This is a genomic window from Streptomyces sp. NPDC056222, assembly GCF_042264065.1.
GTDB lineage: Bacteria > Actinomycetota > Actinomycetes > Streptomycetales > Streptomycetaceae > Streptomyces.
Genome location: NZ_JBHJTL010000027.1, coordinates 1 through 88,822, shown reverse-complemented (window position 1 = coordinate 88,822; position 88,822 = coordinate 1). Strand labels below are relative to the sequence as shown.

General features: G+C 71.4%; 84 protein-coding genes. 50 read left to right on the top strand and 34 right to left on the bottom strand.

Going from position 1 to position 88,822, the window contains the following annotated elements:
• Positions 1-136 precede the first annotated feature (136 nt).
• From ACFC0D_RS15770 to ACFC0D_RS15760, 3 genes are read right to left on the bottom strand one after another with little or no spacing between them, the layout of a single operon-like run.
• Positions 137-847: a class I SAM-dependent DNA methyltransferase gene (locus tag ACFC0D_RS15770; RefSeq protein WP_376435304.1), complete on the bottom strand. Its 711-nt coding sequence runs from the start codon at positions 845-847 to the stop codon at positions 137-139.
• Complete coding sequence (locus ACFC0D_RS15765; RefSeq protein WP_376435300.1) at positions 816-1,262, bottom strand: hypothetical protein; 447 nt, start codon at positions 1,260-1,262, stop codon at positions 816-818. Before ACFC0D_RS15765 ends, ACFC0D_RS15770 begins: the two co-directional genes overlap by 32 nt.
• Before the next feature lie 5 nt (positions 1,263-1,267).
• Positions 1,268-1,717, bottom strand: a complete 450-nt coding sequence (locus tag ACFC0D_RS15760; protein WP_329113818.1) for an ATP-binding protein — start codon at positions 1,715-1,717, stop codon at positions 1,268-1,270.
• 254 nt (positions 1,718-1,971) lie between these two features.
• Here ACFC0D_RS15760 and ACFC0D_RS15755 point away from each other — a divergent pair, with 254 nt between their 5' ends.
• The 3 genes from ACFC0D_RS15755 (at position 1,972) to ACFC0D_RS15745 (ending at position 3,965) form a co-directional block, all read left to right on the top strand.
• Positions 1,972-2,844, top strand: a complete 873-nt coding sequence (locus ACFC0D_RS15755; protein ID WP_376435297.1) for a helix-turn-helix domain-containing protein — start codon at positions 1,972-1,974, stop codon at positions 2,842-2,844.
• Positions 2,845-3,081, top strand: a complete 237-nt coding sequence (locus ACFC0D_RS15750; protein ID WP_137992288.1) for a DUF397 domain-containing protein — start codon at positions 2,845-2,847, stop codon at positions 3,079-3,081. It begins immediately after the preceding gene.
• A gap of 77 nt (positions 3,082-3,158) precedes the next feature.
• Positions 3,159-3,965, top strand: a complete 807-nt coding sequence (locus ACFC0D_RS15745; protein WP_376435294.1) for an SAM-dependent methyltransferase — start codon at positions 3,159-3,161, stop codon at positions 3,963-3,965.
• A 190-nt stretch (positions 3,966-4,155) separates the two neighbouring features.
• Here ACFC0D_RS15745 and ACFC0D_RS15740 read toward each other — a convergent pair whose 3' ends face one another.
• Positions 4,156-6,069: a M64 family metallopeptidase gene (locus ACFC0D_RS15740; RefSeq protein WP_376435292.1), complete on the bottom strand. Its 1,914-nt coding sequence runs from the start codon at positions 6,067-6,069 to the stop codon at positions 4,156-4,158.
• Positions 6,070-6,127: 58 nt separating this feature from the next.
• On the bottom strand, positions 6,128-7,471 hold the full coding sequence (locus ACFC0D_RS15735) for a 6-phospho-beta-glucosidase (RefSeq protein ID WP_376435289.1): 1,344 nt from the start codon (positions 7,469-7,471) through the stop codon (positions 6,128-6,130).
• A 17-nt stretch (positions 7,472-7,488) separates the two neighbouring features.
• Here ACFC0D_RS15735 and ACFC0D_RS15730 point away from each other — a divergent pair, with 17 nt between their 5' ends.
• The gene (locus tag ACFC0D_RS15730) at positions 7,489-7,875 is read left to right on the top strand and encodes a VOC family protein (RefSeq protein WP_376435287.1); all 387 of its coding nucleotides are present in this window, start codon (positions 7,489-7,491) and stop codon (positions 7,873-7,875) included.
• A 13-nt stretch (positions 7,876-7,888) separates the two neighbouring features.
• Here ACFC0D_RS15730 and ACFC0D_RS15725 read toward each other — a convergent pair whose 3' ends face one another.
• Positions 7,889-9,709 (bottom strand): FAD-dependent oxidoreductase, encoded by a 1,821-nt coding sequence (locus ACFC0D_RS15725; protein WP_376435285.1) that lies wholly within the window; start codon positions 9,707-9,709, stop codon positions 7,889-7,891.
• A gap of 143 nt (positions 9,710-9,852) precedes the next feature.
• Here ACFC0D_RS15725 and ACFC0D_RS15720 point away from each other — a divergent pair, with 143 nt between their 5' ends.
• Positions 9,853-10,284, top strand: coding sequence for a YchJ family protein (locus ACFC0D_RS15720; RefSeq protein ID WP_376435282.1), 432 nt, complete (start codon positions 9,853-9,855; stop codon positions 10,282-10,284).
• Here the strand turns inward: ACFC0D_RS15720 and ACFC0D_RS15715 are convergent.
• Complete coding sequence (locus ACFC0D_RS15715) at positions 10,274-12,361, bottom strand: MDR family MFS transporter (protein ID WP_376435280.1); 2,088 nt, start codon at positions 12,359-12,361, stop codon at positions 10,274-10,276. The two genes, ACFC0D_RS15720 and ACFC0D_RS15715, sit on opposite strands and share 11 nt — an antisense overlap.
• Before the next feature lie 277 nt (positions 12,362-12,638).
• Complete coding sequence (locus tag ACFC0D_RS15710; RefSeq protein ID WP_376435313.1) at positions 12,639-12,836, bottom strand: hypothetical protein; 198 nt, start codon at positions 12,834-12,836, stop codon at positions 12,639-12,641.
• 536 nt (positions 12,837-13,372) lie between these two features.
• On the opposite strand from ACFC0D_RS15710, the gene ACFC0D_RS15705 reads away from it, so the two are divergent.
• A complete protein-coding gene (locus tag ACFC0D_RS15705) occupies positions 13,373-15,286 on the top strand; it encodes an AMP-dependent synthetase/ligase (protein ID WP_376435277.1) in 1,914 nt (637 codons plus the stop codon).
• 19 nt (positions 15,287-15,305) lie between these two features.
• On the opposite strand, the gene ACFC0D_RS15700 is transcribed toward ACFC0D_RS15705, so the two are convergent.
• Positions 15,306-16,364 carry an ATP-dependent DNA ligase gene (locus tag ACFC0D_RS15700; protein WP_376435274.1) on the bottom strand — a complete coding sequence of 353 codons (1,059 nt, stop codon included), beginning with the start codon at positions 16,362-16,364 and terminating at the stop codon, positions 15,306-15,308.
• A 52-nt stretch (positions 16,365-16,416) separates the two neighbouring features.
• On the opposite strand from ACFC0D_RS15700, the gene ligD reads away from it, so the two are divergent.
• The 3 genes from ligD to ACFC0D_RS15685 all read left to right on the top strand — a co-directional run bounded on the left by ligD (position 16,417) and on the right by ACFC0D_RS15685 (position 19,288).
• Positions 16,417-17,439 carry a non-homologous end-joining DNA ligase gene (gene ligD, locus ACFC0D_RS15695; protein WP_376435271.1) on the top strand — a complete coding sequence of 341 codons (1,023 nt, stop codon included), beginning with the start codon at positions 16,417-16,419 and terminating at the stop codon, positions 17,437-17,439.
• Positions 17,440-17,554: 115 nt separating this feature from the next.
• The gene (locus tag ACFC0D_RS15690) at positions 17,555-17,815 is read left to right on the top strand and encodes a WhiB family transcriptional regulator (RefSeq protein WP_376435268.1); all 261 of its coding nucleotides are present in this window, start codon (positions 17,555-17,557) and stop codon (positions 17,813-17,815) included.
• Positions 17,816-17,956: 141 nt separating this feature from the next.
• Complete coding sequence (locus tag ACFC0D_RS15685) at positions 17,957-19,288, top strand: SDR family NAD(P)-dependent oxidoreductase (RefSeq protein WP_376435265.1); 1,332 nt, start codon at positions 17,957-17,959, stop codon at positions 19,286-19,288.
• A 46-nt stretch (positions 19,289-19,334) separates the two neighbouring features.
• Here the strand turns inward: ACFC0D_RS15685 and ACFC0D_RS15680 are convergent, their stop codons facing one another.
• The 4 genes from ACFC0D_RS15680 to ACFC0D_RS15665 all read right to left on the bottom strand — a co-directional run bounded on the left by ACFC0D_RS15680 (position 19,335) and on the right by ACFC0D_RS15665 (position 23,434).
• Positions 19,335-20,309: an acyl-ACP desaturase gene (locus tag ACFC0D_RS15680; RefSeq protein ID WP_376435262.1), complete on the bottom strand. Its 975-nt coding sequence runs from the start codon at positions 20,307-20,309 to the stop codon at positions 19,335-19,337.
• Between the two features lie 204 nt (positions 20,310-20,513).
• Complete coding sequence (locus ACFC0D_RS15675) at positions 20,514-22,172, bottom strand: ABC-F family ATP-binding cassette domain-containing protein (protein ID WP_376435258.1); 1,659 nt, start codon at positions 22,170-22,172, stop codon at positions 20,514-20,516.
• Positions 22,173-22,436: 264 nt separating this feature from the next.
• Positions 22,437-22,853: an SsgA family sporulation/cell division regulator gene (locus ACFC0D_RS15670; RefSeq protein WP_376435256.1), complete on the bottom strand. Its 417-nt coding sequence runs from the start codon at positions 22,851-22,853 to the stop codon at positions 22,437-22,439.
• Between the two features lie 125 nt (positions 22,854-22,978).
• Positions 22,979-23,434, bottom strand: a complete 456-nt coding sequence (locus ACFC0D_RS15665; RefSeq protein WP_376435254.1) for a (4Fe-4S)-binding protein — start codon at positions 23,432-23,434, stop codon at positions 22,979-22,981.
• Positions 23,435-23,509: 75 nt separating this feature from the next.
• On the opposite strand from ACFC0D_RS15665, the gene ACFC0D_RS15660 reads away from it, so the two are divergent.
• Positions 23,510-24,595, top strand: a complete 1,086-nt coding sequence (locus ACFC0D_RS15660) for an oxidoreductase (RefSeq protein WP_376435250.1) — start codon at positions 23,510-23,512, stop codon at positions 24,593-24,595.
• A gap of 50 nt (positions 24,596-24,645) precedes the next feature.
• Here the strand turns inward: ACFC0D_RS15660 and ACFC0D_RS15655 are convergent, their stop codons facing one another.
• Positions 24,646-24,945, bottom strand: coding sequence for a YciI family protein (locus ACFC0D_RS15655; RefSeq protein WP_376435247.1), 300 nt, complete (start codon positions 24,943-24,945; stop codon positions 24,646-24,648).
• 85 nt (positions 24,946-25,030) lie between these two features.
• Here ACFC0D_RS15655 and ACFC0D_RS15650 point away from each other — a divergent pair, with 85 nt between their 5' ends.
• Genes ACFC0D_RS15650 through ACFC0D_RS15635 form a run of 4 tightly spaced genes read left to right on the top strand, consistent with a single transcriptional unit; the run spans position 25,031 to position 27,145 of the window.
• Positions 25,031-25,729 (top strand): endonuclease V, encoded by a 699-nt coding sequence (locus ACFC0D_RS15650; protein ID WP_376435245.1) that lies wholly within the window; start codon positions 25,031-25,033, stop codon positions 25,727-25,729.
• Entirely contained in the window at positions 25,726-26,643 is a 918-nt protein-coding gene (locus tag ACFC0D_RS15645; RefSeq protein ID WP_376435242.1) for a hypothetical protein, read from the top strand. The genes ACFC0D_RS15650 and ACFC0D_RS15645 overlap by 4 nt, the downstream gene beginning before the upstream one ends.
• Positions 26,640-26,774, top strand: coding sequence for a morphogenic membrane protein MmpA (mmpA, locus tag ACFC0D_RS15640; protein WP_376435240.1), 135 nt, complete (start codon positions 26,640-26,642; stop codon positions 26,772-26,774). The genes ACFC0D_RS15645 and mmpA overlap by 4 nt, the downstream gene beginning before the upstream one ends.
• Positions 26,771-27,145 (top strand): VOC family protein, encoded by a 375-nt coding sequence (locus ACFC0D_RS15635; protein ID WP_376435238.1) that lies wholly within the window; start codon positions 26,771-26,773, stop codon positions 27,143-27,145. Before mmpA ends, ACFC0D_RS15635 begins: the two co-directional genes overlap by 4 nt.
• Positions 27,146-27,208: 63 nt before the next feature.
• Here the strand turns inward: ACFC0D_RS15635 and ACFC0D_RS15630 are convergent, their stop codons facing one another.
• Positions 27,209-28,414, bottom strand: coding sequence for a saccharopine dehydrogenase family protein (locus ACFC0D_RS15630; RefSeq protein WP_376435235.1), 1,206 nt, complete (start codon positions 28,412-28,414; stop codon positions 27,209-27,211).
• Positions 28,415-28,686: 272 nt separating this feature from the next.
• Here ACFC0D_RS15630 and ACFC0D_RS15625 point away from each other — a divergent pair, with 272 nt between their 5' ends.
• Genes ACFC0D_RS15625 through ACFC0D_RS15610 form a run of 4 tightly spaced genes read left to right on the top strand, consistent with a single transcriptional unit; the run spans position 28,687 to position 34,489 of the window.
• Complete coding sequence (locus ACFC0D_RS15625) at positions 28,687-29,880, top strand: CaiB/BaiF CoA transferase family protein (protein WP_376435232.1); 1,194 nt, start codon at positions 28,687-28,689, stop codon at positions 29,878-29,880.
• Positions 29,877-31,019: an acyl-CoA dehydrogenase family protein gene (locus ACFC0D_RS15620; protein WP_376435229.1), complete on the top strand. Its 1,143-nt coding sequence runs from the start codon at positions 29,877-29,879 to the stop codon at positions 31,017-31,019. Before ACFC0D_RS15625 ends, ACFC0D_RS15620 begins: the two co-directional genes overlap by 4 nt.
• A gap of 34 nt (positions 31,020-31,053) precedes the next feature.
• Positions 31,054-32,268 carry an acetyl-CoA C-acetyltransferase gene (locus ACFC0D_RS15615; RefSeq protein WP_376435226.1) on the top strand — a complete coding sequence of 405 codons (1,215 nt, stop codon included), beginning with the start codon at positions 31,054-31,056 and terminating at the stop codon, positions 32,266-32,268.
• A 34-nt stretch (positions 32,269-32,302) separates the two neighbouring features.
• Positions 32,303-34,489: a 3-hydroxyacyl-CoA dehydrogenase NAD-binding domain-containing protein gene (locus tag ACFC0D_RS15610; protein ID WP_376435223.1), complete on the top strand. Its 2,187-nt coding sequence runs from the start codon at positions 32,303-32,305 to the stop codon at positions 34,487-34,489.
• 17 nt (positions 34,490-34,506) lie between these two features.
• Here the strand turns inward: ACFC0D_RS15610 and ACFC0D_RS15605 are convergent, their stop codons facing one another.
• The gene (locus ACFC0D_RS15605) at positions 34,507-35,241 is read right to left on the bottom strand and encodes a MerR family transcriptional regulator (protein WP_376435220.1); all 735 of its coding nucleotides are present in this window, start codon (positions 35,239-35,241) and stop codon (positions 34,507-34,509) included.
• Between the two features lie 116 nt (positions 35,242-35,357).
• Here ACFC0D_RS15605 and ACFC0D_RS15600 point away from each other — a divergent pair, with 116 nt between their 5' ends.
• Entirely contained in the window at positions 35,358-35,840 is a 483-nt protein-coding gene (locus ACFC0D_RS15600; protein WP_376435217.1) for a macro domain-containing protein, read from the top strand.
• A 104-nt stretch (positions 35,841-35,944) separates the two neighbouring features.
• Positions 35,945-36,421 carry a hypothetical protein gene (locus ACFC0D_RS15595; RefSeq protein WP_376435215.1) on the top strand — a complete coding sequence of 159 codons (477 nt, stop codon included), beginning with the start codon at positions 35,945-35,947 and terminating at the stop codon, positions 36,419-36,421.
• A gap of 105 nt (positions 36,422-36,526) precedes the next feature.
• Here ACFC0D_RS15595 and sph read toward each other — a convergent pair whose 3' ends face one another.
• Positions 36,527-37,549 (bottom strand): sphingomyelin phosphodiesterase, encoded by a 1,023-nt coding sequence (gene sph / locus ACFC0D_RS15590; protein ID WP_376435212.1) that lies wholly within the window; start codon positions 37,547-37,549, stop codon positions 36,527-36,529.
• Between the two features lie 125 nt (positions 37,550-37,674).
• Between sph and ACFC0D_RS15585 the strand changes: the two genes are divergently transcribed.
• Both ACFC0D_RS15585 and ACFC0D_RS15580 read left to right on the top strand, forming a co-directional pair.
• The gene (locus tag ACFC0D_RS15585; protein ID WP_376435209.1) at positions 37,675-38,163 is read left to right on the top strand and encodes a hypothetical protein; all 489 of its coding nucleotides are present in this window, start codon (positions 37,675-37,677) and stop codon (positions 38,161-38,163) included.
• A gap of 126 nt (positions 38,164-38,289) precedes the next feature.
• A complete protein-coding gene (locus ACFC0D_RS15580; RefSeq protein ID WP_376435206.1) occupies positions 38,290-39,207 on the top strand; it encodes an oxygenase MpaB family protein in 918 nt (305 codons plus the stop codon).
• On the opposite strand, the gene ACFC0D_RS15575 is transcribed toward ACFC0D_RS15580, so the two are convergent.
• From ACFC0D_RS15575 to ACFC0D_RS15545, 7 genes are all read right to left on the bottom strand, one after another.
• Positions 39,182-40,549 (bottom strand): GH1 family beta-glucosidase, encoded by a 1,368-nt coding sequence (locus tag ACFC0D_RS15575; RefSeq protein WP_376435203.1) that lies wholly within the window; start codon positions 40,547-40,549, stop codon positions 39,182-39,184. The two genes, ACFC0D_RS15580 and ACFC0D_RS15575, sit on opposite strands and share 26 nt — an antisense overlap.
• Positions 40,550-40,681: 132 nt before the next feature.
• Complete coding sequence (locus ACFC0D_RS15570; protein WP_376435201.1) at positions 40,682-41,521, bottom strand: carbohydrate ABC transporter permease; 840 nt, start codon at positions 41,519-41,521, stop codon at positions 40,682-40,684.
• Positions 41,518-42,486 (bottom strand): carbohydrate ABC transporter permease, encoded by a 969-nt coding sequence (locus ACFC0D_RS15565; protein ID WP_376435198.1) that lies wholly within the window; start codon positions 42,484-42,486, stop codon positions 41,518-41,520. The genes ACFC0D_RS15570 and ACFC0D_RS15565 overlap by 4 nt, the downstream gene beginning before the upstream one ends.
• 157 nt (positions 42,487-42,643) lie before the next feature.
• Entirely contained in the window at positions 42,644-43,948 is a 1,305-nt protein-coding gene (locus ACFC0D_RS15560) for an ABC transporter substrate-binding protein (RefSeq protein ID WP_376435195.1), read from the bottom strand.
• A gap of 156 nt (positions 43,949-44,104) precedes the next feature.
• Complete coding sequence (locus tag ACFC0D_RS15555; protein ID WP_376435192.1) at positions 44,105-45,133, bottom strand: LacI family DNA-binding transcriptional regulator; 1,029 nt, start codon at positions 45,131-45,133, stop codon at positions 44,105-44,107.
• A 256-nt stretch (positions 45,134-45,389) separates the two neighbouring features.
• Positions 45,390-46,370: an ADP-ribosylation family protein gene (locus ACFC0D_RS15550; RefSeq protein ID WP_376435189.1), complete on the bottom strand. Its 981-nt coding sequence runs from the start codon at positions 46,368-46,370 to the stop codon at positions 45,390-45,392.
• Positions 46,371-46,471: 101 nt separating this feature from the next.
• Positions 46,472-48,031 carry a M1 family metallopeptidase gene (locus ACFC0D_RS15545; RefSeq protein ID WP_376435186.1) on the bottom strand — a complete coding sequence of 520 codons (1,560 nt, stop codon included), beginning with the start codon at positions 48,029-48,031 and terminating at the stop codon, positions 46,472-46,474.
• 203 nt (positions 48,032-48,234) lie between these two features.
• On the opposite strand from ACFC0D_RS15545, the gene ACFC0D_RS15540 reads away from it, so the two are divergent.
• The 4 genes from ACFC0D_RS15540 (at position 48,235) to ACFC0D_RS15525 (ending at position 53,751) form a co-directional block, all read left to right on the top strand.
• Positions 48,235-50,226 carry a Xaa-Pro dipeptidyl-peptidase gene (locus ACFC0D_RS15540; RefSeq protein ID WP_376435181.1) on the top strand — a complete coding sequence of 664 codons (1,992 nt, stop codon included), beginning with the start codon at positions 48,235-48,237 and terminating at the stop codon, positions 50,224-50,226.
• The gene (locus tag ACFC0D_RS15535) at positions 50,223-51,533 is read left to right on the top strand and encodes a M14 family metallocarboxypeptidase (RefSeq protein WP_376435178.1); all 1,311 of its coding nucleotides are present in this window, start codon (positions 50,223-50,225) and stop codon (positions 51,531-51,533) included. The genes ACFC0D_RS15540 and ACFC0D_RS15535 overlap by 4 nt, the downstream gene beginning before the upstream one ends.
• Positions 51,534-51,703: 170 nt before the next feature.
• Positions 51,704-53,368 (top strand): BCCT family transporter, encoded by a 1,665-nt coding sequence (locus ACFC0D_RS15530; protein ID WP_376435175.1) that lies wholly within the window; start codon positions 51,704-51,706, stop codon positions 53,366-53,368.
• A 77-nt stretch (positions 53,369-53,445) separates the two neighbouring features.
• Complete coding sequence (locus ACFC0D_RS15525; RefSeq protein WP_376435172.1) at positions 53,446-53,751, top strand: hypothetical protein; 306 nt, start codon at positions 53,446-53,448, stop codon at positions 53,749-53,751.
• Positions 53,752-53,827: 76 nt separating this feature from the next.
• On the opposite strand, the gene ACFC0D_RS15520 is transcribed toward ACFC0D_RS15525, so the two are convergent.
• Positions 53,828-54,784 carry an NAD(P)/FAD-dependent oxidoreductase gene (locus ACFC0D_RS15520; protein ID WP_376435169.1) on the bottom strand — a complete coding sequence of 319 codons (957 nt, stop codon included), beginning with the start codon at positions 54,782-54,784 and terminating at the stop codon, positions 53,828-53,830.
• A 103-nt stretch (positions 54,785-54,887) separates the two neighbouring features.
• On the opposite strand from ACFC0D_RS15520, the gene ACFC0D_RS15515 reads away from it, so the two are divergent.
• From ACFC0D_RS15515 to ACFC0D_RS15500, 4 genes are all read left to right on the top strand, one after another.
• Entirely contained in the window at positions 54,888-55,922 is a 1,035-nt protein-coding gene (locus ACFC0D_RS15515; RefSeq protein WP_376435166.1) for an oxidoreductase, read from the top strand.
• 61 nt (positions 55,923-55,983) lie between these two features.
• The gene (locus tag ACFC0D_RS15510) at positions 55,984-57,621 is read left to right on the top strand and encodes an ABC-F family ATP-binding cassette domain-containing protein (protein WP_376435164.1); all 1,638 of its coding nucleotides are present in this window, start codon (positions 55,984-55,986) and stop codon (positions 57,619-57,621) included.
• Positions 57,621-58,349 carry a 2-phosphosulfolactate phosphatase gene (locus tag ACFC0D_RS15505; RefSeq protein WP_376435161.1) on the top strand — a complete coding sequence of 243 codons (729 nt, stop codon included), beginning with the start codon at positions 57,621-57,623 and terminating at the stop codon, positions 58,347-58,349. Before ACFC0D_RS15510 ends, ACFC0D_RS15505 begins: the two co-directional genes overlap by 1 nt.
• Positions 58,346-58,753 carry a hypothetical protein gene (locus ACFC0D_RS15500; RefSeq protein WP_376435158.1) on the top strand — a complete coding sequence of 136 codons (408 nt, stop codon included), beginning with the start codon at positions 58,346-58,348 and terminating at the stop codon, positions 58,751-58,753. The genes ACFC0D_RS15505 and ACFC0D_RS15500 overlap by 4 nt, the downstream gene beginning before the upstream one ends.
• 48 nt (positions 58,754-58,801) lie before the next feature.
• On the opposite strand, the gene ACFC0D_RS15495 is transcribed toward ACFC0D_RS15500, so the two are convergent.
• Positions 58,802-60,316, bottom strand: a complete 1,515-nt coding sequence (locus ACFC0D_RS15495; protein ID WP_376435156.1) for a UDP-N-acetylmuramoyl-L-alanyl-D-glutamate--2,6-diaminopimelate ligase — start codon at positions 60,314-60,316, stop codon at positions 58,802-58,804.
• 193 nt (positions 60,317-60,509) lie between these two features.
• A complete protein-coding gene (locus tag ACFC0D_RS15490; protein ID WP_376435154.1) occupies positions 60,510-60,647 on the bottom strand; it encodes a hypothetical protein in 138 nt (45 codons plus the stop codon).
• Positions 60,648-60,823: 176 nt separating this feature from the next.
• On the opposite strand from ACFC0D_RS15490, the gene ACFC0D_RS15485 reads away from it, so the two are divergent.
• Positions 60,824-61,372 (top strand): GNAT family N-acetyltransferase, encoded by a 549-nt coding sequence (locus ACFC0D_RS15485; protein WP_376435151.1) that lies wholly within the window; start codon positions 60,824-60,826, stop codon positions 61,370-61,372.
• A gap of 76 nt (positions 61,373-61,448) precedes the next feature.
• Here ACFC0D_RS15485 and ACFC0D_RS15480 read toward each other — a convergent pair whose 3' ends face one another.
• Positions 61,449-63,863, bottom strand: a complete 2,415-nt coding sequence (locus ACFC0D_RS15480; protein WP_376435148.1) for a Tex family protein — start codon at positions 63,861-63,863, stop codon at positions 61,449-61,451.
• Between the two features lie 99 nt (positions 63,864-63,962).
• Positions 63,963-64,826 carry a hypothetical protein gene (locus tag ACFC0D_RS15475; RefSeq protein WP_376435145.1) on the bottom strand — a complete coding sequence of 288 codons (864 nt, stop codon included), beginning with the start codon at positions 64,824-64,826 and terminating at the stop codon, positions 63,963-63,965.
• A 137-nt stretch (positions 64,827-64,963) separates the two neighbouring features.
• On the opposite strand from ACFC0D_RS15475, the gene ACFC0D_RS15470 reads away from it, so the two are divergent.
• Positions 64,964-65,935: a GlxA family transcriptional regulator gene (locus ACFC0D_RS15470; RefSeq protein ID WP_376435141.1), complete on the top strand. Its 972-nt coding sequence runs from the start codon at positions 64,964-64,966 to the stop codon at positions 65,933-65,935.
• 100 nt (positions 65,936-66,035) lie between these two features.
• The gene (locus ACFC0D_RS15465; RefSeq protein ID WP_376435138.1) at positions 66,036-66,680 is read left to right on the top strand and encodes a DJ-1/PfpI family protein; all 645 of its coding nucleotides are present in this window, start codon (positions 66,036-66,038) and stop codon (positions 66,678-66,680) included.
• 15 nt (positions 66,681-66,695) lie between these two features.
• Here ACFC0D_RS15465 and ACFC0D_RS15460 read toward each other — a convergent pair whose 3' ends face one another.
• Complete coding sequence (locus ACFC0D_RS15460) at positions 66,696-67,439, bottom strand: enoyl-CoA hydratase/isomerase family protein (protein ID WP_376435136.1); 744 nt, start codon at positions 67,437-67,439, stop codon at positions 66,696-66,698.
• A gap of 66 nt (positions 67,440-67,505) precedes the next feature.
• On the opposite strand from ACFC0D_RS15460, the gene ACFC0D_RS15455 reads away from it, so the two are divergent.
• On the top strand, positions 67,506-68,189 hold the full coding sequence (locus ACFC0D_RS15455) for an HdeD family acid-resistance protein (protein ID WP_376435133.1): 684 nt from the start codon (positions 67,506-67,508) through the stop codon (positions 68,187-68,189).
• A 131-nt stretch (positions 68,190-68,320) separates the two neighbouring features.
• Positions 68,321-68,884 (top strand): ATP-binding protein, encoded by a 564-nt coding sequence (locus ACFC0D_RS15450; RefSeq protein ID WP_376435310.1) that lies wholly within the window; start codon positions 68,321-68,323, stop codon positions 68,882-68,884.
• Here the strand turns inward: ACFC0D_RS15450 and idi are convergent.
• From idi to ACFC0D_RS15430, 4 genes are all read right to left on the bottom strand, one after another.
• Positions 68,850-69,458: an isopentenyl-diphosphate Delta-isomerase gene (gene idi / locus ACFC0D_RS15445; RefSeq protein WP_376435130.1), complete on the bottom strand. Its 609-nt coding sequence runs from the start codon at positions 69,456-69,458 to the stop codon at positions 68,850-68,852. The two genes, ACFC0D_RS15450 and idi, sit on opposite strands and share 35 nt — an antisense overlap.
• A 143-nt stretch (positions 69,459-69,601) precedes the next feature.
• Complete coding sequence (locus ACFC0D_RS15440) at positions 69,602-70,849, bottom strand: GNAT family N-acetyltransferase (RefSeq protein ID WP_376435128.1); 1,248 nt, start codon at positions 70,847-70,849, stop codon at positions 69,602-69,604.
• Positions 70,850-71,053: 204 nt separating this feature from the next.
• A complete protein-coding gene (locus ACFC0D_RS15435) occupies positions 71,054-71,995 on the bottom strand; it encodes a cation diffusion facilitator family transporter (RefSeq protein WP_376435125.1) in 942 nt (313 codons plus the stop codon).
• Between the two features lie 392 nt (positions 71,996-72,387).
• Complete coding sequence (locus ACFC0D_RS15430; protein WP_376435122.1) at positions 72,388-72,594, bottom strand: hypothetical protein; 207 nt, start codon at positions 72,592-72,594, stop codon at positions 72,388-72,390.
• Positions 72,595-72,639: 45 nt separating this feature from the next.
• Between ACFC0D_RS15430 and ACFC0D_RS15425 the strand changes: the two genes are divergently transcribed.
• The 15 genes from ACFC0D_RS15425 (at position 72,640) to hpnH (ending at position 88,729) form a co-directional block, all read left to right on the top strand.
• Entirely contained in the window at positions 72,640-74,232 is a 1,593-nt protein-coding gene (locus tag ACFC0D_RS15425) for a DUF5941 domain-containing protein (RefSeq protein ID WP_376435120.1), read from the top strand.
• Complete coding sequence (locus ACFC0D_RS15420) at positions 74,229-74,966, top strand: sugar phosphate nucleotidyltransferase (RefSeq protein ID WP_376435118.1); 738 nt, start codon at positions 74,229-74,231, stop codon at positions 74,964-74,966. Before ACFC0D_RS15425 ends, ACFC0D_RS15420 begins: the two co-directional genes overlap by 4 nt.
• On the top strand, positions 74,954-76,015 hold the full coding sequence (locus ACFC0D_RS15415) for an iron-containing alcohol dehydrogenase family protein (protein ID WP_376435115.1): 1,062 nt from the start codon (positions 74,954-74,956) through the stop codon (positions 76,013-76,015). Before ACFC0D_RS15420 ends, ACFC0D_RS15415 begins: the two co-directional genes overlap by 13 nt.
• Entirely contained in the window at positions 75,993-76,772 is a 780-nt protein-coding gene (locus ACFC0D_RS15410) for a CDP-alcohol phosphatidyltransferase family protein (protein WP_376435113.1), read from the top strand. The genes ACFC0D_RS15415 and ACFC0D_RS15410 overlap by 23 nt, the downstream gene beginning before the upstream one ends.
• Before the next feature lie 20 nt (positions 76,773-76,792).
• Positions 76,793-77,671: a glycosyltransferase family 2 protein gene (locus ACFC0D_RS15405; protein ID WP_376435307.1), complete on the top strand. Its 879-nt coding sequence runs from the start codon at positions 76,793-76,795 to the stop codon at positions 77,669-77,671.
• Between the two features lie 49 nt (positions 77,672-77,720).
• The gene (locus ACFC0D_RS15400; protein WP_376435111.1) at positions 77,721-78,650 is read left to right on the top strand and encodes an ABC transporter permease; all 930 of its coding nucleotides are present in this window, start codon (positions 77,721-77,723) and stop codon (positions 78,648-78,650) included.
• A complete protein-coding gene (locus ACFC0D_RS15395) occupies positions 78,643-79,428 on the top strand; it encodes an ABC transporter ATP-binding protein (RefSeq protein ID WP_376435108.1) in 786 nt (261 codons plus the stop codon). Before ACFC0D_RS15400 ends, ACFC0D_RS15395 begins: the two co-directional genes overlap by 8 nt.
• A gap of 117 nt (positions 79,429-79,545) precedes the next feature.
• Complete coding sequence (locus tag ACFC0D_RS15390) at positions 79,546-80,199, top strand: TetR/AcrR family transcriptional regulator (RefSeq protein WP_376435106.1); 654 nt, start codon at positions 79,546-79,548, stop codon at positions 80,197-80,199.
• Positions 80,200-80,514: 315 nt separating this feature from the next.
• Positions 80,515-81,432 (top strand): squalene synthase HpnC, encoded by a 918-nt coding sequence (gene hpnC, locus ACFC0D_RS15385; protein WP_376435104.1) that lies wholly within the window; start codon positions 80,515-80,517, stop codon positions 81,430-81,432.
• Positions 81,429-82,379 (top strand): presqualene diphosphate synthase HpnD, encoded by a 951-nt coding sequence (hpnD, locus tag ACFC0D_RS15380; RefSeq protein WP_376435102.1) that lies wholly within the window; start codon positions 81,429-81,431, stop codon positions 82,377-82,379. The genes hpnC and hpnD overlap by 4 nt, the downstream gene beginning before the upstream one ends.
• A gap of 82 nt (positions 82,380-82,461) precedes the next feature.
• Positions 82,462-83,856 (top strand): hydroxysqualene dehydroxylase HpnE, encoded by a 1,395-nt coding sequence (gene hpnE / locus ACFC0D_RS15375; RefSeq protein WP_376435100.1) that lies wholly within the window; start codon positions 82,462-82,464, stop codon positions 83,854-83,856.
• Entirely contained in the window at positions 83,853-84,953 is a 1,101-nt protein-coding gene (locus ACFC0D_RS15370; protein WP_376435098.1) for a polyprenyl synthetase family protein, read from the top strand. The genes hpnE and ACFC0D_RS15370 overlap by 4 nt, the downstream gene beginning before the upstream one ends.
• 107 nt (positions 84,954-85,060) lie before the next feature.
• Positions 85,061-87,043 (top strand): squalene--hopene cyclase, encoded by a 1,983-nt coding sequence (shc, locus tag ACFC0D_RS15365; RefSeq protein WP_376435096.1) that lies wholly within the window; start codon positions 85,061-85,063, stop codon positions 87,041-87,043.
• Complete coding sequence (locus ACFC0D_RS15360) at positions 87,043-87,699, top strand: 1-hydroxy-2-methyl-2-butenyl 4-diphosphate reductase (RefSeq protein WP_376435095.1); 657 nt, start codon at positions 87,043-87,045, stop codon at positions 87,697-87,699. The genes shc and ACFC0D_RS15360 overlap by 1 nt, the downstream gene beginning before the upstream one ends.
• Before the next feature lie 7 nt (positions 87,700-87,706).
• Positions 87,707-88,729 carry an adenosyl-hopene transferase HpnH gene (hpnH, locus tag ACFC0D_RS15355; RefSeq protein WP_329113667.1) on the top strand — a complete coding sequence of 341 codons (1,023 nt, stop codon included), beginning with the start codon at positions 87,707-87,709 and terminating at the stop codon, positions 88,727-88,729.
• The last annotated feature ends 93 nt before the right edge of the window (positions 88,730-88,822 follow it).

The window sequence follows — 88,822 nt, the reverse complement described above, 5'->3', positions numbered from 1 at the left end:
AGCTTGAGGTGCTAGTGCCCTTTATCGGGCGTGGGGGTTCAAGTCCCCCCTCGGACACCGGAGAAATATGAAGGCGGGTCGTGGCTGAAGAGCCGCGACCCGCCTTCGTCGTTGTCCGTCGGCTCCCCGAAGCGAGCTACGGCTTCCGCGCCACCACCAGCCTGCATCGCGGGCTGCCGTCCTCCCGTCGCCCCAGCGCCTCGATCGGCAGCAGCGACACCTCGAACCCCGCCCCCGTCAGCCGCTCGCTCACGTCCGCCAGGCGGAACGTGCGGTAGTACATGACGAAGGGCGGGCGCCACAGCGCGTTCCGTACGCGCATCGTCGCGTCGAAGCCCAGCAGGGTCCAGTACGGACGCGAGCCGACCCGTGGAGGTGCCGGGAGGGGGAAGGCGAGGAGGCCGCCCGGGCGGAGGGAGGCGTGGGTCTGCGCGAAGAGTCTCGACTGCTCCGCCGGGAGGAAGTGGCCGAAGGCGCCGAAGCTGACCGCCAGGTCGAAGGCCGGCGCGAAGGGGAGGGCCAGGGTGTCCGCGCGGATCAGGGTGGCCTTCGGATGGGCGCGGCGGGCCTCGGTCAGCATGCCCGTACTGAAGTCCACGCCCGTGACGCGGCCTGTGCACAGGGATCGCAGGACGGAGAGGCCCGCGCCGGTGCCGCAGCAGAGGTCGAGGCCCCTGTCGAAGGGGCCCAGGGGGCGCAGGGTCTCCGTCACCGGGTCCAGGACGCGGTCCGGGGTGCGGAACGGGGTCTCGTCGAACTTCTTCGCCAGCAGGTCGTAGCCGTGCTCCACCGAAGAGAGGGCCTGGACGGCCAGCTCACGGACGGTCGGGCCCTGAGGGGTGAACATGCTCCGACATTACGCCGTCACTCTGCGTGGGAAAGAGGGTCCAGGAAGGAGCGGTTCCCGTCAGCTGGCAGGCCAGCAGATACAGGGGGATCGGCGGGGTGTACGGCGACGTGCCGTCGGGGCGGTGGATCAGGCGGGGGCGGCGGTCCGGGATCTCCGCGCCGGGGGCGTAGCAGGCCGGCATCGGCCAGGTCAGCTCCAGGTCCGAGCCGGTCGGGACCAGCCACCACCACCAGTCGGTGTCCGCGTAGACACAGCCCTTGGCGGGCAGCCGGGACAGGATCCGGAAGCCGTAGCGCGCCGGCACGCCCACCGCGTCGCAGCCCAGAGCGGTACGGAAGCCCGGTGGCACGACCAGACGGGTCGAGTCGTCCCCCGTGCTCCTGCGCGACCTCGGCGTCAGGAGCGTCGCCATCGACCTCAGCACGTGTGCCCCATGCCGTGGGCCAGCTCGGCCCAGACGACCCGCGCCGTTCCATGACCCGTACGGTCCGCACCCCACGCGCTGCACAGTCCGTCCACGAGCATCAGTCCGCGCCCTCGCTCCTCCTCGCCGCAGTCCCGTATCCGCGGATCGCCCGCGCCGCCCTCGTCCCGTACCGCTATGCGCAACTGCTCTTCGCCCTCGCGCAGTTCGCAGATGACATGGGTGCTCGCGGTGTGCACGACGGCGTTGGTGACGAGCTCGGAGACGATCAGTGTCACCGTGTCGCGGATCTCCGGATCGCAGCCCCAGAGGATGAGCCGCTCCTCCGCCAGTCTGCGGGCGCGCGACACGGAAGACGTGCGGGCCGGCAGTTCGAAGGCGAACCGGCGGACATCGGGGCGGAGGCCGGGACGGGAGACGTCGGTTCGTGGGCGCTGGGTCATGACGCGAGGGGTCGCTAGACCTGAGGGGAGCGCGTTACCAGAAGCCACGACCGGTCCTCACAACAGTGGGTAAGCAGTGCCGCACGTCGCCCCCGTGGCGGCGCGCGGCAGCAGCACGTACTGGTTCACCGGAATACTCTGCTCCCGTCGAGGACACTTGGCAAGTGGCACTCTGAAAATTGCAGAGTGCTGTGTTCTCTCTGGCCCTGCTCATGGCACACTCAACCAAAACAGTGCGTCGGGGAGGTCTGAGAGTGAGCGAGCCGCGGTCCGCCCCCACGGTGGGACAGGTCGTTCTCGGCAAGCGTCTGCAGGATCTGCGCGAGCGGGCCGGCCTGAAGCGGGAGGAGGCCGCCAAGGTCCTCCGGGTCGCTCCGGCCACCATCCGACGCATGGAAACGGCGGAAGTCGCGCTGAAGATCCCGTACGTCCAGCTCCTGCTGAAGGCGTACGGCATCACCGACTCCGAGGCGGAGGGCTTCGTCGCCCTCGCCGAGGAGGCCAATCTCCCCGGCTGGTGGCAGCGGTTCCACGACGTGCTGCCCGGCTGGTTCTCCATGTACGTCAGCCTGGAGGGGGCGGCCGCCCTCATCCGGGCCTACGAACCGCAGTTCGTCCCCGGTCTCCTGCAGACCGAGGGATACGCCCGCGCCATCCTGCGCAGCGGGGCCGTCGGCGGTAGCAGTGCCGGGAACGCCGAGGAGACAGAACGTCATGTAGCCCTGCGGATGGAGCGGCAGTCCCTGCTGACCAGGGAAGACGCCCCGAAGTTCTGGGTGATCATGGACGAGACCGTCCTCCGCCGACCGGTCGGCGACGGGCCCGAAGTGATGCGCGACCAGCTCGACCGGCTGCTCGAAGCGTCCGAGCTGCCGAACGTCACCCTGCAGATCGCGGAGTTCGCGTCCGGCCACCACCCCGGCACCTACGGACCGTTCGTCCTTTTTCGCTTCGCCGTGCCCGAACTCCCGGACATGGTCTACAGCGAGTACCTCACCGGCGCCGTCTATCTCGACGCGCGCCCCGAGGTGGCCTCTCATCTCGAGGTCATGGACCGCATGGCGGCCCAGGCCGCGACTGCACAACGCACGAAGAGGATCCTCCGGGATCTCCGCAAGGAGCTGTGAATGGATCGCATATACAACGGCATGCCCGCCGCGGATCTCGGTGCCGAGGGATGGCACAAGCCGTGGAGCGGCGGGAACGGGGGCAACTGCGTGGAGGCCATGAAGCTGGCCGACGGCAGAGTCGCCGTGCGACAGTCCGCAGACCCTGAGGGACCCGCGCTCATCTATACCCACGGAGAGATCGCCGCCTTCATCCAAGGAGCGAAATCCGGTCAGGCCGACTTTCTGCTCACCTGACCCCTTCCGTCACACCCCTACCGTCGCGTAACTCTTGCTCTCATACCCGTAGTTCTCTCCGCCGACCAGGAGCCTCGATGAGCCAGGACCCCGCAGCCGTACGGATCGACACCAGCAAGCCGCATCCCGCGCGGATGTACGACTGGTTCCTGGGCGGCAAGGACAACTACCCGGTCGACGAGGAGATGGCCAGGCAACTGCTCACCGTCGACGCGCGGGGCCGGGACATGGCGCGGGTCAACCGTGCGTTCATGCACCGCGCCATACGCTGGCTCAGCGCCCACGGCGTACGGCAGTACCTGGACATCGGTACGGGCATCCCCACCGAGCCCAACCTGCACCAGATCGCCCAGGAGGCCGCGCCGGACTCCCGGATCGTCTACTGCGACAACGACCCGATCGTGCTCGCGCACGCGGCCGCCCTGCTGCGCTCGACGCCCGAAGGGGCCACCGAGTACATCCAGGCGGATGCCCGCGACCCTGAACTCATCCTCGAAAGGGCCGGAAAGGTCCTTGACTTCGGCAAGCCCATAGCCCTGTCGATGCTCGCCCTGCTGCACTTCGTCGGGGACGAGGACGGGGCCTACGACCTGGTCGGCAAGCTCGTCGACAAGCTCGCGCCGGGCAGCTACGTCGTCCTCTCGCATGTCACGGGGGACTTCGACCCGGAGGGCGCGGCGAAGGCCGTCGGCATGTACAAGGCTCGCGGGCTGACTCTGCGGCCGCGCTCCCGGGACGAGCTGGCCGCGTTCTTCGACGGTCTCGAGCTGGTCGATCCCGGTGTCTCGCTCACCGCCGAGTGGCACCCGGAGCTGGGCGAGGCCGTCCCGGTCCAGGGCGACGACCCCATCCCGGGCTGGGCCGCGGTCGGCCGCAAGGCCTGACGGACGGCCGGTAGGCATCGAGGCCCGCGGACCGTCCGGTCCACGGGCCTCCGTACGTCGGTGGGCGGACCCGATGGTCCGCGGGCCTCCGTAGGTAGGTCGGTACGTGGTCCGCCGCGCGCGCCTCCGTACGTCGGTCGGCGTCCCGTCGGCCGCGCGCCTCCACGCGTCGGCCGGCGCCGCGCGTCCGTCAGCCGCGCGGCTCGACCAGCGTCACCAGGAACGACTTCGCCGCGCTCACATTGCCCGCCGCGTCCATCGAGCGGTACTCGACCGTGTGCGTCCCGTAGTCCGGCGTCGCGTCGTCCCACGGGACCGCCCGGCTTCTGCCCAGCTTGCCGTAGACGAGATCGTCGATGACCGTGCCGCTCGGCGAGAAGCGGAACGGCGCGTCGGCGTCGGTCGGCCAGCCGTAGTACGTGTACCAGCCGTCGCCGTCCACCCGGAACTGGCTGACCACGGTGCCCGGTTGATCGTCCCTGGCGGTCAGTTTCATCGTGAACTCGCCGTCGTAGACGTACTCGATCGGGCGGCCTGGCCGGCTCACGGTGCGCAGCGGCTCGGACAGCTCGTACGCTCCCGTCGCCGGACGGGCGTCCACCGTCCACCTCAACTCGGCGTCACTGCCAGGGATCCTGGCCGTCAGCGTGTGGGTGCCGGGGGTGAGGCGCAGGGAACGCAGGTCCAGATCACGGTCGTTGCCCGGGTTGTCGACCGTCCGGCCGTCCAGTCGCCAGCGGACGGCGAGGGTGTCGCGCGTCGGGTGGGTGGTGTCGGCGTGGACGACCGAGCGCGCGCCGACGGGCGACGTCGTCGGCGTGTGGCCGGTGAACGCCGCCTCGACCTCGTCCTCGGGTGTGGTCGACGCGCGGTTCACCGTCCAGCTCACCGTACGGGTCAGGGCGGCCGAACCGCGGACCGCGGGGTCGCGGACGAACGGGGTCGGGTCGCTGACCGTCGCCGTCAGGGTGTGATTCCCGGGGGAGAGGTGCATGCGGCGCAGGTCGACGGTCCGGGTGTCGCCGATCCCGATCGTCCGGCCGTCCAGCCGCCACACCACGGAGAGTTCACCGCCCAGCGGGTGCAGGGTGTCCACCCAGACCGTCCGGTCGGCCCCGATCGGCGCCGTGTTGGGCGTGTGCCGCTGCACGAGGTTCACCTTCGCCGAGATCGCCTGGACCATCACCTCGCGTTCGACCTGGTCGAAGTCGTAGCCGAGCGTCTTCATGATCGAGTGCTTGCTCGGCCGCCAGACGCCCTTGGTGCTGTAGAGCCCGCCCTCGAAACGGCCGATGACACCGCCCGCATCGCTCCGCTCGCCCAGCCAGCGCCACCACTTGGCGCGCTGCTCACGCATCTGCTCCTCGGTCAGCAGGGTGTGGTGAGCCGAGGTCGGCTCGGGGCCGGAGTACGGACCGCCGGCGACCCCGCGCGCGTAGTAGTCGTACTCGTCCTGGAGCTTGCCGAGCGAGTGGCCGATCTCGTGCGGGGTGATCAGCGAGGAGAGCGCGTTGCCGCCGGACGCTGTGGCATAACTGCCGCCCGCGCCGCCGTACGTGTCGCTGTGGGCCAGCGCCACGATCTGCCGGTTGGCGCCGCTCGTGCCCGGGACGAGGTCGGCGAGGGACGCCGCCCTCCCGCTGTCGACCGTGAGCAGCCGCTGCACACTGCCCGGATTGCAGCCGCCCCAGAAGCCCATGTTCAGCGGGGTGTCACGCCGGGGCGCGTCGAGCCCCGGGTCGCAGTCCACGCCCGACTCCGGCGAAGGGACCTCCACCGCCCAGACGTTGATGTACGAGCGGTACGAGGCGAAGGGTTCGATGCTCCACAGCACGTTCATGTGCTTCTCGACGTCCGCCCGGAACGCCGGCATCTCCTCGGCGGTGTAGCCGTCGCCCATCACGACCAGGTTGAAGCGCTTGTCGGCGGGACCTGTGGTCTGTACGGGAACGACGGTCGCCGTGTCGACGACGTCGTCGACGGCCCCGGACGAGTCGGCGGCCGCCGGTCCCGCTCCCACCAGACCGGCGGTCATCAGACAGCCCGCGGTGAGACGGACCAGCGCCCTTCTCAGACGTGTGCGACGTATCCCAGGTGAGTCCATGGGGCGCGAGCGTATGCCGCGCCCCCAGGGGCGTAAAGATGTTCGTCGGACAGTCGTTTCAGCTTCGTAGGTAGGCCAGTTCCGCGTGACCGGCGGTGTAGCCGTCGACCAGCCGGCGGGCCACGGACACCGAGTCGACCAGCGGATGCAGTGCGAACGCCTTCACCGCCGTGGCCCGTGATCCGCTCTCCGCCGCCGCCAGCACCTCGCGCTCGACGGCCTTGACCGCCGTCACCAGACCCACCGCGTGGTACGGCAGCGGCGCCACGGACACCGGATGGGCGCCGGCCGCGTCCACGAAGCACGGCACCTCGATCACCGCGTCCGCGTCGAGAACCGAAAGGGTGCTGCCGTTACGGACGTTGAGGATCAGCGTGGCCCGCTCGTTGCGCGCGATCGCCCGCATCAGCGCCAGGGCCACCTTCTCGTAGCCGCCCGACTCGAGATCCTCCTCGTCGCGGTCGCCGATCCCGGCGGCCTCCCGGTTGGCGGCCATGTACGTCGCCTCCCGGTCGGCGAGCGTCCGATGCCAGGTGGCCAGCGGAGGCGTGTCGGGCTTGCCCATCTCCTCGTAGAATCCGGCCTGTTGGTCGCGGAGGTAGGCGCCACGGGTCCGCTCGGCCTGCTGATAGGCGCGGACGGCCTCGCGGTTGAAGTAGTAGTAGTGCAGATACTCGTTGGGGATCGCGCCCAGCGAGCGCAGCCACTCGGGGCCGAAGAGCCGGCCCTCCTCGAAGGAGCCGAGCGCCTGCTCGTCCGCCAGCAGCCGAGGGAGCTCGTCGCGGCCGGCGACCCGCAGGCCGCGCAGCCAGCCGAGATGGTTGAGACCGACGTAGTCGATCCACGCCTCGTCCGGATGCGCGCCGAGGACCCGGGCGACCCGACGGCCGAGGCCGACGGGGGAGTCGCAGATGCCGACGACGCGGTCGCCGAGCACCCGGGACATGGCCTCCGTCACCAGACCGGCCGGGTTGGTGAAGTTGATGACCCAGGCGTCCGGGGCGAGTTCGGCGACCCGTCGCGCGATGTGCACGGCGACCGGTACCGTCCGCAGCCCGTACGCGATCCCGCCCGCGCCCACCGTCTCCTGGCCGAGAACGCCCTCGGCCAGCGCGATCCGCTCGTCCGCCGCCCGACCCTCCAGACCGCCGACCCGGATCGCCGAGAAGACGAAGTCCGCTCCGCGCAGCGCCTCGTCCAGATCCGTGGTCGCCGTCACCGAAGGGGCGTCCGGCACCCCCGCGCCCTGCTCGGCGAGGACACGGGCGATCGCCGAGAGCCGTGCGCCGTCGAGGTCGTGCAGCGTCACGTGGGTGACCCGCCCCTCGGCGTGGTCCGCGAGCAGGGCGCCGTACACGAGCGGGACCCGGAATCCGCCGCCTCCGAGAATCGTCAGTTTCATGGTCGTACGCTACTGCTGTGCACGTACTGAGCAGCCGGATTCTGCTCCGGCCCACCGATCCCGACCGCACCCGCCGCTTCTACGGAGACCTGATCGGGCTCACGGTGTACCGCGAGTTCGGCACCGGACCCGACCGGGGCACCGTCTACTTCCTGGGCGGGGGCTTCCTGGAGGTCTCGGGTCGCGCCGCCCCGACCGAGGTCCCGTCCCGGCTGCGCATCTGGCTCCAGGTGGCGGATGTCCGGGCGGTGCACCAGGAGCTCCTCGGCCGTGACGTCGAGATCCTGCGGGAGCCGGTGACCGAGCCCTGGGGGCTGGTCGAGATGTGGGTCGCGGACCCCGACGGCGTCGAGATCGTCGTCGTCGAGGTCCCCGAGGACCATCCGCTGCGCTACCGCCCCTGAGGGGTTCGCCGGCTCACCCCACGTCGAGCGCGTTGCGCAGGCCGAGCCGGTACCGCAGCCGGTCGTGCCGCTTGAGCGACTCCAGCTCGGGTGCGCGGAACAGAGGCTGGACCGTGCAGCGTGCGGCCGTCGAACCCGTACGGTCGAGCAGCGCGTTCACGGCCTGCCGGGCGGAGGCGTTGGCGCCCTCCATGGTGGCGAGGTCGATGTCGACGGCCACGTAGTCGCCGGCCAGATAGAAGTTCGGGACCTTCGTCGCGGCCTGCGGGCGGTTGTGGAAGGTGCCGACCGGGTGGATCAGGAGCTGGTCGTCGTTGGTCGGGTTCGGGGTGCCGAGGCCGTCCACGCCCGGGTCCAGGAACCAGGAGTGCAGGGCGCCGTCCTTCAGCACCGTACGGCCGGTGTCGTTGAACCCGGCCTTCAGTTGCGCCCACACCTCGCGCGCGACCTCGGCCCGGGTGCACTGCTTGGCCGTCTTGCCGTAGAGGATCCCCGGCCGGTCCCACTCCGAGACGTCCACCGAGAGACAGTCGACGACCGACCCGTCGCCGTAGTCGGCGGGAAAGTCACGCGTCGGCCAGTGGTGGGCCTGCTGGATGCACGTCAGGGACCAGGGGGAGTCGATCAGGTTGGCATGGCCCGCGAGGAGCGGGGCCCGCTCGGTCAGATAGAACTGGATGCCCGTCATCCAGTCCGTCTCCAGCCGGTCGCAGCGCGCCAGTTGAGGATCCGCCGCCCGCAGCGCGGCTCCCCAGGTGCGTCGCGCGTGCTCCACCGGCATCGCGGAGACGTAGTGGTCGGCCGTCACCGAGCGGCGCACCCCCTGTGGGTCCTCGATCACGGCGGCGGAGATCCGCCCGGCGGCGGAGTCGTACGCCATCTCCCGTACGGTCCAGCCGATACGGAACTCCACGCCCAGGCCGGTCAGATGGGTCACCCAGGGGTCGATCCACGCCTCGTTCGTGGGCAGGTCGAGGATCCGGTCGAGGGGCCCGTCCGCGCCGCGCCCGAGCGCGTTGAAGGCGAAGGCCTCCAGGAGAGTGGCGACCGTGCGGGTGCTGGCCTCCTCGGCCTTGGTCGCCACGATGTTGCGGGTGAGTCCGACGGCGAGGATGCGCTGGTAGTCGTAGCTCATCCGCTCGGCCCGCAGGAACTCCCACCAGGGCGTCGCCTCCCAGGTCCGGTCGCGCCGCTCGTCGCAGCTGGTGAGGAAGACGAGGAACCGGTTGACGAAGTAGGCGGCCTCGTGGAGGGGGATGGAGCGAGCGGTCTCCAGGAGGGCGGTCAGGGCGCGGCGGATCTCGTCGAGGGTGAGCTCGGCGGGCCGGTGCCCGGGCCACGGCAGCGGGATGCGCAGGTCCTCGCGGCCGGTGCGGGCGAAGGCCATCTCGGCCGGGGCGACGAGGTTGTCCCAGACGCCGTTGGCGTTCCCGGGGAAGGGAATGCGCCGCATCGTGTCGGGGAGGTTGTGGTAGATCCCGGGGATGAAGCGGAAGCCGTGCTCGGCGGGGAGCGGTTGCCGGGCACCGCGCGCGCTGTCCGGCACATCCATCGAGCGGGCCTTGCCACCGAGCGCCCGGCGCTCGTAGACGGTGACGCGGAAGCCTCGTTCGGCCAGTTCGTGGGCGGCGGTGAGGCCGGCGACGCCACCGCCGAGGACGGCGACGGAGTGGGGCGCCGCCGCCCCGGGCCCGGCTTCTCCCGCCTCGGCGGCCCGCGCCGCGGTCGCCGGCAGGGCTCCGACGGCGACCGCCCCGGTGACGGCCGCGGCGCCCGCCACGAAGGCCCGGCGCGAACTCCCGTTGCTCCCTGCGCTCTCGTCCGTACGATCCATGCCCCGACCCCTTTACCGGCGGTAACCATCACGTCCGGCGCAGGAGCATACGGTCGCCCCCCTGCCCCCGGAAGAGTCGCGCGAGCCGCCCCGCGCACATGGCTCGATCCCGCCCCCTAGGGGGCGCAGGACACAATGGCCCCATGGCCCGACGCACCACGCGCAAGAACCCCCCGTCCCCCCGCATCACCACGGACTCGCCGTGCCCCTGCGGACTGACCGCCTCCTACGGCGACTGCTGCGGACGCTTCCACTCCGGATCGGCCGCCGCGCCCACCGCCGAACTGCTCATGCGCTCCCGCTACAGCGCCTTCGTCGTCCGCGACGAGGCCTATCTGCTGCGCACCTGGGCCCCGCAGACCCGGCCGTCCGAGGTCGACTTCGATTCCGCGATGCGCTGGACCGGCCTCGAGATCCGGGACACCGGCGACGGCTCGGCCTTCCACCAGGCCGGAACGGTCACGTTCGTCGCCTCCTACACCCACGGCGGCGCCCCCGGTGCGCTCCACGAGCGCAGCCGCTTCGCCCGCCACGAAGGCGCCTGGGTCTATGTCGACGGGGAGTTCATCGAGTAGCGCCCTCCAGTTCCCGCCTGCCCCTCGGCAGCCCGGTCGCCAGATCCTCGGCGATCAGCTTCTTCGCGATGGCGTCGGTCGCCGCCCGCAGCTCGGGCCCGCTCGGCCGCCCGCGCTCCCGCTCGACCTGGCCGCTGAGCCAGTCGCCCCAGGCGTGCGTGATGACCTCGGCCTCCCGCTTACCCGCCGGGGTGTGCGAGAGGAGATTGCCGTCGCGGGTCAGGAACCCCTCGTCGACCATGCGGTCGAAGACCGGGAGCAGGACTTCCGGAGGCACCCGCCGGCCGGCCGAGACGAGCCCGAGGCTCGCGTGCCCGACGATCCGGGTGTAGAGCTCCACCTGCATCACGGCCCACGCGCCCGCCGTGTCGAGCCGGGTGTCGGAGTCGGCGACGATCCGGCGGGCGGTCTCGAAGTCCGTCTTCCGCAGGATCCTTCCGACGGAGAGTTCGAGCAGTTTGGCCGAGTCGCCGGCGGTGGTGGGGGAGCCGAAGCCCTCGCCCATGTCGGGTGCCGAGGCCCGGGCCGTGTCCCGGAGCTTCACCTGCTTCAGGAACAGCGCCACGACGAAGCCGATCGCGGCGACCGGCACCGTCCAGAGGAAGACGGTGTGCAGGGTGTCCGCGTACGCCTGCACGATCGGCGCCGCCACGTCGTCCGGCAGCCCGTGGACGCCGGACGGGCTGGTCGCGGCCGTGGCGATCGCCGCCGGGTCCTGGCCGGGTCCGGCGATCGCGACGGCCTCGCGGATCCCCCGGGCCAGGTTGGGCTCCAGGGAGTTGGTGTAGATCGTGCCGAAGACGGCGGTGCCGAAGGAGCTTCCCAGCGTACGGAAGAAGGTGACGCCCGAGGTGGCGGTGCCGAGATCGGCGTACTCCACGGTGTTCTGCACGGCGATGGTGAGCACCTGCATGCACAGACCGATGCCGACGCCGAGCACGAACATGTACAGCGACTCCAGCCAGGCGCTCGTCCCCGTGCCCATCAGGGACAGGAGGAAGAGGCCGACCCCCATCACCAGACAGCCCACGATGGGGAAGATCCGGTAGGAGCCCGTCTTGCTCACCACATTGCCGCTGTAGATCGACGCGATCAGCAGACCGATGACCATCGGCAGCGTGCGGATGCCTGAGACGGTGGCCGAGTCACCGTCGACGTACTGCAGGTAGGTGGGCAGGAACGTCATCGAACCGAGCATGGCGAAGCCGACGACGAAGCTCAGCACGGAGCAGACGGTGAACACCGGATTGGCGAAGAGCCGCATGGGCAGCATCGGTTCGGCGGCCCGGGTCTCCACCCAGCAGAACAGCGCGAGCGCGATCAGCCCGCCGGCGAAGAGACCGATGATGACGCCGGACGTCCAGGCGTACTCGTTGCCACCCCAACTGGTCGCCAGGATCAGGGCGCTGGAGCCCGCCGCGACCAGCGCGATGCCCGCGTAGTCGATGATCGGCTTGCTCGCGGAGCGTACGGAGGGGATCGTTCGGGCGGCGGCGATCACCACCAGGATCGCGATCGGGACGTTGACGTAGAACGCCCAGCGCCAGGTCAGATGGTCGGTGAAGAGCCCGCCGAGCAGCGGGCCGATGACGGTGGAGACGCCGAAGACGGCGCCGATCGCGCCCTGGTACTTGCCGCGCTCCCGTAGCGGGATCACATCGGCGATCAGCGCCATCGAGGTGACCATCAGACCGCCGGCGCCGATGCCCTGCAGTCCGCGCCAGACGATCAGCAGGGTCATGTTGGTGGCGAGGCCGCAGAGGAACGAGCCGGTGATGAAGATGATCGCGGAGATCTGGAAGATCACCTTGCGCCCGAACAGGTCACCGAACTTGCCGACGAGCACGGTGGCGACCGTCTCGGCCAGGAGGTAGGCGGTGACCACCCAGGACATGTGCGCGGCGCCACCGAGGTCCGAGACGATGGTCGGCAGCGCGGTGCCGACGATCGTCTGGTCCAGCGCGGCGAGAAGTACACCCAGCATGATCGTGCCGAAGACGATGTTGCGACGGCGACTGTCGAGCACGGGGGGCCCGGCGGCCGGGGGCGCGGGCGCGGCTTCGCTGGTGGTGGTCACTCTCGCAGCCTCACACCGGGTGGGGCCGCCCGCATGTGGGGGACGGCCGAACCGGTGCGGCGGCGGGGCGGCGCCCCGAACGGAGTAGGGGCCGTCTGCCGGTGGAGTGCCGGCGGAGCGCGCGGGCAGCAGGGTGTGGTGTGCCGGCGGGGCAGCAGGGCCGTCAGCGGGTGATGCCGACGGAGCAGTGCCAGCCGTCAGCGGGTGGCGCCGGCGGGGCAGCGCCCGCCGTCAGTGGGTGATGCGGGGCGGGGGTGCCGCCGGCAGCCGGGTGGTGCTAGCGCGGCAGCACCGGCAGCAGCGGGTGATGCTTCGCCAGCACCTTGTTGGCCCGGGCTAGCGTGGACAGGGCGTGCTCGCGGTCCGCGTGGTCCTCGGCGCACAGCGGCCCACGGAACCGGAGCACCTCGCGCGCCGCGCAGTCGGCGTCGACCTCCGCCTGAAGGACGTGCAGCGGCAGACAGGAACCGATCATCGCGGCCACACGGTCGGGGATCGGTACGGGGACGAGGGGCGAGGGCGAGGTGATCACGGGTCAGTCCTTGTGGGGGTCCGGTGTCGGGGAGGGGTCTCCCCCTCCATACGTACAGGATGTGCTTCCGGGTTCGTCGACGGGGATGTCTCCGTGCGGCAACGGCCGGAAGGCCGCTCGGCCGGGCGTACGGAGCGGATGTGCGCCCCGCTCCGAGGGCCCAGGGCGACGGCGCGGAACGTTCTCGCAGGTGTACGGCGCGCGGTGCGATCTTCACCAGGAGACCGCCGCCCCGAATCGCTCGGGTGTCCGTCGAATGCAGAATCGAGAATCCCTGCCCGGTGGCGGATTGTCGAAGCAGGAATGTGAAGCATCTCACCCCGGATTCGGTCGCTCGGTGGCGCCGTGGCGGGCCGAAGTGGTTTACGGGAGAACATGCGAGGGCGGTTGAAAACGCGTTACGCGCGGGTAAGTTGACTGTTCGGTAAGTCCAGAGAACCGGTCACTCCCCGCCCGCATGCCGCGAACAGGAGCCCGCCATGGGCGTACGCAAGGATCTGAAGCAGGCCAAGAGGCGCAGCGCCCTCCTCGACCGCTTCCCGGTCGAGCTCGTGCGCGAGAACGGTGTCGTGCGCGAGGCGCGTACACCCCTCCCGGACGGGCCGCCGCCCACCGGTACGCCCGCGGACATCCCCTTCGTCAACGCCGCGGAGGATCCCGGCGCGGTCGTCATACGCCGTGAGCGGCGGGGGAGTTGGCAGTCCGTCACCGCGGCCGAGTTCGCCGGTGACGTCCGGGCCGCCGCGAAGGGGCTGATCGCCGCGGGGGTGGAGCCCGGCGGGCGGGTCGTGCTCATGGCGCGCACGAGTTACGAATGGTGCGTGCTCGACTTCGCCATCTGGGCGGCCGGCGGGCAGACCGTCCCCGTCTACCCCACCTCCTCGGCCGAACAGATCGCCTGGATCCTCCAGGACTCCGGCGCCCGCCATGCCGTCACCGAGACCGCCGAGCACACGGCCGCGCTCCTCGAAGCGGCCGCGACGCTCTCCGAACCGGTCCGGAGCTGGGAGATCGCCTCCGGTGGAGTGGAGGAACTGGCCGGAGTCGGAACGGAGTTGCCCGACGAGGAGGTGGCCAAACGCCGCGGATCGCTCACACCGGACACCGTCGCCACCGTCTGCTACACCTCCGGGACCACCGGCCGCCCCAAGGGCTGTGTCCTCACCCACGGCAATCTTCACGCCGAAGCGGCCGGCACCGTGGAGCTGCTGCACCCGGTCTTCAAAGAGGTCACCGGTCAGGCGGCCTCGACGCTGCTCTTCCTGCCGCTCGCCCATATCCTCGGACGCGCCATCCAGATCGCCTGCCTCATGGCCCGTATCGAGATCGGTCACTTCCCCAGCATCAAGCCCGATGAACTGCGGCCCGAACTACGGCGGTTCAGGCCCACCTTCGTCGTCGGCGTGCCCTACCTCTTCGAGAAGATCCACGACACCGGGCGCGCCACCGCCGAGAAGCTCGGCCGCGGTTCGTCCTTCGACCGCGCCGACTCCATCGCCGTACGGTTCGGCGAGGCCGCGCTGAGCCGCCTCCTGGACGAGGGCCGCCGCCCCGGACTCGGGCTGACGGCCGGCTGGGCCCTGTACGACCTCCTCGTCTACCGGCGCATCCGCAAGGAGCTCGGCGGGAATCTGCGGTACGCCATCAGCGGCGGCTCCCCGCTCGACCGCCGCCTCAGCCTCTTCTTCTACGCCGCCGGGGTGCTCGTCTACGAGGGGTACGGCCTCACCGAGACGACCGCGGCCGCCACCGTCACCCCGCCCCTGAGGCCCCGGCCCGGCACCGTCGGACGGCCCGTCCCCGGCATCGCGATCCGCATCGCCGACGACGGGGAAGTGCTGATCAAGGGCGGCATCGTCTTCGCCGCGTACTGGAACAACCCCGACGCCACCGAGGAGGTGCTGCGGGACGGCTGGTTCGCCACCGGCGACCTCGGTGCCCTCGACGACGACGGCTATCTCGTCATCACCGGCCGCAAGAAGGACATCCTGATCACTTCGGGCGGCAAGAACGTTCCCCCGGCCGTCCTCGAGGACCGGCTGCGCAGCCGTCCGCCGGTGGGGCAGTGTCTGGTCGTCGGCGACAACCGCCCGTACATCGCGGCGATCGTCACCCTCGACCCCGAGGCGGTCCAGCACTGGCTGGCCGTACGGAAGCGGCCCGGGGACACCTCGATGGCCGCGCTCTGCGAGGACCCGGAGCTGATCGCCGACATCCAGAAGGCCGTCGACTACACCAACCAGGCCGTCTCCCGTGCCGAGTCGATCCGCAGGTTCCGCATCGTGCCGGGGGAGTTCAGCGAGGAGAACGGGATGCTCACGCCGTCGCTCAAGGTCAAACGGCACGCGGTGGCGGCGGCGTACGCGGCGGAGATCGAGGCGCTGTACCGCTGAGGCGTCGTACCGCTGCCGGCTACGCCAGCACCTCGGAGAGGTCGTACGAGACCGGCTCCTCCAGCTGCGTGTACCCGCAGGACTCCGGCGCGCGGTCCGGCCGCCACCGCTTGAACTGGGCCGTGTGCCGGAACCGGTCGCCCTCCATGTGGTCGTAGCCGACCTCGCAGACCCGTTCCGGTCGCAGCGCCACCCAGGAGAGGTCCTTCTTCCCCGACCAGCGGCTCGGCGCGCCCGGCAGCCGCGCCCCCGCGTGCGCGGCCTCCTCGGCCCAGGCCGCCCACGGGTGGCCGTCCGGCGGGTCCATCCGCAGCGGCTCCAGCTCGGTGACCAGCTCCTCGCGGCGCTTGGCGGTGAAGGCGGCGCAGACCCCGACGTGCTGAAGGGTGCCGCCGTCGTCGTACAGCCCGAGCAGCAGGGAGCCGACCACGGGCCCGCTCTTGTGGAAGCGGTACCCGGCCACGACCACGTCGGCGGTCCGCTCGTGCTTGATCTTGTACATCAGGCGGGCGTCCGGCCGGTACGGCAGATCCAGCGGTTTCGCGATCACGCCGTCCAGCCCCGCGCCTTCGTACTGCTCGAACCAGCGCGCCGCGACCTCCGGGTCCGTCGTCGCAGGTGCCAGGTGGACCGGGGCGTCGACCCCGCGCAGGGCTTCCTCCAGGGCGGCCCGGCGGTCGGTGAGCGGGGTGTCGAGGAGGGACTCGTCGCCGAGGGCGAGCAGGTCGAAGGCGATGAACCGGGCGGGGGTCTTCTCGGCCAGCATCCGCACCCGTGAGTCGGCGGGGTGGATGCGCTCGGTGAGCCGGTCGAAGTCGAGCCGCCCGCCGTGCTCGATCACGATCTCGCCGTCGACCACGCAGCGCTGGGGGAGCCGGGGCAGCAGAGCCTCGACCAGTTCGGGGAAGTAGCGGGTCAGCGGCTTGCCCGTACGGCTGCCGATGACGAGGTCCGGCCCGTCGCGGTGCACGATGGCGCGGAAGCCGTCCCATTTCGCCTCGTACTGCATCCCTGGGGGGATCTTCTTCACGGCCTTGGCCAGCATCGGCTTCACGGGCGGCATCACCGGCAGATCCATGGACTGATTGTCCGGTATGCGGGGAATGTCGGCGAGCTCTACGCTGGCTCGCATGGCGAGCAAGGCGGCAGCGGTGGAACTGGAAGTCGGCGAGCGGACCGTACGCGTGTCCAATCCGGACAAGGTGTACTTCCCCGAACCCGGCTACACCAAGCTCGACATGGTCAGCTACTACCTGGCGGTCGGGGACGGCATCACGCGTGCGCTGCGCAACCGTCCCACGACCCTGGAGCGTTACCCCGACGGGGTGACGGGCGAGTCCTTCTTCCAGAAGCGCGCCCCCAAGTACCTCCCGGAGTGGATCCCCACCGCGCACATCACCTTCCCCAGCGGCCGGTCCGCCGACGAGATGTGCCCGACCGAGCCCGCGGCCGTGCTGTGGGCCGCCAACCTCGGCGCGGTCACCTTCCACCCCTGGCCGGTACGGCGCGAGGACACCGACCATCCCGACGAGCTGCGCATCGACCTCGACCCGCAGCCGGGTACGGACTACTCCGACGCGGTACGCGCCGCGCACGAGCTGCGCGCCGTGCTCGACGAGCACGGGCTGCGGGGCTGGCCCAAGACCTCGGGCGGGCGCGGCCTGCACGTCTTCGTCCCGATCGAGCCGAACTGGAACTTCACCCAGGTCCGCCGCGCGGCCATCGCGTGCGGCCGCGAGCTGGAACGGCGGATGCCGGATCAGGTGACGATCAAATGGTGGAAGGAGGAGCGCGGCGAGAAGATCTTCGTCGACTACAACCAGACGGCCCGCGACCGCACGATCGCCTCCGCCTACTCCGTGCGGCCCCGCCCCCATGCCCCGGTCTCCGCCCCGCTGAACTGGGACGAGATCGACGACGCGACGCCCCTGGACTTCGACATCAGGACGATGCCGGTCCGCTACGCCGAGCTGGGCGACGTCCACGCCGGCATGGACGACGAACGCTTCAGTCTGGAGAGCCTCCTGGAACTGGCCCGCCGCGACGAGGCGGACCACGGCCTCGGCGACCTGCCGTACCCGCCGGAGTACCCGAAGATGCCGGGGGAACCGAAGCGCGTGCAGCCGAGCCGGGCGAAGAAGGACGACAGCTGAGGTCAAGGCGCACCGACCCCCGGGCGCGCCGCGCAAGGAGGCGTCGAAGCGCTCGGCGCGCCGCATTGATCGAACGTTGATGGGCCGTTTACGGCCACGGGGCAACGTGTCCGCCATGCAGACCGACACCACCGCCGTACTGAACGCCCCGGCCCCCGACATGTCCTGGCAGGAGAACGCCCTGTGCGCCCAGGCGGGCCCCGAATTCTTCTTCCCGGCCCCCGGTTCCTCCACCCGCGAGGCGAAGCAGCTGTGCGGGGCGTGCGAGGGGCGGGTGCAGTGCCTGGAGTACGCCCTGGACCACGACGAGCGGTTCGGGGTGTGGGGCGGGCTCTCGGAGAAGGAACGGGTGCGGCTGAAGCGACAGCAGGCGTGAGCCGTGCGGGTCGTCGGAACGTGAGGTCCGGGCACCGGCCGTTCCGGGCCGGGCCGGTCCCGCCACCTCGGTTCCACCGGTGCCGGCCGAGGCGATAACCGGGTGCCGACCCTGGTCCACGCTCACTACGATCAAGGACCCATGGACCAGGAACTCGCCGCCTTCGAGCGCACCATCACCAGGCTGCGCAGCCTGCCCCTCGGCGACCCCCACCGGATGCGCGGCGAGGAGCTCGCCGCCACCTTCGCCCGCGAGAGCCGCAACAAGCGGCGCAAGGCCCGCCGTGCCGAGCAGGCCGCAGCCGACGCCGCCCTTACCGCGCGCACCGCGACCGGGGCTCTCGATCGACGCGAGGACGCCCCTCTGGCGGCCGCGGGGGGCACGTCGCCCGGTGAGTTCCTCAAGAGCCACAACTGCTATGTCTGCAAGTCGTCCTATCGACAGGCCGACGCCTTCTACCACCGGCTCTGTCCGCCCTGCGCCGCCGACAACACCACCCGTCGCGCCCTGAGCACCGACCTCAGCGGTCGCCGGGTCCTGCTCACCGGCGGCCGCGTCAAGATCGGGTTCCAGCTGGCGCTGATGATGCTCCGCGACGGCGCCGAGCTGCTCGTCACCAGCCGATTCCCACATGACACCCTGCGCCGCTTCCGCGCTGCCGAGGGCAGTGAGCGGTGGCTGGAGCGGCTCACCGTCGTCGCCATCGACCTGCGCGACCCGCGCCAGGTCCTCGGCCTCTGCGAGCGGCTGCGTGCGGAGGGACGGCCGCTGGACATACTCGTCAACAACGCCGCGCAGACGATACGCCGGCCCCCGGAGTCGTACGCCCTGCTCGCGGCGGGGGAGCGCGAGGCGCTCCCCGAAGGTGTCATTCCGGCGCCGGGTTACGACACCGCCGAGACCGTACCCGTCCTCGCCGCGCTGGAGTCGGACCAGGTCGTCCGAACGGACGCGCAGCCCGACGAGGCCGGGCTGCTCCCCGACCTCGCGGCCCACAATTCCTGGTCGGTGCGGCTCGGCGAGCTCGACGCCGCCGAGCTTCTGGAGGCCCAGCTCGTCAACGCCGTCGCGCCGACCCTGCTCTGTGACCGGCTGCTGCCGCTCCTGCTCGCCTCCCCGCGTCCACGCCGCTACATCGTGAACGTGTCCGCCGTCGAGGGGCGCTTCGCCGTACGGAACAAGACGGGCGGCCATCCCCATACGAACATGGCGAAGGCCGCCCTCAACATGCTCACGCGGACCAGCGCCGGCGAGCTGGCCGAGCAGGGCGTGCACATGTGCAGCGTGGACACGGGCTGGATCACGGACGAGAACCCGGCGCCCAGGAAGGCCCGGATCGCCGCCGTGGGCATCCGGACGCCGCTCGACGTCGTCGACGGCGCCGCCCGGATCTACGACCCGATCGTGCGTGGCGAGGCCGGGGAGCCCGTCACGGGAGCCTTCCTCAAGGACTACCGGGAAGCCGCCTGGTGACGACCGGCCCCGCCCTGTGGGCGCAGCCCGGTCGGCGCGAGGCCGGTCAGCCCTCCGCGCGGGCTGCCATCCGCGCCTTGCGGGCGGCGAGCTTCTCGTCGAACTTGCTGGCCTCGCTGTCCAGGCCCGCCATGTAGAGCCCCAGCTCCTCCTGGGCCTTCAGCCCCTCGGGGCCCAGGCCGTCGATCTGGAGGACCTTGAGGAAGCGGAGCACCGGCTGCAGGACGTCGTCGTGGTGGATGCGCATGTTGTAGATCTCGCCGATCGCCATCTGCGCCGCCGCCCGCTCGAACCCGGGCATGCCGTGTCCGGGCATCCGGAAGTTCACGACGACGTCCCGCACGGCCTGCATGGTCAGGTCGGGGGCGATCTCGAAGGCCGCGCCCAGCAGGTTGCGGTAGAAGACCATGTGCAGGTTCTCGTCGGTGGCGATACGGGCCAGCATCCGGTCGCAGACCGGGTCGCCGGACTGGTGGCCGGTGTTCCGGTGCGAGATACGGGTGGCGAGCTCCTGGAAGGCGACGTACGCGACCGAGTGCAGCATCGAGTGCCGGTTGTCGGACTCGAAGCCCTCGCTCATGTGGGCCATCCGGAACTGCTCCAGCTTGTCCGGGTCGACCGCGCGCGAGGCCAGCAGGTAGTCGCGCATCACGATGCCGTGGCGGCCCTCCTCGGCGGTCCAGCGGTGCACCCAGGTGCCCCAGGCGCCGTCGCGGCCGAAGAGGCTGGCGATCTCGTGGTGGTAGCTGGGGAGGTTGTCCTCGGTGAGCAGGTTCACCACGAGGGCGATCTTGCCGATGTCGGTGACCTTGGACTGGGACGGGTCCCAGGCCTCGCCGTCCTCGAAGAAGCCCGGGAAGTTCCGGCCGTCGGACCACGGCACGTACTCGTGCGGCATCCAGTCCTTGGTGACCTTGAGGTGCCGGTTGAGCTCCTTCTCCACCACCTCTTCCAGCGCGTAGAGCAGCCGCGCGTCGGTCCACCCTGTCGAGCTGCCGAGGTGGGGAGAGGTGAGCGTCACTGGGACTCCTGGGGACGGAGAAGGGTATACGGAATTACCTACGGATTCGTAGGTTACGAGACCGTAGGTTAAGGCTCCGTAAGGCGTCGGCCAAGCCCGTCTCGGCGATGTCCGGTTACGTTCCGTTATGTGCGCTGCTGATGGGCGTCGACGGAGAGGCAGGTCACGCACGCGGCGTGCCCCGCCTTCCGCGATCACGGCTACTCAGAGCAGATGGTCGGTCTTGTTCCCCGGCACCCCCTCCAGTACCGCCTCCGGCGTCGTCGGCCGCAGCTCGTCGTCGAGCAGCAGCCAGCGGGTGATCCCCAGCGACTCCAGGAACGGCACATCGTGGCTCGCCACGATCAGCGCGCCCTCGTACGCCTCGAGCGCCGCCGTCAGCTTCCGGACGGAAGCGATGTCCAGGTTGTTGGTCGGCTCGTCCAGCATCAGCAGCTGTGGAGCGGGCTCGGCGAGCAGCAGCGCCGCCAAGGTGGCCCGGAACCGCTCCCCGCCCGACAGCGTCCCGGCGGCCTGATCGGCCCGCCCGCCCCGGAAGAGGAACCGTGCGAGCCGCGCCCTGATCGCGTTCGCCGTCGCCGAGGGTGCGAACCGGGCGACGTTCTCCACCAGGCTGAGCTCCTCGTCGAGGACGTCGAGTCGCTGCGGCAGGAAGCGCAGCGGCACATGCGTCATCACCTCGCCCGACAGCGGCTCCAGTTCACCGGCGATCGTCCGCAGCAAGGTCGACTTGCCGGCCCCGTTCCGGCCCACGAGCGCGATCCGTTCCGGTCCGCGCAGCTCGAACTCGCCGCCCACGCGGGCTCCGTAGCGCAGCTCCACCTCGCGCAGCGACAGCACCTCCCGGCCCGGATGGACCGTGGTGCGCGGCAGTTCGATCCGGATCTCGTCGTCGTCCCGCACCGCCTCCACCGCGGCGTCCAGTCGCTCCCTCGCCTCGGCGAGCCGCTCGGAGTGCAGGGCGCGGTGCTTGCCCGCCGACACCTGGGCCTCGCTCTTACGGTTGTTGGCCACGATCTTCGGGACCACCTTGTTCGCGGCGCTTTTCTGGGCGTAGCGCTTGCGCCGTGCCAACTTCTGCTGGGCGTCGGAGAGTTCACGCTTCTGTCGCTGAACGTCGGCCTCGGCCACCCGCACCATCCGTTCGGCCGCCTCCTGTTCGGCGGCGAGTGCCTCCTCGTACGCCGAGTAGGCGCCGCCGTACCACCCGACCTCGCCGTCCCGCAGATCGGCGATCTGGTCGACACGCTCCAGGAGTTCGCGGTCGTGGCTGACCACGACGAGCACCCCGGACCAGGCGTCCACCGCTTCGTAGAGCCGGCGACGGGCGTACATGTCGAGGTTGTTGGTCGGCTCGTCGAGCAGCAGGATGTCGGGCCGGGCGAGCAGCAGCGCGGCGAGCCGCAGCAGGACGGACTCGCCGCCCGACACCTCGCCGATGGTCCGGTCGAGCCCGATGTGCCCGAGCCCGAGCTGGTCGAGCGTGGCGCGGGCCCGCTCCTCCACGTCCCAGTCGTCGCCGACGGCCGCGAAGTTCTCCTCGGAAGGATCACCCGCCTCGATGGCGTGCAGCGCCGCGCGGGTGGCGGCGATCCCGAGCGCCTCGTCGACCCGGAGTGTGGTGTCGAGCGAGAGGTTCTGCGGGAGGTAGCCGACCTCGCCGACCGTACGGACCGTGCCGTCGGTGGGCGTCAGCTCACCCGCGACGAGCTTGAGGAGCGTGGACTTGCCCGATCCGTTGAGGCCGATCAGGCCCGTTCTGCCGGGACCGACCGCGAGCCGGAAGTCGTCGAGGACCTCGGTGCCGTCGGGCCAGGAGAAGGAGAGGGAGGAGCAGGTGATGAACGTGGGATGGGTCGCCATGGGGGCCTCCCGGTTGCAAGAGCGTGGGCTGGGGCAACGGGTGAGACACCGGGGGCGCGGGCAGGCACAAGAGCTCGTACGCCGAGGTCGAAGACGGCACACGCGGCGGCAAGGGGCACGCGCGGCACGGTGTCTCGAAACCTCAGACGAGCAACGGCCTTCTCCGATCGGGCGACAACAGGGCCAGGTCAGGACGGTACGCCGTGCGTCGAGCGGGAGACAAGCGATTTACGGGCGGTGCCCGGGACGGCCGAGAAGGACCGCTCAGGCGTAGTCGTCGAGCAGTTCGGCCAGATCCTGGTCCCAGTCCAGGTACTGGTGCTCGCGGCCGATCGGCACCAGGTGCTGCGACCGCTTGAGGAAGTGCCGCAGTTCGGACGTGCGGACGTGCACCACGGCCACGCCCTCGGGCGCGTGGAACTCGACGACGGTGCGGTCGTAGCCGTAGGGACGGACGCGGACGTCTCCCAGCCCGGCCGGGCCGTCCACCCCCTCCGTCAGCAGCTCGCGCGAGAACGCCCACGACACCTCGACGCCCTCCAGCGTCGCCGGCGGCGGGAACGCCATGCTCACCGCGAAGGGATCCTCACGGTCGTACCGCAGTGTGGCGGGGACGGTTTCCATCCGGGGAGCGGATGCGACCAGACGGGCCTGGACGGCCTGTTCGATGACGGTGGGCAAGGCCAGCTCCTGTCGCGCGGCTTCGGTTCCTGACGTCTCCCTGACACCAGGAAGGACGAACGATCGAGCCCGAACGTGCACTGGTGGAGGACGTGAGCTGTGTCACCGTCGTTCACCTGGGCGTTTCACCTCGACTCGGCCGGGCGGTCCACCGGGTCGTCGGTCGGCGGGGCGGCGCAGGGCCCCGAGTGGTCGCAGTACGGCTGGTTCCCGGACGCCCCGCAACCGCAGAGCATCACGCGCGTCTCGTGCCGTACGCCCTGTTCGCCGGCGACCGAGAGGTCGCCGCGGAGCACGAGCTGTCCGGCCGCGTTCCTGCGCACGGTCGTGGGGGAGTCCGGGGGCTCGGCGGAACCGTCGGCCGGGTGGTACTGCAGCGCGCCGGAGGGGCAGCGGCGGACGACCTCGGCGACCAGAGCGGTGTCGGCGCCGTCGGGGCGGACCCAGGGGCGCTTCTCCAGGTCGAAGACCGCCGGCAGACCCCGCACGCACTCGGCCGCGTGCAGACATCGGCGCGGTTCGAAGGTGACGGTGATGCCTTCGCCCGCGTACTCCTTGAGCTTCGGCTTCTCGTCGGTCATGCCGTCCAGCCTAGGAAGAAGGCCGGCACGACGCACTCTGGACGGGATCACCGGGGTGGGCTAGCTTCCGGCGCCATGACGTCCATGGGGAAGACGAGACGAATGTTGTCGGTGGGCCTGAGCGGGGCGGTGCTCGCCCTGGCGGCCGTGGCGATTCCGGCGGGACCGGCGCAGGGCGCGTCGCACGGGGTGTCCTGGCAGCTCACCGAGACCGGAACCGACGCCCGCTTCCGAGGGCTCGCGGCGGTCGACCGTCGTACGGCCTGGGCCGCGGGTTCGAAGGGGACGGTGCTGCGGACGACGGACGGAGGGCGGAGCTGGCGGAACGTCTCGCCGCCCGGGGCGGCGGAGCTCGAGCTGCGGGACGTGGAGGCGTTCGACGCCCGGCGCGCGGTGGTCCTCGCGATCGGCGAGGGGGAGGCGTCGCGGGTGCTGCGCACCGACGACGGCGGCGCGACCTGGACCGAGGCCTTCCGTAACACCGATCCGCGGGCGTTCTACGACTGCATGACGTTCTTCGACCACCGGCACGGACTGGCCATGAGCGATCCCGTGGACGGGAAGTACCGGATCCTCTCCACGCGGGACGGCGGCCGTACGTGGGGGGTGCTGCCGGACGCCGGGATGCCGGCCGCGCTGCCCGGCGAGGCGGGGTTCGCGGCGAGCGGCCAGTGCCTGGTCTCGTCCGGGCCGAAGGACGTCTGGCTCGCGACCGGCGGCGGAGCCACGGCACGCGTGCTGCACTCCGGCGACCGGGGCCTGACCTGGACCGCCGCCGAATCCACGATTCCGGCGGGCGACCCGGCGCGCGGTGTCTTCGGCCTCGCGTTCCGCGACCGTACGCACGGGATCGCGGTGGGCGGCGACTACCGCAAGGACCAGCCGTCCCCACGGGCGGCCGCGGTCACCGGCGACGGCGGACACGGCTGGCGCGCCGCCTCCGTCCCACCGCCCGCGTACCGCTCGGGTGTCGCCTGGCTCCCGCACAGCCGGACGGTCGCGCTCGCCGTCGGCCCCACGGGCACGGACCTGACGACGGACGGCGGCCGCACCTGGCGGACGGTCGACGCCGGCTCGTTCGACACGGTCGACTGCACGTGGGACGGCGCGTGCTGGGCCTCCGGAGAGAAGGGCAGGATCGCCCGCCTCGGACGGGGCTAGGGAGTCTGCCGGAGCCGGCGGAGCCTGGACCCTGATCCGCCGGACAGGCCCTAGGAAGGAAGCTGTTCCCGGTACGGGGCGAGCGCGTCGGCCGTCTTGGTCGCGTAGAACTCGGTGATCCGGTACGCGCAGACGCCCTCGACGCTGAAGGGGTCGGCCGCGGCGATCTTCTCGATCTCCGTGCGGTCGACCCCGGCGGCGAGGATCACACCGCCGTCGCGCGGGTTCTTCCGCCCGGAGGCGATGAAAACGCCGGCGGCGTACTGCGCGTCGAGCCACTCGATGTGCGCCGCGAGCAGCGCGTCGACCCGCTCGACGGGAGCGGTGTAGGTCAATTCCAGTACGAACATGATCGCCAGGCTACCGGGGAGCCGGAACGCGGTGGGAAAACCGTTCGCCTGTCGGACGGAGGGGCGCCGTAGGCTGGCCGGCACCATGAAGATCATCGACATTCCCGCGGGCTGGCCCGCCGACGAAGCCGCCGCCCGTGCCGTGCAGGGGGAGCTGCGGGGACGCCTCATCCTCGACGAGCCGGGCCCGGCGCCCGGCACGGGGCATGTCACGGGTCTGGACGTGGCGTACGACGACGAGCGGGATCTCGTCGCGGCGGCGGCCGTGGTGCTCGACGCCCGGACGCTCGACGTGGTGGAGGAGGCCACGGCGGTCGGCCGGGTCTCGTTCCCCTACGTCCCGGGGCTGCTCGCCTTCCGCGAGATCCCGACGGTGCTCGCCGTGCTCGCCTCGCTGGAGACCGACCCCGGTCTCCTCGTCTGCGACGGCTACGGCCTCGCGCACCCGCGCCGCTTCGGTCTCGCGAGCCATCTCGGAGTGCTGACCGGGCGCCCCTCGATCGGCGTCGCGAAGAACCCCTTCACCTTCACGTACGACCAACCCGGCGCCGAGCGGGGCGACTTCAGCCCGCTCGTGGCCGGTGACGAGGAAGTCGGCCGTGCGCTGCGCACCCAGGCCGGCGTGAAGCCCGTCTTCGTCTCCGTCGGCCACCGCGTCTCCCTGGACAACGCGTGCGCCCACACCGTGCTCCTCACCCCGCGCTACCGCATCCCGGAGACCACCCGCCACGCCGACTCCCTCTGCCGTCGCGCCCTCAAGGAAGCCCTCGGGGGAGCGCCGTGACCGAGCTGATCCTCGATGTGAAGGACCGGCCGAGGCCCGGACTCCGCCTGCGGACGGCCGGCAACCGGCTGGTCCTGACCCAGGGGGACGATCCCCTGCTCCTCGCGGTCGTGGACCCGCACCTCTACGGCGTCGACTTCTACCGCGCGGGCACGCCCCGCCCGCTCCTCCCGCCCCTCCGGGCGGCCGACGCCCGCGCGTACGCGGACCGGCCCGAGCGCTGGGCCCACCACATCGCCCGCGAGCTGACCGCCGATCCGGACGGGCCGCTCCACGACGGCCGTTGGGTGCTCACCCCCGAGACGCAGCCACAGTGGAACCGGAACGGCCTGGGCCCCGCCGAGTACTGGGGCGAGCTCGTCGTACCCGGGCATCCCGACGGACACATCGACTGGTTCATCCACTCCGGTTCCTGGGAAGTGCTGCCGCTGCGCCCGCTTCCCGACGCGGACGACGGTCGCGTCACGGCGTACCGCAAGCAGGCCCGTGCCGGGACCCTGCCCCCGGTCCTGCTCTGGTGGGTGAGCGGATTCGACTGCTATCTGCTGCTCGACGGGCATGCCAGGCTCGCCGCCGCGATCGCCGAGGACGTCGAACCGCCCGTTCTCGTCCTTCGGCGGACCGTCCCGCGCGACGAGCGCGAGCGGGGAGAGTCCGAGGCGGCAGCCGCGTACGAGGCCGAACTCGCCCGGTTCTCCGCCCTCATGGCCCGCCACGGACCCGCGGTCCCCGACGGGGCCGAGATCGCGGGCGGCGTCCTCGTCCGCCGCCTCGAAGAGCTGCGTACCGGCAACCGTCCCACCTGGGCCTGGCCCCTGGCCGGAGGTGAGCACGAGTGGCAACGGATCGTGGAGGACCTGAGTACGAGTACGGATGGCGGGCCGCGATCATGGGCGGCAGAGTGGGGTTCATGACAACCCCCGTTCCCACCCATCCGCGTTCTGTCGCACGCGGCACGACCGCGACCCTGGCCGTCGCCGGGCTCGTCGCCCTGGCGTGGGTCTGCGCCATGACCTACGTGCTCGCGGGCTGGGTGATCGCGTGATCGGCACCCTGCAGTGCGTCGTGCTCGACTGTACGGACGTGCTCGAACTGGCCGGGTTCTACCAGCAGTTGCTCGGCGGCGAGATCAACCGCCCCGACTCGCAGTGGGCCGTCAACGACAGCTGGGCCACCCTGCACGACGCCTCGGGCGCGCCGGTGCTCGCCTTCCAGGGGGTGGCCGACCACCGGCCGCCGGTCTGGGGCGCGCCCGAGCAGCAGTTCCACCTGGACGTGAAGGTCACCGATCTGGAGGCCGCCCACCACGCCGTGCTGGCGCTCGGGGCGTGGCAGCTCGACGAGGGGGACGGCGACCGGGGGTGGCGGATCTACGCGGACCCGGCCGGCCATCCCTTCTGTCTCGTACGCCACTGAGCTCCGTGCCGTACGGCACAGAGTCCGGGCGACTCCGTCCCGTACGGCACCGGGTCGGGGGCGTCAGCCCTCGTACGCCACCCGGAAGCGGATGCCCGCCGCCCGCAGCCGGTCGAGGAGTGCGTCGCCCATCGCCACGGCCGTCGTGACCTGCCCGGCGGTCTTCGGCAGGTCGTCGAAGGCGAGGCTCAGGGCCGACTCGGCGAGCATCTTCGCCGTCTCGTCGTACCCCGGGTCGCCGCCCGACACCTCCGTGAACACCCGCCGCCCGCCGCCCTCGCCGACGAACCGCACGGAGAACCAGCTGCGTGCGCGCCGCTCCGCGCTGGGGCCGTCGCCCGGCTCGTAACGATCCATCAGCCAGCGGCGTACGGGCGCCAGTTGGGCCGCGATGACGCCGGTACCGATCGCGGCGGAGCCGCCGAGAGCCATGGGCAGCGTCTTGACCGAGGCGTAGTGCCGGTAGCGGAAGTCCGGGCCGTAGGACTCCAGGGCCCGCGCCGAGCGCGCCACCACCTGCGGATCGATCGTCGGAAGAGGCAGCGCCCAGGTGCCGGTCTCCCGGCTGAACCGCGGCGCGCCGAGCGGAGCCCGCGCCCGCCGGCCGACCAGCCGGGGCTCGTGCAGGCGTCGTTCGTGCGAGGCGCGCTGGATCTCCCGGCCGCGCCCCATCGCGGTCAGCGCCGACGCGAAGGTCCCGCCCGAGAAGATCGCTCCGGCGCGGACGAATCCGTCGATCCGCAGCGGCACATCCGTCGGCAGCTGCTGGACGGTGAAGTAGACGCCCAGATCGTGCGGTACGGAGTCGAAGCCGCACGCGTGGACGATCCGGGCACCCGTCTCCCGGGCCCGCGCGTCGTGCCGTACGTACATAAGGTCGACGAACTCGGACTCTCCGGTCAGATCCACATAGTCCGTGCCGGCCTCCGCGCACGCGGCCACCAGCCCCTCGCCGTACCAGACGTAGGGGCCGACCGTGGTGGCCACCACCCGGGTGGACTCGGCCAGTTCGCGTACGGCATCCGCGTCGGCGGAGTCCGCGACCAGCAGCGGCAGCTCCGCGCACCGAGGCCATCGGGCGGCCAGCTCGGCCCGCAGGGCCTCCAGCTTGGCGCGGCTGCGCCCGGCGAGTGCCCACCGGCAGTCGGCCGGTGCGTGTTCGGCCAGATACTCCGCGGTGAGCACGCCCACGAACCCCGTCGCCCCGAACAGGACCACGTCGTACGGCCGCTCCGCCGTCTCCCGTTCCGTGCCGTTCCCGGTCTCCATTCAGCCCCTCGCCTTCGCCTTCGGGTTCCCCTGAGAGCGCGGAGCCTAGCGGGTGCCTTCCGCGGGCTCCGTCAGCGGTGGTCGTCGGGATGGTCCTGGCCGCGTTTCGGTGTGGACATGGCAGGACCTTAGCGGCACAAGATCCGGATTCTCCGGTTCCGTCGACGGAATTTCCAAGCGCTTGCTCGGCCGGGGGGCTTGTGCGGAGTGGAACACGTTCCTAGCATCGCTGGTGTTACATCATTGGTGTCACACACGGTCCTGGGGGCTCGATGACAGCGCAGGCGAACGGTGGGAACGGCCCGCTCTCCGGGGTGCGCGTGGTCGAGCTGGCCGGGATCGGGCCCGGCCCGTTCGCCGCCATGCTCCTGGCGGACCTCGGCGCCGACGTCGTACGGATCGACCGGCCGGGCGGCCCCGGACTCGGCATCGACCCCGCGTACGACCTCACCAACCGCAACAAGCGCTCCGTCCTGGTCGACCTCAAGGCCGACGGCGGCCCGGCCACGGTGCTCGACCTCGTCGAACGCGCCGACATCCTGGTCGAGGGCTACCGCCCCGGTGTCGCCGAACGCCTCGGCGTCGGCCCGGAGGCCTGCCTCGCCCGCAATCCGAAGCTCGTCTACGGCCGGATGACCGGCTGGGGCCAGGACGGGCCGCTCGCCGCGAGCGCCGGACACGACATCGGCTACATCGCGATCACCGGCACCCTCGGCATGATCGGCCCCGAGCCGGACGGCCCGCCCACCGTCCCCGCCAACCTCGTCGGCGACTACGCGGGCGGCTCGCTCTACCTCGTCGTCGGCGTGCTCGCCGCACTCCAGCACGCGCGGACGCACGGCGAGGGCCAGGTCGTCGACGCGGCCATCGTCGACGGCGCGGCCCACCTCGCCACCATGATCCACGGCATGGTGGCGGCCGGCGGCTGGCAGGACCGCCGGGGCGTCAACCTGCTGGACGGAGGCTGTCCCTTCTACGGCACCTACGAGACCTCCGACGGGGGGTACATGGCCGTCGGCGCCCTGGAGCAGCAGTTCTACGAGGAGTTCACGCGCCTGCTCGGCATCGAGGACGTCGCCCCCGCCCGTAAGGACTTCGGACGCTGGGACGAACTGCGTGCCGCCGTCGCCGACCGCTTCCGCACCCGGACGCGCGACGAGTGGGCGGCCGTCTTCGAGGGGACGGACGCCTGCGTGGCGCCGGTCCTCTCGATGCGCGAGGCCCCCGCCCACCCCCACCTCGCCGCCCGGGGCACGTTCGTCGAGCACGCCGGCCTCACCCAGCCCGCACCCGCGCCCCGTTTCTCCGTCACCCCCGGAGCCGTCCGCTCCGGACCCGCCCTGCCGGGCGCCGACACGGACGCGGTCGCCCGCGACTGGTCCGTACCCGCACTGACCGGCACGGAAGCACGGCCGGCCGCCCGCCCGGAAGCCCGCGACGAAGCCCCTCAGGAGCCCGAAGCATGAAGCGCCAGCTGTACACCGCCGACCACGAAGACTTCCGCGGGACCGTCCGCACCTTCCTCGCCAAGGAGGTGCTGCCCCACTACGAGCAGTGGGAGAAGGACGGCATCGTCGCCCGCGAGGCCTGGCTCGCAGCCGGACGCCAGGGGCTGCTCGGCCTCGCCGTCGACGAGGAGTACGGAGGCGGCGGCAACGCCGACTTCCGCTACAGCGCCGTGCTCGCCGAGGAGTTCACCCGGGCCGGCGCGCCCGGCATAGCGCTCGGCCTGCACAACGACATCATCGGGCCGTACCTGACCTCGCTCGGCACCGAGGAGCAGAAGCGCCGCTGGCTGCCCGGCTTCTGCACGGGCGAGCTGATCACCGCCATCGCGATGACGGAGCCCGGCGCGGGCTCCGACCTCCAGGGGATTCGCACCACGGCCGAGGATCGTGGTGACCACTGGGTCCTCAACGGCTCCAAGACGTTCATCTCCAACGGCATCCTCGCCGACCTGGTGATCGTCGTGGCGAAGACGACCCCGGAGGGCGGTGCGCACGGACTCTCGCTGCTGGTCGTCGAGCGGGGCATGGAGGGCTTCGAGCGCGGCCGCAACCTCGACAAGATCGGCCAGAAGTCCCAGGACACCGCCGAGCTCTTCTTCACCGACGTGCGCGTCCCCAAGGAGAACCTGCTCGGCGAGCTCAACGGCGCCTTCGTCCACCTCATGACCAACCTCGCCCAGGAGCGGATGGCCATCGCCGTGGCCGGCATCGCCGCCGCGGAGCACCTCCTGGAGATCACCACCACCTACGTCAAGGAGCGTGAGGCGTTCGGGCGGCCGCTGGCCAAGCTCCAGCACGTGCGTTTCGAGATCGCCGAGATGGCCACCGAGTGCGCCGTCACCAGGACGTTCCTCGACCGCTGCATCGAGGAGCACGCGGGCGGCACTCTGGATGCCGTCCACGCCTCGATGGCCAAGTGGTGGGCCACCGAGCTGCAGAAGCGCGTCGCGGACCGCTGTCTGCAGCTCCACGGGGGATACGGCTACATGGCCGAATTCCCGGTCGCCAGGGCCTTCACCGACGGCCGCATCCAGACCATCTACGGCGGGACGACCGAGATCATGAAGGAGATCATCGGCCGTTCCCTGCTCGGCTGACCTCCCTGTTGCCCACCCTCCTGAAAGGCTTCTCGTGAGCACCGAAGCGTATGTGTACGACGCGATCCGCACCCCGCGGGGCCGTGGCAAGGCCAACGGCGCCCTGCACGGCACCAAGCCCATCGACCTGGTCGTCGGTCTCATCCACGAGATCCGGGCCCGTTTCCCCGGACTGGACCCGGCCGCGATCGACGACATCGTCCTCGGCGTCGTCGGGCCGGTCGGGGACCAGGGCTCCGACATCGCCCGGGTCGCCGCGATCGCCGCGGGCCTGCCCGACACCGTCGCCGGCGTGCAGGAGAACCGCTTCTGTGCCTCCGGCCTCGAAGCCGTCAACATGGCCGCGATGAAGGTCCGTTCCGGCTGGGAGGACCTCGTCCTGGCCGGCGGTGTCGAGTCCATGTCGCGTGTGCCGATGGCCTCCGACGGCGGCGCCTGGTTCGCCGACCCGATGACCAACTACGAGACCGGCTTCGTCCCGCAGGGCATCGGCGCCGACCTCATCGCCACCATCGAGGGCTTCTCCCGCCGCGACGTCGACGAGTACGCCGCACTCTCCCAGGAGCGCGCCGCGGCCGCCTGGAAGGACGGCCGTTTCGACCGCTCCGTCGTCCCGGTGACGGACCGCAACGGTCTCGTCGTCCTCGACCACGACGAGCACATGCGCCCCGGCACCACCGCCGACTCCCTCGCCGCTCTCAAGCCCTCGTTCGCGGCCATCGGCGACATGGGCGGTTTCGACGCCGTCGCGCTGCAGAAGTACCACTGGGTCGAGAAGATCGACCACGTCCACCACGCCGGGAACTCCTCCGGCATCGTCGACGGCGCATCGCTGGTCGCCATCGGCTCCAAGGAGGTCGGCGAGCGCTACGGACTGACCCCGCGCGCCCGGATCGTGGCCGCGGCCGTGTCCGGGTCCGAGCCGACCATCATGCTCACCGGCCCGGCGCCCGCGACCCGCAAGGCGCTCGCCAAGGCCGGCCTGACCATGGACGACATCGACCTCGTCGAGATCAACGAGGCGTTCGCGGGCGTGGTGCTCCGCTTCGTGAAGGACATGGGCATCAGCCTGGACAAGGTCAACGTCAACGGCGGCGCGATCGCGCTCGGCCACCCCCTCGGCGCCACCGGCGCGATGATCCTCGGCACCCTCGTCGACGAGCTGGAACGCCAGGACAAGCGCTACGGCCTCGCCACGCTCTGCGTCGGCGGCGGCATGGGCATCGCCACCATCGTCGAGCGCGTCTGACCGTCCGCCCCACCAGCCTTACGGAGAAGCAGCAATGAGCCAGAGCACCACCATCCGCTGGGAGCAGGACGAGACCGGCATCGTCACCCTCGTCCTCGACGACCCCAACCAGTCCGCGAACACCATGAACCAGGCGTTCAAGGACTCCATCGCGGCGATCGCCGACCGCGCGGAGGCCGAGAAGGACTCCATCCGCGGCATCATCTACGCCTCCGCGAAGAAGACCTTCTTCGCGGGCGGCGACCTCAAGGACATGATCCGGCTGCGTCCGGAGGACGCGAAGATCGCCTTCGACACCGGCACCGAGATCAAGCGCTCGCTGCGCCGGATCGAGACCCTCGGCAAGCCGGTCGTCGCCGCCATCAACGGCGCGGCCCTCGGCGGCGGCTACGAGATCGCCCTCGCCTCCCACCACCGTGTCGCGCTCGACGCCCCCGGCTCCAAGATCGGCCTGCCCGAGGTCACCCTCGGTCTCCTCCCGGCGGGCGGCGGCGTCACCCGTACCGTACGGCTCATGGGCATCGCCGACGCGCTGCTCAAGGTGCTTCTCCAGGGCACCCAGTACTCCCCGCAGCGTGCGCTGGACAACGGCCTGATCCACGAGCTGGCCGCCACGCCCGAGGAGATGCTCGCCAAGGCGCGCGCGTTCATCGACGCGAACCCCGAGTCGCAGCAGCCCTGGGACGTCAAGGGCTACAAGATCCCCGGCGGCACCCCGTCGAACCCCCGGTTCGCCGCCAACCTGCCGGCCTTCCCCGCCAACCTGAAGAAGCAGCTGGCCGGTGCTCCCTACCCGGCCCCGCGCAACATCCTCGCGTGCGCCGTCGAGGGCTCCCAGGTCGACTTCGAGACCGCGCTGACCATCGAGGCCCGTTACTTCACCGAGCTGGTCACCGGCCAGACCGCGAAGAACATGATCCAGGCGTTCTTCTTCGACCTCCAGGCCGTCAACTCCGGCGCCAACCGTCCCCAGGGCATCGAGCAGCGCCCCGTCCGCAAGGTCGCCGTCCTCGGCGCGGGCATGATGGGCGCCGGCATCGCCTACTCCTGCGCCCGCGCAGGCATCGAGGTCGTCCTCAAGGACGTCACGGCCGAGGCGGCGCAGCGCGGCAAGGAGTACTCCGAGAAGCTGCTCGCCAAGGCGCTCTCGCGGGGCCGTACGACCGAGGCGAAGCGCGACGAGCTGCTCGCCCGGATCACCCCGACCGGCGACCCGGCCGACCTGGCCGGCTGCGACGCCGTGATCGAGGCCGTCTTCGAGGACACCGCGCTCAAGCACAAGGTCTTCGAGGAGATCCAGGACATCGTCGAGCCGGACGCGCTGCTCTGCTCCAACACCTCCACCCTGCCCATCACCGTCCTCGCCGAGGGTGTGGAGCGCCAGGAAGACTTCATCGGGCTGCACTTCTTCTCGCCGGTCGACAAGATGCCGCTGGTCGAGATCATCAAGGGCGAGCGGACCGGGGACGAGGCGCTGGCGCGCGCCTTCGATCTGGTGCGGCAGATCAACAAGACACCGATCGTCGTCAACGACTCGCGCGGCTTCTTCACCTCCCGCGTGATCGGGCAGTTCATCAACGAGGGCGTCGCGATGGTCGGCGAGGGTGCCGACCCGGTCTCCGTCGAGCAGGCCGCGGCGCAGGCCGGCTACCCGGCCAAGGTCCTCTCCCTGATGGACGAGCTGACCCTGACCCTGCCCCGCAAGATCCGCAACGAGACCCGGCGCGCGATCGAGGAGACCGGCGGCACCTGGACCGGGCACCCCGCGGACACGGTGATCGACCGGATGGTCGACGAGTTCGGGCGTACGGGACGCAGCGGCGGCGCCGGCTTCTACGAGTACGGCGAGGACGGCAAGCGGGCCGGGCTGTGGTCCGGACTCCGCGAGCACTTCACCCGGACCGGCGTGGACATCCCCTTCGAGGACATGAAGGAGCGGATGCTCTTCTCGGAGGCGCTGGACTCGGTCCGCTGCCTGGAGGAGGGCGTCCTGACCTCGGTCGCCGACGCCAACATCGGCTCCATCATGGGCATCGGTTTCCCCGCGTGGACCGGCGGTGTGCTCCAGTACATCAACGGCTACGAGAGCGGGCTGCCCGGTTTCGTGGCACGCGCGCGTGAGCTGGCGGAGAAGTACGGGGACCGCTTCCAGCCGCCCGCGCTCCTGGTGGCGAAGGCGGAGCGGGGCGAGGTGTTCACGGACGAGCCCATCAAGGGCTGAGGGCCGGGAGCCAAGGACTACGGGGTCCTGAAGGCCGTCCGCAGCTCCTCGCTGAGGGAGCGCTGGAAGGCCGTGACGAGGGCCTGGATCACCATCGGCTGCATGTGCGCGGAGAGCGACTTCATGGCGGCGAGGTGGTCCGGGTCCTCGGCACTCTCCCGGTACGGGTTCCACACCTCGTCCCGGAAGAGCCGGGAGAGCTCCTGCGCGGCGGCGCGGGCGTGCTCCAGGAGGACGGTGCGGGAGGCGAGGATCGTCTCGTGCGCGATGGGCACGTCGAGGAGTTCCACCCCGAGGCGCAGCAGCGTCGCGTCGAGGCGGAAGACGTCCGGGTCGGCGGTCCGGTCCAGGACTCCCATGGCGGCGAGCCGGTCGACGTCCGTGTCGGCGAGGGCCCGCCCCGCGCGCCGTTCCAGCTCGCGCCGGGTGATCTCCTCGGCGGACTCGGGGGCCCAGGAGGCGACCAGAGCCCGATGGACGGCGAGGTCCCGCGCGCTGAGGTCGGGCGGCAGCTGGTGCAGATACCGCTCGATGGCGGCGAGCGTCATGCCCTGCCGCTGGAGCTCCTCGATCAGCGCGAGCCGGGAGAGGTGGTCGGGCCCGTAGTGCCCGACCCGCCGCGGCCCGATGGCCGGCGGCGGCAGCAGCCCCTTGGTGCTGTAGAACCGGACGGTCCGCACGGTGACGCCCGCCCGCGCGGCCAGCTCGTCGACGGTGAACGTCGGCGGCTGCTCCTCGGTCTCGGTGCCCATCTGAGCTGCCTCGCTTCCGGTGCCGTGCCGTTCCCCATCAGTGCAACAGTATTGCTGTCTCACCAGCGTTGTAAAAGCGTTGGGACGTTGTCAGTGGTGCCTCGTACGGTGGGGACATGTCGGGGATCACGTATGTACGGGGGGACGCCACCGCCCCAGGGGGTAAGGGCGTCAAGATCATCGCGCATGTCTGCAACGACCTGGGCGGCTGGGGCAAGGGCTTCGTCCTCGCGCTGTCGCGGCGCTGGCCGGAGCCGGAGGCGGCCTACCGTCGCTGGCACCGCGAGCGCGCGCGGAACGACTTCGGGCTGGGGGCTGCCCAGTTCGTGCAGGTCGGGCCGTATGTCTCGGTGGCCAATCTGGTGGGCCAGCGCGGCATACGGACCGGCCGCAGCACCGGCGTACCCGTGCGGTACGAGGCGATCGACGCGGCGCTCGGGCTGCTCGCCGACAAGGCGGAGGAGCTGGGGGCGTCCGTGCACATGCCGCGGATCGGGTGCGGACTGGCCGGCGGGAAGTGGTCACGGGTGGAGCCGCTGATAGCCGAGCGGCTCACGGCCCGGGGGATACCGGTCACGGTGTACGACTTCGAGGCGTAACGGGCCCTATGGGGCGCCGTCCCACCCAGGGCACGGCATGGCGTGTACCTGCCGCTAGAGTCACGTGCTTGTTCGAATTCGGGGAATGGTGACTGGGGAGGGTCATGTACACGGAACTCAGGGAGACGGCCACGGAGTTGGCCGCGGTCCTGTGGCGGGAACACACCGTGTACCGGGAGCGGGGCGGCGGTGTGGTGATCCGCGGTGAGCACGTGGAGCGCTGGATAAGCCTGGCGCCGACCGGTGGCAAGGACCAGGCGCGCCTGCGCGCCGGACGCCTCCTCGACGGCGGCACCACGGCGCCGGCCCGTTCGGAGATCGTCGTCGACCTCTCGGTGGGGACGGCCGAGTTGGCGGCGGTCTGCCGCCGTCTGCTCGCCGACGTCGCCGCCGCGGACACCGCACCGCCGCGGGCCCGTACCGCGCGGCCCACCCGGGCCGCGCGCGGCGAGCGCCCGGCCAAGCCCGCCCGCCCCCGCAAGAGCCGCCACACCGGCTTCGGCTCCTGGGTCGTGATCCTGTGCGTGGCGGGGATCCTGGGCATCTGGGCCTACACCCAGTTCAGCAGGTACGGGTACTAGGACCGGCGTCGGCCGGGCCCCCGTGGCCCGGCCGGTCACGATCGACCGTGGCGGGGGGCCACGGCCGATCGGTGATCAGATGGGTGATCCAGAGGCTCGGTGCGCTCAGTAGGCGGTGATCGGGTAGTGGTCGGAGAGGTTGGTGTACGTGTACTTCGTGCCCCAGCTGGAGACCGTCCACGGCGCGCTCTGCTCCAGGACGACGTTGTTCGTCCAGTTCGCCGGGCGCGCGTTGCTTGAGCGGTACAGGACGTAGTCGAGGTCCTCGCGCGGGTCGTCCGGGTAGCGCTCGGAGGCGATCGAGTTCAGCTCGGTGTCGAAGGAGTACGGGTGGCCGCTGCGGGCGTCCGCGCCGACGAGGCCCGCGTCGCTCAGCATGGTCGAGTACTCGGGCGTCCGGGAGTCCACATTGAAGTCGCCGGCCACGATGACCTGCTCGTTCGCCGGGATGTTCTTGGCGTCGAGGAAGCCGTCCATCGCCTTGAACTGGCGGCTGCGCATCTGCGCCGCCTCGCCCGCCGAGCAGCCCGGATCGGTGGACTGGGCGTGCGTGCCGACGACGTGGACCTTGGTGCCGTTCACGTTCAGGACGGTGTAGACGAAGCCCTTGTTCGAGTACCAGTCGGCTCCGCACGCGTCCTTGTAGACGTACTGCTCCTTGCGGACGATCGGCCACTTGCTGAGGATCGTCACGCCCCCGTCCTCGGGGGTGGTGGCGGAGTAGGCCCCGCTCGTGGCGTCCCAGCCGCTCTTGCTCCGGCCCATGACCGGCGTCTGGTACGGGTACTGGGCGGCCGAGTTCGCCTTGAGGGCGTCCGAGGAGGAGTTGTCGAAGGCCTCCTGGATCACGACGACGTCCTGACCCTGGTAGAAGCCGGCGGCGGGGATCGCCTTGGCCCGGTGGTCCTGGCCCCAGTTCGGGTAGAGGGTCTTGCTGAAGAGGAAGGCGTTGTAGCTGAGCACCTTCAGGCGCGGGGCCTCGGCCGCCGAGGCCGAGGGGGCTGCCGTGGCCAGGGTCGCGGCGGCGAGCGCCAGGGACAGGGCGGCGCCGGAGGCACGACGGCGGTGAGCGGCGATGGGCACAGAAACTCCCGTATGTGGGTGGGGGGTTGGTGCGGCGCGGCACATCAAACCAGCCGTAGTTACCTTCCGGTAGACTTTGGGTGCCAGGAATCTTGCGCGGTCGACACGAACATGCCAACAGTTGAGCACCCGCGGAAATTGTCGCCTTTTCGAGCAGGTATCATGCGCGCATGACCCTCGCGCAGAACTCGACGATCTTCGACATGGACCTCGGTCCGCTCAACCCCGTCACGGCTGAGCTCATCCTCGGCGTGGTGTTGTTCGCCCTCACCTTCCTGATCCTGGCGAAGGGCATCCTGCCGAAGATCAACCGCACCCTCGCCCAGCGCGAGGACGCCATCGCCGGCGGCACCGAGCGCGCCGACGACCTGCGCGCCGAGGCCACGCAGATCCGTGAGCAGTACGAGGCCGAGCTCGCCGAGGCCCGCCACGACGCCGCCCGCATCCGCTCCAAGGCCACCGAGGACGGCACGGCCGCCATCGCCGCCGCCCGCGCCGAGGGCATCGCCGAGCGCGACGCGATCGTGGCCGCCGGCACCGCGCGCATCGCCGAGGAGCGCGCCGCCGCCGAGCGCGAGCTCTCCGCCGACGTCGACGCCTGGGCCCGCGCCCTGGCCGGTCGCATCGTCGGCGAGCCCGTCGGCGCCGACCGCGGCTGACACCCACGCACCACGAGATCGGGGCCGCGCCCCGGGCCGAGGCCCGGGACGCGGCCCCGACCCATGTGTGCCCTTTGCCGGAAAGGCCCGGCCGGGGCACGCTGAGAACGTGAGGAGAGTGCCCCCATGACCGGACCGACGAGGCCCGTCGGGCCCACCCGGCCCGCCACGGACGAAGGCCCGAAGGAGACCGATCCCGCGCCGCCGCCCGTCGGCGGCGTCCTGTGGAGCGTCGCGGGGGACGTCCGGGGCCTCCTGATGCTGCCCTCCGCGCTCGCCCTCCAGGTCGCCCACCCGGCCGTCGGCGCAGGCGTCGACCAGTACTCCGTCTTCCGTACCGACCCCTGGGGCCGCGGCGAGCGCTCCCTGCGCTCCGCGCTGCTCTGGGTGTACGGGGGCGAGGGCGCGGCCGAGGAAGGGCGCCGGCTCCGCAAGCTCCACCGGACCATCCAGGGCACCGACGCGCACGGCCGCCGCTACCACGCGCTCACCCCGGCGAACTACGCCTGGGTGCACGCCACCGGCTTCCCCGTCTACCAGCACGGCCTGCGGCTCCTCCACCGCCCGCTCACCGAGGCCCAGGAGCGGAGGCTCTACGCCGAGTGGCTCCAGGTCGGCCGCATCCTCGGCATCCACGACCGGGACATGCCCAGGACGATCGAGGAGTTCTGGCCGTACTACCGCAAGATGCTCGGCGAGCTCGAGGCCACCGTCGTCCTGCGCGAGCTCGTCGCCACCGACCAGCCGGTGCCACCGCCCGACCGCGGCCCGCTGCCGCTGAGGCTGCTGCTCAGGGCGCTGTGGCCGATGATCCTGCCCCCGCTCGCCCGCTTCCGCGCCTTCGTCACCGTCGGCCTGATGCCGCCGGACGCCCGCGAGGCCGTCGGTCTGGAGTGGACCGACGATCAGGAGCGCCGGCTGCGCCGCTTCGCCCGGGTCGTACGGGCCGTGGTGCCCGTACTCCCCGAGCGGCTGCGCTATCTGCCGCTCGCACGCGAGGCGCGCCGCGAGGCACGGCTCAGCGGGCCAGGCCGCCGCGCCTGATCACCTCCGCGTACCAGCGCGCGCTGTCCTTCGGTGTACGGCGCTGGCTCGCGAAGTCCACGTGCACGATGCCGAAGCGCTTGCCGTAGCCGTACGCCCACTCGAAGTTGTCGAGGAGCGACCACAGGAAGTAGCCACGCACATCGGCGCCGTCGGCGATCGCCCGGTGCACGGCCGCGAGATGGGTGTCGACATACGCCACCCGCTCCGGGTCGTGGACCTCGCCCTCCGGGTCGGCGTAGTCGTCGTACGCGGCGCCGTTCTCGGTGATCAGCAGCGGGACGCCGGGCAGCTCGTCACGAAGCCGGACCAGCAGCTCGTGCAGACCGTCCGGGTCCACGGGCCAGTCCATCGCGGTCCGCGGCCCGGGCGCGGGCAGGAACCGTACCCGGTCCGCGGCGCCCGGCCAGGGCGACGGTGACTCCGAGGTGCCGGCGGCGACGACGGAGGGGGAGTAGTAGTTGATCCCGAGCGAGTCGATCGGGGTGGAGATCGTCTCCAGGTCGCCGTCCCGGACGAAGGACCAGTCCGTGATCCGCCGTGTGTCCTCGACCAGATCGGCCGGCAGACGACCGTGGAAGACCGGGTCGAGGAAGATCCGGTTCCCGACGGCGTCGATCCGGCGGGCGGCGTCCACATCCTCCGGGGCATCCGAATGGGCCCTGATCGCGTGGAGGTTGAGGGTCAGCGAGAGCTCCGCCGTGGACGGTACGGACGCGCGCAGCACATCGGCGGCCAGACCGTGCGCGAGATTGAGGTGGTGGGCGGCGCGCAGCGCGGCCGCGTCGTCGGTGCGGCCCGGGGCGTGCACGCCGGAGCCGTAGCCGAGGAAGGCCGCGCACCAGGGCTCGTTGATGGTGGTCCAGGTGGTGATCCGGTCGCCGAGCGCCTCCGCGGCGAGACCCGCGTACTCCGCGAACCGCTCGGCGGTCGCGCGCTCCGGCCAGCCGCCCGCGTCCTCCAGCTCCTGGGGGAGATCCCAGTGGTAGAGGGTCGCGACCGGACGGATACCGGCCTCGAGCAGCTCGTCGGCCAGGGCGCGATAGAAGTCGAGCCCCTTCTGTACGGCCGGCCCCCGCCCGGTCGGCTGGATCCGGGGCCAGGATAGCGAGAAGCGGTAGTCCGTCAGGCCCAGCTCCCGCATCAGGGCGACGTCCTCGCGCATCCGGTGGTAGTGGTCGGCGGCGATGTTACCCGTGTCGCCGTTGCGCACCTTGCCCGGCGTACGGCTGAAGGTGTCCCAGATGGACGGGGTACGGCCGTCCTCGGCCGCCGCGCCCTCGATCTGGTACGCGGCGGTGGCCGCGCCCCAGCGGAATCCGTCAGGGAAGAGAGCGTTCATGAACGGAGAACTCCTGTGAGAGTAAGGGAGGATAGGGGTCGGTCCTGGGGCGGCGCGACCTGCCGGCGGCTCGGCGGATCGCTGCTCGTTCCTCGCTGGCCCGGCTCCGGTCACGAGCCGGACCGGGCCGGCTCAGCCCTTGACGGCGCCCTGCATGATGCCGCCCACGACCTGCCGGCCGAGCAGGCCGAACACCAGCAGTACCGGCAGGGTGCCGAGCAGCGTGCCCGCCATGATCACGGACTGGTCGTGGACGTAGCCGCCGCCGAGCTGGCGCAGCGCGACCTGCACCGTCGGCTCCTGCGAGGACAGCGCGACGATCGGCCAGAAGAAGTCGTTCCAGGCGGCCATGAAGGTGAGCATCCCGAGCACCGCCATCCCGGGCCGGGCGACGGGCACCACGATCGACCAGAAGATCCGGGCGGAGGACGCCCCGTCGACCCGGGCCGCCTCGATCAGCTCGTCCGGCAGCGACTGGACCAGGTACTGGCGCATGAAGAAGACGCCGAAGGCGGAGACGAGGCCGGGCAGGATCACCGACTGCAGCTGGTTCACCCAGCCCAGTTCGGCGATGAGCATGAAGAGCGGGATCACCCCGAGCTGCGGCGGGATCATCATCGTGCCGACCGTGATCGCGAGCAGCGCGCCCCGGCCGCGGAAGCGCAGCTTGGCGAAGGCGAACCCGGCCAGCGTGCAGCACAGCACGGTGCCGACCGTGATGGAGCCGGAGACCACGAGGGAGTTGAGGAGCGCCGTGCCGATGTCGGCCTCCTCCATCACCGCCTCGAAGTTCCGGAAGAGGTTCGGCCCGGGCAGCAGGGTCGGTGGCACCTGCGCCAGATCGGCGTTGGAGCGGCTGGCGGCGACGATCGTCCAGTAGAAGGGGAAGGCGGAGACGAGAACGGCCAGGACCAGGACCGCGTAGGTGATCCGGCCTCCGTGGCCCGTACGGCCCGCGACGCGCACGCTCATGCCCGGCCCTCCTTCCGTGAACGGCGGCGCAGGAGCAGGGCGTTGACCCCGACCAGGACGAGAATCAGCAGGAACATCAGCCAGGCGATGGCGGCGGCGCGGCCCAGGTGGAAGAAGCCCCAGCCCTGCTCGTACAGATAGAGCCCGAGGGTCTGGTACTGGTGCGAGATGCCGCCCGAGATCGACCCCTCGAAGAGCAGCGGCTCACCGAAGAGCTGGGTCGCGCCGATGGTGGAGACGACCGTGGTGAAGACGATCGTCGGGCGTAGGCCGGGCAGGGTGACGTGGAAGAACTGCCGCCACCGTGAGGCACCGTCCATCTCCGCAGCCTCGTACAGCTCGGCGGGGATGGACTGCATCCCGGCGAGGTAGATCAGGGCGTTGTAGCCGGTCCAGCGCCAGACGACGATCGAGGAGACGGCGATCTGCGAGGCCAGCGTGCCGTTCTGCCAGTCGACGGGGCCGAAACCGACCAGGGAGAGGGCGTAGTTGACGAGCCCGAAGTCCCGGCCGAAGAGCTGGGCGAAGACGAGCGTGGCGGCGGCCACGGAGGTCGCGTACGGCAGCAGCATCGCCGTACGGAAGAACGTCCGGCCACGCAGCTTGTAGTTGAGCAGATGCGCGAGGCCGAGCGCCATGGCGAGCTGCGGCACCGTCGACAGGACCCCGATGGTGAACGTGTTGCGCAGCGCGGTCCAGAAGAATTCGTCGGTGAGCAGCGCGGCGTAGTTGCCGAGGCCGCGCCACTGCATGTCGCCCGGGGTCTGCAATTCGACCCGGTAGAGCGAGACGAAGGCGGTGTAGAGGAGCGGGAAGAGACCGAACGCGGCGAACAGGGTGAAGAACGGGGCGACATAGGCGTACGGGACGAGGGCGGCCCACCTGCGGCGGGGCGCCCGGCGGGTGGACCGGGCCGGCGGCGGCGGGACGGGCGCCGTCGCCGGCCCGGAGGCGGTGAGGGTCACGGTGCGGCCCTTCGGGATGGTCGGGAGGGGTGCGGTGGAAGCGGGGCCGGTGGCCCGCGCGGGCTCGCGGCCCGGACGGCCGGGGCGGGGAGGGGCCGGGGTGCGCCGGGCCGCCCGCCGGGGGCGGGGGCCGACGTCGCGGCCCCCGCCCCGGTGCTCAGCCGATGGCGTTGTCGACGCCCTTCCGCGCGTTCGACCACGCCTTCTCCGGGCTGGTGCCCTTGCGCTCCACCTCGCTCAGCGCGTTGGTGATCTGGTCGGCGACGTTCTTGTCGTGGACGCCGAGCACCTGGACCGGAGCCGCCTTGGCCGCGTCGCCGAAGATCTGACCGATCGGGGCACCGGAGAAGTACGGGTCCGTCGCCGACGACACCTGGGCGATGGCGTCGGTGGAGGAGGGGAAGTTGCCCTGCTTCGTGAAGAGGGTGGCCTGCTGCTCGGGGGCGGTGAGCCACTTGATCAGCTCGTACGCCTCCTTCTTGTGCTTCGCCGCGCGCGGTACGGAGAGATAGGAGCCGCCCCAGTTCCCGGCGCCGCCGGGCAGCTTGGCGATGTCCCACTTGCCCTTGCCCGCGTCACCGGCCTGGCCCTTGATGTAGCCGAGCATCCACGCGGGGCAGGGGAGCGTCGCGAACGAGCCGGTGGAGAACGCCTGGTTCCACTGCGGCGACCACTGGTCGAGCTTGGCGCTCAGACCGTCCTGTGCAGCCTTCGCCGAGGTCTCCCAAGCCGTCTTCACAGCAGGGCTATCGGCGTAGATCAGCTTGCCGGAGGCGTCGTAGTACCGCTCCTTCTCCTGGCCGATCATGACGGTGAAGAGGCTGCCGACACTGTCCATCCACGCGCTCTTGGCCGGAGCCTTGGCCTTGTACTGCCGGCCGAGCTCCAGATATCCGTCCCAGGTGGCCCACTTCTGCGCCAACTCCGCCCGGTCCACGGGGAGTCCTGCCTGCTTGAAGAGGTCGGTGCGGTAGCAGACGGCCTCCGGTCCGACGTCCGTGCCGAGGCCGAGGACCTTCCCGTCCTTCGTGGTCGCCGCGGACCACTTGGCCTCGGCGAACTCGCCCTTCAGCGCGTCCGCGCCGTACTTCGTGAGGTCCTCGAACTTGTCCGACTGCTGCTGGGTGACCGAGGCGATCCGGCCGACCTCCAGGCCCTGGACGTCGGCGAGTCCGCCCCCGCCGGCCAACCGGGTCTGGAGCGACTTCCAGTAGTCCTGCTCGTCCTCGGTGTCGGTCTGCTTGATGGTGATGTTCGGGTGGAGCTTCTCGTACGCGGCGTACAGACCGGCCTCCTTGTAGCCGAAGGAGCCGTAGAGGTCGACGGTGATCGTGACCTTGCCCCCCGCGCTGTCGGAGGCGCCGTCGGATCCCCCGGATCCGCAGGCGGCGAGCAGGGCGCCGGTGAGGACGACGGCGCCGAGTCGTACGGCGGTCGTTCGGGCGGATCGGGCAGTGGGCATGGGAAGCCTCCGTCTTGAGAGCGCTCTCAGGAATGCGTCAGGAGCGTGCCTCTCCGGCGAGGTTCCCGTCAAGAGTCGAACGCGTAACAGCTCGATGTACCCGGGCTGTTCGCCCCGGAGTTCAAGGCCCTTACACGGAGTTCCGGGGCGCGGTCGTCACGCGGAGGCGCGCCGGACCAGCTCGATCGGCGTGATCACGGGCTCGGGGACGCCCGCGCCGTCGAGGGTGCGCATCAGGAGCCGTACCATCAACCGGCCCATGCCCTCGATGTCCTGACGGACCGTCGTGAGCGGGGGATCGGTCGCCTCGACCACCTGGCGCATGTCGTCGAAGCCGACGAGCGCCACGTCCTCGGGGACCCGGCGGCCGTGCTCGCGCAGCACCCGCAGCGCACCCGAGGCCATCAGGTCGTTGGCGGCGAACACGGCGTCGAGATCGGGGCGGCGGCCCAGGAGCTCACTCATCGCCCGGGCTCCGCTCTCCTCCGTGAAGGCGCCCTCGGCCACCAGGTCGGCCCCGGCGTCCGGCAGTTCGTCCCGGTATCCGTCGAGGCGGTCGAGTGCGGAGGTCTGGTCGCGCGGGCCGGTGATGTGCGCGATGTTCCGACGGCCCAGCGAGCGGAGGTGCCGTACGGCGACGCGGGCCCCGCCCCGGTTGTCGCAGTCGACGTACGGGACCGGCGGCTCGCCCTCGGGACCGGTCCAGCCGGGGCGCCCACCGTAGACCGTGGGTACCTGGACGCGCCGGACGATCTCGGGGAGTTCGTCGTCGTTGTGGAGCGAGAACGCCAGCGCGCCGTCGACATGGCCGCCCCCGAGATAGCGCGCGATCCGCTCGTGATCGCCCGGCCCCTCCACCCAGAGCAGTACCAACTGGGCGTCATGCAGCGTGAGTTCGCGACTGATGCCACGCACCTGCTGCTCGAAGAACGGGTCGGAGAAGATCCGGAACTCGGGCTCGGCGATGATCACGGCGACGGCGCCGTTGCGCCGGGTCACCAGCGTCCGCGCCGCGTGGTTCGGGATGTAGCCGAGCTCCTCGACGGCCTTGCGTACCTTCTCGGCCAGGGCCTCGCGGACCCCGGCGCCGCCGTTGACGACACGGGACACCGTGGCCCGGGACACGCCGGCGCGCTCGGCGACGGCTTCCAGGGTCGGGCGCGTCCCGGACGTCGACTCGCTCAAGGCTGGCTCCTCACGGGCACGGTGGGTGACGGTGCTGACAGCGTCGAGGGTATCCGGTGACGGGCCGACGGGTCTGTCCGGGGAAAGCGCTCTCGGGATCGGCGGCGGCTGCTCAGAACGTCGGGCTTCGCCGCGAGGCGGGTCGGGCCGCGGCCTTCAGCGCGCCCGCGCGTCGAGCTTCACCGAAAGGCGCGTCGGACCCCCGGCCTTCAGCGCCCGCGCGCCGGGCTTCGCCGCGAGGCGCGAGCCCCGGCCCTCAGTCCGTCCGCCGCAGCACGTCCACGTCGGCGAGCGCGCGGTGGCGGTGGTGGATCGCCGCGATCGTCGCGAGGGACGGGCGGTCGAGATCGCGGTACGCCACGGCCAGCAGTTCGCGTGCGTACTCCTCGCGTTCCGGGTCTCCGTACGATGCCCAGTGCAGGTCCCGCCCGAGCACCAGCGCCTCCGTCGGATCGCCGGCGGTGGCCCGTCGCAGGGCCTCGTCGCGGGCCGTCCGGAGCGACTCCGGGTCCTCGAACAGCTTCTCCATGAAGGTGCCGAAGCGGTACTCGTCCGCTCCGTTGTGCGGCGGACGGTCCAGCGTCGTCGCCCCGGACACCAGCGCTCCCGCACTGTCCAGGGTCGTGATCCGGTCGGGGTCGACGGGCGGCCGGCGGGAGTCGTACGCGTGGGAGTACGCGAGGCCCGTCTCTGTACGCTCCCCGGTCTCGAAGCCCGTCAGGGCCACCCGCAGCCGCCCGAGATCAGCGAGCCGCTCGCCTACGTCCTCCCCGTCGGCCGCGTAGTCCGTCAGGTCCCGCTGAACCCGCTCGATCAGCGCCCGCACCGCCTCCAGCGGCGTCCGGCCGCAGCGCTCGATCCCGCCGCCGTCGTTGGTCCAGTACGAGGCGACGCCGTCGCATGTGCGCCCGTCGTCGGACCAGAGCCCGTAGTGGAGCCCGTCCGACCCGCCGTGCAGAAACGTGAGGAACTCCGGCGGATCCCGGTAGTACCGCCCGTGCACCCGGATGTCGAGACCCTCGCGGGGGAGCGCCGAAGGGTCCGCGAACAGGTCCATGACGCCGTACGGAACCAGCTCCAGCTCCCGTAGCGCCCGCTCCCCGGCCGTCCCGAGGGCGGCCAGGAAGTCGAGGAACCGGAAGAAGGAGGCGGGCAGTTCGAGCCCCCACTCCGCGGCGATCCGTCCCGCCACCGCCTCCCGCATCGCCGGATCGCCGTACCGCTCCGACTCGGCCATGCTGTGCTCCCACCCTTCGCTTGCCTGTGAGGGCCCGAGCCTACCCATGGCGTACGGACGCGCCCCGCCCCAGGGGGCCGGAGCGGGGCGCGCCACCGAGCTCAGTGCTCGTCGTGCTCGTGGATCGTGTTCGTCTCCGCGATCTTCTTCCAGGACTTCGGCTGCGCGGGCTTCGCCGGCTTCGCCACCGGCGCCGCAGCCGTGGTCCCGGCAGCGGCCGACCGCGCCGAGACCCCGCCCGTGACGCCGACCCCGACCCCGGCCGCCGTCGAAGCCGCCGGCTTCACCGGCTGGTACAGCCAGGTGTCGAAGAGCGAGGCCAGCGGCTTGCCCGAGACCCGCTCCGCGTACGACACGAAGTCCCCGACCTTGGCGTTGCCGTAGGCGAACTCCGTCGGCCAGCCCTTCAGAATGGCGAAGAAGTCCTCGTCGCCGATCTCGTTGCGCAGCGCCTGGAGCGCCAGCGCGCCCCGGTCGTACACGGCGATGTGGAACTGGTTGTCCGGACCCGGGTCGCCCGGCTTCACCGTCCAGAACGGGTCCTCGGCGGTGCGGGTCGCGTAGACGTAGTCCGCCAGCTCCTGGGCCGTGCCCTCGCCCTCCTTCTCCGACCACAGCCACTGGCTGTAGCGGGCGAAGCCCTCGTTGACCCAGATGTCCTTCCACTTGTCGACCGAGACGCTGTCGCCGTACCACTGGTGCGCCAGTTCGTGGACGACCACGGACACGTTCGCCCCGTTGGCGAACTGCCGGGGGCTGTAGAACGGCCGGGTCTGCGTCTCCAGGGCGTAGCCGCTGGTCACGTTGGGGACGTAGCCGCCGAGCGCGTTGAAGGGGTACGGCCCGAAGACCTCCTCCAGCCACTCCGCGACCTCGGTCGTCCGCTCGATGGAGGCCCGCGCGGCGCCCGCGTTGTCGCCGAGGTCACGGCTGTAGGCGTTGAGGACCGGGAGCCCGTTCGCCGTCCTGTCCGTGGTGATGTCGAACTTGCCGACGGCGAGCGTGGCCAGATACGTGGCCTGCGGCTTGTTGGAGCGCCAGTTGTAGCGGGTCCAGCCGAGCCGGGAGGACTGCGACTGCAGTACGCCGTTGCTGATCGCCTGCGTGCCGTCCGGCACCGACACCGAGACGTCGAAGGTCGCCTTGTCCAGGGGGTGGTCGTTGGACGGGAACCACCAGGCGGCGGAGTCCGGCTCCTGGGCGGCGACACCGCCGTCGGGCGTACGGTGCCAGGCGGTCCAGCCGCCGATCTTCACCTCGGAGGGCTTGCCCGCGTACCGCACGACGACCGAGATCGTACGGTTCTTCTCCAGCGGGGCCGCCGGGGTGATCTCCAGCTCCTGTTCGCCGGTCGTGGCGAACTTCGCCTTCTTGCCGTTCACCCGCACCTCGCTGACCTTCAGCCCCAGGTCCAGGTTGAAGCGGGAGAGGTTCTGCTTCGTGGTGGCGAGGATCGTCGCCGTGCCCTCCAGGAGGTCGGTCGAGGGCTGGTACGTCAGCCTCAGGTCGTAGTGGGAGACGTCGTAACCGCCGTTGCCACTGGCCGGGTAGTAGGGATCGCCGATGCCCGATGCGCCCGGAACGTAGTCGGCGGCCGATGCCGGGATCGCCAGCAGGAGAGAGGCCGCGAGCGCGCTCGGAACGACAAGTCTGCGGTGCACGAGAGCTCCAAGTCTGTAAGAAGCACGAATGGTCTTCGGTCCTTATCGACACTATTCAGGGCCACGACGCCCCGTCATGTCCATGGCCCCATCCGCCACACGATCGCCATTCGGCCGAAACGAACGCTCCGGCCCCGGCTGACGCGTTCCTGCTCTCGACTGCACTCTTTTGCTCGGGAGTTGACCGGGGTACGTTCCGCCCCATGCCGATACCTGTGCGGAGAACCCGCAGAGCCCGTCTGTCGTGCAGAACCCTGGTGGCGGCCGCCGCGGCCGCCCTGATGACCGCGCTGGTGTCCCCGACCGGGGCTCAGGCGCAGGCCCCCGTGCGGGAGTCGAAGCCCGTCCACTCCTACGCCGACGCGATCCGCGAGTCCGTCTGGGTGGACACCGGACTCGACGGCGACGGCGACGGCCGCGGCGACCGGGTCGCGGTGGACATCGTTCGGCCCCGCGAGCCCGCCGCCACGGGCCGGAAGATCCCGGTCATCATGGACGCCAGCCCGTACTACGCCTGCTGCGGACGCGGCAACGAAGGCCAGAAGAAGACGTACGACGCGGCCGGGAACCCGGTCCAGTTCCCGCTCTTCTACGACAACTACTTCGTTCCCCGCGGGTACGCCTTCGTCGCCGTCGATCTCGCCGGCACCAACCGCTCCGACGGCTGCGACGACGTCGGCGGGCGCTCCGACGTCCAGTCCGCCAAGGCCGTCGTCGACTGGCTGAACGGCCGGGCCCGCGGATACACCACCCGTACCGGCTCCGACCGCGCCCGGGCCACCACGTGGTCCACCGGCAAGGTCGGCATGATCGGCAAGAGCTGGGACGGGACCATCGCCAACGGCGTCGCCGCGACCGGCGTCGAGGGGCTGGAGACCATCGTGCCGATCGGCGCGATCTCCTCCTGGTACGACTACTTCCACTCCCAGGGCGCCCCGCTCTACAACGCCAACCCGAGCTGGCTCTCCGAGTACGTCAACAGCCCCGAGGCGAACGGCCGCTGCGGCGCGGTCCAGGAGCGCATCACCACCGCCACCCCGTACAGCGGCGACTGGACGCGCGCCTGGAGCGAGCGGAACCACGTCCCGGACGCCGGCAAGGTGAAGGCCAGCGTCTTCGTCGTGCACGGGCAGCAGGACCTCAACGTCCGCGCCAACCAGTTCGGCCAGTGGTGGGACGCCCTCGCCGCCCGCGGTGTCGAGCGGAAGATCTGGCTCTCGCAGACCGGTCATGTCGACCCCTTCGACTTCCGGCGCGCCGACTGGGTCCGTACCCTGCACCGCTGGTTCGACCACTACCTCCTCGGTTACGAGAACGGCATCGACCGGGAGCCGATGGCCGACATCGAACGCGCTCCGGACCGCTGGACCACCGACCGGGTCTGGCCGCCGCGCGCCACCGAGCGCACCACCCTGCGCCCCGGCACGGGCGCCGCACCCGGCGTCGGAACCCTCGGCCGTACCCCGGCCGCACCCGGCGCCACGGAGACCTTCACCGACGATCCGGGCCTGGGTGAGATCGACTGGGCCGCGCGGATCGACGAGTCGACCGCCGCCAAGGCCGGCTTCGTCACCCGGCCGCTCGCACGCGACCTGCGGCTCTCCGGTTCCTCCACCGTGACCGTCACGGCCACACCGTCCACCGCGACCGCCCATCTGACGGCCGTGCTCGTCGACCTCGGCCCGGACACCATCCGGGACTACGCGGCGGCGGGCGAGGGCATCACGACGCTCACCCAGCGGTCCTGCTGGGGCGCGAGCACGAGCGGCGACAGCGCCTGCTTCAAGGACACCGAGGCGCGCACGGCGGACGTGGAGTTCACCGTCGTCAGCCGTGGCTGGGCGGACCTGGGCACCTGGGCGGACCCCGGCAGAGGCAGGCCGCTGACCCCCGGCACGGCGTACACGATGACGCTGAAGCTGGCGGCCACCGACCATGTCGTCCCGGCCGGGCACCGGCTCGCCCTGATCGTCGGCGGCACCGACAAGGACCTTCTCGACCCTCCGTCCACCACGCCGACGATCACCCTCGATCTCGCCCGTACATCTGCCAAACTGCCCCTGGTCGGCGGCGCGGACGCCTTCACCCGGGCGACGGCCGGCACGGACGGCGCACGCCTGGCGCCCAGCGGGCGCGCGCTGAACGGTGTCGGACACCCGCGCTCGAACCACCCCGTTCCCGGAGAGGTCCGATGACGCACACCCCGCACCGCCGCTCCCGGCGCACGCTCGCCCTCCTGACGGGCGTCGCCGCCCTCGGCCTCCCGCTCGTCGCCGTCCCCGCGGAGGCCGCCGGCACCGCGTCCGCCGCACCGCCCCCGAGGACGGGCTTCGAGGGGAGCGGGGGTGCCCGGTGGACCGGCGAGCAGGAGGAGACGGCCTTCCTCGCCGCCGTCGACCGGGGCAGCGACCGGGTCTCCGTGCGCACCATCGGCACGACCAAGCAGGGCCGCCCGCTCCGGCTCGCCACGGTGGGCGCGCCCCACGCCTCCACGACCGTGCTGCTGGTCTGCAGCCAGCACGGTGACGAGCCGTCGGGCCGGGAGGCCTGTCTCACCACCGTGCGCGACCTGGCGTACGCCCGGGACCCGGAGACCCGCCGCTTCCTCTCCCGCACCACCGTTCTCGTCGTTCCCTCCGCCAATCCGGACGGGCGCGAGGCCGACACCCGGGGCAACGCCGACGGGGTCGACGTCAACCGCGACCACATCGCCCTGCAGACCGCCGAGGGCCGGGCGATGGCCGCGCTCATCCGCGACCGGCGCCCGGAGGTGATCTACGACCTGCACGAGTACGGCGGGACCTCGCCCTACTACGACAAGGACCTGCTCGCGCTCTGGCCGCGCAATCCGAACGCCGACGCGCACGTGCACGACGAGGCCCACACCCTGTCGGAGTCCTACGTCCGGCCGTCGGCCGGGGCCGCCGGCTTCGGCAGCGGCATCTACGGGATCTGGACCGATCCCCTCACCGGAAAGCCCATCAAGCAGGTCGCGGGCGACGGCCAGGAGCGGATCCTGCGCAACACGGCAGGCATCAAGCACTCCGTGGGCCTGCTCGTGGAGACCCGCGTCGAGGCCCTGACCGACGCCGAGAAGGACGACACCGCACGCAACCAGCGACGCCGCGTGAACACCCAACTCGCCGCGCTGAAGGGTGCCTTCGCCTATGTGGACGAGCGGCGCGGGCGGCTCGGCGCGGCCACCGCGGCGGCCCGGCTCAATGGCTTCGCCGACCGGGGTCCGGTACTGCTCGGGGGCGCCGACAACGATCCGGCGGAGCCCGCCGAGACGATCCAGGACCCGCCTTGCGGATACCGCCTGGACCGTGCGCAGCAAGCCGAGTTCGGCGACGAGCTCGCCCTGCACGGGATCACCGTCAGGCGCGACGGCGACGGGGTCCTCGTACCCCTGCGGCAGTCGCAGCGCGCGCTCGTCCCGCTGCTGCTCGACGGCCGTGCGACCTACCGGCTCACCACCGGACAGCCGGTGGAGGTCTGTTGACGGGCTGAGTTGATCCCGGAAGTGACGCGTCACCTGTGGTACTGCCTTACGGAGCGAGTTCCGTCCGTCCCGTAATGCCGTGAAAGGTGCCATCTGTGTCGCAGGAAGATCAGAGAGCGGGCGAACCCGGGGGCGGCGGAGGCCGGGGTGGAGGCCGGGAGGGGCTGCCGGTGACGGCGGCCCTCCCGCGTGCCCCGGGGCACCACCCCAAGGCCCGGACCGATCGGATCGTGTTCGGCGTCACCGCCGTCCTCACCGTCGCGTTCGTGGTCTGGGGCGCCACGGCCACGGACAGCCTGGAGAGCGTCTCCAGCAAGCTGCTCGACGGTCTGATCCGCAACTGGGGCTGGGCGTTCATGCTCGCCGCCTCCGGCTTCGTCGTCTTCGCGCTGTGGCTCGCCATCAGCCGGTACGGGCGGATCACCCTCGGCCACGAGACCGAGGCCCCGGAGTTCCGGACCGTGTCGTGGATCGCGATGATGTTCAGCGCCGGCATGGGCATCGGCCTGATGTTCTACGGGGTGAGCGAGCCGCTCGCCCACTACGGAACCCCGCCGCCCGGCACGAGCCCCGCCGACTCGGCCGAGCGGATGCAGGTCGCGATGGCCACCACTCTCTTCCACTGGACGCTCCACCCCTGGGCGATCTACGCCGTCGTCGGGCTCGCCATCGCCTACTCCACGTTCCGGCGCCGTCGCCGGCAGACCATCAGCGCCGTCTTCGTCCCGCTGATCGGGAAGAAGGCGGCCAACGGAGGTCCCGGCCGGGTCATCGACATCCTGGCGATCTTCGCCACCCTCTTCGGGTCGGCCGCCTCGCTGGGTCTCGGCGCGCTCCAGATCGGCAGCGGAGTCGAGGAGTTGGGATGGATGGAGAGGACCGGGACCGGACTGCTCGTCGGCATCATCGCGGTCCTGACCGTGGCGTTCGTGCTGTCCGCCGTCTCGGGGGTCGAGAAGGGCATCCAGTGGCTCTCCAACATCAACATGGTGCTCGCCCTGGTGCTGGCCCTGTTCGTCTTCGTGGCCGGCCCGACCATCGTCGTGCTCGATCTGCTGCCCACGTCGATCGCCGCCTACATCGGTGACCTGCCGCAGCTGATCGGACGTACCGAGGTGACCGGAGGGGAGAACGTCCACGACTGGCTGGGGAGCTGGACGGTCTTCTACTGGGCCTGGTGGATCTCCTGGACGCCCTTCGTCGGCATGTTCATCGCCCGCATCAGCAAGGGCCGGACGATCCGTCAGTTCGTCGGCGGAGTCATCCTCGTGCCGAGCACCGTGAGCCTCGTCTGGTTCGCCGTCTTCGGTGGCACCGCGATGAAGCTGAGCGAGCGCGGCGAGCTGGCGGAGGAGACCACCCCGGAGGGGCAACTCTTCGGTCTTCTGCAGGAGTTCCCCATCACCGGGGTGATGAGCCTGCTCGTGATGATCCTCGTCGGCATCTTCTTCGTCTCGGGTGCCGACGCCGCCTCGATCGTCATGGGCACGCTGTCGCAGCGCGGCTCGTTCGAACCGACCCGTCCCGTGGTCGTCTTCTGGGGCGTGGTGACCGGCGCCGTCGCCGCCATCATGCTCCTCATCGGTGACGGCCAGGGCGACGCGCTCGCGGGGCTGCAGAACCTGACGATCCTGGTGGCGGCGCCGTTCGTCATCGTGATGATCGGCATGTGCGTGGCGCTCATGCGGGACCTGCGGCACGACCCGCTCATCGTCCGGGGCGAGGTGGGCGAGGAGGTCGTCGAACTCGCCGTGATCGCGGGCCACGAGAAGTACGACGGCGACTTCGAACTGCGCATCGGGCCGGGTACGGGAACACCGGGTGAAGGCTCTTGATCCATGTGGGCTAGGGTTACCGACCGGTATTGACCGTACCTGAACGGGTCCCCACGGCCCGGAAGTTGGAGAACCACATGAACCACGCGACGCCGCTGCGCCGCACCCTGACCGCACTCACCACGACGACGCTGCTGGCCGGGGGCCTGCTGCTCGGTCAGACGGTGACGGCCGAGCCCGCGCACGCGGCCGGCAAGAAGATCGTCTGCAACGTCCCCAAGATGCGGCAGCAGGCGGCCGACCTTCGCTCGAAGGCCGCGCAGCTCCAGCGCCTCGGCGCCACGGCGGAGGCCCGTAAGGCCCGTGGCCAGGCCGACGCCCTGGAGCGCAAGGCCCAGGCGTGCATCGACGCGGAGGACAGCGCCCCCAAGCCCTGGAAGTAACCCTCCTCAGGCCCGGTTCCGGCTCGATCTCCCGATCGAGCCGGAGCCTCGGCTCTCTTCGGCGGCTCACCGGCCGTCACCCGGCGGCCAGATCCGCCGCCCTCCGGGCGCAGCCCCACGCGACCGTCACCCCCGCGCCCCCGTGCCCGTAGTTGTGGACGAGACGCCCGCCGCCCGGCAGCGGCTCCACCGCGATCCGTACCCCGCCCGACCGGGCGGGCCGCAGCCCCACCCGGTGCCCGAGCACCCGGGCGTCCGCGATCTCGGGCCGTACCCGGGCGCACCGCGCCACGATCGCCGCCGCCGTCGCCGGATCCGGCGTGAGCCGCTCGTCACCCTCCTGCGCGGTCCCGCCCAGGATGAGCCGCCCGGGCTGCGGGAAGAAGTACGCCGTCTCGCTCGAGGCCGAGTCGGCCGCCGTGAACCACTCCTCGATCCCCGGATTCTCCACCAGCACCAACTGCCCCCGCACCGGCCGCAGTCGGGCGTCCGATATGAGCTCCCGAGCCCCGAGACCCGCGCAGTCGACCACCACGCGCGCCCGCTCGCCCGCCTCCGCGAAGCCGGTCACCGCCCGTCGCTCCACCGCACCGCCCGCCGCCTCGAACCGGGCACGGAGCCACTCCAGATGGACCGGCATGTCGATCAGCGGCAGCCGTGCCGCCAGCCCCACCGCGTACGGCCCCGGCACCTCCCGGGCCGTCAGCTGTCGCAACCCGGAGACCTCCCGCGCCCATTCGCCCAGCTCCCCGAGGACCGTGTCCGCGTGGACCCCGGGCACCAGCCGGACCCCCGTGCGGACCGGATCGTCCGCCAGCTTCTCGTACACCCGCAGCGAGTCGAGCGCCCAGGCACCGGCCTCCGCCTCCGGCTCGATCCGGTACGGCCACCACAACGCCCCCGCCACCGCCGAGGTCGTCTCCGTCACCGCGTCCCGCGACCACACCCGCACGCGAAGCCCGCGCTCCGCCAGAGTCAGGGCCGTCGTCAGACCGATGACCCCGCCTCCGACCACGATCACCTGTTCGCTCATGAGCGGAACGTACCCGGGCCACGAGCGGACGGACCACACACCGACAGGTCGCGCCCGCACGGACCATGCACGGATTGCCCGGCGCCGGGGAATACTTCCGAACATGTCTGCCGAGTACGCGACCTTCGCCCTCGCCCCCGCGATACGCACCGGAGCCGTCTCCCCGAGCGGCAGCCACCGCACGCACCGGGACTTCCTGGACTTCGTCGTCGACGGGCGGCCGCTGCTCTTCCGCCTCGCCGACCTCGACGCCGTCTCGCCCCTCGCCGCCGACATCCCGCCCGCGATCCTGACCGAGAGCGTCCGAGGGCTCCTCCTCGAGGCCGAGGCGCCGCTGGAGGGGGGTCGGCATGTGATCTACGGCTGCCCCGAGTGCGACGACCTCGGCTGCGGTGCGGTCACCGCCGTCATCGAGCGCGACGGCGAGGACATCGTGTGGCGCGACTTCGCCTGGCAGACCGACGACACCGCCGACCTCGACTTCAACGGCTACCGGGGGATCGGCCCGTACCGCTTCCGCGGCGACCGGTACCGCTCCGAGCTGGAGCGACTGCTGCGGGACGACGATGACGCCACGGCGACGCCCACCCACCGCCGCGTGCTGCTCATCGGCGCCCGCGCGGCCGTCCTCGGCAAGCTCGCCGCCGCCCTGCGCACCATCGGCATCGGCGCCGACATCGTCCAGGACACCGACGGGGTCACCGACGACGAGCTGCGCGGCTACGGCGCCGTCGCCTTCGGCCGCGCCGTCACCGACGAGGTACGGGCCCGGGTCCGCGACTCCTTCGGCCGCGCCGGAGCCGACGTGGCGTACGTCGACGGGCTCGCCCCGGTCGTTCCCGTCCTCGTCGCCCAGATCGTCACCGCCCTCGACCCCACCCCGCCGGAGCGGCGACGCGTCACCGCGCTGGCCGCCACGGCGGCCGAGGCCACCGTCGAGGTCAGCTCGGCGGTCGGCGTCCAGCTGGTCGCCTACCGCCTCGACCGCCTCTACCGCACCCACGAGAAGCTGCTCCTCGACGACGTGCTCGAGCCCGGCACCCACCGGATCCCGCTCGACGCCAAGGCGGTCAAGGGACAGTCCTTCGTGGTGGCACGCACCACCGGCAGCGAGCTGGTGGTCCCGGTCGTCCGCTGACCGGCAGGGCACCGGTCGCATACGAACCCATCGGCGGGCCTGACCTAGGATTCATCTCCTGATGACTGCAACCCTCGTCGCCAAGGACCTCGCCGCCGGCCACGGCGAACGCTCCCTCTTCGCCGGCCTCGACCTCGTCGTCGCCCCCGGCGACGTCATCGGCCTGGTCGGCGTCAACGGCGCCGGCAAGTCGACCCTGCTGCGGCTCCTCGCTGGGCTCGACACCCCCGAGGACGGTGAGCTGAAGCTCTCCCCGCCCACCGCCACCGTCGGCCACCTCCCGCAGGAGCCGGAGCGGCGCGAGGGCGAGACGGTACGGGAGTTCCTGGCCCGCCGCACGGGCGTGGCCGCGGCGCAGGTCGCCATGGACGAGGCCACCCAGGGCCTGGTCGACGGGACACCCGGCGCAGACGACGCGTACGCCGTCAGCCTGGAGCGCTGGCTCGACCTCGGCGGCGCCGATCTGGACGAGCGTGCCGAGGAAGTCGCCGACTCGCTCGGGCTGACGGTCGGCCTCGACCAGCCGATGACCTCCCTCTCCGGCGGCCAGGCCGCCCGCGCGGGTCTCGCCTCCCTCCTCCTCTCCCGCTACGACGTCTTCCTGCTCGACGAGCCGACCAACGACCTCGACCTCGACGGTCTGGAGCGGCTCGAAGCCTTCGTGCAGGGGCTGCGCGCCGGCACGGTCGTCATCAGCCACGACCGCGAGTTCCTCACCCGCACGGTGACCAAGGTCCTCGAACTCGACCTCGCCCAGCAGCAGATAACGCTCTACGGCGGTGGCTACGAGGCGTATCTGGAGGAGCGGGACACCGCCCGGCGGCACGCCCGCGAGGACTTCGAGGAGTACGCGGGCCGGAAGGCCGCCCTCGAAGCGCGCGGCCACATGCAGCGGTCCTGGATGGACAAGGGCGTCAAGAACGCCCGCCGCAAGGCCACCGACGGCGACAAGCTCGGCCGCAACGCCCGCAGCGAGGCCAGCGAGAAGCAGGCCGCGAAGGCCCGGCAGACGCAGCGGATGATCGAACGGCTCGATGTCGTCGAGGAGCCCCGCAAGGAGTGGGAGCTGCGGATGGAGATCGCCGCCGCCCCGCGCTCCGGCTCGGTCGTGGCGACCCTGCGCGAGGCCGAGGTCCGGCGCGGCGACTTCCGCTTCGGGCCGGCCACCCTCCAGATCGACTGGGCCGACCGCGTCGCCATCACCGGCGCGAACGGCGCCGGCAAGTCGACGCTGCTCGCCGCGCTCCTCGGGCGGCTTCCGCTCGACGCGGGGGACGCGGTGCTCGGCTCGGGCGTCGTCGTCGGTGAGGTCGACCAGGCGCGGAAGCTCTTCCACGGCTCCGAGTCGCTGCTCGACGCGTTCTGCGCGGCGGTTCCCGAGACCGAGCCCGCCGAGGTGCGGACGCTGCTCGCGAAGTTCGGTCTCAAGGCGGAGCACGTCCTGCGCCCGGCCACCACGCTCTCCCCGGGCGAGCGCACCCGCGCCGCGCTGGCCCTGCTCCAGGGCCGTGGGGTGAACCTGCTGGTGCTCGACGAGCCGACCAACCACCTGGACCTGCCGGCCATCGAGCAGCTGGAGTCCGCCCTGGACTCGTACACCGGCACGCTGCTCCTGGTCACCCACGACCGGCGGATGCTCGACGCGGTGCGCACGACGCGTCGCATCGAGGTCGCGGACGGCAAGGTGACCGAGCTCTGATGGGTGTCACGTTCGGCTGGGGCCCGACGGAGGCGGCCGTCCTCGCCCGGGAGGCCGCGTGCCTGGTCGTCGTCGACGTCCTCTCCTTCACGACGGCGGTCGGCGTCGCCGTGGAGTCCGGCGCGGCGGTGTACCCGTACCGCTGGAGGGACGAGACGGCCGTGGGGTACGCGGCCGAGCTGGACGCCGCGCTGGCCGTCGGCCGCAGCGAGGTGTCGCCCGAAGCGCCGTGGTCGCTCTCCCCGGCGGCCCTGCGGACCGCTCCGCCGACCGAGCGCCTGGTCCTGCCCTCCCCGAACGGCTCCACGATCGCGGCGCAGCCGGGCGGGCTGCCGGTCGTCGCGGCCTCGCTGCGCAACCGCACGGCCGTCGCCCGTTGGCTCGCGGACCGGGGATACGGCTCCGAGTCCCTGCCCCTCTCCGTCATCGCCTCGGGCGAACGGTGGCCGGACGGCTCTCTGCGCCCCGCCCTGGAGGACCTGCTGGGCGCCGGCGCCGTGCTGTCGGCGCTGCGCGCCCTGGGCCCGTACGACCTGACGCCCGAGGCGCGGGCGGCGGCCACGCTGTGGGAGGCGACGGAGGACCCGGTGGCGGAGCTGCACCGCTGCGATTCGGGGCGTGAACTGTACGAGTACGGCTATCCGCAGGATGTGGCGGTGGCCGCCGAGGTCGACACCTCGGAGACCGTCCCCGTCCTGACGGACGGCGCATTCCTGGAGGCACCATGACCGACCTGCTGACCCGGCTCACCGAGATGCTGGACGACCTCGACGCCGACGTCGACGAGACGATCGACCTGGCGGACGAGATCGCCGCCTCGGGCGACGCCGCGCTCCTGCCGCGACTGCAGTCCGAACTGGACCGCGCCCTCGTCGAGCGGAACGCCTACGCCCGCGAGCTGCTCGGCGGCGTCCTCGCCGCGATCGGCGGCCCCGACGCCCTCCCGGCGCTCCTGAGGGCCTCGTCCGTCGACCTCGGTGACGACCAGGACGCCCTGGCGACCGAGATCGTCGAACTGGTCCAGTCGGACCCGACCCGCTCTCGCGCTCTGCTGCAGCCCTTGACCGAGGACGACGACCTGACGGTGGCCAACCGCGCCGAATGGGCCCTCCGCTTCCTCCCGAACGCCTAGGTCTGCGTCTCCCCTCTCCGGAGGAGAGGGCCCGCCGCTACGAACGGATCACGCGGCAGACCGAGGGACGCGGGGCCGGGCGGCCGTCTGTTCCAAGGCGAGTTCACGCACGGTGGCCATGTCGCTGAACGGCAGCAGCTCCTCGCCGACGATCTGGTGCGGCTCGCTGCCCTTGCCGGCGATCAGCACGGTGTCCTCCGGGCCCGCAGCGGACAGGGCGAACGAAATGGCCTCGTGGCGGTCGGCGATCCGCTCGAACGGGGTGCCGGTCGCGGCGAGGCCGGGGACGATCTGGTCCAGGATCGCTTGCGGGTCCTCGTTGCGCGGGTTGTCCGAGGTGAGGACGCACAGGTCGGAGTGGGTCCCGGAGATCCGCCCCATGTCGGCCCGCTTCGTCGTGTCCCGGTCCCCGCCGCAGCCGAAGACGGTGATCACCCGGCCTCGCGCGTAGCCGCGGATGGTGGTCAGGACTTTCTCCAGGGAATCCGGGGAGTGGGCGTAGTCCACGATCACGGAGGTCCCGCCCGGGGTTTCGAAGCGCTCGAACCGGCCCGGCACGGGCGGCATCCGGTCGAGTGCGGCGACGAGGGCGCCCAGCTCGTGTCCCAGGACGTGGCAGGCAGCCAGGGTGGCGAGCGCGTTGGCCACCGAGAACCGGCCCGGAACCGGGATCGACGCCGGATACGTGCGCCCACCGTGGTGGAGGGTGAACCGCGTGCCGGAAGCACTGACGGCCAGGTCGGTCGCCCGGTAGTCCGCCGGAGCATCGAGGGCGTACGTGGTCACCGCACCAGGCATCATCGCCACGATCCCGGCGCCCACCGGGTCGTCGGCATTGACCACCGCGCGACGGCACAGCCCCTGGAAGAGGCGGAGTTTGGCGTCCCGGTAGTTCGCCATCGTTCCGTGGTCGTCGAGGTGGTCCTGCGTCAGGTTGGTGAACACCCCGACGTCGATGAACGTCCGGTCCACCCGGTGCGTCAGCAGGCCCATCGACGTGGCTTCCAGCACCACACTGCCGGTCCCACGGTCGCGCATGCACCCCAGGAGATACTGAAGGTCCGGCGACTCCGGGGTGGTCAACACCGATCGTGGCATCGGGATCAGCTCGTCGCCGATACGGCTGCCGGCCGTCCCGATGACTCCCACCTTCGCGCCCTCGGAGATCCGCAGGGCGGACTCGACCATGTACGAGACCGAGGTCTTGCCGTTGGTGCCGGTGACCGCCACCACGTCCATCTGCCGCCCCGGTTCGCCGAAGTAGCGGGAGGTCACGATCGCGGCCGCCTTCCGGATGTCCGGCACCCGCACGGCACACGCGCCCGGCGGCCACACCGACGCCGACGGTTCCGTGCCGTCGACCAGCACAGCGGCCGCTCCGCGGGCGAGCGCGGGCGCCACGGAGCCGGGCCCGCCCTCCCGGTGTCCGGGCACGGCGATGAACAGGCAACCCGGCATCACCCGGTCCACGTCGAAGGTCGTACCCGCGGTGATCAGTGTTCTGCTCGGGTCACCCTGGAGTACGTGGTGCTCCTGCCCGGCCAGCAAGTCGCTCAGCTTCACAATGATCCCTTCGAAGTGGCCCGGCCCGGTCGTGCGGCCGTAGCCAGGCGGCAGCGCCGGCGAGTGCCGGAAGGCTGCTGTGGTGACGTGGAGCGGGGGCGGAGACCGCCCGACGTTTGGCGGGGCGAGGCGGACTCGGCAGGGGAAGGACCCGCCGTGCGGCGGGGGAGCGGCGCGCAGGGGAAGAGGGGCGCTAGCCGTGGCCGTGCAGCGCGATACGGCGGGTTCGGGGCAATTCGACATCAGCGGCGGTGGCCGGGTCGACGACGGCCGGACGCACTCCGGACGCGGCCTGCCGCAGGCACTGCCTCGACGAACGCGTGCGACCCATGGAGCGAGTGTATGGCCGTTCCCGCGGCCCGCCGCCCACATCGCCGGCCGCCCTGCCCGCCGCGAGCGAGGCTGCAACGTGTGGATCACGGTGAGAGGGACGGAACGCGCCGATGTCCTGCGGGCCGGGCCTTCTCCTTCGGATCGGTCTCAAGGGCGTGCGGTAGGTTGCCTGCCATGACCGGACTCGGACCCGTCGCCTGGCCACCTGCCCCGTTGAGGACCGAACGGCTCGTGCTCCGCGAGTCCGAGGCCCGAGACCGTGCGGCGTTCATCGAGCTGTTCGCCTCGCCGGAGGTGAGCACCTACATCGGTGGCCCTCGAACGCGTGATGAGCTCGAACGCGTGGTGCCTGAGGTGCCTGGACAGCGCCCTGGCCACTTCGTGATCGATCTCGATGGAGCGATGATCGGAATGGTCACGCTCGGTCGGCGTGATGCAGAGCGTTCGGGTCACGTCCGTCCGGATACCGCGGAGGCCGAACTCGGTTACCTGTTCCTGCCGGAAGCGTGGGGACGCGGGTACGCCGCCGAGGCGTGCGCAGCGGCACTCGGCTGGTTCGCCGACGTACTCCCCGGCGAGCCGGTGGTGCTCTGCACCCAGACCGCCAACGACCGCGCGATGCGCCTCGCGGCGAATCTGGGGTTCACCGAGGTGGAGCGGTTCGAGGAGTACGGCGCCGAGCAGTGGTTCGGTGTGTGGTCCCCGGTCACGCCGTCCGGTTGAGCAGGGCGTGGCACGTTCCCCGGCCGAAGGCCCGGGAAAGGTGAAGGGCCCGGCCTTCCGGCCGGGCCCCACCACGTCAGCGGCCGCGCCGCTTGTCGCCGCCGCCCTCGTTCAGCAGGCCCGCCTTGCGCAGGGCGTCCGCCATCGCGCTGTTCGACGGGGCCGGGGCCTGGGAGCGACCCCGGTCGCCACCGCTGCCCGCGCCACGGCCACCGCCACCGCCGCCCGCGCCACGGCGCTGCTGCGGCGGGCGGCCACCGCGCTCGCCGCGCTCCCGCTTCGGGGCACCCCCGCCGGCCGTCTCCGCCGTCGCCTCGTCGTCGAGTCGCAGTGTCAGCGAGATCCGCTTGCGCGGGATGTCGACGTCGAGGACCTTCACCCGGACCACGTCACCCGGCTTCACCACGTCCCGCGGGTCCTTCACGAACGTCTTCGACATCGCCGACACGTGCACCAGGCCGTCCTGGTGCACACCGATGTCCACGAACGCCCCGAACGCCGCCACGTTCGTGACCACGCCCTCCAGGACCATCCCCGACGCGAGGTCGCCGAGCTTCTCGACGCCCTCCTTGAAGGTCGCCGTCCTGAACGCCGGCCGCGGGTCCCGCCCCGGCTTCTCCAGCTCGCGCAGGATGTCCGTGACCGTCGGCAGACCGAAGGTCTCGTCGACGAAGTCGTCCGCCCGCAGTGACCGCAGGACACCCGTGTTGCCGATCAGCGACGCGACCTCGCCGCCCGTGGTCTTCACCATCCGCCGCACCACCGGGTACGCCTCCGGGTGCACCGAGGACCCGTCGAGGGGGTCGTCGCCGCCCCGGATCCGCAGGAAGCCCGCGCACTGCTCGTACGCCTTCGGACCGAGCCGTGCCACGTCCTTCAGCGCCCTCCGAGACCGGAAGGGACCGTTGGCGTCGCGATGCGCGACGATGTTCTCGGCGAGACCGGCACCGATGCCCGACACCCGCGAAAGCAGCGGCGCGGAGGCGGTGTTGACGTCGACACCGACGCCGTTCACACAGTCCTCGACCACCGCGTCCAGCGAACGCGAGAGCTTCACCTCGGACAGGTCGTGCTGGTACTGCCCGACGCCGATCGACTTCGGGTCGATCTTCACCAGCTCGGCCAGCGGATCCTGGAGCCGCCGTGCGATCGAGACGGCACCGCGCAGCGACACGTCCAGTTCGGGCAGTTCCTGCGAAGCGAACGCGGAGGCCGAGTACACCGAGGCGCCGGCCTCGGACACCATGACCTTGGTGAGCTTCAACTCCGGGTGCTTGGCGATGAGTTCGGCCGCGAGCTTGTCCGTCTCGCGGGAGGCCGTGCCGTTGCCGATGGCGACGAGCTCGACCGCGTGCTCCTTCGCGAGCCGCGCCAGCTTCGCCAGCGACTCGTCCCACTTGTTCGCGGGGACGTGCGGGTAGATCGTGTCGGTGGCCACGACCTTGCCCGTCCCGTCGACCACGGCGACCTTCACGCCCGTGCGGAAGCCGGGGTCGAGCCCCAGCGTCGCCCGCGTGCCCGCCGGCGCGGCGAGCAGGAGGTCACGCAGGTTCGCCGCGAAGACCCGTACCGCCTCGTCCTCCGCCGCCGTCCGCAGCCGCAGCCGCAGATCGATCCCGAGGTGGACCAGGATCCGGGTCCGCCAGGCCCAACGGACCGTGTCCTGAAGCCACTTGTCGCCCGGTCGCCCTCGCTCGGCCACGCCGAAGCGGGAGGCGACCATGCCCTCGTAAGCGGACGGGCCGGGCGTCGCGGCGTCTTCGCGCTCCTCCGGCTCCAGCTCCAGGGTGAGGACGTCCTCCTTCTCGCCGCGCAGCATCGCGAGGATCCGGTGCGAGGGGAGCGCGGTGAACGGCTCGGCGAAGTCGAAGTAGTCGGCGAACTTCGCGCCCGCCTCCTCCTTGCCCTCGCGGACCTTGGCGGCGAGCCGGCCCCGGCCCCACATCCGCTCACGCAGCTCGCCGATGAGGTCGGCGTCCTCGGAGAACTTCTCGGTGAGGATCGCGCGGGCGCCCTCCAGCGCGGCGGCCGGGTCCGCGACGCCCTTGTCGGCGTCGACGAAGGCCGCGGCGGCGGCCGCCGGCTCCACCGACGGGTCGGCGAGGAGCCCCTCCGCCAACGGTTCCAGACCGGCCTCGCGGGCGATCTGCGCCTTCGTGCGCCGCTTGGGCTTGAAGGGCAGGTAGATGTCCTCGAGACGGGCCTTGGTGTCCGCGGCCCGGATCTGGGCCTCCACCTCGGCCGTCAGCTTGTCCTGCTCCCGTACGGAATCGAGGATGGCGGTCCGCCGGTCCTCCAGCTCCCGCAGATACCGCAGCCGCTCCTCGAGCGTGCGCAGCTGCGCGTCGTCGAGCATCTCGGTCGCTTCCTTGCGGTAGCGCGCGATGAACGGCACGGTCGACCCGCCGTCGAGCAGCTCGACGGCCGCCCTCACCTGTCGCTCCCGTACGCCGAGTTCCTCGGCGATCCTGCCTTCGATGGACGTCGTCACGGTGTCCCGACTCGCCTTCTCGCGCCTCAAGCTTGCGACTGCATTGTGCCGGGTCGCCGACAGGATCGCCGCACCCGCCCCGCCCGCGCGGCGGTTCCGTCAGCCCTTGTCGCTGAGGTCCGCGGGGAAGGCTCCCGCCAGGTACGCCGCGTTGCGGAAGCCCTTGCCCAGCTCCGTCAGCCGCTCGACACCGGCCGCGCCCAGGTGCTCGTACGGGGCGGAGTCCAGGCGATCCGTGTGCTCCTCCACCGCGTCGCGCAGGCTCAGGCCCTCGGGCGTGAGCTCGCCGTCCGCGCCCAGCAGCCCGCGGTCCCGCAGCCGCGCGGCCGCGGCGTCCCAGTCGGCGCGCCGCCAGCCCCGGGCGCCCAGGGCCCAGCGCGGGTTCATGCCCATGCCCGTGGCGGTGTGGCTGACCATCGCCTCCAGCGGGTCGAGGCCCACACTCAGGAGGGCCGCGAGGTGGCCGTCGCCCCGGTGCTCGCGCAGCAGCGTCGCGGCGTACCAGTAGCGCAGGTGGGCCTCCTCCGGGACCGGCAGGTCGGCGTGGGCCGAGTAGAGCGGCCGGGCGTGCCGGGTACAGGCCTCGGTGGCGCGCAGGGCGAGCTCGGCGGCCTCCGCCATCTCGGCCGAGGCGATCGCCTCCTCGCCGAGGAGACGGCGCATCGTGGTGTCCACGGCCCGCAGCCGTGCGGCCACCACGTCCGTCGGCGAGGCGATGTCCCAGACGGCGGGCAGATGCCGGGCCAGCAGCTCGACGTTGTAGTTGTAGAAGGCCGCGGCGACGGTTCCGGCGCCCACGGCCCCCATCGCGGCGCTGCGCGAGGCGAGCCGCATGGCCGAGGTGTCCTCGAAACCGAGGGCCTGGAACTCGGTGTCCAGGTCCGGTGAGAAGTACACCGTGGAGTGCATCGGGTTGAGCATGTGGTGGCAGCGGCGGCCCGCGCGGGGCGGCAGAGAGGTCATGGAACGGAACGTTACCGACTGGTCGGTACGACGGGAAGTCCGGGGCGGTCGCGGTCGGCGGTCGCCTGCGGCCGATGGCAGGAAAGGTGGGGTCTTCGTCATTGCGGACATCCCAGGCCCCGCCAAGGATGGAACACATGACGAAGCGACCCGTGCTCGTCGTCCTCTTCGACGACGTGCAGAGCCTGGATGTCACCGGACCGGTGGAGGTGTTCGCCGGGGCAGGACGCGCCGCCGGCGGTGACGCCGCCTATCCGATCCGGACCGCCTCGCTCGACGGGGGTCCGGTCCGCACGCAGAGCGGCCTGCGGATGCTCCCGGACACGACGCTCGCCGACGCGGACCGCCCGCACACGCTGCTCGTCCCCGGGGGCGAGGGCACCCGCCACGCCGACCCGCGGCTGATCGACTGGCTGCGCGAGAACGCGCCGCACGCCGAGCGCCTGGTCTCCGTCTGCACCGGTGCCCTGCTGCTCGCCGAGGCCGGGCTCCTCGACGGCCACCGGGCCACCACCCACTGGGTCGCCTGCGACCACCTCGCCCGCTGCTATCCCGAGGTCGAGGTGGAGGCGGAGCCCATCTTCGTCCGCGACGGCAGGATCTCCACCTCGGCCGGCGTCACCGCGGGCATCGACCTCGCCCTCGCGCTCGTGGAGGAGGACCTGGGCCGTGACACCGCCCTGACCGTCGCCCGCCATCTGGTCGTCTTTCTGCGCCGCCCGGGCAACCAGGCCCAGTTCAGCGCCCAGCTGGCCGCCCAGACCGCCCGCCGGGCACCTCTGCGGGACCTCCAGCAGTGGATCACCGAGCACCCCGAAGGGGACCTCTCCGTCGAGGCGCTGGCGGCCCGCGCCCGGCTGTCGCCCCGCCACTTCGCCCGCGCGTTCCAGGCGGAGACCGGCACGACTCCCGGCCGGTACGTCGACCAGGTCCGGCTCGAACACGCGCGCAGGCTCCTGGAGGAGACGGCCGTGGGGGTCCAGGAGGTCGCCCGCGCGGCCGGCTACGGCACTCCCGAGGCCATGCGCAGGGCCTTCGTCAAGGCGCTCGACACGGCCCCGGCCGAGTACCGGCGCCGCTTCCACGCACCCGTGTCGACGACGCACTGAACCGACGTACGCACGGAACCGAAGCACCGGATCGACGCGCACACACCGAACCGACCACCGCACGACCACCGACCACGGCACGACCACCGAGGGGAACACCATGCAGATCGCCGTCCTGCTCTACGACCGCTTCACCACGCTCGACGCCGTCGGCCCCTACGAGCTGCTCGCCCGGCTCCCCGGAGCCGAGACCGTCTTCGTCGCCAAGGAGGCCGGTCCGGTCCGGGGCGACCAGGGAAGCCTCGCCCTCGTCGCCGACAAGACCCTCGCGGACGTACCGACCCCGGACATCGTGCTGGTCCCCGGCGGGCCGGGATCGCGGGAGGCGATGCACGACCCCGAGATCCTCGCCTGGGTCCGTACGGCCGACGCCACCAGCACCTGGACCACCTCCGTGTGCACCGGCTCGCTGATCCTCGCCGGAGCGGGCCTGCTCGCCGGCCGCCGGGCCACCGCCCACTGGCTCGCGCTCGACGAGCTGAAGCCGCTCGGCGCCGAACCCACCGGCGAGCGGGTCGTCTTCGACGGCAAGTACGTCACCGCCGCCGGGGTGTCCTCGGGCATCGACATGGCGCTGCACCTGGTCGGCCGGATCGCCGGGGACGAGGTCGCGCAGACGATCCAGCTCCTGACGGAGTACGACCCGCAGCCGCCCTACGACGCGGGTTCGCCCGAGAAGGCGCCGGCCGGGATCGTCGCGCACTGGCGCGGGCAGGGCGAGAGGATCCTCGCCCAGGAGGGCTGACCCGGTCGGCCCGGCTCAGACCCCGTACGTGAAGCGGGGCGCGCGGCGCTCCAGGAAGGCGGCGACACCCTCGGCGGTGTCGCCGCTGCCGCGCGCCTCCTCCGCCCAGTACGCGTCCCGGTCGGTGCGGCCGTCGGCGAACTCCTTCGCCGCCGCCTGCGTCAGCAGGGAGCGCGAGGCCAGGACGCGGGTGAACTCGCCCACCCGCTTGTCCAGTGCGCCCGCCGGGAGCACCTCGTCCACCAGGCCGGTGCGCAGCGCCCGCTCCGCGTCGATCAACTCGCCCGAGTAGAGCAGGTACTTGGCGGCCGAGGGTCCCACCAGCGAGGCCAGCCGACGGGTCGAGGAGGAGGGATAGACGATGCCGAGCTTCGACGGGGTGACTCCGAACCGCGCCCCCTCCTCGGCGAACCGCAGGTCGCAGGCGGCGGCGAGCTGGCTGCCGCCGCCCACGCAGTAGCCGCGGACGGCGGCCAGAGTCGGCTTCGGGAAGGCGGCGAGCGCTTCCTCGGCCCGTACCGCGAGCGACTGCTGCTCGTCGCCCGGCTCCCGCAAGGTCGAGATGTCGGCGCCGGCGCAGAAGGTCTCGCCCTGACCGGTGAGGACCAGGACGCGGACCTCGGCGTCGGTCGCGAGCGGGGCGAGCAGGCCCGGCAGGGACCGCCACATCGCGGCCGTCATCGCGTTGCGCTTGGCGGGGTTCGAGATGACGACGGTGGCGACCCCGTCGGCGACGCTGACGTTCAGCTGCGGCTCCATGTGCCGGATGCTATCCGGGCACCCCGACCGTACGATCAGGAAGGGGGTGCGAGGAGGAGGCGCCCCATGGCCCAGGGTTCCCACGACGCCGTACGCGAGGGCAGGAAGCTGCGCCGCAGTTTCGGCTGGCTCGTCCTCCTCGGTGCCCTGCTCGTCATCGCCGGGATCGTCGGCCTGTTCTACACCGGCCTCGCCACGCTGACCTCGATGCTCCTCTTCGGCTGGCTCCTGCTCATCGGCGGTGTCGTCGGTCTGCTGCACGCCATCGAGTCCCGCGGCACCAGCTACTTCTGGCTCGCCGTGGTGGTGGCCGCCCTGAACATCGCGGCCGGTGTCGTCGTCATCCGTCATCCGGAGGGCTCGGCCGAGGCGCTGACCATGTTCGCGGCGCTGCTCTTCCTGACCGGTGGGGTGTTCCGGTTGGTGGGGAGTGTGGTGGTGCGCGGACCGCAGATGGGCTGGACGCTCCTCCAGGGGGCCTTCGGGCTCCTGCTCGGGCTGCTGGTGCTCTTCGACTGGCCCGACAGCAGCCGTTACGTGCTCGGGGTGTTCTTCTCGCTGGCCCTGCTCTTCGACGGGCTCGGTCTGATCGCCATCGGTGTCGGAGGCCGACGGATCGTCAGTATGGTCGCCCCCGAGGCGGCCTCTCCGCAGGCGTCCGAGCGGGCCCCTTCGCAGGCCTCTCCGCCGAGCTCGTCCGAGTCCCCTCCGAAGCCGTCAGAAGAAGATCAGGAGCAGTCGAACAACTGACGTTGGCATACTCACCCGATCAAAATTCGGTCGATAAGTGTCGACTTCTGGTCAGTAGGCCGGTCCGGACCTACGGATTACCAAGACTCGATCCCGTGGCGACAATCGAGCACGAGGGTGGGAGCCGGACTATGGAGAGCCGGGGGAGCGTCCCCGCACGGCCACCGTCCTACGAAGGGGTCTGGCGCTTCACCGCTCCCGCGGTCGACGTCTCCGTTCCGCAGGCCCGGCACGCCGTTCGGGACCTGCTGATCCGTCAAGGGGTACCGGTCCACGACGACACGGTCCAGGGTCTGCTCCTGATCGTTTCGGAGCTGGTCACCAACGCCGTCAAACACGCGGCGCTGCTCTCCCCCGAAGTGGCGGTGGAGGTGGCGATCGGCGCGGAGTGGATCCGGGTGTCCGTCGAGGACAACCATCCGTACCGCCCCAAGGCGCTGGAGGCGGACTACGGGCAGACCGGCGGCCGCGGGCTGCTCCTGGTCAGGGAGATCGCGCTGGAGTCCGGCGGGGCGTGCGACGTGGAGCACACCGCGAACGGCGGCAAGATCATCTGGGCCGCCCTGCCCCTGGCGCCGCACGTGCCGGGGCCCGACACAGCGCAGGGAATCGGATCCCGGGCGCCCGCGCCGGCGCCCGGAACTCCGATCCTGCCCGGGATCACCAGCCCCCGGACGGACCCGTCAGCTCCCTGACGGCCGGACGCGCCGCGTCCAGGACCGTCATGAACCAGGCGGAGAACGGCACGGTCGCGTGCCGCTTCGCCAGCTCCTCCGCCGTCACGAAGGCGGTCTCCTCGACCTCCTCCGGGTCCGGCCGCAGATCGGCCTGCACCATGCCGACGAAGAGGTGGTTGTACTCCTGCTCCACCAGGCCCGACGCCGGGTCCGGGTGGTTGTAGCGGACGGTGCCGGCCTCGGCGAGCAGCGAGGGCGAGATGCCCAACTCCTCGTACGTGCGCCGGGCGGCGGCCGCGAACGGCGCCTCGCCCGGGTACGGGTGGCCGCAGCAGGTGTTCGACCAGACACCGGGGGAGTGGTACTTGCCCAGCGCGCGGCGCTGGAGCAGCAGCCGGCCGGACTCGTCGAACAGGAAGACGGAGAAGGCGCGGTGCAGCTGCCCGGGCGCCTGGTGTGCGGCGAGCTTCTCGGCCGTACCGATGGTGGTGCCGTCCTCGTCGACCAGCTCGAGCATGATCGACGCCGGGACGCCGCCCGAAGAGACGCCGTTCGGCGAGCTGTGTGCCGCGGTGGCTGGTGTGGTCGGCATACCCATCCTTCGCTTCGATCCTCGGCCCTGTGGGGCATCCTCAGTCTGCCGCACAAAACCGGCTTGTCCGTACTTCGGAGGCCGGACATGGCCCGCTCCCACCACACCGGAGTACACCCGGTGCGGCAGGAGCGGGCGACGCGTCAGACGCCGAAGGCCGTCGGATAATGGATCATCCCCCGGGCGACCGGGGCGGAACCGTCGAGGACCAGGGCCATCATGGCTTCGTCCGGTACCTCGAAACCTGGCTTGATCCCGTATTCGGACGCCCGTGCGAAGCCGAATCGTGGGTAGTACTCCGGGTGACCGAGCACCAGCACGAGCCGCTCCCCTTGCAGCCGTGCCGCGTCGAGCACGGCCCGGACCACGGCCTCTCCGACACCCTGCCGCTGGTACGCCGGATCGACGGCGACCGGAGCGAGCGCGGCCGCCGGAGCGCCGTCGACGTGGCAGCGGGTGACGAGCGCGTATCCCGCCACCGTGCCGTCGGACGCCTCGGCGACGTACGAGAGGCCGGGCAGCCAGGCGCCGGAGTCCTCCCGCAGGGCGTCGACCAGCGCGGCCTCGTCCGCGGTGGCGAAGGCGGACGCGTTGATCTCCCGTACGCGCGGAATGTCGCCGGCCGTCTCCTCCCGCGTACGCCACCGGGGATCGGAGGGCCGCAGGACGAAGCCGGTGTAGCCGTACTCGCCGCCGTGGTCACGGCGCATGGCGAGCTCCGCGCGGGTCGAGACGAGAGCCTCGGTCATGCCGGGAGCCGCCGGGTCGGCGGCATCGGCCCGCGCGGAGAGTGGGCCGTAGTACTCGTCCCAGTCGCTCTCGGGCTGGGGGACGACCCCGAGGACGTGATAGCCGGCCAGGGCCGCCGCCGCGGTGTTCGCGGAGGTGGTACGGAGCGGACAGTGCATGTCCCAGAAGGCGCGGGCCTCCTGGCTCGGTTCGTCCACCGTCCACTCGCACTCGGTGAGGACGAGGGTTCCGCCGGGAGCAAGGAGGCGGCGCCACTCGCGCAGCGCGGTGTCGAAGCCGATGGCGTAGGCCGAGCTCTCGGCCCAGACCAGATCGAAGGATCCGTCGGGGAACGGGAGCGCACCCATGTCGGCGGCGAGCGTACGGACGGAGTCGCCGAGCCCGCGCGCGTCGGCGCTCTGTCGCAGCTCGTCGAGGAAGGGCTCGTGCAGGTCCACGGCGGTCACCTCGGCGCCGGCCTCGGCGGCCAGGAGCAGCGCGGAGCGGCCGGGGCCGCAGCCGAGATCGAGCACGCGGGGCCGCTCGGGGAGCGGTCCCGCGAGCGCGAGCAGGCGACGGGTGGTGGAGTCGGAGCCCGGACCCTGCCGCGGAAGACCGTGGTGCAGGGCGAAGAAGGCGGTGTGCAGATCGTTGTCGGACAACGTGGGAAACCCTTGTGTGAGAGGGCCCCGGCCGACGACGTGACGAACCGGTTCGGAAGAACCGGGAGATCAGGTCAGCCGGTGACCCGGGAGCTGAAGCCGGACCGGGCGCTGCCGCACTGGGCAGCCTCCATCGCGACGGTCATCAACCTCAGCTCCTCTCTCACCTCACGTTTGCCGATCAACGGTAGCAGGCACCGGGAGTCACAGACAGAGCTTGGCCTCGTGCTCGGCGTGACCGGCGGGCTCCAGCTGGAAGGTGCAGTGCTCCACGTCGAAATGGGAACCCAGGCAGCCCTGGAGATCGTGCAGCATCTTCTCGTGGCCCACCGCGTCCAGCGCGGCCTGGTCCACTACCACGTGCGCGGAGAGCACCGGCATCCCGGAGGTGATCGTCCAGGCGTGCAGGTCGTGGACGTCCTCGACACCCGGCAGCGCCAGGATGTGCGCGCGTACCTCGGCCATGTCGACGCCCTTGGGGGCGGACTCCAGGAGCACGTCGAGGGTCTCGCGGAGCAGCTTGACCGTGCGCGGCACGATCATCAGGCCGATCAGGATCGAGGCGATCGGGTCGGCGTACTGCCAGCCGGTCGCGAGGATGATCGTCGCGGAGATCAGGACCGTCACCGAGCCGAGGGCGTCGGCGAGCACCTCCAGATAGGCGCCGCGTACGTTCAGGCTCTCCTTCTGGCCGCGGACGAGCAGTGAGAGCGAGATCATGTTGGCGACCAGACCGATCAGCGCGAACGCGATGGCCAGACCGCCCCTGGTCTCGGCCGGCTCGATGAACCGCTGGATCGCCTCGTAGAGCACGAAGCCGCCGACGCCGAGCAGCAGCAGACAGTTGGCCAGCGCGGCCAGGATCTCGGCCCGGGCGAAGCCGAAAGTGCGGTTCTCCGTGGGCGGCCGGTTGGCGAAGTGGATCGCGAGCAGAGCCATCGCCAGGCCGACCGCGTCGGTCGCCATGTGCGCCGCGTCGGCGATCAGTGCCAGCGAGTTCGCGACGATGCCGCCGACGATCTCGATCACCATCACGGACAGTGTGATCCCCAGCGCGATCCGCAGCCGGCCCCGGTAGGCCGCGGCCGCGGTCCCCGTGGGCGGCGGTCCGCCGTGGCTGTGTCCGTGGTCGTGTCCAGCCCCCATGACAAGGCCTCCCGGTCGTGTCGTCAGTGATCCCGTCGGTCCCCGATTCGCAAGTGAACTACGGGTGGGGGGTATGTGCAACACGGTACTGAACACCGTTGTCATATCGTCTGACCTGCGATTATGTGTGCAGCTCAAGGTGGGGTGCGACAGTCGCTCCAGGTGCCCGTGGAGCACGGTTTGTGGGGCGGGGTGTCGATCGCCCATGATGATCTCCGCAGGACGGGGCGCGCTCGCGAGGATTCGAGTGGGCCCGGGGGAGTCCGCACCGCAAAGCCTCGATGAACTCCCGCTTTCGTTCATCCGATAGCCTCAGCCGACGTGCTGCCGCCCGATGCCGGGCCGTACCGCCGTGCCCGGGGCCGTGTCATGGGCCCCGCCGGCCCCGCCCGTCAGCTCCAAGGAGTGAGTTCGTCCTGTCGACCGCCATCCTCACCGGTCCGCCGGTACCCGGATCGTCGCTCGACGGCGATCTCCGGTCGCTGGGCTTCGACGTCAAGGTCGCATCCGACCCACGTGACGCCGGCGCACTGCTCGCCGCCGTACCGGCCGACGAGCGGGTCGCCGTCGTCGACCCCCGCTTCGTCGGACACCTCCACGCGCTGCGGCTGGGCCTCACCGACCCCCGCTTCCCCGCCTCCGCCGTGCCCGGCGCGCTCACCACGCAGAGCGAGGCCCGACCGGCCCTCGCCCGCGCGCTGACCGACGTGTCCGCGCCCGTTCCGGGTGCCGACCACGGGCCCGTCGTCGCCGAGGGCGAGGTGCTGCCCGACACCCTCGCCGCGGCGCTCGACGCCGACGGCGTCGCCGTGCACCGCCCCGAGCTCGGCTCGCTCGTGGCCGCCGTACCGGCCGACGCGGAGAGCCGGCACACCGCCCGCGGCGCCGTCGCGGACGTCGACGACGAGGCCGTACGACTCCGCTCCGCGGTGAAGGCCCACGACGGCTTCTTCACCACCTTCTTCATCAGCCCGTACTCGCGCTACATCGCCCGCTGGTGCGCGCGGCGCGGACTGACCCCCAACCAGGTCACCACCGCCTCGCTGCTCACGGCGCTGATCGCGGCCGGCTGCGCCGCCACGGGCGAGCGCGGCGGCTACATCGCCGCGGGCGTCCTGCTCCTGGTCTCCTTCGTCCTGGACTGCACCGACGGGCAGCTCGCCCGCTACTCGCTGCAGTACTCGACGATGGGCGCCTGGCTGGACGCCACCTTCGACCGCGCCAAGGAGTACGCCTTCTACGCCGGCCTCGCCCTCGGGGCCGCGCGGAACGGCGACGACGTGTGGGCGCTCGCGCTGGGCGCGATGGTCCTGATGACCTGCCGCCATGTCGTGGACTTCTCGTTCAACGAGGCCAACCACGACGCCACGGCCAATACGAGCCCCACCGCGGCCCTCTCCAGCCGGCTGGACAGCGTCGGCTGGACCGTCTGGGTCCGCCGGATGATCATCCTGCCGATCGGCGAGCGCTGGGCCATGATCGCGGTCCTCACCGCCGTCACCACCCCGCGGATCGTCTTCTGGGCGCTGATCATCGGCTGCGCCTTCGGCGCCTGCTACACCACCGCAGGCCGGGTGCTGCGCTCGCTGACCCGCAAGGCGAAGCGGACGGACCGGGCCGCGCAGGCCCTCGCGGACCTGGCGGACTCCGGGCCGCTCGCCCAGCTCCTTGCGGCGAGCCGGCCGAACATCAAGGGCGCCTGGGTCCCGCCCGTGGTCGCCGCCGTCGGCGCGGTCGCCCTGCTGACCGCGGCCGCCACCCGCGACTTCGGCAGCGCCCAGGTGGTCGTCGCGGCCGTGTTCTATGTCATCTGTTCGGCCATCGCCGTCGCGCACCCCCTCAAGGGCGCGCTCGACTGGCTCGTGCCGCCCGTCTTCCGGGCCGCCGAGTACGGCACCGTCCTGATCCTCGCGGCCCGCTCCGAGGTGAACGGGGCCTTGCCCGCGGCCTACGGACTGGTGGCCGCCGTCGCCTACCATCACTACGACACGGTGTACCGCATCCGCGGCGGCACCGGCGCGCCGCCCACGTGGCTGGTGCGCACCATCGGCGGTCACGAGGGCCGCACGTTGCTGGTGACCGTCCTCGCCGCCCTGCTGGCGAGCCGTGGCAACGACTTCACCCTGGCGCTCACCGCCCTGGCGGTCACCGTCGCGCTCGTGGTGCTCGTGGAGTCCATCCGTTTCTGGGTGTCCTCCGGAGCACCCGCCGTACATGACGAAGGAGAAACAGCATGATTGGCCTCGTACTGGCAGCCGGTGCCGGAAGGCGTCTGCGCCCCTACACCGACACGCTTCCGAAGGCCCTCGTGCCTGTCGACGGTGACACCACTGTCCTCGACCTGACGCTGAAGAACTTCGCGGAGGTCGGCCTCACCGAGGTCGCCATCGTCGTCGGCTACCGCAAGGAGGCCGTGTACGAGCGCAAGGCGGCCCTGGAGGCCACGTACGGCGTCTCGATCACGCTGATCGACAACGACAAGGCCGAGGAGTGGAACAACGCCTACTCCCTGTGGTGCGCCCGTGACGTCCTCAAGCGCGGTGTGATCCTCGCCAACGGCGACACCGTCCACCCCGTCTCGGTCGAGAAGACGCTGCTCGCCGCCCGCGGCGACGGCCAGAAGATCATCCTCGCCCTCGACTCGGTGAAGAACCTCGCCGACGAGGAGATGAAGGTCATCACCGCCGAGGGCAAGGGCGTCCAGAAGATCACCAAGCTGATGGACCCGGCCACCGCCACGGGCGAGTACATCGGTGTCACCCTCATCGAGCCCGAGGCCGCCGAGGCCCTCGCCGACGCCCTCAAGGCCACCTTCGAGCGCGACCCCGACCTCTACTACGAGGACGGCTACCAGAAGCTCGTCGACGACGGCTTCACCATCGACGTGGCTCCCATCGGCGACGTCAAGTGGGTCGAGATCGACAACCACGACGACCTCGCGAAGGGCCGTGACATCGCGTGCCAGTACTGACCCGGCTGATCCCCTCGCCGGTCGTCGTCGACATCCGCCGGGGAGCGCTGGACGATCTCGCCAGCCTCCTGGCGGACCAGCGGATCTCCAGCAACGGCCGGATCGCCGTGGCGATCAGCGGCGGCTCGGGGCTGAAGCTGCGTGAGCAGTTCGCTCCCGAGCTGCCCGGCGCCGACTGGTACCCGGTCGACGGCGGCACCATCGACGCGGCGGTCAAGCTCGCCGACGCCATGCGCGGCAAGCGGTACGACGCTGTGGTGGCCCTCGGCGGCGGCAAGATCATCGATGTGACCAAGTACGCGGCGGCCCGGGTCGGCCTGCCGCTGGTCGCCATCGCCACGAACCTGTCGCACGACGGCATCTGCTCGCCGGTCTCCACCCTGGACAACGACAACGGACGCGGCTCCTACGGTGTGCCGACCCCGATCGCGCTGGTCATCGACCTCGACGTGATCCGGGACGCCCCGGTGCGCTTCGTCCGCTCCGGCATCGGCGACGCGATCTCCAACCTGTCCGCCATCGCGGACTGGGAGCTCTCGCACCGCGAGACGGGCGAGCCGGTCGACGGCCTGGCCGCGGCCATGGCCCGCAGCGCCGGCGAGGCCGTGCTCCGCCACCCCGGCGGCGTCGGCGACGACGACTTCCTCGTCACGCTCTCCGAAGGCCTGGTGATGTCCGGCATCGCCATGTCGATCAGCGGTGACACCCGCCCGTCCTCGGGCGCATGCCACGAGATCAGCCACGCCTTCGACCTGCTCTTCCCCCAGCGCGCGGCCAGCCACGGCGAGCAGTGCGGCCTGGGCGCGGCGTTCGCGATGCACCTGCGCGGTGCCACGGACGGCTCGCTCGGCATGGTCGAGACGCTGCGCCGGCACGGCCTGCCCGTGACGCCCGGCGAGATGGGCTTCAGCGTCGACGAGTTCGTCGAGGCCGTCACCTTCGCGCCGCAGACCCGTCCCGGCCGCTACACCATCCTCGAGCACCTCGACCTGTCCACCGACCAGATCAGGGACGCGTACGCCGACTATGCCAAAGCCATCGGTAGCTGAGCTCCGCCCGGTCGTTCACCCCGCGGGTGTGAAGGACCGGCGGAGCGGCGAACACTGGGCGGGCCGCCTGTACATGCGGGAGATCTCGCTGCGGATCACCCGGCACCTGGTGAAGACCCGGATCACGCCGAACCAGCTCACGTACGTGATGACGCTCGCGGGCGTCCTCGCCGCCCCGGCGCTGCTGATCCCGGGGATCTGGGGCGCCGTGCTCGGTGTGGTCATGGTCCAGCTCTATCTGCTGCTCGACTGCGTCGACGGCGAGGTGGCCCGCTGGAAGCAGCAGTTCTCGCTGGGCGGCGTGTACCTCGACCGGGTCGGCGCCTACCTGTGCGACGCGGCGGTCCTCGTCGGCCTCGGACTGCGCGCAGCCGACCTGTGGGGCTCCGGGCGGATCGACTGGCTGTGGGCCTTCCTCGGCACCCTCGCCGCCCTCGGCGCCATCCTGATCAAGGCCGAGACCGACCTGGTCGGCGTCGCCCGGCACCAGGGCGGGCTGCCGCCGGTCAAGGAGGCGGCTTCCGAGCCGCGTTCGTCCGGCATGGCGCTGGCCCGCAGGGCCGCCGCGGCGCTGAAGTTCCACCGGCTGGTCCTCGGCATCGAGGCCTCCCTGCTGATCCTGGTCCTCGCGATCGTGGACTCGGTCAGGGACGACCTGTTCTTTACGCGGCTGGGTGTCGCCGTACTGGCCGGCATCGCGCTCCTGCAGACGCTGCTGCACCTGGTGTCGATCCTGGCGTCGAGCCGGCTGAAGTGAGGACAAGCGTGAGTACGCCGATGAAGCTGGGCGCCGTCATCATCACCATGGGCAACCGCCCCGACGATCTGCGCGCGCTCCTCGACTCGGTCGCCAAGCAGGAGGGCGACCCGGTCGAGGTCGTCGTGGTCGGCAACGGCGCCCCCGTGACGGGTGTGCCCGACGGCGTCCACACCATCGACCTGCCCGAGAACCTGGGCATCCCCGGTGGCCGCAACGTCGGCATCGCGGCCTTCGGGCCCGGCGGCCCCTGCGGGCCCGTCGACGCACTGCTCTTCCTGGACGACGACGGTCTGCTCGCCCACGAGGACACCGCCGAACTGGTCCGCCAGGCGTTCACCGCCGATCCCCGGCTGGGCATCATCAGCTTCCGGATCGCGGACCCCGAGACGGGCCTCACCCAGCGTCGGCACGTCCCGCGGCTGCGCGCGGCCGACCCGATGCGGTCCTCGCGCGTGACCACGTTCCTCGGCGGCGCCAACGCGGTCCGTACGAAGGTCCTCACCGAAGTCGGCGATCTGCCGAGCGAATTCTTCTACGCCCACGAGGAGACCGATCTCGCCTGGCGGGCTCTCGACGCCGACTGGATGATCGACTACCGTTCCGACATGGTGCTGCTGCACCCCACCACACCTCCCTCCCGGCACGCGTCCTACCACTTCAACGTGGCCCGCAACCGGGTGTGGCTGGCTCGGCGCAATCTCCCCGCACCCCTCGTTCCGGTCTATCTCGGTGTCTGGCTGCTGCTGACTCTGGCGCGGCGCCCCTCCCTCCCCGCCCTCAAGGCGTGGATCGGCGGATTCCGGGAAGGCTGGGCCGTTCCCTGCGGACCGCGACGGCCCATGAAATGGCGTACGGTGTGGCGGCTGACCCGACTGGGACGCCCGCCCGTCGTGTGACAACGTGGTACCCGACTTGCCGCGCATCTGGATACGAAAGTTTCGACTTGTGAGTGACACAACCCACGACGGTGCGGTCGCGACGAGCGCCCCGCCCTCTGCCGATGACGGCCTGACCCCGGCCGAACTGGCGGCCAAGTACGGTCTCGCGGTCAGTGGTGCCCGGCCCGGCATCTTCGAGTACGTCCGTCAGCTGTGGGGGCGGCGCCACTTCATCCTGGCCTTCTCCCAGGCGAAGCTGACGGCGCAGTACAGCCAGGCGAAGCTCGGCCAGCTGTGGCAGGTGGCGACCCCCCTGCTCAACGCGATGGTCTACTACCTGATCTTCGGCCTGATCCTGGACGCCGGGCAGGGCATGACGACCTCGGTCTACATCCCCTTCCTGGTGACCGGGATCTTCGTGTTCACCTTCACGCAGAGCTCGGTGATGGCGGGCGTGCGGGCGATCTCCGGCAACCTCGGACTCGTCCGGGCGCTGCACTTCCCGCGTGCCACGCTGCCCATCTCCTTCGCGCTCCAGCAGCTCCAGCAGCTGCTGTTCTCCATGATCGTGCTGGCGGCCGTCGCCATCGCCTTCGGCAGCTACCCGTCGCTGAGCTGGCTCCTCCTGGTTCCGGCCCTGCTTCTGCAGTTCGTGTTCAATGTCGGGCTCGCCATGATCATGGCGAGGATGGGTGCCAAGACGCCCGACCTCGCCCAGCTGATGCCGTTCATCATGCGGACCTGGATGTACGCCTCCGGCGTGATGTTCTCGATCCCGGTGATGCTCGCGGACAAGCCGGCCTGGATCGCCGACGTCCTCATGTACAACCCGGCGGCCATCTACATGGACCTGATCCGGTTCGCCCTGATCGACGGCTACGGCGCCGGCAACCTGCCGTCGCACGTCTGGATGGCCGCGCTGGGCTGGGCCGTGGCGATGGGTCTCGGCGGTTTCGTCTACTTCTGGAAGGCAGAAGAGAGGTACGGCCGTGGCTGACACCGACCAGGGACGCGTTCCCACCGTCATCGCCGACGAGGTCCACATCGTCTACCGGGTCAACACCGGTGGCGGAGGCAAGGGCAGCGCCACGGCGGCGCTCAGCCGGATCCTCGGCCGTGGCAAGGCCGAGGTCTCCCGGGGCGTCCGCAAGGTGCACGCCGTACGAGGCGTCTCCTTCACCGCCTACCGGGGCGAGGCCATCGGCGTCATCGGCAGCAACGGCTCCGGCAAGTCGACCCTGCTGCGCGCCATCGCGGGGCTGCTCCCCACGGAGAGCGGCAAGGTCTACACCGACGGCCAGCCCTCGCTCCTCGGCGTCAACGCGGCGCTGATGAACGACCTGACCGGCGAGCGCAACGTGATACTCGGCGGCCTTGCCATGGGAATGAGCAAGGACGAGATCCGCGAGCGCTACCAGGGCATCGTCGACTTCTCGGGCATCAACGAGAAGGGCGACTTCATCAGCCTCCCGATGCGTACGTACTCCTCCGGCATGGGCGCCCGGCTCCGCTTCGCCATCGCGGCAGCCAAGAACCACGACGTGCTCATGATCGACGAGGCGCTCGCGACCGGCGACCGCCGGTTCCAGATCCGCTCCGAGGAGCGCATCCGCGAGCTCCGCAAGGAGGCCGGCACGGTCTTCCTGGTCAGTCACAGCAACAAGTCGATCAGGGACACCTGTGACCGCGTGCTGTGGCTGGAGAAGGGCGAGCTCCTCATGGACGGCCCCACGGACGAGGTCATCAAGGCGTACGAGCGCGAGACGGGGAAGTAGTCCCACCATCGCGTCGCGGGGCCCCTGCCGGACCGGCGGGGGCCTTCGCGTTCTCCCCGGCGCGTCGCGCCCCCCGCCTGGAATGTTCATGCGGTCAACATCGGGCAGGATGAGCGCATGGCAGCGATCTCGGGGGGAAAGTCCTACCACCACGGCGATCTGCGCAACGCGCTGATCTGCGCCGCCGTCGACCTGGCCACCGAAGGCGGCCCCGACCGCGTCGTCCTGCGGGAGGCGGCCCGCCGGGTCGGCGTCTCGCCCACCGCCGCCTACCGGCACTTCGACGGGCGCGGAGAGCTCCTCGGCGCCGTCAAGATCCACGCCCAGCGCGCGCTCGCGGAGTCCATGGAACGGGCCGCCGACCGGGCCCCCGGGGCCGATGACGCCACCGTCGCCGCCGAGCTGCGCCTCGCAGCCCTCGGCCGCGGCTATGTGGGCTTCGCCCTGGATCAGCCCGGCCTCTACCGGGCGGCGTTCTGCACCCCTCGGCCGCCCTGCGGCGAGGAGTGGGCGCCGGTCGGGCGGCCACCCGAGCCCGAACCCGAGATGCGGGCGTTCACGCTGCTCACGGACGCACTGAGGGCCCTCGCCCGGGTGGGCCGCATCCCGCGGCAGGCCCGCCCCGCCGCGGAGGCCGCCGCGTGGTCGGCCGTTCACGGACTGTCACTTCTGCTGCTCGACGGCCCGTTGCGCCGCCTCCCGGAACGGCGCCGCGCGGACGTCGTCGAGTCCACTCTCGCCATGGTCGTCTCCGGCGCCCGAGCGGACTGAACGTCACGAATCCGTGAACTGCCGTGCCGCGCAGGAAGGTTGGCGCGGCCGGTGATGTTTTCGCAAAGCGGCGCGCACCCCGACGAGGCGGCGGGCGTTGTACAACGTAAGCTGTACCGGTGCTGATTCGTGGCAAGTGGGGCGATACCCCCTAGGCATCCCGGCCGTCGGGCGGCGAGCCCTCTGGGGAGGCCCGGTGGCGTGTCCGAAATAGGATGGATTGGATCGGCAGTGTAGAACAGGAGATGTGACGGCCATGACGCAAAATCTCCAGCTCCACGAGGGTGTCGCCGTCCCCGCGTCGGGCAGCCCCCAGTGACGCAAAACCGGCAGGTGCGCCCCGATGCCTCCTCGCGCACCACGCTCGACAAGGCCGCGGACGAGAACTTCCCCGTGGCCCCCTTCTTCCTGCCGCGCGCCTGGCGCGGCGACCTCATGGCCGTCTACGGCTATGCCCGTCTCGTCGACGACATCGGCGACGGCGATCTCGCACCCGGCGGAGCCGACGCCCGCCATCTCGGCGTCGCCCCCGAGCGGGCCGAGGACCGGATCGCGATGCTGGACGCCTTCGAGGCCGATCTGCTGCGGGTCTTCGACGCCGTTCCGCGCCACCCCCTGCTGCGGGCGCTCCAGCCGACCGTGCGCCGCTGCGGCCTGACCCCCGAGCCCTTCCTGGGCCTGATCCAGGCCAACCGCCAGGACCAGCTGGTACGTCGTTACGAGACCTACGACGACCTCCTCGCGTACTGCGAACTCTCCGCGAACCCCGTCGGCCGGCTCGTCCTCGGGATCACCGGCACCGCCACCCCCGAGCGCATCCGCCTCTCCGACGACATCTGTACCGCGTTGCAGATCGTCGAGCACCTCCAGGACGTCGCCGAGGACCTCGGCCGCGACCGGATCTACCTGCCCGCCGAGGACATGAAGGCCTTCCACGTCACCGAGGCCGACCTCGCCCAGCCCACCGCCGGAGCGTCGGTCCGGGCACTGATCGCCTTCGAGGCGCAGCGCGCCCGCGAGCTGCTCGACGACGGCATCCCGCTGGTGGCAAGCGTCCACGGCAGGCTGCGCCTGCTGCTCGCCGGTTTCACGGCCGGCGGACTCGCCGCCCTCGACGCCATCGCCGCCGCCGGTGGCGGGTACGACGTACTGCCGAAGTCGCCCAAGCCCACCAAGCCGAGTCTGATGCGCGAAGCGGGAGCGGTCCTGCTCAGAGCGCGGAGAGAGGGGTGAGCCGGACCGTGGAAGGACAGACGGAGACGTCGGCGCCGGTACAGGCCGCGTACAGCTACTGCGAGGCCGTCACCGGACAGCAGGCCCGCAACTTCGCCTACGGCATCCGACTGCTGCCGACGGAGAAGCGGCAGGCCATGTCGGCGCTGTACGCGTTCTCGCGACGGGTCGACGACATCGGCGACGGCGGCCTCGCGCCCGAGGCGAAGCGGGACCGGCTCGAATCCACCCGCGCGCTCCTGGAGCGGATCCGCAAGGACGAGGTCGACGACGACGACACCGACCCCGTCGCGGTGGCCCTCGCCGACGCCTCCCGCCGCTTCCCGATCCCGCTCGGCGGCCTCGACGAGCTCATCGACGGGGTCCTGATGGACGTGCGCGGCGAGACGTACGAGACCTGGGACGACCTCAAGGTCTACTGCCGCTGCGTCGCCGGTGCCATCGGGCGGCTCTCCCTCGGCGTCTTCGGTACCCAGCCGGGCGCGCAGGGAGTGGAGAGGGCCCCCGAGTACGCCGACACCCTCGGGCTTGCCCTGCAGCTCACCAACATCCTCCGCGACGTCCGCGAGGACGCCGGGAACGGGCGCACCTACCTGCCCGCCGACGACCTGGCCAAGTTCGGCTGCGGTGACGGCTTCGTGAGCGAGACCCCGCCCGAGGGGGCCGACTTCACCGGCCTGGTGCACTTCGAGGTCCGGCGCGCCCGCGCCCTGTTCGCCGAGGGCTACCGGCTCCTCCCCATGCTCGACCGGCGCAGCGGCGCCTGCGTCGCCGCCATGGCCGGGATCTACCGGCGCCTGCTCGACCGGATCGAGCGCGACCCCGAGGCGGTGCTGCGCGGTCGTGTCTCGCTGCCCGGCCGCGAGAAGGCGTACGTCGCGGTGCGCGGCCTCTCCGGCCTGGACACCCGCCACATCTCCCGACGGACCATCAGGAGGCGCGCGTGATGCGTGTCCACGAGCCGGGGCACCGGGCAACCCGGCGCCGCACGGCGGCGTCCCTGACTGCGACGGCCGGAAGGGGGAGCGTATGACCACCGACGACTCCGGGCCGCAGGCACCGCACGCCGTCGTGGTCGGCGGCGGCCTCGCCGGGATCACCGCCGCGCTCCAGCTCGCCGACGCCGGGCTCCGTGTGACGCTGCTCGAAGGCCGGCCGCGGCTCGGCGGTCTCGCGTTCTCCTTCCGCCGCGGCGAGCTCACCGTCGACAACGGGCAGCACGTCTATCTGCGCTGCTGCACCGCCTACCGCTGGTTCCTCGACCGCGTCGAGGGCGCCCGCCTCGCGCCCCTCCAGGACCGGCTGGACGTGCCCGTTCTCGACGTCGCCCACCCCCGCGGCCCCCGCCTCGGCCGGCTGCGCCGTACCGCCCTGCCCGTACCGCTGCACCTCGCCAGGAGCCTGGCGACCTATCCGCACCTCTCCCTCGTCGAGCGCGCGAGCGTCGGCCGCGCCGCGCTGGCGCTCAAGGCGCTCGACCCCGCCGACCCGGCCCTCGACGGAATCGACTTCGCCACGTGGCTCGGCCGCCACGGCCAGTCCCCGCGTGCTGTCGAGGCCCTGTGGGACCTGGTCGGCGTCGCCACCCTCAACGCCACCGCGCCGCACGCCTCCATGGGCCTGGCCGCCATGGTCTTCAAGACCGGCCTGCTCTCCGAGCCGGGCGCGGCCGACATCGGCTGGGCGCACGTGCCCCTCGGTGAGCTCCACGACACCCTCGCCCGCAAGGCCCTCGACTCCCTCGGCGTACGCACCGAACTGCGGATCAAGGCCGAGCGGATCTCCCGTACCGACGACGGCCGGTGGAGCGTCGAGGTGCCGGGGGAGACCATCGAGGCCGACACCGTCGTGCTCGCCGTGCCGCAGCGCGAGACCCGGGAACTGCTGCCCGAGGGCGCCCTCGACGATCCCGACCGGCTTCTCGACATCGGCACCGCGCCCATCCTCAACGTGCATGTCGTCTACGACCGCAAGGTGCTCAAGCAGCCGTTCTTCACCGCGCTCGGATCCCCGGTGCAGTGGGTCTTCGACCGCACCGACTCCTCCGGCCTCAAGGGCGGCGGCCAGTATCTGGCCGTCTCCCAGTCCGCCGCGCAGAGCGAGATCGACGAGCCGGTCTCCGTGCTCCGCGAGCGCTACCTCCCGGAGCTGGAGCGGCTGCTGCCCGCCGCCCGCGGTGCCGGGATCCGGGACTTCTTCGTCACCCGGGAGCGGACTGCGACGTTCGCCCCCACCCCGGGCGTCGGCCGGCTCCGCCCCGGCGCCCGCACCCACGCCCCCGGCCTGTACCTGGCCGGCGCGTGGACCGCCACCGGCTGGCCCGCGACCATGGAGGGCGCCGTTCGCAGCGGCTTCAGCGCAGCGGGCGCCGCGCTCTCCGCCCTCGGCCGCCGCCATGAACATCCGCTGCAGGAGGCGGTATGAGTGTGAGTACTGGAACAAGAGGAGAGACCGTGCCGACTGTGCCCCCGGTGAAACCGGCCGTCGACACCGCGGACGTGACCGCTCTGCTGGAGCGGGGGCGGACCCTGTCCACCCCCGTCCTGCGGGCGGCCGTCGACCGGCTCGCACCGCCCATGGACACCGTGGCCGCCTACCACTTCGGCTGGATCGACGCGCAGGGCAACCCCACCGAGGGGGACAGCGGCAAGGCCGTCCGGCCCGCGCTCGCCCTGCTGTCCGCCGAGGCGGCGGGCGTCGCTCCCGAGGTCGGCGTCCCCGGCGCGGTCGCCGTGGAGCTCGTCCACAATTTCTCGCTGCTGCACGACGACCTGATGGACGGCGACGAGCAGCGCCGCCACCGCGACACCGTGTGGAAGGTGCACGGCCCCGCGCAGGCCATCCTGGTCGGCGACGCCCTGTTCGCCCTGGCCAACGAGATCCTGCTGGAGCTCGGCACGGTGGAGGCCGGCCGGGCGACCCGCCGGCTCACCACCGCGAGCCGCAAGCTCATCGACGGTCAGGCCCAGGACATCTCCTACGAGCACCGCGAGCGGGTCACCGTCGAGGAGTGCCTGGAGATGGAGGGCAACAAGACCGGCGCCCTGCTCGCCTGCGCGGTCTCCATCGGTGCGGTCCTCGGCGGCGCCGACGACCGCACGGCGGACAAGCTGGAGGAGTACGGCTACCACCTCGGCCTCGCCTTCCAGGCCGTCGACGACCTGCTCGGCATCTGGGGCGACCCCGAGGCCACCGGCAAGCAGACCTGGAGCGATCTGCGTCAGCGGAAGAAGTCCCTCCCCGTCGTCGCCGCTCTCGCGGCCGGCGGACCGGCGTCCGAGAAGCTCGGCGAACTGCTCGCCGCCGACGCCAAGAGCACCGACTTCGACTCCTTCTCCGAGGAGGAGTTCGCCACCCGCGCGGCCCTCATCGAGGAGGCCGGCGGCCGTGAGTGGACCTCCGAGGAGGCCCGCCGCCAGCACACCATCGCCATCCAGGCACTGCACGAGGTCGACATGCCCGAGCGGGTAAGGGCGCAGCTCACCGCGCTCGCCGACTTCGTGGTCGTTCGGAAGAGATGATCACCATCACCCTGATATGAGTGCGCAGTCGCCGGCCGGTGCCACCGGGCATCGGCCGACGGCAGACCCGAGGAAGCAGAAGTATTCGACTGCACGAAGGGGAAGCCATGACAGCGACGACCGACGGAAGCGCCGGGGCCGTGGGACCCCGGACGACCGCGGCCAGCGACACCACCGACACCGCGCTCGCGACCGGCCTCGAGGAGGCCGCGAAACGCGCGGCGGAACGCTCCGTCGAGCATCTGCTCGGCCGCCAGGACGCCGAAGGCTGGTGGAAGGGCGACCTGGAGACCAACGTCACCATGGACGCCGAGGACCTCCTGCTGCGCCAGTTCCTCGGGATCCGGGACGAGGAGACCACGCGCGCGGCAGCCCTCTTCATCCGGGGCGAGCAGCGCGAGGACGGCACCTGGGCGACCTTCTACGGGGGGCCCGGTGAGCTCTCCGCCACCATCGAGGCGTATGTGGCGCTGCGCCTCGCCGGGGACCTGCCCGAGGACCCGCACATGGCCCGCGCCTCCGCCTGGATCCGGGACCGGGGCGGGATCGCCGCCGCCCGGGTCTTCACCCGGATCTGGCTCGCCCTCTTCGGCTGGTGGAAGTGGGACGACCTGCCCGAGCTGCCACCCGAGCTGATCTTCCTGCCGAAGTGGTTCCCGCTCAACATCTACGACTTCGGCTGCTGGGCCCGGCAGACCATCGTGCCGCTCACCGTGGTCTCCGCGAAACGGCCCGTACGCCCCGCGCCCTTCCCGCTGGACGAGCTGCACACGGATCCGGCCCGGCCGAATCCGGTGAAGTCGTCGGCCCCCGTGGCCAGTTGGAAAGGTGCCTTCCAGCGGATCGACAAGGCGCTGCACGTCTACCACAAGGTCGCCCCGCGCCGGCTGCGCAAGGCGGCCATGAACGTCGCCGCCCGCTGGATCGTCGAACGCCAGGAGAACGACGGCTGCTGGGGCGGCATCCAGCCCCCGGCCGTCTACTCGGTCATCGCCCTGCATCTGCTCGGCTACGACCTGGAGCACCCCGTCATGCGGGCCGGGCTCGAGTCCCTCGACCGCTTCGCCGTGTGGCGCGAGGACGGCGCGCGCATGATCGAGGCCTGTCAGTCGCCCGTCTGGGACACCTGCCTGGCCACCATCGCCCTCGCCGACGCCGGCCTGCCGGCCGACCATCCGGCGCTGGTGAAGGCCGCCGACTGGATGCTGGGCGAGGAGATCGTCAAGCCCGGCGACTGGGCCGTGCGCAGGCCTGGACTGCCCCCGGGCGGATGGGCCTTCGAGTTCCACAACGACAACTACCCGGACATCGACGACACCGCCGAGGTCATCCTCGCCCTGCGCCGGGTGAAGCACCCCGACCCCGCAGGCGTCGAGGCGGCCATCGCCCGCGGCGCCCGCTGGACCGCCGGGATGCAGTCGAAGAACGGAGCCTGGGCCGCCTTCGACGCGGACAACACCAGCCCCTTCCCCAACCGGCTGCCGTTCTGCGACTTCGGCGAGGTCATCGACCCGCCGTCGGCCGATGTCACCGCCCATGTCGTGGAGATGCTCGCCTACGAGGGCAAGGCCCAGCACCCCCGTACCCGCAGGGGAGTCGAGTGGCTGCTCGCCGAACAGGAGCCGACCGGCGCCTGGTTCGGACGCTGGGGGGTCAACTACGTGTACGGGACGGGCTCGGTGGTCCCCGCGCTCACCGCGGCCGGCCTGCCCCGCTCCCACCCCGCGATCCGCCGCGCCGTCGCCTGGCTGGAGTCCGTACAGAACGAGGACGGCGGCTGGGGCGAGGACCTGCGCTCGTACAAGGAGCGGCCCTGGATCGGGCACGGCACCTCGACCGCCTCGCAGACCGCCTGGGCGCTGCTCGCCCTGCTCGCCGCCGGCGGACGCGACTCCAAGGCCGTGGAGCGCGGCATCGCCTGGCTGGCCGAGGCGCAGCGCGCGGACGGGTCCTGGGACGAGCCGTACTTCACCGGCACCGGCTTCCCCTGGGACTTCTCCATCAACTACCACCTGTACCGGCAGGTGTTCCCGCTCACGGCGCTCGGGCGCTTTGTGAACGGAGAGCCCGCCGTCTCCGGGGAGAGGTGATGGCCGAGGAGCCGGCGCCTTCGTCCGCCACCTCGCCGCCGTTGCTGATCGCGTGCGCGCTCGGCATCGAGCAGCTGGCCCTGCGCAGCGGCGAACGGGGCGGTGCACCCGGCCCGTTCACCGTGGTGCGCACCGGCATGGGCCCGGACCGCGCTCGCCGTGCCGTTTCCCGGGCGCTGGACCGGGAGCCCTGGCGGGACGCCGTCGTCATCGCCTCGGGTTTCTGCGCCGGACTCGCCCCGGGGATGCACCCCGGGGACCTGATCGTCGCCGACGAGACCCGGGGTCCCGACGGAACGACCGCCTGCACCGGGGCGGACCTGCTGGTCAAGGCCCTGACCCGGGCCCTGCCCGGCAGGGCCGTCCACACCGGCCCGCTGACCGGCTCCGGCCATGTCGTGCGCGGCCACGAGCGGGCGGAGCTGCGGGCCACCGGAGCGATCGCGGTGGACATGGAGTCTGCCGCCACGCTCGGCACCGCGCTGGCCGCCGGGCCCCGCCCGGTTGCGGCCGTACGGGTGGTCGTGGACGCTCCAGAACATGAACTGGTCCGGATCGGCACGGTACGCGGTGGAATATCGGCTTTCCGTGTTCTTCGTGCCGTCCTTCCCGCATTCTTCGAATGGCACCGTTCTTTGCTGCTCCCCAGGAGGTGAGCGAGTTATGGCCATGCCGCTCCGTCAGTCCATCCGGGTCGGGACCTATCTCATCGAACAGAAGCTCCGCAAGCGGGACAAGTTCCCTCTGATCGTCGAACTGGAGCCGCTGTTCGCCTGCAACCTCAAGTGCGAGGGCTGCGGAAAGATCCAGCACCCGGCGGGGGTGCTCAAGCAGCGGATGCCGGTCGCGCAGGCCGTCGGCGCGGTCCTGGAGTCCGGGGCGCCGATGGTCTCCATCGCGGGCGGCGAGCCCCTGATGCACCCTCAGATCGACGAGATCGTCCGTCAGTTGGTCGCCAAGAGGAAGTACGTCTTCCTCTGCACCAACGCCATGCTGCTGCGCAAGAAGCTGGAGAACTTCACCCCCTCCCCGTACTTCGCCTTCGCGGTGCACATCGACGGGCTCCGTGAGCGGCACGACGAATCCGTCGCCAAGGAAGGCGTGTTCGACGAGGCGGTGGCGGCGATCAAGGAGGCCAAGCGGCGCGGCTTCCGGGTCACCACCAACTCGACCTTCTTCAACACCGACACCCCGCAGACCATCATCGAGGTGCTCAACTACCTCAACGACGACCTCCAGGTCGACGAGATGATGATCTCGCCCGCGTACGCCTACGAGAAGGCCCCCGACCAGGAGCACTTCCTCGGCGTCGAACAGACCCGGGAGCTGTTCAAGAAGGCCTTCGCCGGCGGCAACCGCGGCCGCTGGCGGCTGAACCACTCGCCGCTCTTCCTGGACTTCCTGGAGGGCAAGGCCGACTTCCCCTGCACCGCGTGGGCGATCCCGAACTACTCGCTCTTCGGCTGGCAGCGCCCCTGCTACCTGATGAGCGACGGCTACGTCCCCACGTACCGGGAGCTGATCGAGGAGACCGACTGGGACAAGTACGGCCGCGGCAAGGATCCGCGCTGCGCCAACTGCATGGCGCACTGCGGATACGAGCCGACCGCCGTCCTCGCCACCATGGGCTCCCTCAAGGAGTCCCTGCGGGCGGCCCGCGAGACCGTCTCCGGCAACCGAGGGTGAGAAGAGGCGCCCGGGGAGCCCTGTCCAGGACTCCCCCTGCGCGCCGCCGGACGCCGGGGGGGCGGGTGGTAGGGGGCCGGGGAGGAAGATTAA

Coding starts and splice junctions, on each gene's coding strand:
- hpnH (WP_329113667.1), top strand. CDS start 87,707: ATGGCCATGCCGCTCCGTCAGTCCATCCGGGTCGGGACCTATCTCATC.
- ACFC0D_RS15505 (WP_376435161.1), top strand. CDS start 57,621: ATGGGTGTCACGTTCGGCTGGGGCCCGACGGAGGCGGCCGTCCTCGCC.
- ACFC0D_RS15585 (WP_376435209.1), top strand. CDS start 37,675: ATGACCCTCGCGCAGAACTCGACGATCTTCGACATGGACCTCGGTCCG.
- ACFC0D_RS15390 (WP_376435106.1), top strand. CDS start 79,546: ATGGCAGCGATCTCGGGGGGAAAGTCCTACCACCACGGCGATCTGCGC.
- ACFC0D_RS15410 (WP_376435113.1), top strand. CDS start 75,993: ATGCCAAAGCCATCGGTAGCTGAGCTCCGCCCGGTCGTTCACCCCGCG.
- ACFC0D_RS15500 (WP_376435158.1), top strand. CDS start 58,346: ATGACCGACCTGCTGACCCGGCTCACCGAGATGCTGGACGACCTCGAC.
- ACFC0D_RS15560 (WP_376435195.1), bottom strand. CDS start 43,948: ATGCCCACTGCCCGATCCGCCCGAACGACCGCCGTACGACTCGGCGCC.
- ACFC0D_RS15485 (WP_376435151.1), top strand. CDS start 60,824: ATGACCGGACTCGGACCCGTCGCCTGGCCACCTGCCCCGTTGAGGACC.
- ACFC0D_RS15515 (WP_376435166.1), top strand. CDS start 54,888: ATGTCTGCCGAGTACGCGACCTTCGCCCTCGCCCCCGCGATACGCACC.
- ACFC0D_RS15525 (WP_376435172.1), top strand. CDS start 53,446: ATGAACCACGCGACGCCGCTGCGCCGCACCCTGACCGCACTCACCACG.
- ACFC0D_RS15650 (WP_376435245.1), top strand. CDS start 25,031: ATGAAGATCATCGACATTCCCGCGGGCTGGCCCGCCGACGAAGCCGCC.
- ligD (WP_376435271.1), top strand. CDS start 16,417: ATGGCGAGCAAGGCGGCAGCGGTGGAACTGGAAGTCGGCGAGCGGACC.
- ACFC0D_RS15770 (WP_376435304.1), bottom strand. CDS start 847: ATGTTCACCCCTCAGGGCCCGACCGTCCGTGAGCTGGCCGTCCAGGCC.
- ACFC0D_RS15465 (WP_376435138.1), top strand. CDS start 66,036: ATGCAGATCGCCGTCCTGCTCTACGACCGCTTCACCACGCTCGACGCC.
- ACFC0D_RS15520 (WP_376435169.1), bottom strand. CDS start 54,784: ATGAGCGAACAGGTGATCGTGGTCGGAGGCGGGGTCATCGGTCTGACG.
- ACFC0D_RS15665 (WP_376435254.1), bottom strand. CDS start 23,434: ATGACCGACGAGAAGCCGAAGCTCAAGGAGTACGCGGGCGAAGGCATC.
- ACFC0D_RS15370 (WP_376435098.1), top strand. CDS start 83,853: ATGAGTGTGAGTACTGGAACAAGAGGAGAGACCGTGCCGACTGTGCCC.
- ACFC0D_RS15765 (WP_376435300.1), bottom strand. CDS start 1,262: ATGGCGACGCTCCTGACGCCGAGGTCGCGCAGGAGCACGGGGGACGAC.
- ACFC0D_RS15550 (WP_376435189.1), bottom strand. CDS start 46,370: ATGGCCGAGTCGGAGCGGTACGGCGATCCGGCGATGCGGGAGGCGGTG.
- ACFC0D_RS15685 (WP_376435265.1), top strand. CDS start 17,957: ATGGACCAGGAACTCGCCGCCTTCGAGCGCACCATCACCAGGCTGCGC.
- ACFC0D_RS15740 (WP_376435292.1), bottom strand. CDS start 6,069: ATGGACTCACCTGGGATACGTCGCACACGTCTGAGAAGGGCGCTGGTC.
- ACFC0D_RS15690 (WP_376435268.1), top strand. CDS start 17,555: ATGCAGACCGACACCACCGCCGTACTGAACGCCCCGGCCCCCGACATG.
- ACFC0D_RS15535 (WP_376435178.1), top strand. CDS start 50,223: ATGACGCACACCCCGCACCGCCGCTCCCGGCGCACGCTCGCCCTCCTG.
- ACFC0D_RS15710 (WP_376435313.1), bottom strand. CDS start 12,836: ATGATCGGTTCCTGTCTGCCGCTGCACGTCCTTCAGGCGGAGGTCGAC.
- ACFC0D_RS15705 (WP_376435277.1), top strand. CDS start 13,373: ATGGGCGTACGCAAGGATCTGAAGCAGGCCAAGAGGCGCAGCGCCCTC.
- ACFC0D_RS15750 (WP_137992288.1), top strand. CDS start 2,845: ATGGATCGCATATACAACGGCATGCCCGCCGCGGATCTCGGTGCCGAG.
- ACFC0D_RS15745 (WP_376435294.1), top strand. CDS start 3,159: ATGAGCCAGGACCCCGCAGCCGTACGGATCGACACCAGCAAGCCGCAT.
- ACFC0D_RS15510 (WP_376435164.1), top strand. CDS start 55,984: ATGACTGCAACCCTCGTCGCCAAGGACCTCGCCGCCGGCCACGGCGAA.
- ACFC0D_RS15605 (WP_376435220.1), bottom strand. CDS start 35,241: ATGGGCACCGAGACCGAGGAGCAGCCGCCGACGTTCACCGTCGACGAG.
- ACFC0D_RS15620 (WP_376435229.1), top strand. CDS start 29,877: ATGAAGCGCCAGCTGTACACCGCCGACCACGAAGACTTCCGCGGGACC.
- ACFC0D_RS15360 (WP_376435095.1), top strand. CDS start 87,043: ATGGCCGAGGAGCCGGCGCCTTCGTCCGCCACCTCGCCGCCGTTGCTG.
- ACFC0D_RS15490 (WP_376435154.1), bottom strand. CDS start 60,647: ATGGGTCGCACGCGTTCGTCGAGGCAGTGCCTGCGGCAGGCCGCGTCC.
- ACFC0D_RS15720 (WP_376435282.1), top strand. CDS start 9,853: ATGGCCCGACGCACCACGCGCAAGAACCCCCCGTCCCCCCGCATCACC.
- ACFC0D_RS15630 (WP_376435235.1), bottom strand. CDS start 28,414: ATGGAGACCGGGAACGGCACGGAACGGGAGACGGCGGAGCGGCCGTAC.
- ACFC0D_RS15595 (WP_376435215.1), top strand. CDS start 35,945: ATGTACACGGAACTCAGGGAGACGGCCACGGAGTTGGCCGCGGTCCTG.
- ACFC0D_RS15735 (WP_376435289.1), bottom strand. CDS start 7,471: ATGAAACTGACGATTCTCGGAGGCGGCGGATTCCGGGTCCCGCTCGTG.
- ACFC0D_RS15460 (WP_376435136.1), bottom strand. CDS start 67,439: ATGGAGCCGCAGCTGAACGTCAGCGTCGCCGACGGGGTCGCCACCGTC.
- ACFC0D_RS15405 (WP_376435307.1), top strand. CDS start 76,793: ATGAAGCTGGGCGCCGTCATCATCACCATGGGCAACCGCCCCGACGAT.
- ACFC0D_RS15600 (WP_376435217.1), top strand. CDS start 35,358: ATGTCGGGGATCACGTATGTACGGGGGGACGCCACCGCCCCAGGGGGT.
- ACFC0D_RS15420 (WP_376435118.1), top strand. CDS start 74,229: ATGATTGGCCTCGTACTGGCAGCCGGTGCCGGAAGGCGTCTGCGCCCC.
- ACFC0D_RS15450 (WP_376435310.1), top strand. CDS start 68,321: ATGGAGAGCCGGGGGAGCGTCCCCGCACGGCCACCGTCCTACGAAGGG.
- ACFC0D_RS15435 (WP_376435125.1), bottom strand. CDS start 71,995: ATGGGGGCTGGACACGACCACGGACACAGCCACGGCGGACCGCCGCCC.
- sph (WP_376435212.1), bottom strand. CDS start 37,549: ATGTGCCGCGCCGCACCAACCCCCCACCCACATACGGGAGTTTCTGTG.
- ACFC0D_RS15580 (WP_376435206.1), top strand. CDS start 38,290: ATGACCGGACCGACGAGGCCCGTCGGGCCCACCCGGCCCGCCACGGAC.
- ACFC0D_RS15760 (WP_329113818.1), bottom strand. CDS start 1,717: ATGACCCAGCGCCCACGAACCGACGTCTCCCGTCCCGGCCTCCGCCCC.
- ACFC0D_RS15570 (WP_376435201.1), bottom strand. CDS start 41,521: ATGAGCGTGCGCGTCGCGGGCCGTACGGGCCACGGAGGCCGGATCACC.
- idi (WP_376435130.1), bottom strand. CDS start 69,458: ATGCCGACCACACCAGCCACCGCGGCACACAGCTCGCCGAACGGCGTC.
- ACFC0D_RS15455 (WP_376435133.1), top strand. CDS start 67,506: ATGGCCCAGGGTTCCCACGACGCCGTACGCGAGGGCAGGAAGCTGCGC.
- ACFC0D_RS15610 (WP_376435223.1), top strand. CDS start 32,303: ATGAGCCAGAGCACCACCATCCGCTGGGAGCAGGACGAGACCGGCATC.
- ACFC0D_RS15725 (WP_376435285.1), bottom strand. CDS start 9,709: ATGGATCGTACGGACGAGAGCGCAGGGAGCAACGGGAGTTCGCGCCGG.
- ACFC0D_RS15540 (WP_376435181.1), top strand. CDS start 48,235: ATGCCGATACCTGTGCGGAGAACCCGCAGAGCCCGTCTGTCGTGCAGA.
- ACFC0D_RS15575 (WP_376435203.1), bottom strand. CDS start 40,549: ATGAACGCTCTCTTCCCTGACGGATTCCGCTGGGGCGCGGCCACCGCC.
- hpnE (WP_376435100.1), top strand. CDS start 82,462: ATGACCACCGACGACTCCGGGCCGCAGGCACCGCACGCCGTCGTGGTC.
- shc (WP_376435096.1), top strand. CDS start 85,061: ATGACAGCGACGACCGACGGAAGCGCCGGGGCCGTGGGACCCCGGACG.
- ACFC0D_RS15700 (WP_376435274.1), bottom strand. CDS start 16,364: ATGGATCTGCCGGTGATGCCGCCCGTGAAGCCGATGCTGGCCAAGGCC.
- ACFC0D_RS15625 (WP_376435232.1), top strand. CDS start 28,687: ATGACAGCGCAGGCGAACGGTGGGAACGGCCCGCTCTCCGGGGTGCGC.
- ACFC0D_RS15475 (WP_376435145.1), bottom strand. CDS start 64,826: ATGACCTCTCTGCCGCCCCGCGCGGGCCGCCGCTGCCACCACATGCTC.
- ACFC0D_RS15655 (WP_376435247.1), bottom strand. CDS start 24,945: ATGTTCGTACTGGAATTGACCTACACCGCTCCCGTCGAGCGGGTCGAC.
- ACFC0D_RS15660 (WP_376435250.1), top strand. CDS start 23,510: ATGACGTCCATGGGGAAGACGAGACGAATGTTGTCGGTGGGCCTGAGC.
- mmpA (WP_376435240.1), top strand. CDS start 26,640: ATGACAACCCCCGTTCCCACCCATCCGCGTTCTGTCGCACGCGGCACG.
- ACFC0D_RS15675 (WP_376435258.1), bottom strand. CDS start 22,172: ATGGCGACCCATCCCACGTTCATCACCTGCTCCTCCCTCTCCTTCTCC.
- ACFC0D_RS15470 (WP_376435141.1), top strand. CDS start 64,964: ATGACGAAGCGACCCGTGCTCGTCGTCCTCTTCGACGACGTGCAGAGC.